At 59.4% G+C, this 110,394-nt stretch carries 113 protein-coding genes and 3 tRNA genes (1 of these 116 running past the window's edge); 58 read left to right on the top strand and 58 right to left on the bottom strand.

All coding sequences use genetic code 11. The features are described 5' to 3' along the window. Positions 1-76: 76 nt before the first annotated feature. Both DOU54_RS05200 and DOU54_RS05205 read right to left on the bottom strand, forming a co-directional pair. On the bottom strand, positions 77-703 hold the full coding sequence (locus DOU54_RS05200; RefSeq protein ID WP_006698768.1) for a glutathione S-transferase family protein: 627 nt from the start codon (positions 701-703) through the stop codon (positions 77-79). Between the two features lie 440 nt (positions 704-1,143). After that, complete coding sequence (locus tag DOU54_RS05205; RefSeq protein WP_035210117.1) at positions 1,144-2,358, bottom strand: NADP-dependent isocitrate dehydrogenase; 1,215 nt, start codon at positions 2,356-2,358, stop codon at positions 1,144-1,146. A gap of 214 nt (positions 2,359-2,572) precedes the next feature. Between DOU54_RS05205 and DOU54_RS05210 the strand changes: the two genes are divergently transcribed. From DOU54_RS05210 to DOU54_RS05245, 7 genes are all read left to right on the top strand, one after another. After that, positions 2,573-3,103 carry a hypothetical protein gene (locus tag DOU54_RS05210; RefSeq protein WP_162749614.1) on the top strand — a complete coding sequence of 177 codons (531 nt, stop codon included), beginning with the start codon at positions 2,573-2,575 and terminating at the stop codon, positions 3,101-3,103. A gap of 281 nt (positions 3,104-3,384) precedes the next feature. Further along, a complete protein-coding gene (locus DOU54_RS05215) occupies positions 3,385-4,218 on the top strand; it encodes an RNA methyltransferase (RefSeq protein ID WP_113381322.1) in 834 nt (277 codons plus the stop codon). Continuing rightward, the gene (murI, locus tag DOU54_RS05220) at positions 4,202-5,023 is read left to right on the top strand and encodes a glutamate racemase (protein WP_022556498.1); all 822 of its coding nucleotides are present in this window, start codon (positions 4,202-4,204) and stop codon (positions 5,021-5,023) included. The genes DOU54_RS05215 and murI overlap by 17 nt, the downstream gene beginning before the upstream one ends. A gap of 387 nt (positions 5,024-5,410) precedes the next feature. Next, a complete protein-coding gene (locus DOU54_RS05230) occupies positions 5,411-5,650 on the top strand; it encodes a hypothetical protein (RefSeq protein WP_006698773.1) in 240 nt (79 codons plus the stop codon). A 187-nt stretch (positions 5,651-5,837) separates the two neighbouring features. Continuing rightward, a complete protein-coding gene (locus DOU54_RS05235; protein WP_113381323.1) occupies positions 5,838-6,476 on the top strand; it encodes a LysE family translocator in 639 nt (212 codons plus the stop codon). A gap of 34 nt (positions 6,477-6,510) precedes the next feature. Then, positions 6,511-7,398, top strand: coding sequence for an EamA family transporter (locus tag DOU54_RS05240; protein ID WP_113381324.1), 888 nt, complete (start codon positions 6,511-6,513; stop codon positions 7,396-7,398). 127 nt (positions 7,399-7,525) lie between these two features. Then, entirely contained in the window at positions 7,526-9,043 is a 1,518-nt protein-coding gene (locus tag DOU54_RS05245) for a helicase HerA domain-containing protein (protein ID WP_113381325.1), read from the top strand. A gap of 188 nt (positions 9,044-9,231) precedes the next feature. Here the strand turns inward: DOU54_RS05245 and DOU54_RS05250 are convergent, their stop codons facing one another. Beyond that, entirely contained in the window at positions 9,232-10,215 is a 984-nt protein-coding gene (locus DOU54_RS05250) for a TerC family protein (RefSeq protein ID WP_022556493.1), read from the bottom strand. Positions 10,216-10,666: 451 nt separating this feature from the next. Here DOU54_RS05250 and rpsD point away from each other — a divergent pair, with 451 nt between their 5' ends. The 5 genes from rpsD to DOU54_RS05275 all read left to right on the top strand — a co-directional run bounded on the left by rpsD (position 10,667) and on the right by DOU54_RS05275 (position 14,970). Further along, the gene (gene rpsD, locus DOU54_RS05255; protein WP_004442465.1) at positions 10,667-11,284 is read left to right on the top strand and encodes a 30S ribosomal protein S4; all 618 of its coding nucleotides are present in this window, start codon (positions 10,667-10,669) and stop codon (positions 11,282-11,284) included. Positions 11,285-11,353: 69 nt separating this feature from the next. Continuing rightward, the gene (locus DOU54_RS05260) at positions 11,354-12,283 is read left to right on the top strand and encodes a glutaminase (protein ID WP_037092452.1); all 930 of its coding nucleotides are present in this window, start codon (positions 11,354-11,356) and stop codon (positions 12,281-12,283) included. Positions 12,284-12,344: 61 nt separating this feature from the next. Next, a complete protein-coding gene (gene ttcA / locus DOU54_RS05265) occupies positions 12,345-13,271 on the top strand; it encodes a tRNA 2-thiocytidine(32) synthetase TtcA (RefSeq protein WP_035209970.1) in 927 nt (308 codons plus the stop codon). Positions 13,272-13,287: 16 nt separating this feature from the next. Then, complete coding sequence (locus DOU54_RS05270) at positions 13,288-14,115, top strand: inositol monophosphatase family protein (protein WP_004442460.1); 828 nt, start codon at positions 13,288-13,290, stop codon at positions 14,113-14,115. Between the two features lie 30 nt (positions 14,116-14,145). Further along, positions 14,146-14,970: an inositol monophosphatase family protein gene (locus tag DOU54_RS05275; RefSeq protein ID WP_035210118.1), complete on the top strand. Its 825-nt coding sequence runs from the start codon at positions 14,146-14,148 to the stop codon at positions 14,968-14,970. A gap of 223 nt (positions 14,971-15,193) precedes the next feature. On the opposite strand, the gene DOU54_RS05280 is transcribed toward DOU54_RS05275, so the two are convergent. From DOU54_RS05280 to DOU54_RS05290, 3 genes are all read right to left on the bottom strand, one after another. Continuing rightward, positions 15,194-16,402: a multidrug effflux MFS transporter gene (locus DOU54_RS05280; RefSeq protein ID WP_006698780.1), complete on the bottom strand. Its 1,209-nt coding sequence runs from the start codon at positions 16,400-16,402 to the stop codon at positions 15,194-15,196. Positions 16,403-16,539: 137 nt separating this feature from the next. After that, positions 16,540-16,875: a Grx4 family monothiol glutaredoxin gene (grxD, locus tag DOU54_RS05285; RefSeq protein ID WP_004442454.1), complete on the bottom strand. Its 336-nt coding sequence runs from the start codon at positions 16,873-16,875 to the stop codon at positions 16,540-16,542. A 146-nt stretch (positions 16,876-17,021) separates the two neighbouring features. Next, positions 17,022-17,270 (bottom strand): hypothetical protein, encoded by a 249-nt coding sequence (locus DOU54_RS05290; RefSeq protein WP_004442452.1) that lies wholly within the window; start codon positions 17,268-17,270, stop codon positions 17,022-17,024. Positions 17,271-17,380: 110 nt separating this feature from the next. Between DOU54_RS05290 and DOU54_RS05295 the strand changes: the two genes are divergently transcribed. Then, entirely contained in the window at positions 17,381-18,529 is a 1,149-nt protein-coding gene (locus DOU54_RS05295; protein WP_113381326.1) for a hypothetical protein, read from the top strand. Between the two features lie 117 nt (positions 18,530-18,646). On the opposite strand, the gene DOU54_RS05300 is transcribed toward DOU54_RS05295, so the two are convergent. The 4 genes from DOU54_RS05300 to DOU54_RS05315 form a co-directional block, all read right to left on the bottom strand. Continuing rightward, positions 18,647-18,880, bottom strand: coding sequence for a BolA family protein (locus tag DOU54_RS05300; RefSeq protein ID WP_003516012.1), 234 nt, complete (start codon positions 18,878-18,880; stop codon positions 18,647-18,649). Between the two features lie 16 nt (positions 18,881-18,896). Continuing rightward, complete coding sequence (purL, locus tag DOU54_RS05305; protein WP_072494580.1) at positions 18,897-21,131, bottom strand: phosphoribosylformylglycinamidine synthase subunit PurL; 2,235 nt, start codon at positions 21,129-21,131, stop codon at positions 18,897-18,899. A gap of 114 nt (positions 21,132-21,245) precedes the next feature. Further along, positions 21,246-21,836: an acyloxyacyl hydrolase gene (locus DOU54_RS05310; protein ID WP_112554591.1), complete on the bottom strand. Its 591-nt coding sequence runs from the start codon at positions 21,834-21,836 to the stop codon at positions 21,246-21,248. A gap of 107 nt (positions 21,837-21,943) precedes the next feature. Further along, positions 21,944-23,362, bottom strand: a complete 1,419-nt coding sequence (locus tag DOU54_RS05315; protein WP_113381327.1) for an aminotransferase-like domain-containing protein — start codon at positions 23,360-23,362, stop codon at positions 21,944-21,946. Positions 23,363-23,455: 93 nt separating this feature from the next. Between DOU54_RS05315 and DOU54_RS05320 the strand changes: the two genes are divergently transcribed. Then, positions 23,456-23,761 carry a DUF1127 domain-containing protein gene (locus tag DOU54_RS05320; protein ID WP_004442436.1) on the top strand — a complete coding sequence of 102 codons (306 nt, stop codon included), beginning with the start codon at positions 23,456-23,458 and terminating at the stop codon, positions 23,759-23,761. A gap of 274 nt (positions 23,762-24,035) precedes the next feature. Here DOU54_RS05320 and DOU54_RS05325 read toward each other — a convergent pair whose 3' ends face one another. The 15 genes from DOU54_RS05325 to bcp all read right to left on the bottom strand — a co-directional run bounded on the left by DOU54_RS05325 (position 24,036) and on the right by bcp (position 36,700). Next, on the bottom strand, positions 24,036-24,440 hold the full coding sequence (locus DOU54_RS05325) for a hypothetical protein (protein WP_004442434.1): 405 nt from the start codon (positions 24,438-24,440) through the stop codon (positions 24,036-24,038). A 78-nt stretch (positions 24,441-24,518) separates the two neighbouring features. Then, entirely contained in the window at positions 24,519-25,190 is a 672-nt protein-coding gene (gene purQ, locus DOU54_RS05330; RefSeq protein WP_004442432.1) for a phosphoribosylformylglycinamidine synthase subunit PurQ, read from the bottom strand. A gap of 19 nt (positions 25,191-25,209) precedes the next feature. Further along, a complete protein-coding gene (gene purS / locus DOU54_RS05335; protein WP_003507918.1) occupies positions 25,210-25,452 on the bottom strand; it encodes a phosphoribosylformylglycinamidine synthase subunit PurS in 243 nt (80 codons plus the stop codon). 54 nt (positions 25,453-25,506) lie between these two features. Further along, a complete protein-coding gene (gene purC, locus DOU54_RS05340) occupies positions 25,507-26,271 on the bottom strand; it encodes a phosphoribosylaminoimidazolesuccinocarboxamide synthase (RefSeq protein ID WP_004442430.1) in 765 nt (254 codons plus the stop codon). Positions 26,272-26,477: 206 nt separating this feature from the next. Then, the gene (locus DOU54_RS05345) at positions 26,478-27,041 is read right to left on the bottom strand and encodes an alpha/beta hydrolase (protein ID WP_004442428.1); all 564 of its coding nucleotides are present in this window, start codon (positions 27,039-27,041) and stop codon (positions 26,478-26,480) included. Positions 27,042-27,121: 80 nt separating this feature from the next. After that, a complete protein-coding gene (purB, locus tag DOU54_RS05350) occupies positions 27,122-28,429 on the bottom strand; it encodes an adenylosuccinate lyase (protein WP_113730930.1) in 1,308 nt (435 codons plus the stop codon). An 81-nt stretch (positions 28,430-28,510) separates the two neighbouring features. Continuing rightward, positions 28,511-29,017, bottom strand: coding sequence for a hypothetical protein (locus DOU54_RS05355; RefSeq protein ID WP_072494577.1), 507 nt, complete (start codon positions 29,015-29,017; stop codon positions 28,511-28,513). A 60-nt stretch (positions 29,018-29,077) separates the two neighbouring features. Further along, positions 29,078-29,755: a ribulose-phosphate 3-epimerase gene (gene rpe / locus DOU54_RS05360; RefSeq protein ID WP_004442425.1), complete on the bottom strand. Its 678-nt coding sequence runs from the start codon at positions 29,753-29,755 to the stop codon at positions 29,078-29,080. 132 nt (positions 29,756-29,887) lie between these two features. Next, complete coding sequence (locus tag DOU54_RS05365) at positions 29,888-30,967, bottom strand: ABC transporter substrate-binding protein (RefSeq protein WP_113381359.1); 1,080 nt, start codon at positions 30,965-30,967, stop codon at positions 29,888-29,890. Between the two features lie 35 nt (positions 30,968-31,002). Further along, positions 31,003-31,242 carry a hypothetical protein gene (locus DOU54_RS05370; RefSeq protein ID WP_081093404.1) on the bottom strand — a complete coding sequence of 80 codons (240 nt, stop codon included), beginning with the start codon at positions 31,240-31,242 and terminating at the stop codon, positions 31,003-31,005. A 610-nt stretch (positions 31,243-31,852) separates the two neighbouring features. Continuing rightward, the gene (locus DOU54_RS05380; protein WP_113381330.1) at positions 31,853-32,278 is read right to left on the bottom strand and encodes an NUDIX domain-containing protein; all 426 of its coding nucleotides are present in this window, start codon (positions 32,276-32,278) and stop codon (positions 31,853-31,855) included. Between the two features lie 8 nt (positions 32,279-32,286). Further along, positions 32,287-33,783, bottom strand: a complete 1,497-nt coding sequence (locus tag DOU54_RS05385) for a DEAD/DEAH box helicase (protein WP_006698787.1) — start codon at positions 33,781-33,783, stop codon at positions 32,287-32,289. Between the two features lie 219 nt (positions 33,784-34,002). After that, a complete protein-coding gene (locus DOU54_RS05390) occupies positions 34,003-35,301 on the bottom strand; it encodes a M23 family metallopeptidase (RefSeq protein ID WP_113381331.1) in 1,299 nt (432 codons plus the stop codon). A gap of 92 nt (positions 35,302-35,393) precedes the next feature. Further along, complete coding sequence (locus DOU54_RS05395; RefSeq protein WP_113381332.1) at positions 35,394-36,215, bottom strand: ferritin-like domain-containing protein; 822 nt, start codon at positions 36,213-36,215, stop codon at positions 35,394-35,396. 17 nt (positions 36,216-36,232) lie between these two features. Beyond that, positions 36,233-36,700 carry a thioredoxin-dependent thiol peroxidase gene (gene bcp / locus DOU54_RS05400; RefSeq protein WP_004442409.1) on the bottom strand — a complete coding sequence of 156 codons (468 nt, stop codon included), beginning with the start codon at positions 36,698-36,700 and terminating at the stop codon, positions 36,233-36,235. 235 nt (positions 36,701-36,935) lie between these two features. Here bcp and DOU54_RS05405 point away from each other — a divergent pair, with 235 nt between their 5' ends. Next, complete coding sequence (locus tag DOU54_RS05405) at positions 36,936-40,319, top strand: YhdP family protein (protein WP_113730932.1); 3,384 nt, start codon at positions 36,936-36,938, stop codon at positions 40,317-40,319. Between the two features lie 45 nt (positions 40,320-40,364). Here DOU54_RS05405 and tyrS read toward each other — a convergent pair whose 3' ends face one another. Then, positions 40,365-41,618, bottom strand: a complete 1,254-nt coding sequence (gene tyrS / locus DOU54_RS05410) for a tyrosine--tRNA ligase (RefSeq protein WP_113381334.1) — start codon at positions 41,616-41,618, stop codon at positions 40,365-40,367. 149 nt (positions 41,619-41,767) lie between these two features. Here tyrS and DOU54_RS05415 point away from each other — a divergent pair, with 149 nt between their 5' ends. Further along, entirely contained in the window at positions 41,768-42,889 is a 1,122-nt protein-coding gene (locus DOU54_RS05415; protein WP_113381335.1) for an anhydro-N-acetylmuramic acid kinase, read from the top strand. 239 nt (positions 42,890-43,128) lie between these two features. Here the strand turns inward: DOU54_RS05415 and DOU54_RS05425 are convergent, their stop codons facing one another. Next, positions 43,129-43,806, bottom strand: coding sequence for an alpha/beta hydrolase (locus tag DOU54_RS05425; RefSeq protein WP_003522662.1), 678 nt, complete (start codon positions 43,804-43,806; stop codon positions 43,129-43,131). A 211-nt stretch (positions 43,807-44,017) separates the two neighbouring features. On the opposite strand from DOU54_RS05425, the gene DOU54_RS05430 reads away from it, so the two are divergent. The 7 genes from DOU54_RS05430 to sufA all read left to right on the top strand — a co-directional run bounded on the left by DOU54_RS05430 (position 44,018) and on the right by sufA (position 51,354). Then, entirely contained in the window at positions 44,018-45,187 is a 1,170-nt protein-coding gene (locus DOU54_RS05430) for a cysteine desulfurase family protein (RefSeq protein WP_113381336.1), read from the top strand. 198 nt (positions 45,188-45,385) lie between these two features. Further along, positions 45,386-46,855 carry a Fe-S cluster assembly protein SufB gene (gene sufB, locus DOU54_RS05435; RefSeq protein ID WP_006698793.1) on the top strand — a complete coding sequence of 490 codons (1,470 nt, stop codon included), beginning with the start codon at positions 45,386-45,388 and terminating at the stop codon, positions 46,853-46,855. 182 nt (positions 46,856-47,037) lie between these two features. Then, positions 47,038-47,793, top strand: coding sequence for a Fe-S cluster assembly ATPase SufC (gene sufC, locus DOU54_RS05440; protein ID WP_003522658.1), 756 nt, complete (start codon positions 47,038-47,040; stop codon positions 47,791-47,793). 23 nt (positions 47,794-47,816) lie between these two features. Next, entirely contained in the window at positions 47,817-49,088 is a 1,272-nt protein-coding gene (sufD, locus tag DOU54_RS05445; RefSeq protein ID WP_113731014.1) for a Fe-S cluster assembly protein SufD, read from the top strand. Positions 49,089-49,197: 109 nt separating this feature from the next. After that, on the top strand, positions 49,198-50,439 hold the full coding sequence (locus tag DOU54_RS05450; protein ID WP_162749617.1) for a cysteine desulfurase: 1,242 nt from the start codon (positions 49,198-49,200) through the stop codon (positions 50,437-50,439). A gap of 36 nt (positions 50,440-50,475) precedes the next feature. After that, positions 50,476-50,859: an SUF system Fe-S cluster assembly protein gene (locus DOU54_RS05455; protein ID WP_004442386.1), complete on the top strand. Its 384-nt coding sequence runs from the start codon at positions 50,476-50,478 to the stop codon at positions 50,857-50,859. A gap of 105 nt (positions 50,860-50,964) precedes the next feature. Next, positions 50,965-51,354, top strand: a complete 390-nt coding sequence (sufA, locus tag DOU54_RS05460; protein WP_004442383.1) for a Fe-S cluster assembly scaffold SufA — start codon at positions 50,965-50,967, stop codon at positions 51,352-51,354. A 216-nt stretch (positions 51,355-51,570) separates the two neighbouring features. Here the strand turns inward: sufA and DOU54_RS05465 are convergent, their stop codons facing one another. Then, positions 51,571-51,846 carry a hypothetical protein gene (locus tag DOU54_RS05465; protein ID WP_077986207.1) on the bottom strand — a complete coding sequence of 92 codons (276 nt, stop codon included), beginning with the start codon at positions 51,844-51,846 and terminating at the stop codon, positions 51,571-51,573. Positions 51,847-52,055: 209 nt separating this feature from the next. Here DOU54_RS05465 and DOU54_RS05470 point away from each other — a divergent pair, with 209 nt between their 5' ends. After that, positions 52,056-52,526, top strand: a complete 471-nt coding sequence (locus tag DOU54_RS05470) for a DUF6714 family protein (RefSeq protein WP_286079862.1) — start codon at positions 52,056-52,058, stop codon at positions 52,524-52,526. Between the two features lie 10 nt (positions 52,527-52,536). Here DOU54_RS05470 and DOU54_RS05475 read toward each other — a convergent pair whose 3' ends face one another. Genes DOU54_RS05475 through DOU54_RS05485 form a run of 3 tightly spaced genes read right to left on the bottom strand, consistent with a single transcriptional unit; the run spans position 52,537 to position 55,767 of the window. Next, on the bottom strand, positions 52,537-53,745 hold the full coding sequence (locus DOU54_RS05475; protein WP_004442376.1) for an ABC transporter permease: 1,209 nt from the start codon (positions 53,743-53,745) through the stop codon (positions 52,537-52,539). After that, entirely contained in the window at positions 53,735-54,454 is a 720-nt protein-coding gene (locus tag DOU54_RS05480; protein WP_113381338.1) for an ABC transporter ATP-binding protein, read from the bottom strand. The genes DOU54_RS05475 and DOU54_RS05480 overlap by 11 nt, the downstream gene beginning before the upstream one ends. 14 nt (positions 54,455-54,468) lie before the next feature. Then, positions 54,469-55,767, bottom strand: a complete 1,299-nt coding sequence (locus DOU54_RS05485; RefSeq protein WP_112554548.1) for an efflux RND transporter periplasmic adaptor subunit — start codon at positions 55,765-55,767, stop codon at positions 54,469-54,471. Positions 55,768-56,005: 238 nt separating this feature from the next. Between DOU54_RS05485 and DOU54_RS05490 the strand changes: the two genes are divergently transcribed. Then, on the top strand, positions 56,006-56,161 hold the full coding sequence (locus DOU54_RS05490) for a hypothetical protein (protein WP_006698800.1): 156 nt from the start codon (positions 56,006-56,008) through the stop codon (positions 56,159-56,161). A gap of 148 nt (positions 56,162-56,309) precedes the next feature. Here DOU54_RS05490 and DOU54_RS05495 read toward each other — a convergent pair whose 3' ends face one another. Further along, positions 56,310-56,759 carry a GNAT family N-acetyltransferase gene (locus DOU54_RS05495; protein WP_006698801.1) on the bottom strand — a complete coding sequence of 150 codons (450 nt, stop codon included), beginning with the start codon at positions 56,757-56,759 and terminating at the stop codon, positions 56,310-56,312. A 191-nt stretch (positions 56,760-56,950) separates the two neighbouring features. Continuing rightward, the gene (locus tag DOU54_RS05500; RefSeq protein WP_113381339.1) at positions 56,951-57,535 is read right to left on the bottom strand and encodes a GNAT family N-acetyltransferase; all 585 of its coding nucleotides are present in this window, start codon (positions 57,533-57,535) and stop codon (positions 56,951-56,953) included. A 207-nt stretch (positions 57,536-57,742) separates the two neighbouring features. Between DOU54_RS05500 and DOU54_RS05510 the strand changes: the two genes are divergently transcribed. Continuing rightward, a complete protein-coding gene (locus DOU54_RS05510) occupies positions 57,743-57,961 on the top strand; it encodes a hypothetical protein (protein ID WP_006698803.1) in 219 nt (72 codons plus the stop codon). Positions 57,962-58,017: 56 nt separating this feature from the next. Here DOU54_RS05510 and DOU54_RS05515 read toward each other — a convergent pair. Together DOU54_RS05515 and DOU54_RS05520 are read right to left on the bottom strand one after the other, a co-directional pair. Continuing rightward, positions 58,018-58,094, bottom strand: a tRNA-Arg gene (locus tag DOU54_RS05515). A 48-nt stretch (positions 58,095-58,142) separates the two neighbouring features. Next, the gene (locus DOU54_RS05520; RefSeq protein WP_004442361.1) at positions 58,143-58,448 is read right to left on the bottom strand and encodes an ETC complex I subunit; all 306 of its coding nucleotides are present in this window, start codon (positions 58,446-58,448) and stop codon (positions 58,143-58,145) included. A 264-nt stretch (positions 58,449-58,712) separates the two neighbouring features. Between DOU54_RS05520 and DOU54_RS05525 the strand changes: the two genes are divergently transcribed. Then, positions 58,713-58,789 (top strand) — tRNA-Pro (locus DOU54_RS05525). A 52-nt stretch (positions 58,790-58,841) separates the two neighbouring features. On the opposite strand, the gene DOU54_RS05530 is transcribed toward DOU54_RS05525, so the two are convergent. Together DOU54_RS05530 and DOU54_RS05535 are read right to left on the bottom strand one after the other, a co-directional pair. After that, on the bottom strand, positions 58,842-59,984 hold the full coding sequence (locus DOU54_RS05530; RefSeq protein WP_004442359.1) for a ceramide glucosyltransferase: 1,143 nt from the start codon (positions 59,982-59,984) through the stop codon (positions 58,842-58,844). 211 nt (positions 59,985-60,195) lie between these two features. Then, positions 60,196-60,465 carry a DUF982 domain-containing protein gene (locus DOU54_RS05535; protein ID WP_004442357.1) on the bottom strand — a complete coding sequence of 90 codons (270 nt, stop codon included), beginning with the start codon at positions 60,463-60,465 and terminating at the stop codon, positions 60,196-60,198. A gap of 224 nt (positions 60,466-60,689) precedes the next feature. On the opposite strand from DOU54_RS05535, the gene DOU54_RS05540 reads away from it, so the two are divergent. Further along, a complete protein-coding gene (locus tag DOU54_RS05540; protein ID WP_003522642.1) occupies positions 60,690-60,938 on the top strand; it encodes a BON domain-containing protein in 249 nt (82 codons plus the stop codon). Positions 60,939-60,998: 60 nt separating this feature from the next. Here DOU54_RS05540 and DOU54_RS05545 read toward each other — a convergent pair whose 3' ends face one another. Beyond that, complete coding sequence (locus tag DOU54_RS05545) at positions 60,999-61,481, bottom strand: DUF192 domain-containing protein (protein ID WP_004442355.1); 483 nt, start codon at positions 61,479-61,481, stop codon at positions 60,999-61,001. After that, positions 61,481-62,059, bottom strand: coding sequence for a cold-shock protein (locus DOU54_RS05550; RefSeq protein ID WP_004442353.1), 579 nt, complete (start codon positions 62,057-62,059; stop codon positions 61,481-61,483). Before DOU54_RS05550 ends, DOU54_RS05545 begins: the two co-directional genes overlap by 1 nt. A gap of 192 nt (positions 62,060-62,251) precedes the next feature. Between DOU54_RS05550 and DOU54_RS05555 the strand changes: the two genes are divergently transcribed. The 3 genes from DOU54_RS05555 (at position 62,252) to DOU54_RS05570 (ending at position 64,988) form a co-directional block, all read left to right on the top strand. Then, positions 62,252-62,692: a VOC family protein gene (locus tag DOU54_RS05555; RefSeq protein ID WP_045533768.1), complete on the top strand. Its 441-nt coding sequence runs from the start codon at positions 62,252-62,254 to the stop codon at positions 62,690-62,692. Positions 62,693-62,849: 157 nt separating this feature from the next. Continuing rightward, entirely contained in the window at positions 62,850-64,112 is a 1,263-nt protein-coding gene (locus DOU54_RS05565) for a D-Ala-D-Ala carboxypeptidase family metallohydrolase (RefSeq protein WP_162749512.1), read from the top strand. Positions 64,113-64,244: 132 nt separating this feature from the next. Next, the gene (locus DOU54_RS05570) at positions 64,245-64,988 is read left to right on the top strand and encodes a glycosyltransferase family 25 protein (protein WP_113380533.1); all 744 of its coding nucleotides are present in this window, start codon (positions 64,245-64,247) and stop codon (positions 64,986-64,988) included. A 123-nt stretch (positions 64,989-65,111) separates the two neighbouring features. On the opposite strand, the gene DOU54_RS05575 is transcribed toward DOU54_RS05570, so the two are convergent. Continuing rightward, positions 65,112-65,187 (bottom strand) — tRNA-Lys (locus DOU54_RS05575). Between the two features lie 280 nt (positions 65,188-65,467). On the opposite strand from DOU54_RS05575, the gene DOU54_RS05580 reads away from it, so the two are divergent. Then, positions 65,468-66,214 carry a cytochrome c biogenesis CcdA family protein gene (locus DOU54_RS05580; RefSeq protein ID WP_022556323.1) on the top strand — a complete coding sequence of 249 codons (747 nt, stop codon included), beginning with the start codon at positions 65,468-65,470 and terminating at the stop codon, positions 66,212-66,214. 34 nt (positions 66,215-66,248) lie between these two features. Beyond that, entirely contained in the window at positions 66,249-67,187 is a 939-nt protein-coding gene (locus tag DOU54_RS05585; RefSeq protein ID WP_004442347.1) for an AEC family transporter, read from the top strand. Here the strand turns inward: DOU54_RS05585 and DOU54_RS05590 are convergent. Further along, on the bottom strand, positions 67,171-68,379 hold the full coding sequence (locus DOU54_RS05590; protein ID WP_113380534.1) for a UbiH/UbiF family hydroxylase: 1,209 nt from the start codon (positions 68,377-68,379) through the stop codon (positions 67,171-67,173). The genes DOU54_RS05585 and DOU54_RS05590 overlap by 17 nt on opposite strands. Positions 68,380-68,588: 209 nt before the next feature. On the opposite strand from DOU54_RS05590, the gene pcsA reads away from it, so the two are divergent. The 12 genes from pcsA (at position 68,589) to DOU54_RS05650 (ending at position 80,577) form a co-directional block, all read left to right on the top strand. After that, on the top strand, positions 68,589-69,314 hold the full coding sequence (gene pcsA / locus DOU54_RS05595; RefSeq protein ID WP_006698811.1) for a phosphatidylcholine synthase: 726 nt from the start codon (positions 68,589-68,591) through the stop codon (positions 69,312-69,314). A gap of 212 nt (positions 69,315-69,526) precedes the next feature. After that, positions 69,527-71,086, top strand: coding sequence for an ABC transporter ATP-binding protein (locus tag DOU54_RS05600; RefSeq protein ID WP_045533764.1), 1,560 nt, complete (start codon positions 69,527-69,529; stop codon positions 71,084-71,086). Next, the gene (locus tag DOU54_RS05605) at positions 71,076-72,167 is read left to right on the top strand and encodes an ABC transporter permease (protein ID WP_004442339.1); all 1,092 of its coding nucleotides are present in this window, start codon (positions 71,076-71,078) and stop codon (positions 72,165-72,167) included. The genes DOU54_RS05600 and DOU54_RS05605 overlap by 11 nt, the downstream gene beginning before the upstream one ends. Continuing rightward, complete coding sequence (locus DOU54_RS05610; protein ID WP_004442337.1) at positions 72,167-73,087, top strand: ABC transporter permease; 921 nt, start codon at positions 72,167-72,169, stop codon at positions 73,085-73,087. Before DOU54_RS05605 ends, DOU54_RS05610 begins: the two co-directional genes overlap by 1 nt. 35 nt (positions 73,088-73,122) lie before the next feature. Then, a complete protein-coding gene (locus DOU54_RS05615) occupies positions 73,123-74,196 on the top strand; it encodes a BMP family ABC transporter substrate-binding protein (RefSeq protein WP_004442334.1) in 1,074 nt (357 codons plus the stop codon). A gap of 298 nt (positions 74,197-74,494) precedes the next feature. Beyond that, positions 74,495-75,232 (top strand): FadR/GntR family transcriptional regulator, encoded by a 738-nt coding sequence (locus DOU54_RS05620; protein WP_006698813.1) that lies wholly within the window; start codon positions 74,495-74,497, stop codon positions 75,230-75,232. 222 nt (positions 75,233-75,454) lie between these two features. Then, complete coding sequence (glmU, locus tag DOU54_RS05625; RefSeq protein WP_113380535.1) at positions 75,455-76,816, top strand: bifunctional UDP-N-acetylglucosamine diphosphorylase/glucosamine-1-phosphate N-acetyltransferase GlmU; 1,362 nt, start codon at positions 75,455-75,457, stop codon at positions 76,814-76,816. 102 nt (positions 76,817-76,918) lie between these two features. After that, positions 76,919-78,745, top strand: coding sequence for a glutamine--fructose-6-phosphate transaminase (isomerizing) (gene glmS, locus DOU54_RS05630; protein ID WP_113380536.1), 1,827 nt, complete (start codon positions 76,919-76,921; stop codon positions 78,743-78,745). After that, complete coding sequence (locus DOU54_RS05635) at positions 78,742-79,245, top strand: GNAT family N-acetyltransferase (protein WP_022556314.1); 504 nt, start codon at positions 78,742-78,744, stop codon at positions 79,243-79,245. Before glmS ends, DOU54_RS05635 begins: the two co-directional genes overlap by 4 nt. Before the next feature lie 12 nt (positions 79,246-79,257). Then, positions 79,258-79,926, top strand: a complete 669-nt coding sequence (locus DOU54_RS05640; protein WP_004442327.1) for a DUF502 domain-containing protein — start codon at positions 79,258-79,260, stop codon at positions 79,924-79,926. A gap of 115 nt (positions 79,927-80,041) precedes the next feature. Then, positions 80,042-80,290, top strand: coding sequence for a CopG family ribbon-helix-helix protein (locus tag DOU54_RS05645; RefSeq protein ID WP_502695923.1), 249 nt, complete (start codon positions 80,042-80,044; stop codon positions 80,288-80,290). Next, positions 80,287-80,577, top strand: a complete 291-nt coding sequence (locus DOU54_RS05650) for a type II toxin-antitoxin system RelE/ParE family toxin (protein WP_113380538.1) — start codon at positions 80,287-80,289, stop codon at positions 80,575-80,577. The genes DOU54_RS05645 and DOU54_RS05650 overlap by 4 nt, the downstream gene beginning before the upstream one ends. Before the next feature lie 23 nt (positions 80,578-80,600). Here DOU54_RS05650 and DOU54_RS05655 read toward each other — a convergent pair whose 3' ends face one another. Further along, positions 80,601-80,873: a hypothetical protein gene (locus tag DOU54_RS05655; RefSeq protein WP_113380539.1), complete on the bottom strand. Its 273-nt coding sequence runs from the start codon at positions 80,871-80,873 to the stop codon at positions 80,601-80,603. A gap of 12 nt (positions 80,874-80,885) precedes the next feature. Beyond that, a complete protein-coding gene (recG, locus tag DOU54_RS05660) occupies positions 80,886-82,991 on the bottom strand; it encodes an ATP-dependent DNA helicase RecG (protein ID WP_113380540.1) in 2,106 nt (701 codons plus the stop codon). A 188-nt stretch (positions 82,992-83,179) separates the two neighbouring features. On the opposite strand from recG, the gene DOU54_RS05665 reads away from it, so the two are divergent. The 3 genes from DOU54_RS05665 to DOU54_RS05680 all read left to right on the top strand — a co-directional run bounded on the left by DOU54_RS05665 (position 83,180) and on the right by DOU54_RS05680 (position 87,694). Next, complete coding sequence (locus DOU54_RS05665) at positions 83,180-83,491, top strand: FAD assembly factor SdhE (protein WP_037092537.1); 312 nt, start codon at positions 83,180-83,182, stop codon at positions 83,489-83,491. 4 nt (positions 83,492-83,495) lie between these two features. Continuing rightward, positions 83,496-86,993 carry a transcription-repair coupling factor gene (mfd, locus tag DOU54_RS05670; RefSeq protein ID WP_113380541.1) on the top strand — a complete coding sequence of 1,166 codons (3,498 nt, stop codon included), beginning with the start codon at positions 83,496-83,498 and terminating at the stop codon, positions 86,991-86,993. Between the two features lie 371 nt (positions 86,994-87,364). Continuing rightward, positions 87,365-87,694, top strand: a complete 330-nt coding sequence (locus tag DOU54_RS05680) for a hypothetical protein (RefSeq protein ID WP_113380543.1) — start codon at positions 87,365-87,367, stop codon at positions 87,692-87,694. A gap of 55 nt (positions 87,695-87,749) precedes the next feature. Here the strand turns inward: DOU54_RS05680 and DOU54_RS05685 are convergent, their stop codons facing one another. From DOU54_RS05685 to DOU54_RS05695, 3 genes are read right to left on the bottom strand one after another with little or no spacing between them, the layout of a single operon-like run. Beyond that, positions 87,750-88,682, bottom strand: coding sequence for a DMT family transporter (locus tag DOU54_RS05685; protein ID WP_004442314.1), 933 nt, complete (start codon positions 88,680-88,682; stop codon positions 87,750-87,752). A gap of 50 nt (positions 88,683-88,732) precedes the next feature. Next, positions 88,733-89,401, bottom strand: a complete 669-nt coding sequence (locus DOU54_RS05690; RefSeq protein WP_113380544.1) for a DsbA family oxidoreductase — start codon at positions 89,399-89,401, stop codon at positions 88,733-88,735. 39 nt (positions 89,402-89,440) lie between these two features. Then, positions 89,441-91,288 carry an extracellular solute-binding protein gene (locus DOU54_RS05695; protein ID WP_113380545.1) on the bottom strand — a complete coding sequence of 616 codons (1,848 nt, stop codon included), beginning with the start codon at positions 91,286-91,288 and terminating at the stop codon, positions 89,441-89,443. Between the two features lie 307 nt (positions 91,289-91,595). On the opposite strand from DOU54_RS05695, the gene DOU54_RS05700 reads away from it, so the two are divergent. Further along, positions 91,596-92,252 carry an invasion associated locus B family protein gene (locus tag DOU54_RS05700; RefSeq protein WP_004442311.1) on the top strand — a complete coding sequence of 219 codons (657 nt, stop codon included), beginning with the start codon at positions 91,596-91,598 and terminating at the stop codon, positions 92,250-92,252. A gap of 102 nt (positions 92,253-92,354) precedes the next feature. On the opposite strand, the gene hspQ is transcribed toward DOU54_RS05700, so the two are convergent. The 4 genes from hspQ to DOU54_RS05720 form a co-directional block, all read right to left on the bottom strand. Further along, positions 92,355-92,684: a heat shock protein HspQ gene (gene hspQ / locus DOU54_RS05705; RefSeq protein ID WP_004442310.1), complete on the bottom strand. Its 330-nt coding sequence runs from the start codon at positions 92,682-92,684 to the stop codon at positions 92,355-92,357. Between the two features lie 87 nt (positions 92,685-92,771). After that, a complete protein-coding gene (locus DOU54_RS05710) occupies positions 92,772-93,692 on the bottom strand; it encodes a DMT family transporter (RefSeq protein ID WP_113380546.1) in 921 nt (306 codons plus the stop codon). 99 nt (positions 93,693-93,791) lie between these two features. Next, a complete protein-coding gene (glnA, locus tag DOU54_RS05715; protein WP_004442307.1) occupies positions 93,792-95,201 on the bottom strand; it encodes a type I glutamate--ammonia ligase in 1,410 nt (469 codons plus the stop codon). A gap of 70 nt (positions 95,202-95,271) precedes the next feature. Then, positions 95,272-95,610: a P-II family nitrogen regulator gene (locus tag DOU54_RS05720; protein ID WP_003515720.1), complete on the bottom strand. Its 339-nt coding sequence runs from the start codon at positions 95,608-95,610 to the stop codon at positions 95,272-95,274. 357 nt (positions 95,611-95,967) lie between these two features. Between DOU54_RS05720 and DOU54_RS05725 the strand changes: the two genes are divergently transcribed. Then, positions 95,968-97,443, top strand: coding sequence for an NAD(P)H-hydrate dehydratase (locus DOU54_RS05725; RefSeq protein WP_113380547.1), 1,476 nt, complete (start codon positions 95,968-95,970; stop codon positions 97,441-97,443). 237 nt (positions 97,444-97,680) lie between these two features. On the opposite strand, the gene DOU54_RS28370 is transcribed toward DOU54_RS05725, so the two are convergent. Beyond that, positions 97,681-98,721, bottom strand: a complete 1,041-nt coding sequence (locus DOU54_RS28370; RefSeq protein WP_004442297.1) for a GlxA family transcriptional regulator — start codon at positions 98,719-98,721, stop codon at positions 97,681-97,683. Between the two features lie 271 nt (positions 98,722-98,992). Next, entirely contained in the window at positions 98,993-99,211 is a 219-nt protein-coding gene (locus DOU54_RS05735; protein WP_113380548.1) for a DUF1127 domain-containing protein, read from the bottom strand. Positions 99,212-99,281: 70 nt separating this feature from the next. Between DOU54_RS05735 and DOU54_RS05740 the strand changes: the two genes are divergently transcribed. Continuing rightward, entirely contained in the window at positions 99,282-100,220 is a 939-nt protein-coding gene (locus DOU54_RS05740) for a LysR family transcriptional regulator (RefSeq protein WP_169692031.1), read from the top strand. Between the two features lie 45 nt (positions 100,221-100,265). Here DOU54_RS05740 and DOU54_RS05745 read toward each other — a convergent pair whose 3' ends face one another. Both DOU54_RS05745 and DOU54_RS05750 read right to left on the bottom strand, forming a co-directional pair. Beyond that, positions 100,266-101,186, bottom strand: a complete 921-nt coding sequence (locus tag DOU54_RS05745) for a methylenetetrahydrofolate reductase (RefSeq protein ID WP_034498988.1) — start codon at positions 101,184-101,186, stop codon at positions 100,266-100,268. Positions 101,187-101,276: 90 nt separating this feature from the next. After that, a complete protein-coding gene (locus tag DOU54_RS05750) occupies positions 101,277-102,053 on the bottom strand; it encodes a formyl transferase (protein WP_113730937.1) in 777 nt (258 codons plus the stop codon). Between the two features lie 188 nt (positions 102,054-102,241). Here DOU54_RS05750 and DOU54_RS05755 point away from each other — a divergent pair, with 188 nt between their 5' ends. Both DOU54_RS05755 and DOU54_RS05760 read left to right on the top strand, forming a co-directional pair. After that, positions 102,242-102,403 carry an entericidin domain-containing protein gene (locus DOU54_RS05755; RefSeq protein WP_004442283.1) on the top strand — a complete coding sequence of 54 codons (162 nt, stop codon included), beginning with the start codon at positions 102,242-102,244 and terminating at the stop codon, positions 102,401-102,403. A 109-nt stretch (positions 102,404-102,512) separates the two neighbouring features. Further along, complete coding sequence (locus DOU54_RS05760; RefSeq protein ID WP_113730939.1) at positions 102,513-103,277, top strand: phosphodiester glycosidase family protein; 765 nt, start codon at positions 102,513-102,515, stop codon at positions 103,275-103,277. Between the two features lie 9 nt (positions 103,278-103,286). On the opposite strand, the gene DOU54_RS05765 is transcribed toward DOU54_RS05760, so the two are convergent. Then, the gene (locus DOU54_RS05765) at positions 103,287-103,634 is read right to left on the bottom strand and encodes a hypothetical protein (protein ID WP_004442278.1); all 348 of its coding nucleotides are present in this window, start codon (positions 103,632-103,634) and stop codon (positions 103,287-103,289) included. 650 nt (positions 103,635-104,284) lie between these two features. On the opposite strand from DOU54_RS05765, the gene DOU54_RS05775 reads away from it, so the two are divergent. Beyond that, the gene (locus DOU54_RS05775) at positions 104,285-105,688 is read left to right on the top strand and encodes an L-serine ammonia-lyase (protein WP_037092522.1); all 1,404 of its coding nucleotides are present in this window, start codon (positions 104,285-104,287) and stop codon (positions 105,686-105,688) included. Between the two features lie 65 nt (positions 105,689-105,753). Beyond that, entirely contained in the window at positions 105,754-106,188 is a 435-nt protein-coding gene (locus DOU54_RS05780) for a DUF1489 family protein (RefSeq protein ID WP_113730941.1), read from the top strand. A gap of 72 nt (positions 106,189-106,260) precedes the next feature. Here the strand turns inward: DOU54_RS05780 and DOU54_RS05785 are convergent, their stop codons facing one another. Next, positions 106,261-106,866 (bottom strand): transglutaminase-like cysteine peptidase, encoded by a 606-nt coding sequence (locus tag DOU54_RS05785; protein ID WP_004442271.1) that lies wholly within the window; start codon positions 106,864-106,866, stop codon positions 106,261-106,263. A 245-nt stretch (positions 106,867-107,111) separates the two neighbouring features. On the opposite strand from DOU54_RS05785, the gene DOU54_RS27120 reads away from it, so the two are divergent. Beyond that, entirely contained in the window at positions 107,112-107,372 is a 261-nt protein-coding gene (locus DOU54_RS27120; RefSeq protein WP_146617332.1) for a hypothetical protein, read from the top strand. Between the two features lie 195 nt (positions 107,373-107,567). Here the strand turns inward: DOU54_RS27120 and DOU54_RS05790 are convergent, their stop codons facing one another. Continuing rightward, on the bottom strand, positions 107,568-108,185 hold the full coding sequence (locus DOU54_RS05790; RefSeq protein WP_045533747.1) for a PilZ domain-containing protein: 618 nt from the start codon (positions 108,183-108,185) through the stop codon (positions 107,568-107,570). A 172-nt stretch (positions 108,186-108,357) separates the two neighbouring features. Next, complete coding sequence (locus DOU54_RS05795) at positions 108,358-108,912, bottom strand: PAS domain-containing protein (protein ID WP_004442267.1); 555 nt, start codon at positions 108,910-108,912, stop codon at positions 108,358-108,360. A gap of 353 nt (positions 108,913-109,265) precedes the next feature. On the opposite strand from DOU54_RS05795, the gene DOU54_RS05800 reads away from it, so the two are divergent. Beyond that, a complete protein-coding gene (locus DOU54_RS05800) occupies positions 109,266-110,003 on the top strand; it encodes a rhomboid family intramembrane serine protease (protein ID WP_045533745.1) in 738 nt (245 codons plus the stop codon). Between the two features lie 154 nt (positions 110,004-110,157). Then, on the top strand, positions 110,158-110,394 hold the 5' portion of the coding sequence (locus DOU54_RS05805) for a CBS domain-containing protein (protein ID WP_006698832.1). 198 nt of this gene lie beyond the right edge of the window; only the first 237 of its 435 coding nucleotides appear in the window; it begins with the start codon at positions 110,158-110,160; its stop codon lies beyond the right edge, outside the window.

The following is a 110,394-nucleotide window of genomic DNA, read 5'->3' on the forward strand; positions in this document are numbered from 1 at the left end:
TCGCTTCGGCGTCGGACAATGCGGTAAAAACAAACACTAGAGCATTTCCGGTGATCCCGTGATCACCGGAAATGCTCTAGTCCGTCGCTTTCATATCCTTCACCGCTTCCTCATCGAGCTGCGCGGCCCGCTTAAATGCCGGGCGCTCGGTCAGATGCGACAAGTAGTCGATGAAGGCCGGGCGTTTTTCAATCGTGCCGAATTGCAGGCCCCAGCCGACATGGGCGCCGACATAGACATCCGCGGCGGTAAAAAGATCGCCGGCGATGAAGCGGTTTTCGCTGACGGCCCGTTCCAGCGTGTTCATCACATCCGCATAGCTGCCGCAGCCGGCCATACGCAATTTTTCCTTCGGCACTTCAAAACCCATTGCCTTCATGCTCGCCGCCATTTCCAGCGGGCCTGCGGCAAAGAACATCCAGCGGTAATAAAGCCCGCGTGACTTGGGTGTGGGCGCTAGGTTCGCACCGGGAAAGGCGTCAGCCAGATAGGCGCAGATCGCAGCGGCCTCGGTGACGATGGTATCGCCATGTTTGATGGCGGGCACCTTGGCCATCGGATTGATCAGCCGATAGGCGGGCGATTTCATCGAGGTTTCGAAACGAAGTATCTCGGTTCGATAGGGAACGCCCACTTCCTCGAGCATCCACCGCGCGATACGCCCGCGCGACATGGGGTTGGTGTAAAAGATCAGTTCACTCATGCTCTTTTGCCTCCCCAAGCAAAATCGTCGAAACGTCAGGCTAACCCAAAGGGCTTTCGGCCTGCGTTTCATATTTTTAAAGTCCGCAACATCCCTAGCGTCTTTCCAAGATCGCGTGGATGCTACGATGAACGTTTGACTGTGTCGGGCAAGTTGTGTGCAAGTAGATGCTGTTTAATCTTAGTCTTATTGTCCTGCTGGCCCTGGACACGCAGAATCAAATTCTGCGCCTAGTGCAACCGCTAATCAAGATGCCGTGAACAAAAAGAAATCTGCGTTGTGTCAGAGTTTTTTCTCTTGGCTCAACCAGCCGGCACGTAACGATATTTGTTCGCTATTTGGTTGTCCATTTCGTTTCTATTGAACGAATGCCTCATCTATACCGAGCAAATAAAAAACCCGGCACTGAGGCCGGGTTTTGACGTCTTGGGAAAGCAGGCTTAGGCAGCCATCGCCTTCTTGAGGTTTTCGTCGATCTTGTCGAGGAAGGCTGTGGTGGAGAGCCAGGGCTGGTCCGGGCCGATGAGGAGCGCGAGGTCCTTTGTCATGTAGCCGCTTTCGACGGTGTCGACGCAGACGGTCTCGAGCGTTGCCGCGAACTTTGCGAGTTCCGCATTGTCGTCCAGCTTGGCGCGGTGGGCGAGGCCACGGGTCCAGGCGAAGATGGAGGCGATCGAGTTGGTCGAGGTTTCCTGACCCTTCTGGTGCTGGCGGTAGTGGCGCGTGACCGTGCCGTGCGCCGCTTCGGCTTCGACCGTACGGCCATCGGGGGACAGAAGAACCGAGGTCATCAGGCCGAGCGAGCCGAAGCCCTGAGCAACCGTATCCGACTGAACGTCGCCGTCATAGTTCTTGCAGGCCCAGATGTAGCCGCCGGACCACTTCAGCGCGGAAGCGACCATGTCGTCGATGAGGCGGTGCTCATAGGTGATGCCGATTTCGTCGAACTGCTTCTTGAATTCGGTCTGGTAGACTTCTTCGAAGATATCCTTGAAGCGGCCGTCATAGGCCTTGAGGATGGTGTTCTTCGTGGAGAGGTAAACCGGCCACTTGCGCATCAGGCCATAGTTCATGGAGGCGCGGGCGAATTCGCGGATGGATTCGTCAAGGTTGTACATGGCAAGAGCCACGCCGGCGCTCGGAGCGTCGAAAACGTCCTTTTCGATGACCTGGCCGTCTTCACCGACGAACTTGATCGTCAGCTTGCCCTTGCCGGGGAATTTGAAATCGGTTGCCTTGTACTGGTCACCGAAAGCGTGGCGGCCGACAACGATCGGCTTCGTCCAGCCCGGAACGAGGCGCGGAACGTTCTTGCAGATGATCGGCTCGCGGAAGATGACGCCGCCCAGAATGTTGCGGATGGTGCCGTTCGGGCTCTTCCACATCTGCTTCAGGCCGAATTCCTCGACGCGCTGCTCATCCGGGGTGATGGTGGCGCACTTGATGCCGACGCCGTGCTTCTTGATGGCGTGGGCCGCGTCAACCGTGACCTGGTCGTTGGTGGCGTCGCGGTTTTCAACCGAGAGGTCGTAATATTCGATGTCGAGATCGAGGTATGGCAGGATCAGCTTGTCCTTGATGAGCTGCCAGATGATACGGGTCATTTCGTCGCCGTCGAGATCGACGACTGGATTGGCTACCTTGATCTTTGCCATGAATTCCTCACCTTCGAAGCTGTGGCGCCTGTTGACGCCCATAGTCGGAAAAATATCCGGTGGGGCTATAGCATCGCACGCGCCTGAGGCAAAGCCATGGGGGGCGCTTTTTTGGCGCAGCGCAATAACGCTTTGCGCATTGCCAAACCATAATGCCGGAATACAGTCAGGCGAATCGCTTCGCCCGTCTCTGGGCCTCTACCGGGATCATATCATGCGGAAAATTCTGCTTCTGTCTGCCGCCGCCCTCTTTTCCCACGCCGCCCTCGCCGCCGGTCCCACCGATCCCGTCCAGAAGGTGATGGACATCACCGTCAAGAACTGGTCCGGCGATGCGGAAAACTGGAAATACATATTCGACGAGGACATGCTGACGAGCCTCTTCAGCAAGGAGTTCGTCGCGCAATACCGTGAAGCCTCCAAGAAGCCGGCTTACGAGGCCGAAAGCGGCGAGAAGGGCGATCCATTCGGTTATGATGTCGTGACCAACTCGCAGGATGGCTGCCCGCTGCAGGATGTGTCCGTGATGGCGGGCGCGGTGAAGGATGGCGTGACTGACGTGACGGCCAAATTCAAGCTCTGGGCCTGCATGGATGAGGCGGAGATGAAGGCGACCGTGGACGAGGTGCATTTCGATGTGATCGAGGAGGAGGGGCGGCCTGTCATCAGCGACATTCACCGGGTGGGCGACGAAGGCCGGGACTCGCTGCGTGAGGAGATGGCGAACATCATCAAGGGGGAGTAATGGGTCCCGTTTGAGCCGGTGGAGAGTGATACGAGGTTTTCGCCACACTCCCCGTCATCCTCGGGCTTGGCCAGAGGATCCATTGATTGCAACGGGTTGTGGATCCCCGGTTCAAGCCCGAGGATGACGGGGGAGCGGCGTTGCTCTCATCTTCAGCAACGCCGAGCGGGTGTGCGCTCTCTCCGACTTTGATTTTAACGGCAATCTGTGCCAGTGAAGCGCGCTTTACGGTATCGGCGTCAAAGTCGATGCCGCGCTTTTAAAAAAACGGACAAACAACGATGGCAGGCACAAACAGCGAGCTTGAACTTCTGGCGGAAGGCCCGGCGATCATTCTGGTCGAACCGCAGCTCGGCGAAAATATCGGCATGGTGGCGCGGGCGATGGCCAATTTCGGGCTCGCCGAGCTGCGCCTCGTCAACCCGCGTGATGGCTGGCCAAGCGAAAAGGCGCGCTCCGCCGCTTCCAAGGCCGATCACGTCATCGACGCGACGACGGTGTTCGATACGCTGGAAGAGGCGATCAAGGATCTCAATTTCGTTTATGCCACGACCGCGCGCGAGCGTTATGGGTTCAAGCAGGTACGATCGCCGGTCACTGCTGCCGATACGCTCAGGGCAAAATTCAAGGCGGGCGAAAAGACAGGCATCCTGTTTGGTCGTGAACGCTGGGGCCTCACCAATGAGGAAGTGGCGTTGGCCGATGAGATCGTGACATTTCCGGTCAACCCCGCCTTTGCATCGCTCAATATTGCGCAGGCCGTGCTCCTGATGTCCTATGAGTGGATGAAGTCGGGCATGGACGATCTGGGCGAGACGCTTTTCCAGTCCGTCGAGCAGCGGCCTTCGACCAAGGAGCAGGTTTTTGGCCTGTTCGAACATCTCGAGGAAGCGCTGGATGCGCGCGGTTATTTCCATCCCGCTGAAAAAAAGCCGAAAATGGTCGATAATCTGCGTGCCGTGCTGTCGAGACGCGGTTTTTCCGAGCAGGAAATCAGTGTTTTCCGCGGCGTGATCAATTCGCTCGACCGTTTTCCCCGGCAATGGCCGAAGCAGGCCGGTCGGGCAACGGGGCCATCGGCCGAGGGAGCAGGGGAGAATGCTGGAGACGAGTGAGGCGGCCACCGACGTGCTGAAGCCGGTGCTGGTGTTCGATTCCGGCATTGGCGGGCTGACTGTGCTGCGCGAAGCGCGCGTGCTGATGCCCGAGCGCGGCTTCATCTATGTGGCCGACGACGCCGGTTTTCCCTATGGCGGCTGGGAGGAGGAGGCGCTCAGGGCGCGCATTCTCTCGCTTTTTGAAAAACTGCTGCAGGATTTCAGCCCGGAAGTCTGCGTCATCGCCTGCAATACCGCCTTCACGCTTGCCGGTGCCGATCTGCGTTCCCGGTTTCCGCAGATGACCTTTGTCGGAACAGTACCCGCCATCAAACCGGCGGCGGAGCGCACCCGTTCCGGCCTCGTCTCTGTTCTGGCGACGCCGGGCACCGTCAAGCGTGCCTATACGCGCGATCTCATTCAGTCCTTCGCGACGCAATGCCATGTCCGCCTTGTCGGCTCGGAAAACCTTGCGCGCATGGCCGAAAGCTGGATCAGGGGGGAGCCGGTGTCGGAGGAGGCGGTGCTTGCCGAAATCGAACCCTGTTTTATCGAAAGCGATGGAAAACGCACCGATATCGTCGTTCTCGCCTGCACCCACTATCCTTTCATGGCCAACGTGTTTCGCCGTCTGGCCCCCTGGCCGGTAGACTGGCTCGATCCCGCCGAGGCAATTGCAAGACGTGCCCGTCATCTGGTGCCGATGCCCCAGGATGCCGAACACCCCGATGGATTCGACTTCGCCGTCTTCACATCTGGCAAGCCGGACTTTGCCACGCGGCGGCTGATGCAGGGTTTTGGCCTCAGCGTCTCCGTGTCCTGATTTCCCTTCCATGAGTCTGTTGCATTTTTGCATCTTTTTTGCGACTCTTTACAATTCGAGATTGCGACCTCTTGTCGCGCCGGATTTCCTGTGTAAGGTGTTTCTCGTCTGTAACCGCTATAAATGGAGGCGTGGAATGACCAATGACATGAATATGCGCCTTAACGGCATGTCTGGCCTTTCCGGCATGAATATCGGCGGTTATGGGGTGCGAGGCATCTCCCTCCGATAAGGCTTAGGCCTGATTTCCCTGCCGTTTGGCGTTTTCATTTCGTTCGACATGTGACCTGCGCGTTTGTGCGGCATCATGCTGTGCCCGTCGTTTCGTCCTGTCGTTTTTCATCGATAAAGGACCTGGCCGCTTTGCCGCGCCGGGATGGATTTCCCATGCAAAAAAATCAACCACTGGTAGCATATGCGCTGCCGGATGCGGTGGACCGTCTGTTCGTCACATTCGGCGTCTGGAAAACTCTCAAAGCGGTTCTCATTGCCGCTGTCGTGCCACGCGCGCCACCAACTGACCCTGCCGATCTGCCGGAGCGCCTTCTGGTCGATATCGGCCTCGACCCTTCGCGCGTGAAGCGGCGGCGAGACTGGGAAACGCCCTACTGGGCGCCGCGGTTTTGACAATGATGGCCGCTTCCGCACGCACATGCGGGAGCGGCCGGTCCCAGTTTGACCGCGGATTACGGAGAAACTCGTACCGGGATGTTTTCCGGGGGCATTAGGAGAGAGCTGCACAGCTCGTACAATCCGGCTTGAAGCAAAACATTTTCCGTGGCTTGCTCAAGACTCGGGATAGAGGAGATTCATCATGCCATTGGAAAACTGGCTGGCCTTCGTGGCCGCGTCCGCCATCATGCTTGCCATTCCAGGACCGACGATCCTGCTGGTCATTTCTTATGCGCTGGGCCATGGCCGCAAGGCGAGCACCGCAACGGTGACAGGCGTGGCGCTCGGCGATTTCACCGCCATGACGGCCTCGATGTTGGGGCTTGGGGCGTTGCTCGCCACATCCGCAGCGCTTTTTACCGGGCTGAAATGGATCGGTGCGGCTTACCTCATCTATCTCGGCATCAAGCTGTGGCGTTCGCCGGTTGGTGGCGATGGTACTGATGGAACCGGCGTGACTGGTCGGGAAAGACCGCTCAAAATCTTCCTGCATGCCTATATCGTTACCGCGCTTAACCCGAAGAGCATCGTGTTCTTCGTGGCCTTTTTGCCGCAGTTTCTGGTGCCGACATTGCCGTTCTGGCCGCAGGTGCTGATTTTCGAGGCGACGTTCCTTGTGCTTGCCACTGTCAACGCGGCGCTTTATGGACTTCTGGCAAGTGCCGCCCGTAATACGATCCGCAAGCCGAAGGTTCAGCGGATTGTCAACCGCACGGGCGGTGGCCTCCTGATCGGCGCTGGTCTCGTTGCCTTTGGCTGGAAGAAGGCGGCCAGCGTATGACGCCCTCCATCGACTGACATTCGGACATAATAAAATGGCATTGCCGCATATACTTCTGGCCCTGGTTACCGTGTTTTTGTGGGGCTTCAACTTCGTTGTCATCAAGATCGGCGTCAACGATATGCCGCCGCTGTTTTTGACGGGGGTTCGTTATCTCTTTGCGGCAGTGCCACTGGTGTTTTTCCTGCCCAGGCCCAATGTGCCCTGGCGGCATATGATCGTTTACGGCATGGCCATGGGTTTTGTGCAGTTCGGCCTGCTTTATCCGGCCATCAAGCTTGGGCTGCCAGCGGGGCTTGCTTCGCTCGTCATGCAGTCGCAGGCCTTTTTCACGCTGGCGCTTGCCGTGGTGTTCCTCGGGGAACGGCCGTTGCCGTCGCAAATCCTCGGTGCAATCATCGCTTTTGGCGGGCTTGCGGTCATCGGCGTCGAGCGCATGACGGCGGCGGCGCTGGTGCCGCTTCTGATGGGCGTCGGTTCCGCCATTGCCTGGGCCTGCGGTAACATCGTCAATCGCCGCATCGGCCAGGTCAATGCGGTCTCCTTCGTTGCCTGGACGAGCCTTGTGCCTGTTCTGCCGTTGATCCTGCTTTCGCTCGTGGTGGAGGGTCCTCAGGCGATAGTCGATGGGGTGGTCAATGCGACGCCGACCATGGCGTTCGTGGTGATCTATATGGCCTATGGTGCGACAATCGTCGGCGCTGGTATCTGGAGTTATCTGCTTCTGCGGTATCCGGCTGGAACGGTGGCGCCGTTTTCTCTACTGGTGCCCGTCGTTGGTTTCATCAGCGCCTATCTCGCTTTTGCGGAACATATCACAGTCTTCGAAGTGGCCGGCGCAGCGCTCGTGATTCTCGGGCTGGCGCTCAATGTCTTCGGGCGGCGTATTGCCTTTGCCCGCGCCTGGCGCCGTCCTGCTTAGGCCGGAACGCAAATGCCTGTGCATTACCGGCATAGGCGAGACGCAATCGACGATTTTTTGGTAAAGAGCATGTTCGGCCGCCGCGAGGGGAATCGGCCGGATCTGAGGCAGTACGAGGAACGGAACATTGCAGGTCGGCATCGACATGGGAACTCTATCGGGCGGGCAGCAGGCCAAGCTCGATATTGAAGAATTGCTTGCGACGCGTTTGCTGGTGCAGGGCAATTCCGGTTCCGGCAAGTCGCATCTGCTGCGCCGGCTGCTCGAGCAATCGGCGCCATGGGTGCAGCAGGTCATCATCGATCCCGAGGGTGATTTCGTCACGCTATCAGACAGATTCGGCCATGTTGTGGTGGATGGCGAGCGCACGGAAGCCGAGCTCGCGGGCATCGCCAACCGCATTCGCCAGCATCGTGTTTCCTGCGTGCTGACGCTGGAAGGTCTCGATATCGAACAGCAGATGCGGGCGGCCGCTGCTTTCCTCAACGGCCTGTTCGATGCCGATCGCGAATTCTGGTATCCGGTGCTTGTGGTGGTGGATGAAGCGCAGATGTTTGCGCCCTCCGTTGCTGGTGAAGTGACGGAAGATGCCCGCAAGGCCTCGCTTGGCGCGATGACCAATCTGATGTGCCGTGGCCGTAAGCGTGGTCTTGCCGGCGTCATCGCCACGCAGCGACTGGCCAAGCTTGCCAAGAACGTGGCCGCGGAAGCCTCCAACTTCCTGATGGGCCGCACTTTCCTCGATATCGATATGGCGCGCGCGGCCGATCTGCTCGGCATGGACCGGCGGCAGGCGGAAATGTTCCGCGATCTTCAGCGCGGCAATTTCGTGGCGCTCGGCCCGGCGCTTTCGCGCCGTCCGCTGCCCATCGTCATCGGGGCGGTGGAAACCTCGGCGCGCTCTTCTTCACCGAAGCTGATGCCGCTGCCGGATGCGCCGCAGGACGTCGAAGACCTGATCTTTACGCCGGACCCGGAAGAATTCACGCGTCCCGCAGTTCGTCGCACACCGCCGGCTCCGCGTCCAACAACGGATATTCTGGCTGAATTGTCCCGGTCTACTCCCGCGGCCGTCGGCCCAGCACCGGAGCATTCGCCTCGTGCGGGCCAGCCGGAAATAACGCCCGAGGAGCGCGAGGAAAAGATTTCAGCGGTTCTCGTCGAAATTCTCGATGACTCTCAATCCGCCTATCGTACCGATGCCGTGCTTTATCAGGATTTCCTGGTGCGCGCCCGCATGCGCCGCATTCCCGGCACGCCGATGACGCTGGCGGAGTTCCGCCGGCAGGTGGCGATTGCCCGTTCAGGCGTTGATGCGGCAATGGCGGCAAGCGAAGGCTGGGAGAAGGCGCTGGAATTGTCGATGTCGGTCTCCGATGACCTGCAGGGCGTTTTTCTGCTGCTCGTCAAGGCAGCGCTCGGCGAGGAACCTTGCCCGTCCGATGCCCGAATTGCCCGCGCCTACGGCACCCATTCCGCCCGCCGCGCACGGCGTCTCCTTAGTTATTTCGAGGAGAAGGAGCTTGTGGTGGTGCATGCCGATTTCTCCGGCAAGCGTATCGTGGCATTTCCCGATCTCGACGCAAAAACCGCGCCCGGCGATGCGGATGCGGCTGAGGATGATGCAAGGCTGGCGGCGGAGTGAGGGTGCGGCGGGTTTGTTTGCGTCGATTTATTCCCCCGTCATGCCGGACTTGATCCGGCATCCAGCCACGGCGCGTCTGCGTCGTGAGAAGAGTCTATTGCGATCAAGGACTTGACCGCACTGGACCCCGGATCAAGTCCGGGGTGACGGCGTGTGAGGAGGCGTTTCCGCCTCCTCATTGCTTGACCTTACTCGATGGCTTTCGTTTCCTTGCGCGTCGCGATCAGTGAACCGACGACGCCGGTGACGAGAATGGCGACGGTGACGCCGAGCGAAACAGCCGGCGGGATCTTGGCGATGCCGAGCATGTCGGCGACGAAGATTTTCGAACCGACGAAGACCAGAACCGCAGCCAATGCATATTTCAGGTAGGCGAAGCGATGGATCAGGGCGGCAAGCGCAAAATAGAGGGCGCGCAGGCCGAGGATCGCGAAGATGTTCGAGGTATAGACGATAAACGGATCGGTGGTGATGGCGAAGATCGCCGGGATCGAATCGACGGCAAAGATGAGGTCGGCGATTTCGACCATGATGAGCGCCAGGAAGAGCGGCGTCACGAAGGTCTTCAGTTTTCCGGTTGTCTCATCGGTTTCCTTGACGAAGAACTTTTCGCCATGCAGTCTGTTTGTCACTGGCAGGTGACTGCGCAGGAATTTCAGGATGCGGTTGTTGCCGATGTCGTTCTCGTCATGGTCGGAGGAAAACAGCATCTTGAGGCCTGTGAAGACGAGGAAGGCCGCAAAGAGGTAAAGCACCCAGTGGAAGTTTTCGACGATGGCCGCGCCGCCGGCAATCATGATGCCGCGCAGGACGATAACGCCGAGGATACCCCAGAGCAGCACGCGGTGCTGGTATTGGCGCGGAATGGCAAAATAGGAGAAGATCATGGCGATGATGAAGATATTGTCCATCGCCAGGCTTTTTTCGACCACGAAGCCCGTGACATATTCCATGGCGGACTGCTGGCCGGACTGATACCAAATCCAGCCACCAAAGGCGAGGCCGATGGCAATATAGAAGCCTGACATCAGCAGGCTTTCACGAACGCCGATTTCCTTGGAATTCTTATGAAGTACGCCGAGATCGAGCGCGAGCAGGCCAAGGACAAGAGAAATAAAGACACCCCACATCCAGGTGGGTGTGCCGAGAAAATCCGATAGAAGAAAGTCCATCAGTCAACCTTTAGCCGGACGAGGTTGGCTTTACGGATGGGGAACGCGTGTCAAGAATATACGTGGGCCCCAACCTTAACAAACTCGACATCACGTGTTGTCCGGTAACACGCCAGAGGGGCCCGAGTTCTGATCACGACGAAGAGATGGGTGGGCACTTTTGCTTTTCAAGGGTAGACTTTAGAAAAAAGCGAAAGGCCTTGTTTGACAAAACCGTGAAAGCTCTGTAGAAGCCGCCCCAACGCCGGGCAGTGATGTCCGGTGTGTTTTGTTGACTGCCCTGCAGTTTAAGAACTGACGTTCGGCGGTCAATATCACCGACATGTCCCGTGGTTTCTCCATTCGCATGTGAGAAGCCTGTCAGAGGCCCTGCAACGGGCCTCAGAGGAGGGCGTGTTTCCTTAACCCGGTTTGGCAACAAGCCGGTATAAACCTTTGAGAAGGAAATACGATGAGCAAGCGCGAATCGGCTAAGTACAAAATCGACCGCCGCATGGGCGAAAACATCTGGGGCCGTCCGAAGTCCCCGGTTAACCGCCGCGAATACGGCCCGGGCCAGCACGGCCAGCGCCGCAAGGGCAAGATGAGCGACTTCGGCACGCAGCTGCGCGCCAAGCAGAAGCTCAAGGGCTACTACGGCGAACTGCGCGAAAAGCAGTTCCGCGCTACCTTCGACGAAGCAAACCGTCGCAAGGGCGATACCTCTGAAAACCTGATCGGCCTGCTCGAGTCGCGTCTGGACGCCATCGTCTACCGCGCCAAGTTCGTTCCGACCGTTTTCGCGTCGCGCCAGTTCATCAACCATGGCCACGTCACGGTTAACGGCGTTCGCGTCAACATCGGTTCTTACCGCTGCAAGCCGGGCGACGTTATCGAAGTTCGCCAGAAGTCCAAGCAGCTCGTAACAGTTCTGGAAGCCGTTCAGCTCGCTGAACGCGACGTTCCTGACTACATCGAAGTTGACCACAACAAGATGGTTGCGACCTACGCTCGCGTTCCGTCGCTCTCCGACGTTCCTTACCCGGTCGTCATGGAACCGCATCTGGTCGTCGAATTCTACTCGCGTTAATCGACGCGTTTCAGTATTCAGGAAGCCGCCCTTCGGGGCGGCTTTTTTGTTTGCTGGGGAAGGCTTTGCATGCAGGACATTCAGGGTATCGTCGATTCCATCCATGACAGCATGCTGCCGAGGCTGGGCGAGGGGAAGGTTGCGGATTACATTCCCGAACTCGCCAAGGTCGATCCCAACCAGTTCGGCATCGCCATCACCACGGTCGATGGAACGACTTATACGGCTGGCAATGCGCTGACGCCGTTTTCGATCCAGAGCATTTCCAAGGTCTTCATGCTGACGCTGGCGCTCGGCAAGGCCGGTGAGACGGTGTGGAACCGGGTGGGTCGCGAACCGTCGGGATCGTCCTTCAACTCCATAGTCCAGCTGGAGCACGAGCACGGAATTCCCCGCAACCCCTTCGTGAATGCCGGGGCGATCGTGGTGACCGATATCGTTTTGTCCGGCCATCAGCCGCGCGAGGCGATCGGCGAGCTCCTGCGGTTCGTGCGGTATCTCGCTGATGATGACACGATCAGCATCGACGATACGGTGGCGAAATCCGAGCAGGCGACGGGTTTCCGCAATTTCGCGCTCGCCAATTTCATGCGCTCCTTCGGCAATCTGCATCACCCCGTGGAATATACGCTCGGGGTCTATTTCCATCAGTGCGCGCTTTCCATGACCTGCGCGCAGCTATCCCGCGCCGGCCTGTTTCTGGCCAATCGCGGCCGCAACCCGCTGACGGGGCATACCGTCGTGTCGGACCGCCGCGCAAGGCGCATCAATGCGCTGATGCTGACCTGCGGTCATTATGACGGGTCGGGCGATTTCGCCTATCATGTTGGCCTGCCGGGCAAGAGCGGCGTCGGCGGCGGCATCATGGCGGTGGCACCCGGCAAGGCATCGATCGCGGTCTGGTCGCCGGGCCTCAACAAGGTCGGCAACTCGGCGCTCGGGTCACATGCGCTGGAAATGCTGGCGACGAAAACAGGTTGGTCGGTATTCGGGGCTTGATCTTCCGGGCGGATGGGAGCATTGCCTGCATGGATAACGGCAGTCGTGCCGGAGCGAGCGGATGATGAATATTCTCACCAGGGTCGATGACATCGCGGAAAAGATCGGGGCAGATCAGGAATCGCCGGAAGAAGCTGGCAGCTCGCATCCGCTATTTGACAATGCACCGCGCTCCGTCTCCTTCAACAAGCTGCGCAAGCGGCTGCTGCGCAATGTGCGTCAGGCCTTTGAAGATTTCGACATGCTGAAAGGCCAGAAGCGCTGGCTGGTCGGCCTTTCCGGTGGCAAGGACAGCTACGGGCTTTTGGCGCTGCTGCTCGATCTCAAATGGCGCGGCCTGCTGCCCGTTGAACTGATCGCCTGCAATCTGGATCAGGGCCAGCCTAATTTCCCCAAGCATGTCTTACCGGAGTATCTGGCGAAGATCGGTGTTGCCCATCGCATCGAATATCGCGACACCTATTCGGTGGTGAAGGAGAAGGTGCCCTCCGGCGGCACTTACTGTTCGCTCTGTTCGCGGCTCAGGCGCGGCAATCTTTACCGCATCGCGCGGGAGGAGGGCTGCGACGCGCTGCTGCTCGGCCATCACCGTGAGGATATTCTCGAGACCTTCTTCATGAACTTCTTCCATGGCGGACGTCTGGCCGGCATGCCAGCGAAGCTTTTGAATGACGAGGGTGACCTGATGGTCATGCGCCCGCTTGCCTATTGCGCCGAAGAAGACATGGCGAAATTTGCGGCGGCGATGGAATTTCCGATCATCCCCTGCGACCTTTGCGGCTCGCAGGACGGGCTTCAGCGCAACGCCATGAAGGAAATGCTGGCGGATATCGAGCGGCGTATGCCCGGTCGGAAGGATGTGATGCTGCGGGCGCTGGCACATGTGAACCCTTCCCATCTCCTCGACCCCAGACTTTTTGATTTTTCGGCGCTTTCTGTCACGGGGGCGTCATCTGAAGAGCCTAGGGAGGCCCACCCTCCCTTATGAAGAAGTGCCCCGCGCGATGACCCTTTCCGATAAAGATATCGATTTCCTCGTTGCCACCGTTGCCGCAGCCGGTACGGATGAAATCATGCCCCGCTTCAGGAACCTGAGCGCTGGCGCCATCTCCGAAAAGACATCCGCCGTCGATCTCGTCACCGAGGCGGATGTTCTGGCCGAAAAGCTGATAACCGCAGCGCTGCTCGAGCGGTTTCCAAAGGCGCATATTGTTGGCGAAGAGGCGTATGACGCGGATCATTCCGTCATTCCCGCCCTTGCCGACGCGCCGCTTGCCTTCGTGATCGATCCCATCGACGGCACCTTCAATTACGCTTCCGGCTTTCCCGCCTTCGGTACGCTGCTCGCGGTCACCGTCAAGGGTGAGACCGTGGCTGGACTTATCCACGATCCCGTGATGGGGGACACCATCATTGGTCTGAAAGGCGAGGGCGCCTATCTCCACCGCAAGAACGGCTCGCAGGCAAAGCTGAAGGTTGCCGATCCCGCGCCACTGTCCGACATGGTCGGCCTCTTTTCTTGGGGTCACAGCCATCCGGATCGCCGGCCGGTGATCGCCGCCAATATGGCGAAGATAAAGATGGCATTGTCGCTTAACTGCTCCGCACATGAATATTGGCTCGCTTCCGCCGGCAATCTTCATTTCATCGGCCATGAAAAGCTGATGCCATGGGATCACCTTGCAGGCGTGCTCATCCATCAGGAAGCGGGTGGCTACACGGCGCGTTTCGACAACACGCCCTATCGGCCCGGCCAGACCACCGGGGGCATACTTTCTGCTCCCGACAAGGAAAGCTGGAAGATGCTGCGGCGGGAAATCGTCGCCTTATAAGATTTATGCTCAAATGGAAGGATCTCGCCCATGGCTCTCGAACTCGACATCGCCTCTCTTGCCAATGCGCTTCAGGAGGCTGCTGCGGTTGAAATCCTGCCGAGGTTCCGCAATCTGGGCGATGGCGACGTCAGGATCAAGACCGAAGCGATCGACCTGGTTACCGAGGCTGACGAGGCCGCAGAGCGGTTGATCCGCGCCCGCGTGCAGGAGATCATGCCGGATGCTCTGTTCATCGGCGAGGAGGCGGTGGCGGCCGACGCTTCGCTGCTTGGCAAGCTTGCCGATGCCGATCTGGCTGTCGTGGTTGATCCGATCGATGGCACCTATAATTTTGCGTCCGGCCTGCCGCTTTTCGGCGTGATGATGAGCATCATCTCCAAGGGCGAGACTGTCGCTGGCCTGATCTTCGATCCCATGGGCAATGACTGGGCCATTGCCGAAAAGGGCTCCGGCGCATGGCTGTGCAGCGCGGATGGCGCGCAGACGCAGATGTCGGTCGTGCCGGCGCCGGAACTGTCGCAGATGGTGGGTATCGCCAATACCGGCTATTTCGACGTGGAGACGCGCCGCAAGATTCTGGTGAACCTGGCCGATGTGCGGCTCTTCACCAGCTATCGCTGCGCCGCACATGAATACCGCCTGTTCTGCGGCGGTCACATGCATTTCCTGATGTACAACAAGCTGATGCCCTGGGACCACCTGGCCGGCACATTGATCTCGCAGGAATCGGGCGCCTATGCCGCCCGCCTTGATGGCTCGCCTTATCTGCCACGCCATGTGGATGGCGGGCTGCTGCTGGCGCCTAATCAGGAGACGTGGGAATTGCTGCGCGAGAAGATTTTCACGGTCTGAGGCTCCGGATTCGTGGGGTGTGCACAACCTTCACCGTCATGCCGGACTTGATCCGGCATCCAGCTGCGGCGCGTCTGCGCGGCGGAAGGACCTTTTTCAGCCCAAGGACTTGGGCTGGCTGAACCCCGGATCAGCTCCGGGGTAACGGCCGTCGGCGAGACCCACCAGCAAACAAAAAAGGGCGCGGAACAGAATTCCGCGCCCTTTTATTTTTCCACGTCCCTTAGCGGATCGGCTTGTTGTGGGCATGAAATAACACACCCTTTTCGCCGATCAGTACAAAGATCAGGCCGATGATGGAGACGACGAAGAAACCCGCCACCATTGGCAGTGCGGTACCATCGAAAGCTTGGCCGATGGCGGCGCCGATCAGCGAACCGCCAATGGTTCCCATGAAGCCGATCACCGAGGAGGCCGTGCCGGCGACGTGGCCAAGCGGTTCCATCGCCAGCGAGTTGAAGTTCGAGCCGATCCAGCCGAACTGGAACATGGCAAGCGCGAAGAACACGATGAAGATGGCGAAAGGCATCGGATCCGGTCCCAGCACCTGCACCACAAGCCAGATGAAGGTGATGGCGATGAAGCCGAGCAGCGACCCGTGCGACAGCTTGCGCATGCCGAACCTTCCGACAAGCCTCGCATTGATGAAGGACGAAAAGGCCATGAACAGGGCGACGCCGGCAAATGCCGCCGCGAACCATGGACCAAGGCCGTAAATGCCCTTGTAGACCTGTTCAGCGGAATTGATAAAGCCGAACAGCGCACCGAAGATGAAGGTGCTGGAGAGCGTGTAGCAAAGCGCAATGCGGTTGGTGAGCACGATCTTGAAACCGCCGAGCACCGAACGGGCGGTGAAAGGGCGGACATCGTCCGGATGCAGGGTCTCAGGCAGGCGGAAATACATCCAGGCCGTTACCACGGCAGCGATGCCGGCCATGAAGGCAAAGATAAGGTGCCAGTTTCCGAAGAAGAGAACGATCTGACCGGTGCCGGGCGCGATGACCGGAACGACCATGAAAACCATCATGATCAGCGACATGACTTCAGCCATCTGGCGGCCGCCATAGATGTCGCGGACGATCGAGATGGTGATGACGCGTGTTGCCGCAGAACCGATGCCCTGAATGAAACGCAGGAGCAGCAGGCCGGAGAAGGACGGCACAAAAACAACCGCAAGCGCTGAAACGATGTAGATCGCAAGACCAAAGAGCATCGGCTTGCGGCGACCGAAACGGTCCGAGATCGGCCCATAGAGAAGCTGGGCGACGCCGAAACCGAGAAGGTAGGCCGAAATGACATATTGGCGATGGTTTTCATTCTCGACGCCCAGCGAGGCGCCGATTTCCTGAAGCCCGGGCAGCATGATATCGATGGCGAGCGCGTTCAACGCCATCAGCATTGCGGCCAGCGCAATGAATTCCGTACGCCCCATCGAGCCTGCGCGCGAAGCGGTGGATTGTGAAAGATTTGTCACAGGATTGCCCCAAAAAGAACGGCAAAGGCGTTGCATGAAGCAACGCCTGGCATAAATTTCTGACAATCAGGGTGGGCCGGATGAACCGGCCGAAATCAGGCCGCGCCGCGGACGCTGATACCCTGTTCTTGGAAGTGGCTCTGCAATTCGCCGGACTGGAACATCTCTCTCACGATGTCACAGCCGCCAACGAACTCACCCTTGACGTAGAGCTGCGGGATCGTCGGCCAGTTGGAATAGTCCTTGATGCCCTGACGGATGTCGGCATCGGCAAGCACATTGATGCCCTTGTAGTCGACGCCGAGATAATCGAGGATCTGTACCACCTGGCCGGAAAAACCGCATTGCGGGAATTGCGGGGTGCCCTTCATGAAAAGAACGATGTCGTTGCTCTTCACTTCGCTGTCGATCATGTCGTGAATGCCGCTCATAGGCCTATTCCTTTCACATGCGGTTCAAGGCCGCTGCTTTCTGTTAGCCTCTAAATAACATGTCGTGGCGCGATTTCCACCCGTCGGAAGGAAAAAATGCGTGCCTCCTGCAACGCATAACGCGCCAAAAAACGGTCTTCCGACGCCTAGCGATATCTCTGCCGGCTGCGCGCGGCGGCGGTGCGTCTTTTGCTGACCTGTTTTTTGGCCGGCTTCGGTTTGACTGCGGCCTTGATTGCGGCTTCCAGAACGGAGCCGACAATACCGCCGGCGAGAGAACCGGTGCTTTTCGTTCGGCGTGCGCGGCGCGTCTTGCGGATGCCGGTCTTGGTGAGGACTTCCGACAAAGCGCCCTTGACGACGCCGTTTATCAGTTGATCGACGATGCCAGACAAATTTTCTCCGCCTTTAAATAAATCATATTTCCGTCGCGATTTTTACTATACGTGCATCGCCCACTGTATCAAGCGATCCTTTCGGGTGCCTCCAGCCCGAAGGTTTATGCATGCCGACCGTCACGTCACGACTTGTCCTTTATTTCCCGGGTTTCGATCCGCTTGATGCCGCTGCCCATCATCTGCGTTATCAGCGTGCCGCCGCGCTGGCAGGAAAAACATGGGCCGTCGATTATGCGGTGGGGCCGCTGGAGAACAGGCCGGGCGGCGAAACATTCACCGTGGAAGCCTCGTCAGGCGATTGGCGGACGCGTTCGGACATCATCGTCTATGATCATAATGCCGTCATCTCACAATTGCGGAATGCGCCGGTCTGGCGGCAGATCTGGCAGGGCTTCAAGGCGGGAGCGGGCATTATCGGTGAGGGGGGCGCGGCGCGCTACTTCCGCCATGCATGGCGTTTTGGGCTGTTCTTTATTTTTCCGTTCCTGCTGATGCTTTCCGGTGGCGTGCTTGCGGCGGTGATTGGCCTGTCGCCCTGGCTTTTCGCCTTACCGCTGTGGCTGCTGGTGGCCAGCCTTCCGGCTGCGGCCCTGTTTTTCACCAAGGCTTTCCTGCCGTTTGCCGAGCGCTTTCACACCCTGCATCTTTATGCGGACTGGCGGTTCGCACTCGCAGTCGGCCGCGACGAGCCGATTGCCCGAGGCTGGATCGAAGAGAAGGCAGCGCTTGTTCTGACGGCGCTGGAGCAGTCTTCGGATGAGGTTCTGGTGGTCTCGCACAGCATGGGCGCCAGCTTGGCCCTCGCGGTCATCGGCCGCGTGCTGGAGCTGAAGCCGGAGGCGCTGGATGGACGGAAGTTGTCTTTCGCAACGCTGGGTGGGGCGGCCTTGCAATGCGCGTTTCTGTTGAGCGCCGTGCGGCTTCGTCAGAGCATTGGCGTCATCGCACGTCACCCTCAGGTGACATGGTTCGATATCCAGTGTCTCACAGATCCGATCCATCTATATCGTTGCAACACGGTGGCGCTGACCGGTCATGGCGATGCGCCGCAACCGAAAATCGTGCCGATCCGCTTCAAGCATTCGCTTTCACCGGAGCGTTACAAGAAGAACAAGCGGAATTTCCTCAGAATGCACCGGCAATATGTTCTCGGGCCTGATCGCAGGTCCGGTTACGACTTTACCCTGCTGACGGCCGGGCCTCTGCCAGCCGCCTCATTTGCCGATCTCGAGTCACAAACGCCGCCTGCTCTTTAGAGGTTTCGATAACGTCGAATATGAAAAGGCCCGCGTGGGACTATCACGCGGGCCTTTCTTTATTCTGCAGCCGTCAGGTCTTTCAGCCGATGGGACAGAGACCGGTGATCTCAGTCATCATTCGGGCGCCGAGGTCTGCAGAGCAAGGGCATGCAGGACGCCGCCCATATTGCCCTTCAGCGCGTCATAGACCATCTGGTGCTGCTGCACGCGGGTCTTGCCCTTGAATGCATCTGCCACGACTTCCGCCGCGTAATGATCGCCATCACCGGCCAGATCGCGGATCGTGACCTTTGCCCCGGGAATTCCCGCCTTAATCATGTCTTCAATGTCGCCGGGTTTCATGGGCATGGTGTTTCTCCTTAATTCATTCTGCGGCGACTAGAGTTTCGCCGTCCATGAACTGAGGGAACCACGATTCATAGGCCGAGTGCAATTCTTTAATCTCGACGGCGCGCGCCGTGCCCAGCTTTACGGTGGAACCACCGGTGACGCCGATGTTGGCGCAGGAAACGCCGGCTGCCTTGGCAGCCGCCAGCACCTTGTCGAGATCACTCTTCTTCACGGTCAGGACGTAACGACCCTGATCTTCGCCATAGAAGGTGAGGACCGGGTTGTGGCCTTCGACCGCATCGATGGTCGCGCCGATTCCGGAGGAAATCGCCATTTCGGCAACCGCGAGCGCCAGACCTCCCGAGGAGCAATCGTGAACGGCGGTGGCGAGGCCATCCGTGATGATGCCACGCACGAAATCGCCGTTCTTCTTTTCGGCGGCGAGATCGACATGCGGGGCAGGGCCGTCGATACGGCCATGGATATCACGCATGTACACCGACTGCGCGATGTGGGTGCCGAGGCCGGCAGGTGCGCCGACAAGCAGCACCGCTTCGTCAGCGGCAGCGAAGCGAATGCGGGCCATGCGGCCCCAATCCTTCAGCAAGCCGACGCCGCCAATGGTGGGGGTTGGCAGGATCGCCTGGCCATTGGTCTCGTTGTAGAGCGAGACGTTGCCGGAAACGATCGGGAATTCCAACACGCGGCAGGCTTCGCCGATGCCCTTGATGGCATGAACCAGCTGACTCATGATTTCGGGCTTTTCCGGGTTGCCGAAATTCAGGTTGTCGGTGGCCGCGAGCGGCAGGGCGCCGGTTGCGGTAATGTTGCGCCAGCATTCGGCCACGGCCTGCTTGCCGCCTTCGAAGGGGTCAGCCTCGACGTAACGCGGGGTGACGTCGGAGGAGAAGGCGAGCGCCTTTTTGTCGTGGCCTTCGACGCGAACGACGCCGGCATCGCCGCCCGGAAGCTGCAGGGAATTGCCCTGGATCAGCGTGTCATACTGCTCGTAGACCCAGCGGCGCGAAGAATTGTTCGCCGAACCGACGAGCGATACCAGCGCATCGGCGATATCGGCAGCGGGGACGTCGTTTTCCGCAAGCGGGGCGGGCACCTTCGCGGGCGTCCACGGGCGGTCATATTCCGGAGCCTGATCGCCCAGTTCCTTGATCGGCAAGTTGGCGACTTCCTCGCCGTTGTGAATGACGCGGAAACGCAGGTCGTCGGTGGTCTTGCCGACGATCGCGAAGTCCAAGCCCCATTTCACGAAAATCGCCTTGGCGACTTCTTCCTTGGAGGGCTCGAGAACCATGAGCATGCGCTCCTGGCTTTCGGACAGCATCATTTCATAGGCAGTCATGCGCTCTTCGCGCACCGGCACGGCATTGAGGTCAAGCTCGATGCCGAGGTCGCCCTTGGCGCCCATTTCCACGGCCGAGCAGGTGAGGCCGGCGGCGCCCATGTCCTGAATGGCGATGACCGCGCCGGTTTTCATCAGTTCAAGGCAGGCTTCCAGCAGGCACTTTTCCGTGAAGGGGTCACCGACCTGAACGGTCGGGCGCTTTTCTTCGATGGACTCATCGAATTCGGCAGAGGCCATGGTCGCGCCGCCAACGCCGTCGCGGCCGGTCTTTGCGCCGAGATAAACCACCGGCAGGCCCACACCCTTGGCTTCCGAGAGGAAGATTGCGTCGGACTTGGCAAGACCGGCGGCAAAGGCGTTAACGAGGATGTTGCCGTTATAGCGCGGATCGAATTCCACTTCGCCGCCGACCGTCGGCACACCGAAGGAGTTGCCGTAGCCGCCAACACCGGCAACGACACCGGCCACGAGATGGCGGGTCTTCGGGTGGTCGGGCGCGCCGAAGCGCAGGGCGTTCATGGCGGCAATCGGGCGCGCGCCCATGGTGAAGACGTCACGCAGGATACCGCCGACGCCGGTCGCCGCACCCTGATAGGGCTCGATATAGGAGGGATGGTTATGGCTCTCCATCTTGAAGACGACGCAATCGCCATCGTCGATATCCACAACGCCGGCATTTTCACCGGGGCCCTGGATGACGCGTGGTCCCTTGGTGGGCAGGGTCTTCAGCCACTTCTTGGAGGACTTGTAGGAGCAGTGCTCGTTCCACATGGCCGAGAAGATGCCGAGCTCGGTAAAGCTGGGCTCCCGTCCGATCAGGTCGAGGATACGCTGGTATTCGTCGGGCTTCAGCCCGTGGGATGCAACGAGTTCCGGGGTGATCTTGATGGAGTTTGGAATCGACATAGGTCTCACGCGGTTCGAGCCGAGGGAAGTTTCCGGTTCTTTAGCGCAAGAGGCTCAAAGGTGCGACAGGAAAATGCGCGGTTTTACCCGCAAAACGCTGCTTTCTTGGCTTCTTCAGAACCTGTAGCCGACCATGAGGCCGACGCGGGTCAGTCCGTCATTGGGCCCATCGCACAGATTGGCATGTGATGCATGCTCGATCTGGGTCGAAATATTCCAGTTATTATCGAAACGATAGCCGATCGCCGCATATTCGTGGAAAAGCACCCGGCAGCCGAATTCCGCACCGGTTTCGCCGGCACTGTTTCTCAGCTTGCCATCGTGCCAGAGGCCGCCAAAACCGAAATCGAGAAAGATCTTCGGGTTGAGATCGAAGGTCCAGTTGACGCCGCCGTAAATGGTATTCGCCGAGCCCTCAGTGCCGATCTCGCCACCGATATGCAGCCGTGGGCGGGAGAGTTTTTGGCCGAGCGTTACCGCAGATGCACTGGCGAAGGGATCAAAATAGGCGGTGAAGGCCGGAAAGACGCCATCCTCACCGCCATTGTCGTGATTGGAGATTGAGGTGGTTGCGCCGAAGCGCAATTCGTCGAAGACGGTGCCTTCCGCAGCAGTGGCGGGCATGGTGCCGATCAAGACACATGCCGCAAGAAGGATCGCCAGCGCGAAACACGCCCTCACACCTGTGGAACCGAATGCTGCCATCGAATCATTCCCCACCTCGAATTGCGAAAAGGATGGCAGGTTTGTCGGTTTGGTAAATGATAAGTTACTGAATTAGGCCGGGTGTTGCAGGAAAGACTCTCCGCCCCCTAGGCAACGCTTTCGTAACCGGCCGAGCCGTTGTCGAGCAGGTGGCGCAGGATGCCGAGGGCATGGGTCAACTCTTGCTGGTTTGAGGGACCAGAAAGGCTGACACGCACCCGATGGAAAACCTTGTCGGTGCGGCCGGCCTTGAACTCATCCTCGTCATCTATCAGCACGCCTTCTTTCATCGCCGCGTTTCGGAACGTGCCGGAAAGCCAGGGTTCGGGCAGTCTCAGCCACAGGAAGGCGATGTCGGGCAGCGAATTGAAATCCAGTCCGGCGAAGGCCCGCCGGGCAATCGCCTCGCGCTGATTGATCTCGGCGATACAATCCTTGCGAATGTCGTCGGCGTCACCGCTGTTGACGAGGCGGGCATTCACTTCGGCCAGCATGAAGGGCAGACCGCCTGTCAGCATCGAGTGGGATATGCGGATGCGCGACGAATATTGCGCCGGGCAGGCGACCCAGCCGCCACGAACGCCAGCGGCAACGGATTTAGACAGGCCGCCGACGACGAAGGTAATGTCGGGCGCAAATTCAGCGATCAGCGGGATCGCCTCACGCGTCATCGCACCATAAAGATTGTCCTCTACGACCCAGACACCATACCGGCGGGCAATATCGGCTATCGCACGGCGACGCTCTTCTGGCAGCGTGGCGCAGGTCGGGTTCTGGCCGGCGGACATCAGGAAGATCATCTTGGGATGCTGCTGGGCGCAGACGCGCTCAAAATCGTCAGAGACAATGCCCTTGTCATCCGCTTCAACCAGCGTCACCCGCCGTCCGGCAAGTGTGGCGCTGCGGCTGATATGGGAATAGGTCACGGGTTCGAAAACGATACGGTCTCCCGGGGCGGTCATGGCCGTCACCACACTCATCACCGCCGCATGGGCGCCAAGCGTCGAGACGATGTTTTCCGGTTTTGGCGACCAGCCGTTCTGGGAAAGCCAGCGAGCGCCCGCCATGCACCAGTTGTCAGGAAAGGAACGGGCGTAATTGGTGACGTCGTAAGCATGTTCGCGGGCGACAGCCTCGATATGTCTGGCGATCAGCACGCTCTGGCCGACATCGGGTGCCGCCGTGGTGTTGAGCCGGAATTCAGCGCTGCTATCGACAGCGTGGCGTGTGCTGCCGAAGGCTGCCGCCACCGTCTCCATGGGCGCTGAGGGGGCCGGGGTCTTGCGCTCATTGACATAGGTGCCGCGGCCGACCTCGCCGCTGACCAGGCCGCGCTCGTGGATAAGCGCGTAGGCCCGGCTGATTGTACCTATTGTCACGCCGAGGTCATAAGCGAGGTTGCGCTGCGGCGGCAATTTCGAGCCCGCCTGCAGGGTGCCATCGGAAATTGCGCCCTCGATACTGTCGGCGAGGCGCAGATATATCGGGCCATCGCCCACAGTGAGATCAGGAAGCCAATTTGTCATGGTGACAATTTATGCATTGTATCTCTTCGCAAGTCAATTGTATTTATTGTCTGCATTCAATGAAGGCAAACGCACGGAGACAATAGGTGCAATATGCGCAAGATGGATCAATACCTTTCGACAGCGGATACGCTCTATCCTGATGGCTACGAACGGGAACGCGTGTTCCGCGATGCCGGCGACATGGTCGCACCTGCGCCTTTTCCGGCCAAGATCGCCAGCACGCCAATTGGTCGCCTGATTGCGGGCATGTTCAACTGGCACCGGAAGCGGCAGGGACGGCTCGCTTTGCGGGAACTGTCTGATGATCTTCTGGAAGATATCGGCGTAACGCGCGATGAAGCCCTGAAGGAAGCGGCGAAATCCCAGCTTTTTTCATGGCCGACACGGCCGCTTTAATTTTTTGCCGGAGAGCGGCGCCTTCTTTCCCCGGCGCCATCAAGCCGTGCGGCAGCCCGCCACGCCATTCCCAACCGGCGTTGGCGGGTTTTTTTATTTTTACGTCCCTTAGAGCAGCTTCGGCAAATTGATAAACGGTACGTGGCAAGAGCTTCTTGTGCCGGCGTCTGCCTTTTGCCGAGCGTTCCCCTTTCCTCATTCCTGCGACAAGCACAGGAATGAGCGACGTGGATACGTCTCGCCCGATATGCAGGGCTAGAATACTACGATGAGATCAGCAGCCCTTGCCGCCATTCGCCCAGCGCTTGACGTCGGTTGCGATGCGGCTGGAAATGGCCTCGTTCATCACCGGGCCAAAAGCGTCGAGCTTTGCCGGATTGCCTTCGGCCTGAACGACCAGCATGGGCCGCGATTCCGGGCTGTTGCGCGGCACGAGCAGGATGCGCGGACGGCCTGAGAAGGAATTGAGTTCAGGGGCCAGACGATAGGCCTTGAAAGCCGCATCCCCCGATTTGAACCAGCAGGCATTCGCGCCAAGCGCTATCCGTTCCATTGTGGGGAGAGCGGCGCGGGAGACCGAGGCTGTCGGCTGTGGTTTCGGCTGACAAGCAGCCAGGGTCGCCGCAGCTAGAAACAATCCGGTCGCCTTGAGGGTATTCGATCGACGGGCAAAAGACATCAGGTCATCCAGAAGAGAGGGCCAAAACGACGCCGTCAGCCGGCATCAAAAAAGGCGGGCTCAAAACCCGCCCGTCTGTCAGGCTGCGATGACGCCAAGCGCCGAAGCGAAGAGGCCGCGGCCGTCATTGCCGCCATGGGCGGCTTCGATCAGGTTTTCCGGATGCGGCATCATGCCGAGAACGTTGCCCTTGGCATTGATGACGCCGGCAATGTCGTTCAGCGAGCCGTTCGGGTTGGTGCCTTCGGCATAACGGAACACGACCTGGCCGTTGCCCTCGACCGATTTCAACTCATCCGCATCGAGGAAGTAGTTGCCATCGTGATGGGCGACGGGGCAGCGCAGGATCTGGCCCTTGTCGTAAGCGCGGGTGAAATCGGTGTCGTTATTGGCGACTTCGAGCTTTACTTCGCGGCAGACGAATTTCAGCGAGGCGTTGCGCATCAGGGCGCCCGGCAGCATACCGGCTTCGACCAGAATCTGGAAGCCGTTGCAGACGCCGAGAACCTTCACGCCCTTTTCCGCCTTCTCGCGGATGGCCTGCATGACAGGCATGCGGGCGGCGATCGCGCCGCAGCGCAGATAGTCGCCATAAGAGAAGCCGCCGGGAATGACGATCAGATCGACATCGGGAATATCCGTCTCCGTCTGCCAGATGGTGACAGGCGCCTGACCGGAAATTTTCGTCAGAGCCGCGATCATGTCGCGGTCGCGGTTGAGGCCGGGAAGTTGGACGACAGCGGATTTCATGGACGGCGGCTCCTGGAGCTTAGAGAATGGCGATGGCGTAGTTTTCGATGACCGTGTTGGCCAAGAGCTTTTCGCACATTGCCTTCAGGTCGGTTTCGGCCTTCGCCTTGTCGGCGCCTTCCAGTTCCAGATCGAAAACCTTGCCCTGACGGACATGGCCGACGCCACCAAAACCGAGGCTGCCAAGCGCGCCTTCGATTGCCTTGCCCTGCGGATCGAGAACGCCGTTCTTCAGCGTAACAGTCACCCGTGCCTTGATCACCTGATCTTCTCCTGATTTTACCCTACGAGGCCAATATTATTTCACGAGCCGATATTACTTTACCAGAACAGGACCGGTGCCGCGGATCGGTTCGTTTTCATTGATGATGCCGAGACGGCGCGCCACTTCGGAATAAGCTTCCAGAAGACCGCCCAGATCGCGTCGGAAGAGGTCCTTGTCCATCTTCTTCTGGGTCTCGATGTCCCAGAGACGGCAGCTGTCGGGCGAAATCTCGTCGGCGAGGATGATGCGCATCATATCGCCTTCGAAGAGGCGGCCACATTCGATCTTGAAATCGACGAGCTGAATGCCGACGCCGAGGAACAGGCCGGAGAGGAAGTCGTTGACGCGGATGGCGAGCGCCATGATGTCGTCAAGCTCGGCGGGGTTGGCCCAGCCGAAAGCCGTGATGTGCTCTTCGGAGACCATCGGGTCTTCGAGCTCATCCGACTTGTAATAAAACTCGATGATCGAGCGTGGCAGCACCACGCCTTCCTCGATGCCGAGGCGCTTGGAAAGCGAGCCGGCGGCGACATTGCGCACGACGACCTCGAGCGGGATCATCTCCACTTCCTTGATCAGCTGCTCGCGCATGTTGAGGCGGCGGATGAAGTGGGTGGGAATGCCGATCTTGTTCAGATGCGTGAAGACGTATTCGCAGATACGGTTGTTCAGCACGCCCTTGCCGTCGATGACTTCATGCTTCTTCTTGTTGAAGGCGGTCGCATCGTCCTTGAAGAACTGGATAAGCGTGCCTGGCTCCGGACCCTCGTAAAGGATCTTGGCCTTGCCTTCGTAAATACGGCGGCGACGGTTCATAATTGCAGGTCTCTTGGTTGACGCCGATTCTGGTGGCGTTGCGTTTGGTCTTTGAAGCGGTCCCATAAAGGAAAAGAGTGCATTCTACAATGCGGCTGGCATATTTCCCTTCAATTCTTGTGACAGGGCCGCCGAACTGTTTCATCCGCAAAACCGGGCCGCGGCAGGGGCGGGGGGGCGATGCGGATTTCAGTTGGCGGCTCTCGTCATGGCTCGACGCCTTTGAGGCGGCTCAGGAATTGCGCGAAGACCATGCCGCCCTCCGGCCACGGGCCGTGCCCGGACTCGGCATTGATGTGGCCGGACATGCCGGCATCGATCAAAAGCGAACCCCAGGCAGCAGCGATGTCGTCGGCGTGTTCATAAGAGCCGAAGGGATCGTTGCGGCTGGCGATGGTGATCGCCGGAAAGGGCAGCGGATCGCGCGGGTAAGGCCCGAAGGTCATGAGATGCTTCGGCCTGATTTCGGGATTGGCGACATCAGGCGGCGCAACGAGAAGCGCGCCGGATACCTTCTTGCCGATTTCAGGCAATGCGTGGATCACCGTTGGAACGCCAAGCGAATGGGCAACGAGGACGACGGGCCTGGTGGAGGCGTTGACCTCCTCTACCAGCCTGGCGACCCAATCTTCCTTCACCGGTTTCGACCATTCCGCCTGCTCGACACGGCGGGCGGTGGAGAGCTTTCGCTCCCAGCGGCTCTGCCAGTGGTCCGGGCCGGAATTGGTATAACCGGGGACGATCAGGATATCTGCTTCTGAAACTTTCATGCGCCATATCTGTGTTGTGATGCCGCCGCGATCAAGGTCGCGGCGGCATTAACGTCAAGCTCTCGGGTTCAGCTCAAGTCTCAGGCGTTGCCGAAGACGCGGGCGAAGATCGTATCGACATGCTTGGTGTGGTAACCGAGGTCGAATTTTTCGCGGATGACCTCTTCGGGGAGCGCAGCGCGCACTTCCTCGTCGCCCAGCAGTTCCTCAAGGAAGTCCGCACCCTGTTCCCAGACCTTCATGGCATTGCGCTGGACCAGACGATAGGCGTCTTCGCGCGATACGCCAGCCTGCGTCAGCGCCAGGAGAACGCGCTGCGAATGCACGAGACCACGGAACTTGTTCATGTTCTTCAGCATGTTGTCCGGGTAGATCACCAGCTTTTCGATGACGCCTACCAGACGGTTCAATGCGAAGTCCAGAGTGACTGTCGTGTCGGGGCCGATGGCGCGCTCCACGGAGGAGTGGCTGATGTCGCGCTCGTGCCAGAGGGCAACGTTTTCCATGGCCGGGACGACCGACATGCGCACCAGACGGGCGAGGCCGGTGAGGTTTTCTGTGAGAACCGGGTTACGCTTGTGCGGCATGGCCGACGAGCCCTTCTGGCCGGGAGAGAAGAACTCTTCCGCTTCCAGAACTTCGGTGCGCTGCATGTGGCGGATTTCGATGGCGACGTTTTCAATCGACGAGGCGATGACGCCAAGGGTGGCGAAGAACATGGCGTGACGGTCACGCGGGATGACCTGCGTGGAAACCGGCTCGGGGATGAGCCCGAGCTTTTCGCAGACATGTTCCTCGACGCGGGGGTCGATATTGGCGAAGGTGCCGACAGCGCCGGAGATTGCGCCGGTGGCGATTTCCGCACGGGCATTCAAAAGGCGCTCACGGTTGCGATGCATCTCGGCGTAGAAGCGGGCGAAGGTGAGGCCCATCGTCGTCGGTTCGGCATGGATGCCGTGGCTGCGGCCGATGCGCACCGTGTTCTTGTGTTCGAAGGCCCGGGTCTTGAGAGCCGCGAGCACCCGGTCCATGTCGGCGAGCAGCAGATCGGCGGCGCGCACGAGCTGGATGTTGAGCGTGGTATCGAGCACGTCCGACGAGGTCATGCCCTGATGCACGAAGCGGCTGTCGGGACCGACGAATTCTGCGAGATGGGTGAGGAAGGCGATGACATCATGCTTGGTGACGGCCTCGATCTCATCAATGCGGGCGACGTCGAAGGTGGCGCTGCCGCCCTTTTCCCAGATGGTCTGGGCTGCTGACTTCGGGATGACGCCGAGCTCGGCCAGCGCGTCACAGGCATGCGCCTCGATCTCGAACCAGATGCGGAATTTTGTTTCCGGCGACCAGATGGCGACCATTTCCGGCCGGGAGTAACGAGGGATCATGGCAATGACTTTCTTAGTAGAGGAAATTTGCTGCCCGTTTAGCAAAGTGTTCCGCTAATCTCAATCTATCAAGCTGCATGCCTACGCCGCTTGCGGTGCACGCCGGCAGAGCATTGCCCCTGCGGGCACGAGCGGAAGTGCGGCGAAGGGAAAATAAAGACCAAGTCCCAGAACGACGAACTGGTAGACTGCACCGAGCGACGTGAAAAGCTGCTGAAAAAACCAGATGCGGGAAAAGGTTGGCGCATGCCATTGCGCATAAAAGATGCGGTACTCGAACGCGAACAATGCTGCCGCCACGGCGAGCGTGAAGAAAGCGATTGCGAGACATGCTGTCGCAAGACGCAATGGTTGGGATTTTAAGGCAGGGAGAACGCGCAATGCTGCCAGCGCCAGCAGCCAGCCGAAAAATCCGCCCGTGAAGAAAAGCGTGATGATATCGGCGACGTGATCGGTTTCCAGCCTGTTACGGGCATAGAGGCCGATGGCGGCCGACGCCGCTGAACAAACGCTCCAGCCAAGCGCGCCAAGCAGAATGAACAATGCTGGAAGAGCCCTGTCGCGGAAATTCCGCCTGCCGCTTTCCATGACATTCCCCCCGACGCCTCGTTGTGCCGCATCCGGCTTTCCGCATTCGGCGGTGACGGATTACGCCCGTCCGGCTTCCGCGGCCGTGCGCAGGAGGGCGATCGTCTTGCGATAATCCTCCACGCCATCGCCTTTGAAGACTGCGGAGCCCGCTACCAGTGCATTGGCGCCGGCGGCGATGATATCGCCTGCGGTCTGCGCCGTCACGCCGCCATCCACTTCCAGTTCGATCGGCCGCTGACCGATCATCGCCTTGGCTGCGCGGATCTTGTCGAGCATGGCGGGAATGAATTTCTGGCCGCCGAAGCCGGGATTGACGCTCATGATCAGCACGAGGTCGACATCGTCGAGCACGTTCTCGATAACGGAAAGCGGCGTTGCCGGGTTGAGCGTGACGCCAGCCTTCAGGCCCAGTCCGCGAATGGTCTGGAGAGAGCGGTGCAGGTGGGGGCCGGCCTCCGCATGCACCGTGATGCTGTCACAGCCGGCCTTGGCAAAGGCTTCGAGATAGGGATCGACGGGGGCGATCATCAAATGGCAATCGAAGAAGGCATTGCTGTGCGGCCGAAGCGCCTTGATGACATCAGGCCCGAAGGAAATGTTCGGCACGAAATGCCCGTCCATGACATCGAGATGAATCCAGTCCGCGCCGGCCTCGGTGACATCGGCGACTTCCTGTCCGAGCTTGGCGAAATTGGAAGCCAGGATCGACGGTGCTATCCGGATGGGCAGGGACATGGGCAAACTCCTCTCGACGCGTTGCGTAAGTTTGCCTTTAACATCATGCATCGGGGTTTGAAACGGTCAGCGGTGAGGTTGCTGATGGTTTTCCGCTGCCGCTCCGCGAATTTGTCCCGGTGCTGGCTGCAGCTACTGCCTTTCGGCTTTGTCCGCCGGTTCGAAGCGCTGGCCGTTCCAGCGCTGCAGGCGGTAGGGATTGTCCGAAAGCTCATGCGACGGGTTGAATGCGAGATCGCCAATCACGGTTTTGAAGGCCGTGCCGGACGCCAGTATCTCCGGCGCCGGTTTCGACTGCGCCTGAGCCGCTTCCGCCAGCGCCGCCGTCAGTTCGGTGGCGGCATAGGCTGGAAGGACGTAACCTTCGGGCTCAATGCCTGCGGCGCGCAGTTCGCCGGCTGCCCCCTGCGCCGAAGGCAGTGTGTCATAGGCCGGGCGCGTGATGGCCATCACGTTCGCAGCCAGTGCGAGGGGGGTGTTGGCGGCGTTCAGCGTATCGCCGCCCAGAACGGTGAGCGGAAAATTCTCTGAAGCGGCGTCCCGTGCTACGACGGCGATATCGTTTCGTTCCGCGCCGATGAAGACATGGGTAATGCCGGTGCGCGCCAGCCGGCGCACAAGCGCCACCTGCTGTTCCTGATTGGGTCGCATCGTATCGGCAAAGGTGGGCTTCAGCCCGTTTTCCTCCAGCGTAGAGCGGATACGGTCCACCAATTCGCGGCTGTAGATCGTGCCGTCATCCACGAGCCCGATCGGGTGGCCTTTCCAGTCGCGAAGAATGACTTCCGCAGCCCTTGCCGATTCGGCCCGATCCGATGGGGCGAGGCGAAAAAGCGGCCAGCCATATTTCAGCGCGTCCTCCATCAGGATGGGTGCGCGGCTGGAAAGCGTGATGGCCGGAATGGCCGCGGCCTTGAGCGGCGGCAGAACGTCCTGAAGCGTTTCCGTGCACAGGAAGCCGATCGCGGCGCTGACTTTCGCCGCCACGAGGCCATCGGCAATCGCGCCGCCACTGCCGTCTTCGCAGCTCTCGTGAATCTCCACGACATCCAGGCCGAGTTTTGCAGCTGCCGCCTTGGCGCCCTGCCGGACCTGTTGCCCGAGAAGCTCGTAGGGGCCGCTCTGCGGGGCAACGATGCCGATCGATGCCGCGCTTGCTGAACCCGCAAAGGCAAAACCGGCGATGATCGTTAGCAGGCGAAGTGAAAGCATGACGTGGTCGAAATCCTGTTGTCCCGATCTGATGTTTATCGGCACCAATCGGTTTTCCAAAGGAAAAATCGCCGGTCGTCCATCATAATCGCACGCCGGCGCCTGGACTGCGGCGGCTTGGCTTCGATGTCGGGCGATCCGAATGCCGAGATGGACGCGGCATCTTGTGGTTGTTGCCGTCGGCCGATAATGGTGCCTCGCGGCCATACCGCAGCGCTGCTCTTTTTCGCCCCGATATCTTCTTTCTGTACCGCTTTACTGAAGAAGTATTTCATAAGTCCGCCACGTGCCGTTTTACTTCATAAAACTATTACAAGTGGCGCGTATAAGCACACTCCAGCGAAGGCCTTGTTGCTGATTATGCCTTTTGCAGTGCACGTCATAAATCTGCACATTTTATTTTCATATCTGTAATTTATTGATATCTAAGTTTAATATAGAAACCTTCTAATTCCCCACCTCTTTTTCGCCATGTTTTTTTCGCATTTGCGAGAAGATTTGCTTGACGGAAAGTAAATGATTAGCTTAGATGGAATTGTTTCAGGGGACGACTGAAATTGGCTGTAAAAAGCCTCGGAAAGTGTTCCGATTATAAGCACTGCCAGACTATATTCGCTTCTATATTCTATTTTTTTTATTACGTATAAACCGCTTCAGGAAACTGGGGCGGTTTTTTACATGGCTCTAATTTAAGCAATTTAAAATTGAATTCGGAGAACTTTACGCAAAGCCATTCTCTCGCGATAAGCGTTCCAGAAAAGAAATGGCGTGGATTAAGCGTGCCGTTGTCCGAAATTCTGGCTTCGACCCAATCTGATCCGCCGTTTTCGATTGTGAAAATTCCGCATCCCACGTCATTATTCGACGCCTGGGGCTGCCCCAGCATTATTTCAGGGCGGCCAGAGCGTCCTTTGCAAAGGCGGAGATCGGCTCAGGAAGTTTGTCGAGATCGAACCAGTCGATGGCGGAGAGCTTATCCGGCTCCGTAAGCGAGGGCTGACCCGTTGTGTCGCGGGTGACGAAGATCAGGGAGACCCAGTGATGGCGGTCCACTGCGTCGATAAATTCGCTATGGCAGAGAAATTCGACGTGGCCGATCGTAAGCCCGGTCTCTTCCTCGGCTTCGCGCCGCGCCGCGGCTAGCGACGTTTCGAGATGATCGACTTTGCCGCCAGGGATGCTCCAATACCCGGCTTCCGGCGCTTTCATGCGCCGGCATAAAAGGAGGCGGCCTTCACGCAAAATGACAAGGCCCACGCCGACGCCCGGAAAATCGACGCCCGGCTTGATGGTCGACGTCATCGTGTCCATTGCTGTGGTCAGGCCTTGGCGTTGGCCACGATCAGCATGAAGGCGGGAATGTCATCGCCGAAGCCAACCGGTGTCGGGCCATCGTCATGGTCGCGATAGTGGCGGCGACGGTCGCGGTTGTCGTCATTGGCGTGCAGCGGATTGCGACTGTTGCGGTCGGAATTGCGCGGGGCCTTTTCCTGCTTGCGTTCTGCTTTCACCTTGTCGTCTCCATGAGCCGCGATATCTGCGTCCGCAGCGGATTGTGCGCCCTGATTGATGTTTTCGACCGGTGCGGCGTCCCGGCGGTTACGGTCGCGGCCTCTGCCGCCCCGTTCCTTGCCCCGACGGCCGGAATTGCTTTCAAAGCTTTCCATCGGCGCGGGGAGGGTGGAGAGATCACCGTTCAGCCACTCTATCTTTTCGCCGATCAGCTTTTCGATGGCGTCGAGATATTTGGTGTCGCTTCTGGTGACGATGGTGAAAGCCTTGCCCGAGCGGCCCGCACGGCCGGTGCGGCCGATGCGGTGAACATAGTCTTCCGAATGAATGGGAATGTCGAAGTTGAAGACGTGGCTGACATCGGGGATATCAAGCCCGCGTGCGGCGACGTCCGAGGCGACGAGCAGCTTCAGATTGCCGTCCTTGAAGTTCTGCAGCATCGTCGTGCGCGAACGCTGGTCCATGTCGCCATGCAGCGCGCCGACGGAAAAGCCGTGGCGGTCGAGCGAACGGAAAAGATCGGCCACATCCTTCTTGCGGTTGCAGAAGATGATAGCGTTCTTGAGTTCAGCCTCTTCGGCACGGACGAGATCGCGCAGGACGGCGCGCTTTTCGTAGTCCTTGTTATGGGCGGCGACGATGCGCTGGGCAACGGTCTTTGCAGTAGAGGAGGGCTTGGCGACCTCGACACGGACGGGGTTCTGCAGGAAGCGATCAGCCAGCTTCTGTATTTCCGGCGGCATGGTGGCCGAGAAGAACAGCGTCTGGCGGGTGAAGGGGATCATCTTGGCGATGCGCTCGATGTCAGGAATGAAGCCCATGTCGAGCATACGGTCGGCTTCGTCGATGACAAGGATTTCCACGCCGGTCATCAGCAGCTTGCCGCGTTCGCAATGGTCAAGAAGGCGGCCAGGGGTGCAGATCAGCACATCGGCGCCACGTTCCAGCTTGCGGTCCTGGTCTTCGAAGGAAACACCGCCGATCAGGAGGGCGACGTTCAGCTTGTGATTCTTGCCGTATTTCTCGAAATTCTCCGCCACCTGTGCCGCAAGCTCGCGCGTCGGCTCGAGGATCAGCGTGCGCGGCATTCTGGCGCGTGCGCGGCCCTTCTCAAGCAGGGTCAGCATCGGCAGAACGAATGACGCGGTTTTGCCCGTGCCGGTCTGTGCGATACCGCAGATATCACGCTTTTCCAGCGCCGGCGGAATGGCGCCAGCCTGAATGGGTGTCGGCGTCGTGTAGCCGGCATCTGCAATAGCGGAAAGAACTTTTTGGCTCAGGCCAAGATCAGAGAATGTTGTCAAAGGAAGAACTTTTTCCGTTCTGGTTCGGTAAGAACACCTGCGTGCCGCGACGGCACTTGCAAAGACTTGGCGCGGGGATAGGCCCAAATTGCCGGAAAGTCAAGGAAACAACGGGAAAGGCGCGTTAAACGTGCCGCTCGCGGCTGGGCTTTTAAGCCTCAGGCGTGGTTTTTCGGGATTTATTGTTAAAAGAGCAAAAAAAGCGTTAAAACCGGGACGCTATTTCAAATAGGTTTTAAGCTCTGCCCCGGCGATCAGAAACCGCATCGGATCCACGGGCGTATCGTTGCGGCGCACTTCATAATGCACGTGCGGACCGGTGGAGCGGCCGGTGCTGCCGGCGCGGCCGATTACGTCGCCGGCTTCGACCCGGTCGCCGGCCTTGACCAGAATGGCGGAGAGATGGCCGAATCGGGTCGACACGCCCTGGCCGTGATCGATCTCGACCATATTGCCGTAACCGCCGGAATTTTCCGCCACCGTCACCTTTCCCGCGCCGGTGGATTTGACGTCGGCGCCGGTCTCGGCACGAAAATCGATGCCGGTATGTAGCGCCGGGCGGCCGAGAAACGGATCCATCCGATTGCCGAATCGACTGGTGATCGCCCTGCCGGGTGCCGGGTTGCCGAAGGGCAGGGTCGTCGCCGTTTCCCTGACGACGTCCAGCCGGTTGAGAGCGGTGTCGAGATTGGTCAGCGACAGGCTGAAGGGATCGGTTTCGCCGCGCTCTGGTTCCGCATAGGGTCCGCCAATGTCGGCGGTGCCGCTCTCATCGATCTTGAGCCCGGCCTGGCGGATAATGTCCTGCATCGCACTCGCCTTGTCTTCGGCGTCGCTCGTCAGTTGCGCTATCCGCGATATCTGCTGGCGCTCGATGTCCTTCAGCGACAGAGTTACCTTTGAAAATACGCGATCGGCGCGGTCCGAGGGCGTCTCGCCGCCTTCCGGCTGGTAAGCAGCACGTCTGTCGTTAGCGGTGGGTTGTTCCGGCTGTGGTGGGCGCGATGTCATCAGCTTTTCGATCGCCGAGAGACCGCCCGACAGATCGGCGCGTTTTTCCGGCGCCATGGCGTTTGAAAGGGACGAGGGTGCTGTCGGCGACGTCGCGACGCCGGAGTTTTCCGCGCGTTCCAACAGTTCGCTCATGCGGCCGTGCCGCGAGGTCAGCGCCGCCTGCTGTTGCAGAAGCTTTTCCACTTTCTTTTCAACGACCTGCTGATCCAGCAACTGCCTGGAGGTGACGCGGTCCACCTGGGCTCTCAGGGCTGCGATGCGGTCTTCGTAATCGTTCTGAATGCGGGTCTGGCGCGCCATTGTCGCGCCGATCAGGTCGTCCCGCAGGATAAGGTAGCCGGTGGCGCCGAGATAACCGAGCGAAAAAAGGCCGATCGTGCAGCCGGCAAGCGCCGCCATCCAGGGCCGGATGGTCATGTGCCGCACCTTGTCGCCGCGCGCGAGAATGAGCACGTGCGGCTCACGCTTTTTGCCAAATACCCGGTTTTCCGCCGTATCAGTCACAATCTCTCTCCGGACTGGCCGATTTCTTGAAGGAAATCATAATTCGTTAAGGTTAACGAAGTTTTGCCGGAGTGGCGTTTCGGCAGCGTCGGCTACTGGCTGACGGATGTGAGCGAGCGGTAAAAGGATGGCGTCAGGCCGGCCTCGGCGCGGGCAAGGTCATTAAAGGGCGGTTTCAAAGGGCCGCGGAAATTGGCGCGCACCAGTAGCCTGAAGGTCGCGGCCGGATCCTTCTTCTCACGGGCACAGAGGAACCGGAACCATTTTGCACCGATGGCGACGTGGCCCTTTTCGTCATTATAGATGACGTCCAGAACGGCAGCGCTTTCCAGATCGCCGGTTTCGCGCATCTTCGCCTGCAGGGAAGGGGTGACGTCCAGTCCGCGCGCTTCGAGGATGAGCGGCACGACGGCAAGCCGTGCGGTGAGATCGTTGCGGGTGGAATGCGCCGCCTGCCACAGCCCGTCATGGGCGGGCAGATCGCCATAGTCGGCACTGAGGCTTCTCAGCCGGTCGCGCACCAGCCGGAAATGTTTTGCCTCCTCGAAGGCGACCTGCATCCAGCCATCGAAAAAGGAGTGCGGCACCGGCTCGCTGGCATAACGGGCGACAATGTCGAGCGCGAGATCGACGGCGTTGAGTTCGATATGGGCAATGGCGTGCAGCAGCGCGATACGGCCCTTGACGCTGTGAAGCGAGCGGCGTTCCACTGCGGTCGGCGGAACGAGTTCCGGCTTTTCCGGCCTGCCCGGGCGCTCTGGCAGGGGCGGGTCCAGCGGAGAGCGCAGCGACAGGCGGCGCTCGAACCACCGTGTCGCCGTCTCCTGTGCGAGCGCGGTCTTCCTGTCGAGATCGGCGCTTGCGATAGCATCCGTCGCACCACCGCGCAGCGACATGATTTTGAACGGGGGCATCACAACGGGTTGGCCCCTCAGAGTTTCTTCGCTGCGTCGAGAACGGCCTGGGCATGGCCGGCGACCTTCACCTTGTTCCAGATCTCCGCGATCTTGCCGTCCGGTCCAACGAGGAATGTAGTGCGTTCGACACCCATGTATTTTTTCCCATACATGCTTTTTTCCTTCCAGACGCCATAGGCTTCCAGAACCTTCCTCTCCTCGTCAGACGCGAGCATGACGGAAAGCGAATGTTTTGCCGCAAACTTGTCGTGGCTTTTGACGCTGTCGGGCGAAATGCCGATGACAACCGTGTTGGCCGCTTCGAATTCACCGCCCAGCGCGCTGAAATCGATCGCTTCGGCGGTGCAGCCGGACGTGTCGTCCTTGGGGTAGAAATAAAGAACGACGGCCTTGCCTTGGAGTTTGGACAATGTCACCGTCCCTTCACCGTTGCGGGGCAAAGTGAAATCGGGAGCCGGGCCGCCAATCGTCAAGTCTGTCATAATCTACCTTTCTTTCGCCGGGATGTTGAGTGAAAGTTGCCACATTCGATATATAGCGAAACCGCGCGTCGTCCAGATCACGATTGGGATTTCAGATCGTTTCGACCTCAAATCCCAACCGTGATCCGGGTTAAGGAATTTGAGCGGGATTCCAGACGAGGACCGCTTACACTTTTCGCCATCCCGCTCCGGTGTTGCGGCGAAACAAAAGCTATTCAGGGGCAAATACGGGCGTATGGCTGAAGTCAGGGGTGAAAAGGTCAAGTTCGGCAGGCGCGATATCGTTGCGCTGCACGATCTGCCTTCGGCTCAGGCCGAGGATCCCATCATCGTGCATTGCCCGCCGCCGCGTTCCATGGCGCGTGCTTTCCTCAAGGTTTTCGCGGCTCTTTTCGTGCTCGCCTTCTTCTCCATCGGCGGCATCATTCTTTCCGTCGAGACCGGTTCGATTGACAATGCGCTGTCCAGCCAGGCGCAGCAGGCGCTGGAACGGGCGCTCGGACCGCATTACAGCGCGCGAATCGGATCATCGGCGATTAGGTTCTCCACCGGACTGCGCCTTGCGCTGGTGGCGGAGGATGTGGATATCGTCGAGAAGGAATCCGGCCAGCATCTGAGCAGGGCGCGGGCGATCGGCATGGCGCTCGATCCCCTCGCGCTTCTGGCGGGTCGCGTGTCGGTGGAGAGCCTAGAAGCCGACGGGATGGAGCTGGATACGGCGCTTTTGCCCAAGGGCAACGGGTTCGATCTTGCCAGCGTCAAGCTCGACGCCGTGCCGCTGCAATTGCAGGAAGCCTTCGGGCAGCTCGACAAGCTGGCACAGGCTTTCCTGAGCAGCGGAACCGAGGAAATCGATATTTCCAGCGTTTCCGTTCATCTGCCGCCGGGCGAACTGGGAAAGCCGCGCACCATCGAGGTGCGGGAACTGTCGCTGACGCCAGACCAGCAGGGCGGCTATTCGCTTGACGGGGAAACGCTGTTCAACGGCGAAATCGCCAGCGTGTCACTCAAGACCTCAGGTGCGGGCGGCGTGATCGACGGTTTCCAGGCCCGTATCGATGGCTTCGACATTGGCCCGTTTCTGGAAAAATACGATCCGGACGGAAACCTCCATGAGGGGCTGAATGTCAAGACGGGCATCAACATCGTTGCCCGCCGGGCCAAGGAGGGGCAGGAGCCGCGTCTCGACATCTCGCTCGGCCTCGGTAACGGCACGCTTCGGATCGGCGGCGAGGCCCAGCCCTTCACGGCCGGCACTGTGAACGCGCGCTACGATTTCGCAAAAAGCACGCTTGTCATCGACAACTCGCGGGTGGAACTTGGACGTACGATCATTCCGGTCGCCGGCGTAATCAGCGATACGGAGGAGGGTTTTGGTCTGTCCCTCCGCATCGACGATGCGGTTGCTTCGTCCGAAGCCTCGGGCGAGGCCCCGGTTCCTTTCAGCCTGAAGGCGGACGGTCACTTCACGGCTGCGACGAAGCAACTCGACGTTTCATCGCTTTATGTCACGAGCCCACTCGGAGACATGGCGGGATCGCTGAAAATGCGGTTCGGCGAAGGGTCGCCCGAAATCAGCTTCGGCGGACAGATACCGAAGATGGAGGCCACGGCGGTCAAGCAGCTCTGGCCTTTCTGGATGGCGCACAAGCCGCGCGACTGGGTGGTTTCCAATCTTTATGGCGGCACGGTCACCAATGGCTCGATCGCAATCTTCATCCCGCAGGGCCGGATGTGCGGTCCCGGTTGCCCGCTGGTGCTCGGCGAGAGCGAAATGCAGATTCGTTTCGACATTGACGATACGCGTCTCAACACCACCGGCGACATTCCGCCCCTGCGTGATGTCGATGCGCATTTCGATCTCGTAGGCGGCAAGATGGCCGTCGAAATCAAGCGGGCGACGTCCTATTTCCCGTCCAACCGTTCGCTGGCGCTTGAGAACAGCCGGTTCGTGATTTCCTCGGTTTATGACAAGCCTCTGCTTGGAAATCTCGAACTCAGCGTATCGGGCTCCGCAGACGCCGTAGCGGAGCTTGCGACACTGAAGCCGATCAACGCGCTCAAGGACACGCAGTTCAAGCCGGAGGATTTCGCCGGCGATGTGCAAGCCAATGCGAAACTGACCATCGGCCTGCTTTCCAGCCAGAACCCGCCTCCGCCGGTGTGGACGGCCGATCTCGATCTGAAAAACCTGTCGCTGACGAAACCCTTCGCCGGCCACAAGGTCACGGCGCTGGACGGCTTCATGACGTTGAACGACCGTCAGCTCCTGCTTCAGGGCAAAGGCCGCGTCGATGACGTGCCGATGGATATCGAGATGACGGAGCCCGTGCGCAAGAACAGCGGTGTGGCTCCCACCCTGTCCCTGAAGGCCACGTTGACCGAAACACAGGTCGCCAAACTCGCGCCGGAGCTGTCCTCGGTTCTCGGCGGCACAACCGTTTTGGAGATCGACGGTGCCGATGCCAAACGCCAGGACGTACGGCTCGATCTGACCAAGGCGTCGATCATTCTTCCGGGGCTTGGCTGGAGCAAGGGCATCGGCATTCCGGCAAAAGCCGCCTTTAGCATGGAAGTGGCGGACGGTCGCACCGCAATCACGGATTTTTCCCTCGATGGCGATGGTTTCGGCGCCGCCGGCGACATTGCCTTCAACAAGAGCGGTCTGATCTCGGCCGATCTCAGCCGCGTGCAGCTTTCGCCCTCCGATAATTATGCCGTTTCGTTAGCTGCTTCGAAAAACGGCTATATTATCAATGCTTCCGGAAAATCCGCGGATCTAAGGCCTTTCCTGTCGAAGCTGCGCAGTCCCGCCGGCGGTGGCGATGGTACGTCTCGTTCGCAGCCATCTCTTTCCATCAAGGCGCAGTTCGACAAGGTCTACGGGTTCAACGATGAGATCCTTGCCAATGTCAATTCCGATGTCAGCGTGCGTGACGGCAAGGTGCGCTCGATCGATTTTCGCGGCGTGACCGGCAACGGACAGGCGGTGGTCGCGCAGACCACCAATCGCGGCGCGACGGGGACTGTGACATTGACCAGCAGCGATGCGGGTTCGCTCGCGCGGTTTGCCAATATCTACAGCCGCATTCGTGGCGGCCTTCTCAACCTCGCACTGACGACCGCCAATGGCAGCGACTGGAGCGGCTCGCTGGATCTGCGCAATTTCTCCGTGGTCAATGAGGCCAAGTTGCAGGACATCGTCGCAACGCCCACGGGCGAGGATGGCAGGAGCCTCAACAATGCGGTCCGCCGCAATATCGATGTCAGTTCGGAGAAGTTCCAGCGCGGCTTTGCTCGGGTTGTGTATGTCAACGGTTCGATCGCGGTGGAAAACGGGGTTGTGCGCGGTGAACAGATCGGCGCAACGTTTCAGGGGCTGCTGAAGGATCAGAATGGCCGCATGGACATGACCGGCACCTTCATGCCCGCCTACGGGCTGAACCGGCTGTTCGGCGAGTTGCCCTTTATCGGCATCTTCCTCGGCAACGGGCGCGACCGCGGCCTGCTCGGCATTACCTTCAAGCTTTCCGGCCAGACGGACCAGCCGAAGCTGACGATCAACCCGCTGTCGCTGATTGCGCCCGGTGTTTTCAGGCAGATTTTCGAGTTCCAGTAAAAAGGGCCGCTTTCGCGGCCCTCAATGACAGGTTCGGTGTGGGCGTCAGGCCGGGCGAACCAGCACGTGCTTCTTCTTGCCTACCGACAGCTTGATGACGCCGTCACCGGTCACTTCGCCGGTGCCGATCATCTGGCGCTCGTCGGAAACGCCCTGATCATTGATCTTCACCGCACCGCCCTGAACATGGCGGCGGGCCTCGCCATTCGAACCGGCGAGACCTGCGCGGACGATGAGCGAGAGGACGCCGACGCCAGCTTCAAGTTCGGAGGCCGGAACCTCGATGGAAGGCAGGTTTTCGGCCAGCGCGCCCTCTTCGAAGGTCTTGCGCGCCGTTTCCGCGGCTTCTTCCGCAGCGGCACGGCCGTGCAGGATCGCGGTTACCTCGGTCGCCAGAATTTTCTTGGCCTCGTTGATTTCCGATCCACCGAGCGTAGCCAGACGGGCGATCTCTTCCATCGGCAGGGTCGTGAAGAGCTTGGCGAAGCGAACGACGTCGGCATCTTCGGTGTTGCGCCAGTATTGCCAGAAATCATAGACCGGCAGCAGGTCCTTGTTCAGCCACACGGCGCCCGAGGCCGACTTGCCCATCTTCGCACCCGAGGAGGTGGTCAGAAGCGGAGAGGTCAGCGCGTAAAGCTGCGGTGTCCCCATGCGGTGACCCAGGTCGATGCCGTTGATGATGTTGCCCCACTGGTCAGAGCCGCCCATCTGCAGGCGGCACCCCGTGCGCTGGTTCAGTTCCACGAAATCGTAGGCCTGCAGGATCATGTAGTTGAATTCGAGGAAGGACAGCGACTGCTCGCGATCGAGGCGTGTCTTCACGCTGTCGAAGGACAGCATGCGGTTGACCGAGAAGTGGCGGCCGACGTCACGCAGGAATTCGAGATAGTTCAATCCGCGCAGCCAGTCGGCATTGTTGATCATCAGCGCCGGGTTGCCGGGACGGTCGTAATCGAGGTAGTTGGCGAAGACGTGCTTGAGCGAGGTGATGTTCTCCTCGATCATGTCGATCGTCATCAGCTTGCGGGCCTCTTCCTTGAAGGAGGGGTCGCCTACCATGCCGGTGCCGCCACCCATCAGCGAGATCGGCTGGTGGCCGGTCTGCTGCAGCCAGTGCAGCATCATGATCTGGGTGAGGTGGCCGACATGCAAACTCGAGGCCGTCGGGTCATAGCCGATATAGGCGGTCACGGTTTCCTTGGCGAACAATTCGTCGAGACCTGCCTCGTCGGAGATCTGGTGAATGAAGCCGCGCTCATCGAGCGTGCGGAGGAAATCGGACTTGAACCTGGACATAACCTTTTACTTTCTGGTTTGATCTTTACGGCCATCGAAAACCGGTGACCGTCGCGGCTTTATCATTGTTTTTTGAAATGTGCACCCGTTTCGGCCATGAATGTCGGGATTCAAGGTCAGCATGATTCGAGATTGCGGGAGAGCGGCAGGTGGGCGAGGTGAAAACGGCAATCGGACTGATGAGCGGCACGTCGATGGACGGCATCGATATCGCGCTTCTGCGTACCGATGGCGAAAGCGTGGTGCGGCATGGGCCGAGCGGCTATTTTCCCTATGATCCGGGTCTGCGGGCCATCTGGCAGAAGGCGCTGGTCACCGCCAAATCCATCCGTGAACGGCGCGAACGCCCCGGAGATCTTGATGAGGCAGAGCGCAAGCTGACGCTTGCCCATGCGGCGGCGGTGAAATCCTTTCTCCATCGTCACCGGCTTCTGCCCGGTGAAATCGATGTCATCGGTTTTCATGGCCAGACGGTGCTGCACCGGCCTGATGATGCGCTGACGGTCCAGATCGGTGACGGACCCTTCCTGGCTGAAGAAACCGGTATCGACGTGGTCTACGATATGCGCGCCAATGACATGGTGCATGGCGGGCAGGGCGCGCCGCTCATTCCCGCCTACCACATGGCGCTGTCTGCCAACCTACCTGACGGGTTTGAGACGCCTGCGGTCTTCGTCAATATCGGCGGTATCTCCAACCTCACCTTCATCGGTGAATCTGGCCAGCTTGCCGCTTTCGATAGCGGCCCCGGCAATATGCTGATCGACCAGTGGATCGAGGCGCATACCGGCAAGGCTTTCGACAAAGGCGGCAGGACGGCGGCGGGTGGCAGCGTCGTTGCCTCGCTGGTGGCGCGTTATATGGAAAGCCCGTTCTTTTCCGGTAATATTCGCCGTTCGCTGGATCGCAGCGATTTTGCGCCCCCGGAAAAGGGTGAGGTCTCGCTGGCCGATGGTGCACGGACTTTGGCGCATCTAACGGGGGCCGCCATTCTGAAGTCGGCAAGCTATCTGCCGGAGGCGGCGAAGACCTATGTGGTCTGTGGCGGCGGGCGGCTCAATCCGGTGATCATGGCGGAGTTTGCAGACCTTGCCGCAAAGGTCGGCGCACGGGTGATCGCGGCGGAAGAGGCGGGGTTCGATGGCGGGGCGATGGAGGCGGAGGCCTGGGCCTATCTGGCCGTTCGGTCGCTGAAGGGGCTGCCGCTGACCTATCCCGGTACGACGGGGGTGAAGGAGCCGGTGACGGGTGGGGTTTTGGTGCGATGCTGATGACGTTGGCGGGTGGGGCTTACCCCCCTCTGCCCTGCCGGGCATCTCCCCCTCAAGGGGGGAGATCAGCAGGAGGCTTACTCTTCGCCTCAGCTGGGACGTTCAAGATGGCCGAAAGGTTGTGCTACGATTCGATCTCCCCCCTTGAGGGGGAGACGCCCGGCAGGGCAGAGGGGGGTAAGCCAAGCCCGCCGGGATCATAATAGGTCGATCAAGGCCTGCTTTAAATACGCCCCAAATCACCGAATACGCTTGGCAGCCGGTTCCGGCACAAGCTCGCCGTTCAGGCGACGGTCGAGATAGTCCTCGCATTCGCCCATCAGCTCATCCACCTTGCCGTTGAAGAAGTGGTTGGCGCCGGGGACGGTACGGTGGGTGATGAGAATGCCCTTCTGCGTCTTCAGCTTTTCGACCAGGCCGTTGACGTCCTTTTCGGGCGCGACCTTGTCGGAATCGCCGTTGATGATGAGGCCAGAAGACGGGCAGGGCGCAAGGAAGGAGAAGTCGTAGGTGTTCGGCTGCGGGGCAATCGACATGAAACCTTCGATTTCCGGGCGGCGCATCAGAAGCTGCATGCCGATCCAGGCGCCGAAGGAGTAACCCGCCACCCAACAGCTCTTGGAATCCGGATGCAGGCTCTGCACCCAGTCGAGCGCCGAGGCGGCATCGGACAGCTCGCCCGCACCGTGATCGAACTCGCCCTGGCTGCGGCCGATGGAGCGGAAGTTGAACCGGAGCGTCGTGAAACCGCGCTTCTGGAAAAGATAGAAGAGCTGATAGACGATCTGGTTGTTCATCGTGCCGCCGAACTGCGGGTGCGGATGAAGGATGATCGCGATCGGCGCGCTCTTTTCCTTGGAGGGTTGATAACGGCCTTCGAGGCGACCCGCAGGGCCGTTAAAGATGACTTCGGGCATTGGTACTCCGGTCGTGTTTTTTCATTCTCCAACCGCATTCTTCCGATGAGAAGACTTGACGAACTCTGTCATCTTTTCTAGAACGCAGTTTAGAATAATTCGAAACTTTGCGTGTGCTAAAGCACTCGGGTGGTGTCATAAGGCAAGCGCAACTGTAATTTCAAGAAAAATGCGTTTTCGCGCATTGAAGATTGGATGAAGCCTTTCGGCGATGACGGTTTTGACGCGCACATATATGGACTGGAACGCCACGGCGCCGCTTCTGCCGGCCGTGCGGGAGGTGCTTGTGTCTGCGCTTGATCTTGCCGGCAATCCGTCTTCCGTCCACCGCGAAGGGCGTGCCGCCCGCGCCGCCGTCGAGACGGCTCGCCGGGAGGTTGCGGCGCTTGGCGGCGCTGAGCCGGCGCATGTGACCTTTACCAGCGGTGCAACGGAAGCGGCCAATCTGGTGCTTGTGCCGGAATTCAGGATGGGACGCAGCCCGGTTCGGGTAAGCCGGCTCTATGTTTCCGCCATCGAGCATCCCGCATTCCGCGAAGGTGGCCGTTTCGAAAAGAGTGACGTAACGGAAGTTCCCGTTACGTCAGCGGGTGTCCTTGATCTTGCCGCGCTTGAAGCGTTGCTGTCTTCGCATGACAGGTCGTCCGGGCTGCCGCTGGTCGCCTGCATGCTGGTTAATAATGAAACCGGCGTCCTTCAGCCTGTGGCGGAAGCGGCGCGGCTGGTTCATGCGGCGGGCGGCCTGATGGTTGTCGACGCTGTTCAGGCTGCCGGCCGCGTGCCGTTCGATATCAACGCGCTCGATGCGGATTTCCTTGTGATTTCGTCTCACAAGCTCGGTGGCCCGAAGGGTGCCGGCGCACTTGTCTCGCGCGGCGAGGTGATGATGCCGAAGCCGCTGATCCATGGTGGCGGCCAGGAAAAGGGCCATCGTTCGGGTACGGAAAATACCCTGTCGGTCATCGGTTTCGGTGCCGCTGCGGCTTTTGCCTCCCGGAATGTCGAGGCTGAGGCGACGCGTCTTTCCGCGCTGCGGGCGCGGCTGGAAAACGGTATGCGCGTGAACGCGCCTGATGTGATCATCCACGGTGACGATGTCACGCGCGTCGCCAATACCACGTTTTTCACGCTTCCGGGCCTGAAGGCCGAGACCGGGCAGATCGCCTTCGATATAGAAGGTATCGCACTGTCGGCAGGGTCGGCCTGCTCATCGGGCAAGGTGGGCGAAAGCCATGTCTTGACCGCGATGGGGCGCGATCCCAAGCTCGGCGCGCTCCGGATTTCGATTGGCCACGCGACTGACGAGGCGGACATTGAACGAACGCTCGCGGCGTTTGCGAAAATTGCGGGACGGCGCAAGCTTTCCGGTCAGGCCGCGTAAAATGCGGCAAAGAATTGCGGATTAGCAATTTTCCGCTTGCCGGGATGTGTGAAAAGCGCCATCCCGCACCTACATGGGTATAAGCTCTGCCCCGGCCGACGGCTCGGAGCGATTTGCCCGAAGATGAATAAGGCGGCTTTCCGCCTTGATACGTTGACAAGCCACCGGACCTTGGCTCCGGCGAGATTGGAGAACGACATGGCAGCGGTTCAGGAAACGATCGATCAGGTCCGCCAGATCGATGTGGACCAGTATAAATACGGCTTCGAAACCAATATCGAAGTCGACAAGGCCCCGAAGGGTCTTTCGGAAGAGGTGATCCGTTTCATCTCGGCCAAGAAGCAGGAGCCGGAATGGATGCTGGAATGGCGTCTTGAGGCTTACAAGCGCTGGCTGACGATGGAAGAGCCGACCTGGGCGCGTGTCAGCTACCCCAAGATCGACTTCAACGATCTCTATTATTATGCCGCGCCGAAAAGCACCCCCGGCCCGAAGTCGCTCGATGAAGTCGACCCGGAGCTGCTGAAGGTCTATGAAAAGCTTGGCATTCCGCTGAAAGAACAGGAAATCCTCGCCGGCGTCGAAAAGCGTCAGGTCGCTGTTGATGCCGTGTTCGACAGCGTCTCCGTCGTCACCACCTTCAAGGCGGAGCTGGCGAAGGCCGGCGTGATCTTCATGTCGATTTCGGAAGCCGTGCGCGAGCATCCGGAGCTGGTGAAGAAATATCTCGGCTCGGTCGTTCCGACGACGGACAATTTTTATGCGACGCTGAACTCGGCCGTCTTTACTGACGGTTCCTTCGTGTTCGTGCCGAAGGGCGTTCGTTGCCCGATGGAGCTTTCCACCTATTTCCGCATCAACGAGAAGAACACCGGCCAGTTCGAGCGCACGCTGATCATCGCCGAAGAGGGTGCCTACGTCTCCTATCTGGAAGGCTGCACCGCTCCCCAGCGCGACGAGAACCAGCTTCACGCCGCCGTTGTTGAACTCGTGGCGCTCGATGATGCCGAAATCAAATATTCCACCGTCCAGAACTGGTATCCGGGCGACAAGGAAGGCAAGGGCGGCATCTACAACTTCGTGACCAAGCGCGGCGATTGCCGTGGCAACCGCTCGAAGATCTCGTGGACGCAGGTGGAGACCGGTTCGGCCATCACCTGGAAATACCCGTCCTGCATCCTGCGCGGCGATGACAGCCGTGGCGAGTTCTATTCGATCGCGGTCTCCAATGGTCACCAGCAGATCGACAGCGGCACCAAGATGATCCATCTCGGCAAGAACACGTCGAGCCGCATCATCGCCAAGGGCATCGCCGCCGGTTTCTCGGAAAACGTCTATCGCGGCCAGGTCTCGGCCCACCGCAAGGCGACCAACACGCGTAACTTCACGCAGTGCGACTCGCTGCTGATCGGCGACAAGTGCGGCGCTCATACCGTGCCTTACATCGAGGCGAAGAACTCCTCCGCGCACTTCGAGCATGAGGCGACGACGTCGAAGATTTCCGAAGACCAGCTGTTCTATTGCCTGCAGCGCGGCATTCCCGAGGAAGCGGCGATCGCGCTGATCGTCAACGGCTTCGTCAAGGAAGTCATTCAGGAACTGCCGATGGAATTTGCCGTGGAAGCGCAGAAGCTGATCGGCATTTCGCTGGAAGGCTCGGTCGGTTAACTCCTTGCTCGACATCATCCTCGGGCCTAACCCGAGGATCTACGGCCTTGGCCTGAGCAGAGACAACCCACTTCCCGGATCCTCGGGTCAAGCCCGAGGATGACAGATGAGAGATTTGAGACAAGCCCTGATGGGGCGCACGAGGCGGTCCTTGAAACCGCACCATGAACAGGAACAATACCATGCTTGAAATCATCGACCTGCACGCGAAGATCGCCGATACCGAAACCGAGATCATCAAGGGTCTCAACCTGAAGGTTGCCGCTGGTGAAGTTGCGGCCATCATGGGCCCGAACGGTTCCGGCAAGTCGACGCTGTCCTACATCCTGTCGGGCCGTGAGGACTATGAAGTCACCTCCGGTGACATTCTCTATAACGGCGAGAGCATTCTGGAGCTGGACGCTGCCGAGCGTGCGGCCAAGGGCATTTTCCTTGCCTTCCAGTATCCGGTCGAAATTCCGGGCGTCGCTACCATGCAGTTCCTGAAGGTTGCGATGAACGAGCAGCGCAAGGCGCGCGGCGAGTCCGAGCTGACGACGCCTGATTTCATCCGCCGCGTCAAGGAAGCGGCCGGCGATCTGAAGATCGACATGGAGATGCTGAAGCGTCCGCTCAACGTCGGGTTCTCCGGCGGTGAGAAGAAGCGTGCCGAAATCCTGCAGATGGCGCTTCTGGAGCCGAAGCTCTGCGTTCTCGACGAAACCGATAGCGGTCTCGACATCGACGCGCTGAAGATCGTGGCTGACGGCGTCAACGCGCTGAAGTCGCCGGATCGCGCCACCGTCGTCATCACCCACTATCAGCGCCTGCTCGACTACATCGTGCCTGACAGCGTTCACGTTCTCTACAAGGGCAAGATCATCCGCTCGGGTGACAAGGCTCTCGCGCTGGAACTGGAAAACAACGGTTACGCCGACATCATCGGTGAAGCGGCCTGATCGAAGGCCAGGAGGTGATGTCCATGAACATTCAAGCTACCAACCGGCTGACGCCAGCGGAAACCGCGCTGGTCGATGCCTACACCGCCAAGTTCAGCGAGTTGCCCGGCGACGGCGCTGTGGTTGCCGCGCGTGACGTGCTGTTCGACGATCTGAAGACCGGTGGTCTTCCGACACGCCGCATCGAGGCCTGGCACTATACCGATCTGAAGAGCCTGCTGCGCACGGTTCCGGAAGACCGGCCCGCGCCTGTCATCGAGAAGGCTGCGTCGATTATTGCCGGTTCGCCTGTGGCTTACATGCTGCATGGCACGGCCGATATCGGCAAGGTCGATGGTGTCAGCGTATCGCGCTTTGCCGACAGCCTGCTCGACGGCTCTGCCGCGGCTGGCCTTGCGGAAGCCAGCAAGGATGACACGATTGGCCGCATCAATGGCAGCTTTGTGCGTGACGGCCTCGTGGTCGAAATTCCCGCCGATGCTGAGCTCGACAAGCCGATCGAACTGCAGGCTATCCATGGCGCAGGCCAGGTTCACAGCCGCTTCCCGGTGCGCTTCGGCAAGGGTTCGAAAGCGACCGTCATTGAACGTCACCTTTCGGCGACGCCCGATGCGGCGCTTGTCTCCTCGGTCAGCGATATCGTCGTTGAGGATGGCGCGGAAGCAACCTGGATCCTTTTGCAACAGCAGGGTGCTGCCGATATTCACCTTGGCCAGCTGCGCATCAAGCTCGGCGCGGAAGCCAAGCTGCGTCTCTTCGTGATCAATGCCGGCGGCAAGCTGGTGCGTCAGGAACTGCGCATCGATGTGGAAGGTGAGGGCACTGATCTCATCGTTCGCGGCGTCAACCTTCTGGGTGGCGAAACCCATACGGACGTGACGATGGTTCTTGGCCACAACGTGCCGAACACGACCTCGACGGAAGTTTTCCGCAACGTGGTGTTCGACCGTGCAAAGGGCATTTTCCAGGGCATGATCCGGGTCGCACCGGATGCCCAGAAGACCGACGCGAAGATGGCGTGCAACACGCTGCTGATGTCTGACGATGGCGAGTTCTCGGCAAAGCCGGAACTGGAAATCTTCGCCGATGACGTTCAGTGCGGCCATGGCGCGACGGTTGCCGATATCAGCGACAACCATCTCTATTACCTGATGGCACGCGGCGTCCCGCGGGCGAAGGCACGGGCGATGCTCGTCAACGCCTTCGTTGCCGAGATCGTCGAGGAACTGGAAGAAGAAAATCTGGTAGAGGCGCTGGAGACGATCATTTCCGGCTGGCTGGAGCATCACGCTTAGTAACCTCTCCGTCGTCATCCTCGGGACAAGCCCGAGGATGACGTGAAGCAGCGGTAACGGCTGCAAAACCCGGAGCTCTCCAGAAGAGCACCATGAAAGGGCCCGAGAAATGGACCAGACCGCAATGGCGGCTCCTTATGACATCGAAGCCGTGCGCAAGGATTTCCCGATCCTGTCGCGCGAGGTCTATGGCAAGCCGCTGGTCTATCTCGACAACGGCGCGTCCGCTCAAAAGCCGCAGGTGGTGATCGACGCCGTTTCGCATGCTTATGCAAATGAGTACGCGAACGTGCATCGCGGCCTGCATTTCCTCTCCAATGCCGCAACCGATGCCTATGAAGCGGCGCGCGAAAAAGTGCGCCGGTTCCTCAATGCCGGTTCGGTGGACGAGATCGTCTTCACCAAATCCTCCACCGAGGCGATCAATACAGTTGCCTATGGATATGGCGTGCCCAAGATCGGCGAGGGCGACGAGATCGTCATCTCGATCATGGAGCATCACTCCAATATCGTGCCATGGCATTTCATCCGCGAACGGCAGGGCGCCAAGCTCGTCTGGGTGCCGGTTGATGATGACGGCGCATTTCATATCGAGGCTTTCGAAAAGAGCCTGACGGAGCGCACCAAGCTCGTTGCCATCACCCATATGTCGAATGCGCTCGGCACCATCGTGCCGGTCAAGGAAATCTGCCGTATCGCGCATGAGCGTGGCATTCCGGTGCTGATCGATGGATCGCAGGGCGCTGTTCATATGCCTGTTGATGTGCGCGATATCGATTGCGACTGGTATGTGATGACGGGCCACAAGCTTTATGGTCCCTCGGGCATCGGCGTGCTCTATGGCAAGGCGGAGCGGCTGCGCGAGATGCGGCCGTTCCAGGGCGGCGGCGAGATGATCCTCGACGTTTCCGAAGACAATGTCACCTATAACGAGCCGCCGCATCGTTTCGAAGCGGGTACGCCGCCCATCGTGCAGGCGATCGGCCTCGGTCATGCGCTCGATTACATGGACAATCTCGGCCGTTCCGCGATTGCAGCACACGAGGCCGATCTTGCCGCTTATGCCGCCGAGCGGCTGCGCGAGATCAATTCGCTTCGCATCATCGGCAACGCGCCTGACAAGGGCGGTATTTTCTCCTTCGAGCTTGAGGGCATTCATGCCCATGATGTCTCGATGGTGATCGACCGGCGCGGCGTTGCCGTACGGGCCGGCACCCATTGCGCCATGCCGCTCTTGAAACGCTTCGGCGTCACCTCCACATGCCGGGCATCGTTCGGCCTTTACAATACCCGCGCCGAAGTAGACTCTCTTGTCGAGGCGCTGGAATATGCCCGCAAATTTTTCGCCTGATATCGCAGCTTGAAATCAGGATTGAGGTTTAAGACCATGACTGCCGATGCCACTGCAAAGACCCAGGATGCGACCGAAGCTCAGGAAAAGGTATCCACCATTCCGCCGGATGAGCTTGCACGCCTCAGCGACGATGTGATCGCGGCGCTGAAGACCGTTTATGACCCGGAAATTCCGGCCGACATCTTCGAACTCGGGCTGGTCTACAAGATCGATATCGAAGATGACCGGATGGTCAAGATCGTCATGACGCTGACGGCACCCGGTTGCCCCGTCGCTGGCGAAATGCCGGGCTGGGTGGAGAACGCCGTTGGCGCCGTCGAAGGTGTTTCCGGTGTCACCGTCGAAATGACCTTCGATCCGCCGTGGACGCCGGACCGCATGTCGGAAGAAGCGCAGGTTGCCGTCGGCTGGTACTGATTTGATTTTGCCTGGTGTCATCCCTTGATGACATCGTCAGGCGCACTTAAATTGAATTCCATAAGCATCGAGCCTTGAACTCGATTGTCGAAGGAGAATGGGCCCATGGGCTTTGCAATCATGACCATGACCGGGGCTGCTGCCTCGCGCGTTAAAGCGATCGTCGAAAATTCCGGACCGGACGCCAAGGGCGTGCGCGTCGGCATTAAGAAGGGCGGTTGCGCGGGCATGGAATATACCATCGACCTCGTGACCGAGCCGGATGCGAAGGACGATCTGGTGGAATTCGAAGGCGCGAAAGTCTGGGTTCAGCCTTCCGCCGTGCTTTATCTGCTCGGCACGCAGATGGATTTCGAAGTGACCAAGATGCGCTCCGGTTTCACCTTCAACAATCCGAACCAGACCTCGGCCTGCGGCTGCGGTGAATCTGTTGAGCTGAAGCCTGCGGATCTCGCCGCGCTTGCGAAGCAGCGTGAGGCAGAAGCCAGCGTCTGATTGGCTGCACTATCTCTGCGATGGATAGTTAGATATTCTTTTGCACACAGCGCTCCCACAAACGCGACGTCATCCTCGGGCTTGACCCGAGGGTTCCATCCCCGTCAAATCGCTTGAGACGTTTGTAGATCCTCGGGTCAAGCCCGAGGATGACGGATGACAAGTTTCAGGTTTTTTCCGCAGACTGCGTCTCACGCAAAATCAGCTTTCCAAGGATCATGACTGCTGTTTGAAGGCTTCGATGAAATCGGCCAGTGGATGGATTGATGGCGTGGTCATCAATAGCGGTTCGAGAGCCGCGGCGATCTCCCGGCAATCTTCTGCAGTGAGTGGCCGCAGGCTTGACGTGATCCTGTTATAGTCAGGCGTCCCGCGCGATGCGAGCGAGCGATGGATCACAAACACTTCCGTCTGCCCGTCCTGTCGCTCCACAAAAAGGGCAAGCGATCCGCCGTCTGCAGCCGCAGCGCTATCGGATACGGATTTGAACATCGAGACTCCATGCGGTAGGTGTCCGGAGAGCCTATCCGATTGACGTCATGAAGCAAGATTGAATGCGGATGGTTTCAGTGAGGGGGGTAGCGTGGGGAATAGCAGCAGCTCGATTGATGTCTGGACACTTAGCCTCGTTGCTGCCGGCATTCTGGTCGGCCTGACGTTGGACGGGGGCGGAGGGGGCCATCATTGAACGGGCGGTTCACGTGTTGAGACCGGCAGGGGAGAGCACGGCCACGGCAAGGGCGGCGGTAAAAGCTGCTTTCGCGCACGTCACCCTAGGCGCCGGTGTGGGTCTTCGCGAGGCCGCCGCGATTGATAATTACGCGAGCCATGATGTGCTTGCCGCCCGCCGCGCCGAGGACGAAAAGGACGACTGGTCTGCGATCACGGTGGAAGACGTGAACCTACACTCCGCCAGTCCTGCGTTTTTTGATGCCGAAGCAATGCGGTTTCATCTACCCGCCTACATGATCGCCGATCTCGACGGTTGTTACCGGCACGAGTTCGTGCCCCATCTGCGCGGCCGCCCGGAGAAATTTGCGCTGTTGAACGACGCTCAAAGGCGGGCCGTTGAATTATATTTGCACGCCCTCCTGCAGCGAAACTACCCGCCGTCTTACCAGACCGATGTAGAACAGGCGCTTGAGGAATGGCGGCAAGCCGCAGATCGTTAGGCCGGATTGATCACTCGTGTCTCAGGGCTTCGATCGGGCTGAGACTCGCCGCCCGCCGCGCGGGAAAATAGCCGAAAATCACGCCGATGGCGGCTGAAAAGGCGAAGGCGAGGAAGATGATCGATGGGCTGGTGACGAAAGGCACGTTGAGGAAGCTGACGACCGCGTAGGCGAGGCCGAGGCCGGTGAGGATGCCGACGATGCCGCCGAAGGCCGAGAGCATCACCGCTTCCACCAGAAACTGTGTCAGCACCTGTTTTTCCAATGCGCCGATGGCAAGCCGAATGCCGATCTCACGCGTGCGCTCCGTTACCGAGACGAGCATGATGTTCATGATGCCGATGCCGCCCACGAGAAGGCTGACGGCGGCAACCGCGCCGAGAAGTCCGGTGAGAAGCGTCGTCGTGCCGGTCATGGCGGAAGCGATCTGCGTCATGTCGTTGACAGTAAAATCATCCTCGCGGCCGATGTTGATGCGGCGGCGCTCGCGCAGCAGGTTTTGCAGGTCGCTCTGCACCTTGGCGGTGGAAACGCCATCCTGCGCCGAAACCATGATCGAGGAAATGGTGGTGGTGCCGCCAATGCGCCGCTGGTGGATTTTGAGCGGCATGATGATCGTGTCGTCCTGATCGTCGCCGAGGCCGGACTGGCCTTTGCGGGCGAGAACGCCAATGACGGGGCAGGAGATGTTGCTGACGCGGATCGTCTGTCCCACAGGGTTTTCCGCACCGAACAGTTCCTGACGCACGGTTTCGCCGATGATGCAGCCGATCTGACCGCCGCGATCTTCGGCGGGCTGGAAGTCACGACCCAGCGCGATCGTCCAGTCCTGGGCGATCAGGTAATCATTGGTGGTGCCGATGACGCTTGTCTGGTGGTTCTTGCCGCCGAAAATGACGGTTGCGGCGGAACTGCGGTTCTGCGGTGCGACGGCGCGGATGCCCGATATCTGGTTGCGTATCGCCTCGACATCGCGGTCATCGAAGCGCTTGGCCTCGGTGCTGGCGCGGCCGGGGCCGAACTGGCCGGGGCGCACGAACAGCATGTTGGTGCCGAGCCGTGACAGTTCCGATTTTACCTGCTCGGTCGTACCGTTGCCGATGGTGACCATGGCAATGACGGCGGCCACACCAATGACGACGCCGAGCACCGTGAGAAAGGAGCGCAACAGGTTGCGGCTGATGGCGCGCAGGGCAAGACGCGATGTTTCAAAGAACATCCAATGTCTCCTTATGATCCGCGGCGCTGTCGGAGGCGAGGTGGCCGTCGACAAAACGCAGCAGGCGCCCGGCATAAGCGGCGATGTCCTCCTCATGGGTTACCATGACGACGGTGATGCCCTTGTCGCGATTGAGCGAGGTTATCAGTTCCATGATTTCGACGCTGGTCTTCGTATCGAGATTGCCGGTCGGCTCGTCGGCCAGAAGCAGCGCGGGGCGGGTGACGATGGCGCGGGCAATGGCCACACGCTGCTGCTGGCCGCCGGAAAGCTCCTGCGTGGTGTGATCTTCGCGGCCTTTGAGGCCCACCTGCGCCAGCGCCTCCATGGCGCGCTCACGCCGTTCCGAGGCCTTCATGCCCCGATAGATCAGCGGCAGTTCGACATTTTCCACCGCAGAGGTGCGGGAGAGAAGGTTAAAGCCCTGAAACACGAAACCGAGCATGTGCCGGCGCAAGAGCGTCAGATGTTCGTTATCGAAGTCGCTGGTCGGCACGCCCTGGAAGAGATATTCGCCAGCCGATGGGACGTCCAGACAGCCGATGATGTTCATCGAGGTGGATTTGCCCGATCCCGACGGTCCCATGATGGCGACGAATTCCTTCTCGCAGATCGACAGGCTGACGCCGTCGAGCGCGCGGATCGTCGCTTCGCCGCGACCATATTGCTTCACGACATCACGGAACTCGATGAGCGGCGGCTGTTGCATGCGCTTGTCCTCCGTCAGCCGGCGTTACGGGCCGTTGCGTCGGTAATTACCTGGTCATCGGCTTTTAATTCGCCAGATTTCACCACGGTATGCTGGCCGTCGGTGGAGCCAGTTTCGATTGCGACGGAAACCGGATTGTTGTTGCGCAGCACCCAGACCGTCCTTTTACCCTGGGCGGCCTGGCCGGCATCGCGGTTTTGCGAGCGGCCCATGCGGGGCGGTCGGAACAGGCTCATCAACCCGCCCCCACGCGAAGCGGATTCGCGCGGCGGTGTATAACGAAGCGCGGAATTGGGTACCAGCAGGGCATCCTTGATCTCTTCAACGATGATATTGGCCGTTGCCGTCATGCCGGGGCGAAGCAGCAGTTCTGCATTGTCGACCGTCAATATGCCCTTATAGGTCACCACGTTGGATACGGTTTCCGAGGCGAAGCGCACGGTCTCGATCTCGGCCGGGAAGCTGCGGTCGGGATAGGCATCGACGTTGAATGTGGCCTTCTGCCCGGTTTCCACCTTGCCGACATCGGCCTCATCCACCGAGACCTGCAGCTCCATGTGGCGCAGATCGCCGGCGATGGTAAAGAGAACAGGGGCATTGAGCGAGGAGGCGACCGTGGCGCCCGGATCGACGCTGCGGGTGAGGATAACGCCATCGATCGGCGAAACGATCTTGGCCTTGCCCAGATTGACCTCGGCGAGCCGCAGATCCGCTTCCGCCGACAGCACGGTCGCCTCATTGACCTCAAGCGTTGCGGCCGCCGCATCATGGGTGAACTGCGCGGCGTCCAGATCCTGCTGGCTGGAGACGCGGTTCTGAACCAGGGATCGCAGGCGCTCCATGGATGTCTTTGCCGAGCCAAGGTCCGCGCGGGCCTTCAGCACATTGGCCTTGGCGGAAGCGAGCTTGGCGCGGGCGCTCTGCACGTCGGCTTCCAGCTTGTTGGTATCCAGCTCCGCCAGAACGTCTCCGGCCTTGACCGGGGTGTTGTAGGTCACGTTGACCTTGCGCACCGTGCCGGACAGTTCGCTCGATATATCAACCTGATCCGTCGGCTGAACCGAGCCGGTGGAGGTGACGATGACCGAGAGATCGCCCTGACGCGCTGCTTCCGTGGTGTAGCTATAAGCCACACCGCCTGCGCGTGACTGGTAATAATAACCAAGACCGCCGCCAATCAGCACAATGGCTGCTGCCACATAGAGGAACCGACGCGACTTTTTCTTGCGGCCGTTTCTGGTCGTACCCAAAATCTCGCGCAGATCGGGCTGGCTGTTTTTGGTATCGCTGCCACTGGTATTGGCGTCATTCATTCTCGTCACCCGCAAAGTTCAAAATACTACAGAGAGTTGCCGCCGCTCTCCGGTTTGTTCGTCCGTCTGTCGCCGTTATATTCCTCTGATTGTGGGAAGTGACATAGCTTGCCCCAAGGGTGAAGTGAAAACTTGGTAATATTTATGATAGTTCTGGTCTGCTAGAGATAGGTATTCGAAAAGCCGATGCCACAGATGCGGCAGAGGTTTCAGCAGCGACATTCAGGACGATGATGAAATGAACGACAATGTGGTGAAGTTCCGCAAACCGGTGCCGCCGAAGAAGCCGCGCGAACCGCTCGGGCCAAAAGCGAAGAGGGCATTGACGATTGCGGCTGTCATATTGTTTTTCGCCGCCGCATGGGGCTATTTCACGCTGATGGGGCAGGGGTAGAGCAAAGTGCTGGCATAGGCGTTCTGCTTGGGAGCAGGATGGAAGTATGCAAATCGGCTAAAGCGATGGGCCTCCGCCGCTCATTCCGATCACGGGGATTGGCCAAGGCGGTTGTCGGGCGACTACCGTGGCGCCCGACAAGTTGCCCTTAGCCGACTAGCCGCAAACGGGCATTTTCGAACGGATAACCTTCATCATCAATCGCGCGACGGGAAAGCTCCTGAAAGCCGAGCGATCTATAGAAGCCCATCGCCTGCACGTTTTCAGTATAGGCTTCAAGCGAAAGCTCGCCCTTCAAATTCAGCGCGTGCGAAACGAGTTTACGCCCGATACCGAGGCCTTGATGGCACGGGGAAACAAATAAGCCGCCTATGAAAGTGTCGAGCAGGCTGATAAAGCCCGCAGCTTGGCCGTTTAATGTTGCGACCCACGTTTGGGCGCCAGGCAAATATTGTTCCTCAATAAGTGCCTTTTGCTCCATCAAACGACGCTCGCCGATAAACGGATGAGCAAGCAACGAGGCTTCGAGCCAGATGTTGGAAAGTTTTACTGTGTCCGAGGCCTCGAAAGGCCGGATGATAACGTCCTCGAATTTCATGAGAACTCCGCAGAAAAGATATGCAAAAAGGTCCGGCTACCGATACTGGTGCCAGGTGAAGCCGCAAATTGCGGTCGAAATCACAAGCCTCTGCGCATAAATCTCCTCTGCTATTGGGCGTCTTTTAGGGGACAGCAAACAATTAATCAATGACCACAATTGGCGCTTCTGCGCGATTATGGCCGTCGGCCCTAAGCGGACGGCAAAATTACGCCGGCGCGCGATTTCCATTCCGAAGCAAGAACCGCGTAAATATACTCGTCTCCCCAGACGTCTCGGAAGCGGTCGTTCTGGATCAAATGCGCTTCTCGACGCAGTCCAAGGCGCTCAACAACGCCGACCGAACCCTTGTTCGCAGCGTCCAGCCGCGCGAAGATTCGATGAAATCCGATTGACGAGAAGCCTATGCTGACCATCGCGCCAACAGCCTCCGTTGCATACCCGTTCCCCGCAAATTCTGGATTGAAAATATATCCAACCTCTCCCTGCAGTGCATCAACACTAGCCAGCTTCAACAGGACTTCACCGACCAGTGCGTTGTCAGCCTTTCGCTCGACGGCCAGTCGATAGGTGTCGCCATCCTTCTCAAATGGTGCCGCCAAAATCGTCGAGAACTGCTCTCGCAATGCATCTCCAGTTGGAGGTGCAGCGTAAAGATATCGATAAACCTCCTGCAGAGAATGGTAGGCTGAATAGCCGGGGAAATCGCCTTTTGTGAATTCGCGCAGGACAAGGCGGTCCGTCGAAAGCGGTGCACCTAATTTTTGAAGTTGCATCAAGTCCCTGACTGATTTTTGCCCCTCCGGGAACTCCGGGGCGGCCTCGTTAAACTCGGCCTCTAGGTAGGTCGTCTTCCGCCGCTTACAATGGTACGACCCCGGCGCAATCCCGCCCGATCGATAACTTGCCGTGGCGGCTGCAAAAGGCGTTTGCCAACGGCATCATATCCAATACCTATCAACACGGCCGAGGGAGTGGATCGCATGAAAGGCTTTCGCGACAGTGTGTTGTTTCCGATCACCCTCTTGATCGGCGGCGTTATCGCGTTTTTTCTCTTTCTTTACCTGACTGGCCACGATCCGGACGAGCGACCTCTGACTTTGGTGGAATGGGTTATCGGCGGCGCGCTGATCGGACCGGGTTTCGGTTATCTCATGAAATGGAGAAGAGCGAAGGATCGCCGGAGCGCAAATAAGGACTGAAACCGTGTCTGCGATCGAACCCAAACCAGTCATTTGTGGGGAATTCAAGAAAGCGGTGGCGACCCCTGCAGGACTCGAACCTGCGACCTACTGCTTAGAAGGCAGTTGCTCTATCCAGTTGAGCTAAGGGGCCGTCATGCCGGGCAATCGATGCTCCGGCAAAAACTTTGGTCGTCTTGTTTCAGTGCGTCCAGGGCTGGGTGCGGTTGAAACGGAAATTGTCGGTGTAGGAAACCACCTTGCGGGTCGCTTCTTTCGGCTGGATCACGCGATATTCGATGCCCTTGCGCTGGGCATAGGCTTCGGCCTGTTCCTGTGTCTCGAATGTCAGCTTGACCTGCTGCTTCATGTCGGAACTGGAGGTGTAGCCCATGATCGGATCGATCTTGCGCGGAACCTCGGCGTCGAATTCCAGAACCCAGACATTGGTCTTCGCCTTGCCGGATTGCATGGCGGTTTTTGCAGGGCGGTAAATCTTCGCAGACATGTCGAAACTGCTCCGGTTGGACAGCGGGGTGAAACCCCGGATTATTCATCACGTACCTGAATAGAATAACCAAATCGTGTCAGGAACGTTGAATTTGAAATGGACCGAGTTCAAGTGAGAGTCAAGACGATTATCCCCTTGCTGTCGGTTCATGTGCTGCCCGCTCGACCTTACGTTTTGCTCAACTGTGTCGCGGCTGAACAAAGATGAATTTCCCTGTTGCGGACTGCGTATGAACCGTGTATTCCCCAGCCATCGCCTCGGCGGAGTGTAGCGCAGTCTGGTAGCGCATCTGGTTTGGGACCAGAGGGTCGGGAGTTCGAATCTCTCCACTCCGACCATTTTAAGGCAAAGCATCAGCTTTGCGGCGTAACCTCTTCCCATAAATCGTCATTATTCCGCTGGCGGGCCGGCCAAAGTGCTTTCTGCCGTACCGATTGTCATGACATTGCCGCGCCATGCCACTGCGCTGCCAATCCAGCTTCTGGTCCAGATGACGGGCATTATGATGTCCCGTGCGATCATGGCCGGCAGGGTATGGAGCGATATTGGCCACCCGTTGAGGGCGGTCAGGGCCAATTCGGGGCCGTATATGAGGACGAGGACGGCGAGGGCGGTCGCTAAGAGGTTCACGTCCATCATGGCCGCCGCGGTGAGTGCGAACAGAAGCGGGGGAAGTGCGCCCGTCAGGATTTCCGGCGCGAAATATTGCGGGAAGGTCACGCGCCTTAGCCGCGCCCAGCGGGCCTGGCGTGACCAGATCTCGCCGGCGTGACGCTGGCCGAGCGGTTGCTCGAAAGGGGCGGAGACAAGATGCACCCTGCGGCCAGCGTTCCGCACCAGCTTCGTCGAGGCGGCGTCTTCGGCGATTTCGGCGGCGAGGGCGCGGATACCCCCATGGTCTTCGAGGAACGGTTTGTTCCACAACATGGATTTGCCCTGCGCGAATCCCATTCCGATGGCTTCTGCCGCATATTGCCAGCGGCCCTGCGCGCCGTTGAGGAAGGCACATTCCACATGCGCCCAGAAACCCGTCGGCCGCGAGCCCAGCGGCGGGGAGCACACGAGGCCGCTGTCTTTCCGCCAGGCCGACATCATGCGCGTCACGTAGGATTTTGGCATCAATACGTTCGAATCGGCGAGGATGACCCATTCATGCCGGGCGGCCAGCCAGCCCTTGACGCAATTGTTCAGTTTTGGATTGGCACTGATCCGGTCGTCGCCGATGAGCAATTGCGCCGAAACGGAAGGAAAGGCGCTCTGGGCTTTGCGCACTTGCGCAATGACGGGGTCGAATTCATCTGCAACGCAGAAAAGCAGTTCGTAATCCGGCCAATCGAGCTCGAAGGCGCGTGACAGCGTAAGAGGGGTGAAACTTTCCACACCGCGCAGTGGCACAACGATCGAGACAGGCGGTTTTTGCCGCGCAAGGGAATTTTCCGGGTCGCGCCGCTTTAGCCGCCACCCGGCAAGGCAGATACCGAGAAGGTTGAAAGCGACGAGCAGAATTGCGCAAAGGGCAAAGACGGTTTCCATGCTGGCCAGGTCCACTCCCGAGCTTCCGGCGGTTTGTCCGCCCGGTGATTCCACGGAATTTGTCTCTGCCGATTATAACGTTTGCGTGACAGTTACATGTCACCGGCGGCAGGCGGGAGTTTTCCGCGCGCGACCTCGTGCCTGAAACAGTGAACGCCAAAAGAAAAGCCCTTCGCGGAGAAGGGCCAGTCATCAACGCGGATAATGAACGTCAGTGCATGTTGAGAATATGAGCGTGACTGCTTGCGATGAGAAACGACTCCCGCGCTTTTTCGATGTCGCATCGTCCGGCGATGGCATCGAGGCAGTTTCTGCGTGCTTCTTCATATTCCGGGCCGTGTTCTTCCGGCCAGCGGTACATCAGCATGTCCAGTGCTACCAGCGGGCTATAGATTTCCACTGCTGCGGACAGGGGCAGGTGGATCGCCACCGGCTTCATCCACGAGGCGTGGTGACACGGCTCCGTTCTGTTGATCAGCATGTCATTCTCCTCCTGTTTCACGCGCCTTCATGGCGGTTTTCACTCTCTTTTCACTCCCATGCGCGAAATGCCCGCCTCACGAAATGGTTCCCGATCACCTAAAATGTGATCGATTGGGGGGTTCCAATTTTTCAAGATGAATGGAAGATGAACAAATAGATGAACCGGAGATGAACAAAACCGCCACCAAAGGCGTTGTAATGTCCATAAGAAGGAGAACACATATGTTCAATCTGTCAGGTATTCAGGAAAGCTTCTTTGGTGACCGCATGGCAGGCGTATGCCAGGCCATTACCTCGGCACTGGCCTTCGAATCAGGTCTCGAAAAGTCGCGCATTTCCGCCACTGTCGAAAATGACGTGATCTATCTGGAAGGCACGGCTGATTCGGTCGAGGCGATCGACATCGCCATCAACCTTGCCGCTTCCATTTCCAACTGCAGGATTCTGAGCCATATAGAGCCGGTCTATTGAACATTGCGCCAGCCGGGCGAAACATCGTCCGGCTCATTCAGACGCAATAACGCGGCAACGTCACTTCCGGTTGCCAATTTGCGCGCTGCGCACAATATCGCCAGGCTTGATGCCGTAACGTTTCGCAGCGCCGCCATTCAGTTCAAGCACGAATTTCACTGGCCCGCGGGAGCTGATGATGGCTTCCGAATGTGGAACCGCGTTTTCGTGGATGTGGGTGATGCGGCCGTCACGGCCAATGAAAAGCATGTCGAGCGGAATAAGCGTGTTCCGCATCCACATGGCGACATCACGCGGTTCACCGAAATTGAACAACATGCCGTTTTCTGGTGGCATGCTCTTGCGGAACATCAGGCCCTGTTCGCGCTGGGCATTGTTCAGCGCCAGTTCCACAGTGAAATCGTGGCTTTTTCCCCCGGCCGTTTCAATCTGCAGCGGTTCGGAGGTGAATGTCTGCTGTTGCTGCGCCTGGGCGGCGCTGGCCAGCGTGAAAAAAAGAAGCGCCATAACGGCGCTCTTCACCATATCGGGCAGGGCGGACATCAATGCGACATCCCGATCGAAACCGGGTTGTCCGGATGGATTTCCGCGGCCATCAGGCCTTTGTCGCCATCGCCATAACGCACCAGCACAACCTGCCCGGGGCGAAGTTCGGTCAGGCCGAAACGGCGCAGTGTCTCCATATGCACGAAAATGTCTTCCGTTCCTTCGCCACGCGTCAGGAAACCGAAACCCTTGGTGCGGTTGAACCACTTGACGATGGCGCGCTCCAGTCCGCTGGACGGCGTCACCTGCACATGGGTGCGCACCGGCGGCAGCTGCGAGGGGTGGACGGCGGTGGACTGATCCATGGAGAGAATGCGAAATGCCTGAAAGCCACGGTCGCGCCGCTGGATAAGGGCGACAATGCGCGTGCCTTCAAGGATCGTCTGGTAACCGTCGCGACGCAGGCAGGAAACATGCAGCAGCACATCCTGTGTGCCGTTGTCGGGCACGATGAAGCCGAAACCCTTGGCGACATCGAACCACTTCACGACGCCGGTGATCTCGGTCAGGTCCACGGCATCGCCCGAAAGGTCCTCGACATCGACTATCGTTTTCGATGACATCCTATCAGCCATATCCTGCCAACCCCTCGATTACGCGCCATACACCGGTCAACTGATTCCTGTGCGCCAGATTAACATCTTGGTAACGGTTTCACGCAAGCCCTAGTTTTTGATTTACGCAGCTGCTTTTATGTCGCCGTCCTTGTCCGGGGCTTGCGATCATGCGTTTAACGGCTTCGGACCCGTGTAATGGAGAGGAATAAAATGCGGTATCTGCACACGATGGTTCGCGTCAAAGACCTTGGCGAATCACTTAAATTCTATGTCGACCTGCTCGGCCTTGCCGAAATACGCCGAATCGAGAACGAAAAAGGCCGCTTCACTCTGGTGTTTCTTGCAGCTCGCGACGACGTTGCTGCGGCGAAGGAAAACAAGGCGCCGTGCCTCGAACTCACCTATAACTGGGATAGCGAAGATTATACCGGCGGCCGCAATTTCGGTCACCTCGCTTATGAGGTCGATAATATCTACGACTTCTGCGCGCATCTGCAACAGAACGGCATCATCATCAACCGGCCACCGCGAGACGGGCATATGGCCTTCGTACGTTCACCGGATGGTATTTCTTTCGAAATTTTGCAGAAAGGCGAAAGCCTCGCACCAGCCGAACCGTGGATATCTATGCAGAATACCGGTTCCTGGTAGGGATTTTCCGGTGAGCAGCAGCGTTTTCGGGCGCTCTTGCCTTGTCCTGAGGGGATGAGGCATAGTCCGCGAATCGAAACGGCCAGTCCCGTTTTGGGGGAAGCACACGATTCCGTTCCCGTGCTGCTGTTGGAAATAAAAGATACGGAGGCCACCCATGAAAACTGTCGAGGGCGCAAAGGGACGCGTTTCTTGTCGGCGTCTCGTCATCGCGGTTTCGTTGCTGGGGCTTTCCGGATGCGTTTCGGCGGTGACTGACGAGGAGATGGCCGCCACTGCCAAAAAGCCGGAAGTTGCCGGACAGCAGAAGCAGCAGACGGCCGCAACTGCTGCACCCGCGGCCGGTGCGCAGCAGGGGCACTATGTGGATCCCGCCGTGGCGTCAGCGGCTGGCGCGACCACTGCTCCGGCGCAGCATCTGGCAGCGGGCGGCCCGGCACAGGGTTACGGCGCTGCCGCCGATATCGCCGGACTGACGACGCAGCCAACGGGTATTTCCGCTGGAACATCAAGCATCTATTCCACCGCATCCGCAGCGCCTTCCCTGGCCGCCACGGCGTCCGGCGCGGCCGCGGCGGGCGTGCCTTCCCAGAAAATCACACCTGCGCTCAGCAGCGTTTACTCCGCCCCCGTGCAGGCGGCGCAACCGCAGCCGGTATCCGCGCCTGTTGCTGTGCCGTCAGCCGTGCAGGTACCGGAGCAGCACAGCGAGAACCGCCAGCCGGCTGCCGTGCCGGTGCCACAAACCGCATCGGAACAGCTTGCTTCGGTGCAGCCCGCGACCAGTGCCGCCATGGGCGACGAGAAGCAGGAAGGCGAAGGCAAGGGCGTCACGCTTGCAGCATTTTTCGCCGGTGCAGCCAAGAAGCGCCTGCCGAAAATGATCGAAAGCGGTTCGGCAGGTGGCACGCAGGTGGCCGCACTTCCGGGAGCGGCGGACAAGACGATGGGTATTGCGCTCTCCGGTCGCTCGATGATGTCCGACGAATTCGACGACGCTCATCTCGATGAAGAGGACGATGAACCCACCGGGCTGATGAAGCTTGCCTCGCTCTCCGGCCTGACCCGCGTCGCGCCGAACGGGCTTTTCCTGCAGACAGATCGCGTTGAAGTCGGTTGTTTCAAGCCGGAGCTCATCAGCATGATCAAGGATGTGGAGCGACACTATAACAGCCCGGCCATTGTCACCTCGGGCTACCGTCCGCCAAAGGGAATAAGGCAGGGTTCAAAACATTATACCTGCGATGCGGCTGACATACAGATCAAGGGTGTCTCCAAGTGGGAACTCGCAACCTATCTGCGTTCCCTGCCGAACCGCGGGGGTGTCGGCACCTATTGCCATACCGAATCGGTCCATATGGACACCGGTGAACCGAGAGACTGGAACTGGCGCTGCCGCCGTACCGCCGCGCGGAAGTGATGCGACCATTCCTTGCCGGCTTACAGCCACGGCACTCCTGACGATGGACAGTGGAGCGTGACCGTGGACGCAACGTTCCCATTGTTGTAGGACGCGGCGGTTCATTGTTTCCCGCTTATGGTTCCTTGCGAAATGCAGCCTGTGTCCAATTTGCCCGTCTACATCATTTCGATTGCCCGTGCGCGGGCGCGACTGGAAAAAATGCTCGAAGGGGCCGCAGGTCTTGATCTTGATTTGCGGCCGGTGGAGGGAATTGATGGAAAGACCGTCCTCCCTGAAAACTGGCGCGATTTCGACCGACGCCGCTTCGAACTGCGCAACGGGCGCCACGCGCTGCCGGGAGAATATGGCTGTTATGCCAGCCATATTAAAGCGCTTGAGATCTTTCTTTCAACCAATGCCCCTGTCGCGGTGATTGTTGAAGACGACGTGGCGTTCACGCCGGATTTTTCGGAGCGGGTGAGGGCCATGGCGGCGATCATGCCTGACGATGCAGTCGTGAAATTGACCAATCATCGCCGCAAGGGTTTCAAAGGCCGCAGAACGAGTGCATTTGGGGATACGTTTGGCCGCTGCATCTATGGGCCTCAAGGTTCATCTGCGTGCTACATCGTTTCGCGCAGCGCCGCTGAGCGTTTCCTGAAGACGGCGCGTGTGATGACGCTACCTTTCGACCGCGCCCTGGAGTGCGGTTGGGGATATGGCACCAACGTTTACGTCTCCGACAGGGACTTTCTGCCCTTTGGCGACCCGAATACGCTCGTCGGAACGCGCGAGGAATATAAAGGCAGCAAGTTCACCCGACTGAGGCGACTGCCCGCTTATCTTTCCAGCTTTTATGACAATATAGCACGTTACATCTACGCGTACCGCTAGGCGTCCGTGGTGGCGACGCTTTTGTTTCCTGTATTGATGTTGGAAACGCTTTGAACACCCGGCGGGATGATTGCCTGCCGGTTGGGTAAGTCTATGGAAATAAATACGAAAAATATTATGAGATGGTGAGAGCGCAGGGATTCGAACCCTGGACCTACTGATTAAAAGTCAGTTGCTCTACCGGCTGAGCTACGCTCTCCCGTGGCGGGCTTGGCTGCCCTTCGGAAGTGCGCGGAACATATGTAGAGCGATCCGTTCGGTCAACCCAAAAAAAGCGCTTTCGGCGATCAATCCGGTTTTTTTTGTCGCACCCCCGAAAAGGTGATTGGAGAGAGGGGGCGGCCGGGGATAAAACCGGCGTCAAGTGTGTCTGCCTGGCGGCTGAAATCGTTTTGCGGCAATGACATGCGTGAAAATGAAGCGTGAAGCGGTGGCGGCTCTCAAGAATCGCGGCGGCTTTGCGGGATGCGGAGTTTCTCTTGTCGATTGCCGATATTTCCCTGTTCAGCGCGCTTTTGGCTGGCGCTCTTTCGTTTCTGTCGCCCTGCGTTCTGCCGCTGGTGCCGCCTTATCTCTGTTATATGGCGGGTGTGTCGGTCGAGCAGTTCAGGACGGAAGACGCGGCACCACGGCCGGAGATTCGCAGGGCCGTTCTGTTTTCGGCCTTCTTTTTCACACTCGGTTTTGCCACCGTCTTCGTGGCGCTGGGCGCGGGCGCCTCGACGATAGGCACGCTTCTGCGCCAGAATCTCGACATTCTCGCCAAGATCGGCGGTTTCATCATCATCCTGATGGGCCTGAATTTCCTGGGCGTGTTCCGTATCGGCCTGTTTTCCCGCGAGGCCCGGTTTCAGGGCGCGGGCAAGCCGGCGACGCTGTCCGGAGCCTATATCATGGGACTCGCCTTCGCCTTTGGCTGGACGCCCTGCATCGGCCCGGTTCTTGGCGCGATTCTCGGCGTTGCTGCTTCACGCGACACGGTCGGCGACGGCGCAATGTTGCTTGCGGTTTATTCCCTTGGCCTTGCGGTACCGTTCTGGATCGCGGCGGCGTTTTCCGGCTCCTTCATGCGTTTCCTCGTCCGCTTCCGTCGCCATCTCGGCCTCGTGGAAAAGCTTCTCGGCGTGTTGCTGGTGCTAACCGGCCTCGCTTTCATATCCGGTTTTATCACCAATGTGGCGATCTGGTTCCAGGAGACCTTTCCGATCCTGATGCAAATCGGCTAAGCCTCCCGCTGGAGTTGCTTGCGGGGGAGACATAGTGACTGACATCGTGGGATTGCTGTTGCCGTTTTTCGGCCTCATCTTGATCGGCTACGGCGCTGCGCGCATCACGAAACAACCGGTCGAGGCGATGGGCTGGCTGAACACCTTCATCATCTACGCGGCGCTGCCGGCGCTGTTTTTCAAGCTGGTGTCGAAAACGCCGGTGGAAGAACTGGCGCGGATGGATTTCGTTGCCGCCAGCCTCGTCTGTACCTATGGCATTTTCTTGGTTGTGTTCCTGATCGGTCGTTTTGTCCGGAAAAACAGCCTCGCTGAAACGACGATCCAAAGTTTCGCGGCAAGTTACGGCAATATCGGCTATATGGGCCCGGGCATTGCGCTTCTGGCGCTCGGCGAAAAGGCGGCGGTGCCTGTGGCGCTCATCGTCTGCCTCGAAAACGCCGCGCATTTCATTGTCGCGCCGGCGATGATGGCCGTTGCAGGCGGCGACAAGCGTTCCCCGGCGAAGCTTGCGCTGGATGTGGCCCGCAAGGTCATCACCCATCCCTTCATCGTATCCGTCATCGCCGGTTTCCTGGCCGCTTCGCTGTCATGGCAACCGCCGGAGGCGGTGCAGCGGCTGGTGGATTATCTGGCGCAATCAGCCGCACCCTGTGCGCTGTTTGCAATGGGCGTGACGCTGGCACTTCGGCCGATGAAGCGGGTGCCGGTGGAGATCAGCTATATCGTGCCGGCAAAACTCATCCTGCATCCGCTCGCCGTTTATCTCGTGCTGTCGTCGCTCGGGCGATTCGAGCCGGTGTGGATCTATTCCGCCGTGCTGCTGGCTGCTTTGCCGACCGCGACGAATGTCTTCGTCATCGGCCAGCAATATCATGTGTGGCAGGAGCGGGCGTCGGCGACGATCCTGATTTCGACGGTGCTGTCGGTTCTCACGCTGACGGGCGTGGTTTATTTCATCCAGCCTTTTTGAAGCTGCCGAACAGCAGTGAGGGCAGGGCCTTCAGGCCCCGGCCGGGTTCGATGCCTTCGCGCATGACAATGCTTCGGAGCGTACCGATGCCGGAAAGCACGTGCAGGCCGGCTGCGCGCGCCATCTGGATGGGCAGGAAATCCGAAAGCAGCGAGCGGTTCAGGAGATCGACGCTCAGCGTGCGGCTATAGACATCCGCCCGCCGCCTGCGGTCGAAGCTGCTGCCGGCATCGGCCGCAATGGGGCGGTCGGAAACGGCGCTCAGCAATTCCGTCAGTGAGATGATGTCGCGCAGGCTGAGGTTCAGTCCCTGTGCGCCGATGGGCGGAAAACCATGTGCCGCCTCGCCGATCAGGGCGACGCGGCCCTTGCCGAAGCGATGGGCGGTCATGGAAGAGAGCGGCCATGCCTGGACGCTATCCTCGACGGTAACGGCGCCCAGCATGGACTGCATGCGTTCCTCGACCCGAAGGCTCAGCGCTTCCAGTGGCAGGGCAGTCAGTTCTTCCGCCTGTTGCGGGGTGACGACCCAGACGAGGCTGGAGCGGTTGCCGGGAAGGGGAACCTGCGTGAAAGGGCCGGTGGGCGTGTGGAATTCCGTCGAAACATTTTCATGCTGTCGGCTGTGGCCGAAGTTCAAAACGACGGCGGTCTGCGGATAGGACCAGGATTTCACGCCGATGCCGGCTGCATCCCGGACCATCGACTTCCTGCCATCTGCCCCGATGAGGAAATCGGCAGAGAGCGTTTCGCCGTCCGCAAGCGTCACCGTCACGCGGTCGTCGCCGATATCGATCGCCTCGGCGAAGGTGTCGAGGCGGGTAATATTGTGTTCCTGCTCCACCGCTTCGCCGAGAACACCGAGCAAGGCCTCGTTGGGGATGTTCCAGCCAAATGCATCCAGGCCGATTTCGGAGGAACGGAACTGCACTGTCGGTGCTCGCAACAGACGGTCGGTTCCGTCTATGATCTGCATGGTGGAAAGGCGGGCGGCCGAAGGCGCGATGCGTGACCACAGGCCGAGACGGTCCAGGAAGCGGATAGACTGGTCCATGAGCGCCGTGGTGCGCCGGTCCTTCCTGTCGGTGGAAGGTGCTACGAGCGCCACGTGGCGACCCGCCCGTGCCAGTGCGATGGCCGCGATCTGACCCGCAAGTCCTGCACCTGTTATGGCGATATCGAAGTGTCTCATGGTCCTGATCCGTTGTTATTTCCAGAGCATCATAAAGGCTTTGCATCGGCAAATCCACTTCCGGCCGGGAACATCCGGTTGTGAAGATTCATTGGGTCTGCCGCCACATTAGTCTTAGGATAAGCCGACTGAGCCGGTTGCAAAGCGTGGTGAATGGCCGCATACCGGAATAAGCAGGGCGGATGAAAAGCGGGGCGCAGACGCTGACCATGAAAATTTTCAACTACAAGCGTGTTCCCTATGCGGAAATCCGCGCCTTTTCCGTTCATATTCTAACGGCGTCCGGTTCCTTTCTTGCCTTCCTTGGCGTCGTCGCCGCTTCCGAGCACCGTTTTGTCGATATGTTCTGGTGGCTTGGTCTTGCGCTGCTGGTGGATGGGATAGACGGCCCTATCGCCCGGAAGGTCCGGGTCAAGGAAGTGCTGCCAAACTGGTCGGGCGATACGCTCGACAACATCATCGATTACGTGACCTATGTGCTTCTGCCTGCCTTCGCGCTCTATCAGAGCGGCATGATTGGAGAGCCATGGTCCTTTGTGGCGGCGGGCATGATCGTGGTGTCCAGTGCTATCTACTATGCCGATATGGGGATGAAGACCGACGAATATTTCTTCTCGGGCTTCCCCGTGGTGTGGAACATGGTGATCTTCACGCTCTTCGTGATGGATGCCAGCGCCACCACCGCCATGACAGTCGTGACTGTTTCGGTGTTCCTGACATTTCTGCCGATCAATTTCCTGCATCCCGTGCGGGTGAAGCGGCTGCGGTCCCTTAATCTTCTTGTCGTGGCCATCTGGTGCGCCCTTGGTGGTTACGCGCTGCTGATGCATTTCCAGACGCCGACATGGGCGGTGGTGGGGTTCGTGGCGAGCGGCATCTACCTGTATTGCATCGGAGGAATTTTACAGTTTTTCCCAACGCTCGGCGCGAAATGATGAAGAGGTAAAGCCGTTTATTGCTTGTGCAAATTGCATTTAAGCAGCTTCTTTTTCAGTTGTGCGCAGCAGCAAAACCGTTATCAATAAGTTCTGATCACGTATCATTGCATACTTTTTGGTGCGGGATTGGGAACAATGACCGCGACCGTCTGAAACGCCTCGAAGAAGGCATGGACGGTTGGTGAGAGAGGGAACTCGTGACTGGAACTTTGGCGCCGGAGGCCGTGCCTCTCCTGTCCGTTCGCAAGCTGACCAAGCTGTTCGGCAATTTCGCCGCCTGCAACGGTATCGATCTCGATATTGCGCCGGGTGAAATCCATGCGCTCCTGGGTGAAAACGGCGCGGGTAAATCCACGCTCGTCAAGATGCTGTTCGGCGTTCTCGCACCGACCGAGGGCGAAATCATCTGGCAGGGTGAGCCGGTTTCGGTGGGTTCGCCAAGCGAAGCCCGCAGGCTCGGCATCGGCATGGTCTTCCAGCATTTTTCGTTGTTCGAGGCGCTGACGGTTGCCGAGAACATTGCCCTGTCGCTCGATCCGAAAATTTCATTGAAGGAAATCGCCAGGGAAGCGGAGACCCTGTCGCGCGCCTATGGCCTGCCGCTCGACCCCAATGCGCATGTGGCCGATCTTTCGGTCGGCGAGCGCCAGCGCATCGAAATTGTCCGTGCTCTGCTGCAGAACCCGCGCCTTATCATTCTTGACGAGCCGACCTCGGTTCTGACGCCGCAGGAGGCCGACAAGCTTTTCGAGACGCTGGAGAAGCTGAAGGCCGAAGGCCGTTCCGTGCTTTATATCAGCCATCGTCTCGAAGAGGTTCAACGCATCTGCGACCGCGCCACGGTTCTGCGCCATGGCAAGGTGACCGGTGCCTGCGATCCGCGCCGGGAGACGCCGGCATCGCTGGCGCGCATGATGGTGGGCAGCGATGTCGCCAGTGTGTCGCGCGCGACGGGCGAAGCGCTGGGTGCGCCGCAGATCGAAGTCATGGGGCTTTCGGTCGCGCCGCGCACGCCGTTCGCCGTGGCATTGAAATCGATTTCGATGACCGTGCGCGCCGGGGAGGTGCTGGCGATCGCCGGGGTCGCGGGAAACGGGCAGGGTGAGCTGTTCGACGCGCTTTCGGGGGAATACCCGGTTTATAATAACGATGCGATCCATCTCCGCGGCAAGCCGGTCGGCCGGATCGGCATCAACGGTCGCCGGCTGATGGGGGCGGGTTTCGTACCGGAAGAGCGCCATGGCCACGCCGCCGTTCCCGGAATGAGCCTCTCCGACAATCTGTTGCTCGCGCGGGCCCGCTCCGATCGCAAGGCGTTCCTGACCGGCGGTTTCCTGCGTATTGTCAGGGGGTCGGCCATCAGGGCAGCGGCGCGGCGCATATCTGAAACCATGGATGTGCGCAAAAGCGGGGCCGATCCGCTGGCAGGCTCGCTCTCAGGCGGCAATCTGCAGAAATTCATCGTGGGACGCGAGCTCGACCGCCAGCCGGCCGTGCTTGTCGTCAACCAGCCGACGTGGGGCGTGGATGCGGGTGCTGCGAGCCGCATCCGTCAGGCACTTGTCGATCTTGCCAAGTCGGGCTCGGCGGTCATCGTCATCAGTCAGGACCTGGATGAAATCTTTGAAGTCGCCACCAATATCGCGGTCATCTCCGACGGCAAGCTTTCCGAGGCCCATCCGGTGGAGGAAATGACGCTCGAAAAGATCGGCCTGTTGATGGGCGGCATTCACACGACACATTCGGGAGCCGCCCAGCATGCGCATTGAGCTTGAAAAACGCGCAGGGGTTTCCCGGCTTTTTACATTTCTTTCTCCGCTTCTGGCGCTGGTGCTCACCCTGCTGGTCGGTGCTGTCATGTTCGCCATGCTCGGGAAGAACCCGGCCCATGCGCTTTATGCCTTCTTCGTGGAGCCGTTGCTCGAAGTCTGGTCCCTGCACGAGCTGGCGATCAAGGCCGCGCCGCTGATCCTGATCGGTGTCGGCCTGTCGATCTGTTATCGCTCCAATAACTGGAACATCGGAGCGGAAGGGCAATTCACCATCGGTGCGATTACTGGCTCCATACTGCCGGTTCTTTATCCGGACTGGCATTCGCCGCTGCTTCTGCCGCTCATGCTGGTGATGGGAGCTCTCGGCGGGGCGCTCTATGCGGGTATTCCCGCTCTCCTGAAGACGAAGTTCAATACCAACGAAATCCTCGTCAGCCTGATGCTGGTCTACGTTGCACAGCTTTTCCTCGACTGGCTGACGCGCGGAATCTGGCGTGATCCGGGCGGTTATAATTTCCCGCAGACCAAGCCGTTCAACGATAGCGCCGTGTTGCCGGAAATGCTTGCATCGGGCAGGGCGCACTGGGGCTTCGTTTTCGCCATTGTCGCGGCGATCGCGCTGTGGTTCATGATGCGCTACATGCTGAAGGGCTTCGAAGTCACCGTGCTTGGCCAGTCGGCCCGGGCAGGGCGATTTGCCGGTTTCTCGTCGAGCCGCATGGTGTGGTTTTCGCTGCTGCTATCGGGCGCGCTGGCCGGTCTTGCGGGCATTTCGGAAGCCTCCGGCTCCATCGGCCACCTCCAGCCCAGCATTTCGCCGGGCTATGGTTTTACAGCCATCATCGTCGCGTTTCTCGGCCGTCTTAACCCGCTTGGCATTATCCTGTCAGGGCTGGTGCTGGCGCTGACCTATCTCGGCGGCGAGGCGGCGCAGCTTTCGATCGGTGTATCGGACAAGGTCACGCGCGTGTTCCAGGGGCTGATGCTGTTCTTCGTGCTCTCCTGCGATACGCTCATCTTCTATCGCATCAAGGTCGTTTTTGCCGGCAAGGCGCATCACAAGCAGGGAGCGGCATGATGGACATGCTTCAGGCCATTCTCCTCACCGTCATCACCGCCGCGACGCCGCTCGTCATAGCCGCCTCCGGTGAGCTGGTGGTGGAGCGATCCGGTGTGCTCAATCTCGGCGTCGAAGGCATGATGATCATGGGTGCGGTCTGCGCTTTCGCGACCGCCCATATGACGGGCTCGCCCTATCTCGGCATTCTGGCCGGCATTGCTTCGGGTGCGGTTTTTTCGCTGCTGTTCGGTTTTCTGACATTGACGCTGGTTACCAATCAGGTGGCGACGGGTCTTGCGCTCACCATTCTGGGCCTGGGCGTATCCGGTATGCTGGGCGAAAGCTTCGTTGGCCTGCCAGGCGTCAAGCTGCAGCCGATCGTCTTTCCCGTTCTGTCGGACATACCCTTCATCGGCCCGCTGCTCTTCCGGCAGGATCTGATCTTCTACCTTTCCATAGGGCTGGTGGCCGGCATAGGCTGGTTCCTGTTCAAAAGCCGGGCGGGCCTGAAGATACGCGCCATCGGCGATAGTCATGCCTCGGCCCATGCGCTCGGGATCAACGTCATCCGCACACGCTATCTGACTGTCATGTTCGGCGGTGCCTGTGCCGGTCTCGCTGGCGCGCAGCTTTCGCTGGTTTATACGCCGCAATGGGTGGAAAACATGTCGGCCGGGCGTGGCTGGATCGCGCTGGCGCTCGTTGTCTTCGCGTCCTGGCGTCCATGGCGGGTGCTCGCCGGCGGTTATCTGTTCGGCGCCGTCACCATCGGGCAATTGCACGCGCAGGCCTTCGGCATCGGGGTGCCGTCGCAGCTTTTGTCGGCGCTACCTTACCTTGCAACTATTGTCGTGCTGGTCATCATCTCGCATAATCGCCGCACGACGTTGATCAATACACCGGCATCGCTGGGCAAGTCCTTCGTACCGGACAGGTAAAGCATTCTCACGTCTCCAAACCAACAGGGGTAAAAATGAAAAAACTGGTCATCGCACTTGCCGCTTCCATCGCGGCGCTGGGAGGCGTTGTTTCCTCCGCTGAAGCCGCCGACGCCAAGAAGGTCTGCTTCATCTATGTCGGTAGCCGCACCGATGGCGGCTGGACGCAGGCGCATGATATCGGCCGCGAAGAGCTGCAGAAGCACTTCGGCGACAAGATCGAAACGCCGTTCCTCGAAAGCGTTCCGGAAGGCCCGGATGCTGAACGCGCCATCGAGCGCATGGCCCGCTCCGGCTGCGAACTGGTGTTCACCACCTCCTTCGGCTTCATGGATGCGACCGTGAAGGTTGCCCAGAAATTCCCTAAGGTGAAGTTCGAGCACGCAACCGGCTTCAAGACGGCTGAAAACGTCGCGACCTACAATTCGCGTTTCTATGAAGGCCGTTACATTCAGGGCCAGATCGCCGCGAAAATGTCGAAAAAGGGCGTTGCCGGTTACATCGCGTCCTTCCCGATCCCGGAAGTGGTGATGGGCATCGACGCCTTCGTTCTCGGCGCGCAGTCCGTCAATCCTGAGTTCAAGGTCAAGGTCGTCTGGGCCAACACCTGGTTCGACCCCGGCAAGGAAGCCGATGCCGCGAAGGCGCTGATCGACCAGGGCGTTGATATCCTGACGCAGCACACCGACACGACCGCACCGATGCAGGTTGCAGCCGAGCGCGGCATCAAGGCATTCGGCCAGGCCTCCGACATGATCAAGGCCGGTCCTGAGACGCAGCTGACCGCGATCAAGGATACCTGGGGCGCTTATTACATCAAGCGCACGCAGGCTCTTCTCGATGGCACCTGGAAGTCGGAATCGGTCTGGGACGGCCTGAAGGACGGTATCCTGACCATGGCGCCCTATACCAACATGCCTGACGACGTGAAGAAGATGGCCGAGGACACCGAAGCCAAGATCAAGTCCGGCGAACTGCACCCCTTCACCGGCCCGGTGAAGAAGCAGGACGGCTCGGAATGGCTGAAGGCTGGTGAAAAGGCTGAGGACAAGGTCCTGCTCGGCCTCAACTTCTACGTTGCCGGCGTGGACGACAAGCTGCCGCAATAATCTGCGTTGTGGGACAGGGTGTCATCCTCGGCCTTGACCCGGATGACACTCCCCATGTCCATGGATCCTCGCCTGAAGGGCGAGGATGACGTGGGAAATTGAGTTCGCAAAGATCGGGGCTGTACATCGACGCATGTGCAGCCTTGCTTATTTTCATGGGTTTTATTGCGTAGATGAAGTTTGCCTTTGCTTTTCCGGCAACTTGATGTCTTTCACTATATTCTGACTGAAGATACACGTCTGGCGCGATTTTTAAAATCGCCAACCGAACGGAAGGACATGGCACTTGCAGCGCGGAATGCTCGATGCGGCGATCGGTCTACGAAAGCTGCGGACAAATCATGCACAGGTCGTTCACAAGCTCGGTCTCGACATCGTGTCCGGCAACTTCAGGACCGGCGACATCCTGCCAGGCGATGCGGAGCTGATGGAGCGGCTTAAAGTTTCGCGCACCGTGCTGCGCGAAGCGATGAAGACGCTGACGGCCAAGGGCATGATTTCCCCCAAGGCGCGGATTGGTACGCGGGTGACGGAGCGCGAAAGCTGGAACATGTTCGACAGCGAAGTGCTGCTATGGCACTTCGAGGCCGGCGTCAGCGATGAGTTCCTGCTGCATCTCTACGATATCCGCAAAGCCTTCGAACCCTATGGCGCCGGGCTTGCCGCCATCAGGGCAAAGGATGCGGATATCGCAAAGCTTGCCGCCTATGCCAATGAGATGGGCAATACTGCTTATTCGAAAGAAAAGCGCGCGCTTGCGGACATGAATTTCCATGTCCTCATCACCGAAATGTCGGGCAACCCGTTCATGCGCACCGTTGGTTCGCTGATAAAGGCAGCTCTGGCGGGCATTTTCCGGATGAGCAATCCGGACACCGATCCCAATGAAATTTCCGATGTTTCAGCTTCGCACCTGAAGCTCGTGGAAGCCTTTCGTCTGCATGACGAGGCCGCCGCGCGTCGCGAGATGGAAAGATTGATTGAGAACGGCCGCCAGCAGGTACTGGAATTCACTGCCCGCAACTCCCGGCGATAAATCAGACGGTGGGAGCAGGATGTGATCCCGCTCCAATCACGTTTGATGAAAACCGGTGCGGAAATTTGGTGCAGATTTGCATGGTTTCTTAAGTGGGCCGCCGTTATAGCAATCCGGAATGAAATTACCGATGCGCCCGTTCGTTTTGCCGGACGGCGCAAAGTCAAACATGTGCCGCTGTATCGGCTGCCAGGCAGTCGCCGACGGGGTGTTGGAGGTCTTATGGAGCGCAGCTCTCTAGCCGTTATTCTCGCAGCGGGCGACAGCACGCGCATGAAGTCGTCGAAATCCAAGGTGCTGCATCCGGTCGCCGGCCGTCCGATGATTGCGCATGTGGTCGAGGCGGTGGCTGGATCGGGCGTGGGCACGGTGGCGCTCGTCGTCGGACGTGACGCCGACAATGTTGCCGCGGCGGCGAGCCTGCCGGGACTTCAGGTTGAGACTTTTCTTCAGACGGAACGCAAAGGTACCGGCCATGCCGTGCTTGCCGCACGTGCGGCAATCGAACGCGGCTTCGACGATCTCATCATCGCTTATGGCGACGTGCCGCTCATTACCTCCGCCACGCTCGACCGGGCCCGCGAGGCCATTGCTTCCGGCGCCGATGTCGCGGTGATCGGTTTTCACACCGACCGGCCTACGGGTTATGGCCGGCTGCTGGTCGAGAATGGCGAGCTGGTGGCGATCCGCGAGGAAAAGGATGCGACCGACGAAGAGCGCAGGGTGACCTGGTGCAATAGTGGTCTGATGGCGATCAATGGCCGCAATGCCCTTGATCTGCTCGACCGGATCGGCAACGGCAATGTGAAGGGCGAATATTATCTGACGGACGTGGTCGAAATCGCCCGGTCGCTCGGCCGCCGCGCCGTCGCCATCGATGCACCGGAAACAGAACTGGTCGGCTGCAACAACCGCGCCGAACTGGCCTTTATCGAAAAGCTCTGGCAGGAGCGCCGCCGCCATGAATTGATGGTCGACGGCGTATCGATGATCGCGCCTGAAACCGTCTTCCTCTCCTTCGATACGACGATCGGTCAGGACGCGCTGATCGAGCCCAATGTCGTTTTTGGTCCCGGCGTGACGGTCGAACCGGGTGCCGTGATCCATGCCTTCTCACACCTCGAAGGCGCGCATGTCGCGGAAGGTGCCACTGTTGGTCCCTATGCCCGGCTGCGACCGGGGGCCAACCTGCACGCCAACTCCAAGGTGGGTAATTTCTGCGAGGTCAAGAAGGCCGAGATCGGCGAGGGGGCCAAGGTCAATCATCTCACCTATATCGGCGACGCCTTCGTTGGCGCGGGCAGCAATATCGGTGCCGGCACCATCACCTGCAATTATGACGGTTACAACAAGGCTGAGACGCGGATCGGCGCGAACAGCTTCGTTGGTTCCAACTCGTCGCTGGTTGCTCCCGTGACGATTGGCGAGGGGGCCTACATCGCCTCCGGCAGCGTCATCACCGATGACGTGCCCGATGATGCGCTGGCTTTTGGGCGTGCGCGCCAGGAGGTGAAGCCGGGCCGCGCAACCGTGGTGCGCGAGCGGGCGAAGGCGCTGAAGGAAGCGAAGAAGAAGTCGCCTTGAAGGACGTTACGAAGCGATACCGAAAGTGACCGGCGCCATAATTGCGGATTGCACGGGAAAGATTAGAAGTTTCGGCGAAAAGATCGCCGTCTGGAGATATATATGTGCGGAATTGTCGGAATTGTCGGAACTGAGCCCGTTGCTGAACGGCTTGTCGATGCACTGAAGCGTCTCGAATATCGTGGCTACGATTCAGCCGGCGTTGCAACGATCGACAATGGCGCGATGGATCGCCGCCGTGCCGAGGGCAAGCTCTTCAATCTGGAAAAGCTGGTGTCCGAAAAGCCGCTTCCGGGCGTGGTCGGCATCGCGCATACACGCTGGGCGACCCACGGCGTGCCGAACGAAACCAACGCTCACCCGCACTTCGTCGATGGCGTGGCCGTCGTCCATAACGGCATCATCGAAAACTTCGCCGAACTGCGCGACGAACTGACCGCCGAGGGCGCGACCTTCACCACCCAGACCGACACCGAGGTGGTGGCGCAGCTTCTGGCGAAATATACCCGCGAGGGTCTTGGTCATCGTGAGGCTATGCTGAAGATGCTGAACCGCATGACCGGCGCTTATGCGCTGGTGGTGATGTTCAAGGACGATCCCGGCACGCTGCTTTCGGCGCGCTCCGGCCCGCCGCTTGCCGTCGGTTATGGCCGCGGAGAAATGTTCCTGGGTTCCGACGCCATTGCGCTTTCGCCCTTCACCAACGAGATCACCTATCTGGTGGATGGCGACTGCGCCATCGTGACCCGGCAGGGTGCTGAGATCATCGATTTCTCGGGCAAGCCGGTGAAGCGCGAGCGGCAGATATCGCAGGCGACGGCCTATGTCGTCGACAAGGGCAACCATCGCCACTTCATGGAAAAGGAAATCTACGAGCAGCCGGAAGTCATTTCCCATGCGCTCAGCCATTATGTGGATTTCGCCTCCAAGACCGTGAAAGAGGCCGATAAGGCCATCGATTTCGCCAAGCTTTCCGGACTTGCGATCTCCGCCTGCGGCACGGCTTATCTGTCCGGCCTGATCGGCAAATACTGGTTCGAGCGTTATGCGCGCCTGCCGGTGGAGATCGATGTGGCCTCCGAGTTCCGCTATCGCGAAATGCCACTTCAGCCAACGCAGGCGGCGCTCTTCATCTCGCAATCGGGTGAGACAGCCGATACGCTGGCATCGCTGCGCTATTGCAAGGAAAGCGATCTCAAGATCGGCGCCATCGTCAATGTGCGGGAATCGACCATTGCCCGGGAATCGGACGCCATCTTCCCGATCCTTGCCGGACCGGAAATCGGCGTCGCTTCCACCAAGGCCTTCACCTGCCAGCTTGCGGTGCTTGCTTCGCTCGCCATTGCCGCCGGCAAGGCGCGCGGCACGCTGAAGCCTGGTCAGGAAAAGGAACTTGTGCAACATCTGATCGAGATGCCGCGCATCATGAGCCAGGTGCTCAACATCATCCAGCCGCAGATAGAGGGCCTGTCGCGCGATCTGTCGCGCTTCAAGGACGTGCTTTATCTCGGCCGGGGCACCAGCTTCCCGCTGGCGCTGGAAGGCGCGCTGAAGCTCAAGGAAATTTCCTATATCCACGCCGAAGGTTATGCTGCCGGCGAGTTGAAGCACGGCCCCATCGCGCTGATCGACGAGAACATGCCCGTCATCGTGATTGCACCGCACGATCGCTTCTTCGAAAAGACCGTTTCGAACATGCAGGAAGTCGCCGCCCGCGGCGGCCGTATCATCTTCATCACGGATGAGAAGGGAGCTGGCGCTTCCAAGCTCGACACCATGGCGACGATCACGCTGCCGACCGTCGACGAACTGATCGCACCGATGGTCTTCTCGCTGCCCATTCAGCTGCTGGCCTATCACACCGCCGTTTTCATGGGTACGGATGTCGACCAGCCGCGCAACCTTGCAAAATCGGTCACGGTGGAATGATCATCCGGCCAGAGCGCCAGGGTGACGAAGAGGCGATTGCCCGCGTTACGGAAGAAGCCTTCCGTGACGTCGAGCATAGCGACAAGACCGAACATCTGATCGTGGCGCAGCTGCGGGAGGCCGGTGCGCTCACGGTTTCGCTCGTGGCCGAAGACAGCGAAGGGATCGTCGGCCATATCGGCTTTTCGCCCGTGACACTTTCAAGCGGCGACAGCGGCTGGTTTTGCCTTGCGCCTCTTTCGGTGACGCCGGAACGGCAGGGCGAGGGTATCGGCTCCCGGCTGGTGCGTGAAGGGCTTGGTGCGCTTGATCGGCTGAGCGCATCGGGATGTGTCGTTGCCGGCGATCCCGATTATTATGGACGCTTCGGTTTTCGCGCCGTCGAAGGCCTAAGCGCTATGGGGATTCCTGACGAATATTTCACAGTTCTTCGCTTGCATGGGGGAACGCCATCCGGCATTGTCAGTTTTCATCCGGGTTTCGATAGCGACAGCGCTTAACGCGAACGGTAAATGACCGACATTCCTCCCAAAATTTCCTTTGCGACACGGTTGCGCAACAGCTTCCTGACGGGCGTTCTGATCCTCGCACCCGTCACCATTACCATGTGGCTGGTGTGGAGCTTCCTGCAATGGGCGGATAGCTGGGTGAAGCCCTATATTCCCGCCCGTTACGATCCCGAGCAATATTTCGATGTGGCCATTCCGGGCTTCGGCCTGCTGATCGCTGTCATCGGCATCACCCTCATCGGCTTTCTCGGCAATAACCTGATCGGGAAATGGATTGTCGGCGTCGGTGAATCCATCCTCAACCGCATGCCGTTGGTGCGGCCGATCTATAAAAGCATCAAACAGCTGTTCGAATCCGTCCTGAAGGAGCACTCGAACTCCTTCAAGAAGGTTGGCCTGATCGAGTTCCCGTCGTCAGGCACATGGGCGATGGTGTTTGTGGCTTCCGAGGCAAAGGGCGAACTCGCCCATCGCTTCAACGAGATGGGCCAGCAGATGGTCGCCGTCTTCCTGCCGCCCACACCGGTGCCGACGGCGGGCTTCCTACTGTTCGTGCCCAAGGACAAGATCGTGATGCTGGACATGACCCCGGAGGATGCGGCGAAGCTGCTGATCTCGGGTGGTCTTGTGGCGCCGGATTTCAAGCCGCCGAAGATGATCGCGCCGGTTTGAACGCATTCGCAAGGCGCTAGATTCCTTCCTCCATTCCCGCGGAGGGAGGTAAAGCCATACGGTTGACGAACCATTGTGGTTCACCAATAATCACAGTGAACCAACAAGGGTTGCGATTATGACTGCATTTACTGTTCGCCTGCCTGATGAGGTTGCCGACAAACTCGACCAGTTGGCGGAAAAACTTGACCGGTCGCGATCCTACATGGCGGCGCGGGCGATTGAGGACTTTGTTTCCCGCGAGGAGTGGCAGCTTGCCGAGATTGAGGCGGGTGTGGCGGAAGCCGATCGCGGCGAGTTCGGGACAGCTGAGGATCTCGCAAACATTGTCGGGAAATATACAAAATCCGCCCGGCCGTCATGAGTGACCGGCGAATTCGTTGGACTTTACGGGCGCTGCGACGGCTCGATGAAATTGGTGCGCATATCGAAAAGGATAATCCAGCGGCTGCTGCCCGGGTAATTTCCCGAATTGTTTCAGCGGTTGATATGTTGGTGGAACAGCCAGCCATGGGGCGGGTCGGACGCATCAGAGGAACACGGGAAGCCGTGCTGCACGACATTTCCTACATCATTGCTTACCGCGTGGGCGGGGATGTCGAAATTTTGACGATCATCCACACATCGCAGCGGTGGCCTTCGGCGCTTTAGCCCAACAGTCGCCGGACTTCTGGTCAGTCCTCATCATCCAGATCATCCACTTCCGTCCCCGTATTGGTCGCGTGGAACACGGGAACGAAAAGCCGCATATAGACCAGCCGCACGGTCCAGCCCTGTTCCAGTGCCTCCGCCCATGCCTTTTTGCGACCGGGCTTCTTGAACGACTTGCCGATTGCCTTCTTCTCGCTTTTTGCAAATGTTTCGGGCTGGAGGACGTTCTGCGGAGAGCACAGCGCGTATCCCTTGCGGAAGGCGGGTGGTGGGCGGCGCGGGTCGATCATGTTCATGGGCGTTCTCTTTCAGCCGGCGTGCAGGAAACGAATCGCTTCGTCGCGGCGGTGCAGATAGAGCAAGGTGCGTAGCGCATCGCCGCGTGGACCTGTCAGTTCCGGGTCGCGCTCGATGACATAGGCGGCGTCCTTGCGGGCGATTTCCAGGAGGTCGGCATGAGCCTCGAGGCTGGCGATGCGGAAGCCAGGCGTGCCTGATTGACGCGTGCCGAGCAACTCGCCTTCGCCGCGCAGCTTCAAATCTTCCTCGGCGATCAGGAAGCCATCCTCGCTGTCGCGCAGGATGGAGAGCCGGGCGCGGCCGTTTTCGCTGAGCGGGCCCTTGTAGAGCAGGATACAGGTGGAGGCCTCGTCGCCGCGTCCGACGCGGCCTCGCAGCTGGTGCAGCTGGGCGAGGCCGAAACGTTCGGCGTGTTCGATGACCATGATCGTCGCGTCAGGCACATCGACGCCGACCTCGACCACCGTAGTTGCCACCAGCAGGCGGGTTTCGCCGTTCTTGAAGGCGAGCATGGCGGCGTCCTTCTCCGGGCCGCTCATACGCCCGTGAATGAGGCCGATGTTGGCGCCGAGCATCTGCGAGAGAACCGCGTGGCGCTCCTCCGCCGACATCAGGTCGGACTCCTCCGTCTCCTCCACCAGCGGGCAAATCCAGTAGGCTTTTTTGCCGTCCTTCAGCGCTGCGCGCAGCCGCTCAACAATATCGCCGATGCGTTCGGTGGGGATCGTCACCGTCTGGATGGGTTTGCGGCCCGCCGGTTTTTCGGTGAGCTTGGAGACATCCATGTCCCCGAAGGCGGCCAGTACCAGCGTGCGTGGAATGGGCGTGGCGGTCATGACAAGCATATGCGGCGTGATGCCCTTGGCGGTGAGGCGCAGGCGCTGATGCACGCCGAAACGGTGTTGTTCATCCACCACGGCCAGCACAAGGTTCTTATAGGTGACGCTGTCCTGGAACAGCGCATGGGTGCCGATGACGATCTGCGCTTCGCCCGAGGCCACGCGCTCCTCGATCTCGCGGCGCTCCTTGCCCTTGGTGCGGCCGGTCAGCACTTCCACCGTGAGGCCCACGGCCTGCGCGAGTTTGGAGATGGTGGCATAGTGCTGGCGGGCAAGGATTTCGGTGGGCGCCATCAGCACCGCCTGTCCGCCGGCTTCCACCGCCGTCGCCATGGCCATCAGCGCCACCAGCGTCTTGCCCGCACCGACATCGCCCTGCAGCAGCCGCAACATGCGGTCTTCGCCAGCCATGTCGGTCAGGATATCCTTGACGGCGGCGCTCTGGCTTGCCGTCAGCGAGAAGGGCAGTTGCGACAGGATCTTTGCGGCGATATCGCCCTTGGAGCGGATTGGCTGGCCCGCCACCTTGCGCAGCCGCTGGCGCACCAGCGCCAGTGAGAGCTGCCCGGCCAGGAATTCGTCATAGGCAAGCCGTCTGCGCGCCGGCGCCTGAGGATCGATATCGGCGCTGTCGCGCGGATCGTGCAATTCGCGGAAGCTTGATGCCACGTCACCGAAGCCCTGCCGGGTCTTGAGCGTCTCATCGATCCATTCCGGGAAAACCGGCAACTTAGAGAGCCCGCCTTCGATCGCCTTGCGCAACACCTTGGCGGAAAGGCCGGCGGTCATGGGATAAACCGCTTCCACAAGCGGCAGATTTTCCGCCTCGGAAAGCTTCACCATGAAATCCGGATGCACCATGGAGGCGCGGCCGTTAAACCAGTCCACCTTGCCGCTGACGAGAACCTCTTCATCGACGGGCAGGGCCTTTGACAGCCAGTCGCCCTTGGCGCGAAAGAAGGTCAGCGCCAGTTCGCCGGTCTCGTCATGCAGGAAGACGCGATAGGGCGCGGAGCGGTTACCCGGCGGTGGCGGCTGATGGCGGTCGACACGTCCCTGAATGGTGACAATGGCGCCGGGTGCTGCAAGCGCGATGCCGGGACGGTTGCGGCGGTCGATGACGTTGGAGGGCGCATGGAACAAAAGGTCGATAACGCGCGTATCGTCCGCATTCTCCCGTCCCAGAAGTTTTGCCAGGAGATCGGCAAGCTTCGGCCCCACGCCGGCAAGCGTGGAGACGGAGGCAAACAGCGGATCGAGAATGGCCGGGCGCATGGGCAGCAAAATCGGGGAAGGGGACGGCTTATGCAAGACTTCGCAGGTCACAAAGCCGGGTTATCACCGGCAGATTTTCGTGGCGGTGGTATTATTTCGATAAAAACCGGTTCCCAAGCGTTCGCCTCCTGTTCTATAGGAGGTCGCAGTCAACACATTGTTGATTAGTCAACCGAAAGGTGAATGCGATGACTGGACTGGTGCGCACGAGTGCCGACCTCGATCCGAGACGCCGGCGGATACTTTACCGCTGCTGGCACCGCGGCATTCGCGAGATGGACCTCGTTCTCGGGCAATTCGCGGAAGACAATATCGCGCTGCTTTCCGATGACCAGCTCGATGAGCTTGAAGTCATCATGGCGGAAGAGGATAACGACCTCGTCAAGATGGTGACGGGGGCGCTTGCAATTCCTGAAAAGTTCCAGACCCCCCTGTTCATGAAGATCGCCTCCTACCGTCCCGATTTCGATCTCGTCACCGCAGACAACGTGAAAGCCTGAAACCATGATAGCCGGATTCGATGCAAAGCTGGTGTCGTCGGCCGATACGCCGCTGACCATCGGAAACGTGCCCGCCGGCATGGAGGCGCTGCTGCTTGCCGAGATGGCGCGCGCAGGCACCTCGGTTGCCTATGTGATGTCGGATGGCCAGCGCATCGCCGATCTCGAACAAATTCTCGGCTTTGTTGCGCCCGATATTCCGGTCGTGACGCTGCCGGCCTGGGACTGCCTCCCCTATGACCGCGTGTCACCAAGCGCCGACACGTCGGCGCGTCGCCTGGCGGCGCTTGCCGGTCTCATCAGCCACGCGAAGAAACCGCATCCGGCCATCGTGCTGGTCACCGTCAACGCCATGCTGCAGAAGATGGCGCCGCGCGACATCATCGAAAGCCTTGGCTTCTCCGCCAGACCCGGCAACCAGATCCGCATGGAGGATATTGCCGCGCGGCTGGAGCGCAACGGTTTCGACCGGGTTGCGACGGTGCGTGAAGTGGGCGAGTTCGCCGTGCGCGGCGGTATTCTCGATGTTTTCGTGCCGGGCACCGAGGAGCCTGTGCGGCTCGATTTCTTCGGCGATACGCTGGAGAGCATCCGTACCTTCGATCCCGCCAGCCAGCGGACCATCGGCCAGGCGCGCTCGCTCGATCTGAACCCGATGAGCGAAGTGACGCTGACGCCGGATACGATCAGCCGGTTTCGCAAGAATTATCTTTCGCTGTTCGGCGCGGCGACGCGCGACGATGCGCTTTATCAGGCCGTTTCCGAGGGCCGCCGTTATGCCGGCATGGAGCACTGGCTGCCGCTATTTTACGAGAAGCTGGAGACCGCCTTCGATTACCTGAAGGGGTTCCGCATCGTCACCGATCACACCGCACGCGAGGCGGCGAAGGAGCGGTCCAAGCTGGTGCTCGATTATTACGAGGCGCGGCGCGCTTCCGGCGAGACGAAGGGATCGACCCAGGGTGCGCCCTACAAGCCCGTGTCTCCCGGTCAGCTTTATCTCAACGGCAAGGATTTCGACACGGCCCTTTCTGCCGTCAATGCGGTGCGTCTGACGCCCTTCAATGAGCAGGACAGCGAGGGAAGACCCGTCGCCACGCTGGACGCGCATGTCGGCCCGCGCTGGGCGCGGCAGCCAACCGAAGGCGAAAGCGAAGAGCGGGTCAATGTCTTTGCCCTGGCTGTGAAACACATAGCCGAGCGCCGCGCCAAGGGCTGGAAGGTGCTGATAACAGGCTGGTCGGAAGGCTCGCTCGACCGGTTGCTGCAGGTGCTGAACGAGCATGGGCTTGAGAAGATCAAGCCGGTTACCTCGCTAAAAGAGGTGGAGAAGCTTGGCAAAGGCGAGGCCGCCTCCGCGGTGCTGAGCCTTGAAGCCGGCTTCGAAACCGGGAATCTTGCCGTTATCGGCGAGCAGGACATTCTCGGCGACCGCATGGTGCGGCGCTCCAAGCGCCGCAAACGCGGTGCGGATTTCATTTCGGAAGTGGCCGGTCTGGACGAGGGCTCGCTCGTCGTTCATGCCGAACACGGCATTGGTCGTTTTGTCGGCCTGCAGACCATCGAGGCGGCGGGCGCACCGCGCGCCTGTCTCGAACTGCATTATGCCGATGACGCCAAGCTGTTTCTGCCGGTTGAAAACATCGATCTCCTCTCGCGTTACGGCTCGGACGCGGCGGAGGCGACGCTCGACAAGCTCGGCGGCGGCGCATGGCAGATGCGCAAGGCCAAGCTCAAGAAGCGCCTGCTCGACATGGCCGATGAGCTTATCCGCATCGCAGCGGCGCGTCTCGTGCGCCATGCGCCGGAGCTTGTCGCGCCCGATGGGCTGTATGATGAGTTTGCTGCCCGTTTCCCCTACGACGAAACCGAGGACCAGCTGAACGCCATCGAGGCGGTGCGGGAGGATCTCGCGGCCGGCCGGCCGATGGACCGTCTCATCTGCGGCGACGTTGGCTTCGGCAAGACCGAAGTGGCCCTGCGCGCCGCCTTCCTTGCCGCCATGAATGGTGTGCAGGTGGCTGTCGTGGTGCCGACCACGCTGCTCGCCCGCCAGCATTTCCGGACTTTCTCGGAGCGTTTCCGCGGGTTGCCCATCCGCGTGCAGCAGGCTTCCCGTCTCGTCGGCTCCAAGGAACTGGCGCTGACCAAGAAGGAAGTTGCTGACGGAAAGACCGATATCGTCGTCGGCACGCATGCGCTGCTCGGTGCGGGCATCAGCTTTGCCAATCTCGGCCTACTCATCATCGATGAGGAGCAGCATTTCGGCGTCAAGCACAAGGAGCGGCTGAAGGAGCTGAAAAGCGACGTGCACGTGCTGACGCTATCGGCGACGCCCATTCCGCGCACCTTGCAGCTCGCCATGACCGGGGTTCGCGAACTGTCGCTCATCACCACCCCGCCTGTCGACCGCATGGCGGTGCGCACTTTCATCTCGCCGTTTGACCCGCTCGTCATTCGTGAGACGCTGATGCGTGAGCATTATCGTGGCGGCCAGAGTTTCTACGTTTGTCCGCGGCTTGCCGATCTCGCCGATATCCTTGCCTTCCTGCAATCGGATGTGCCGGAACTGAAGGTGGCGGTGGCGCATGGGCAGATGGCGGCGGGCGAGCTGGAAGACATCATGAACGCCTTCTACGACGGCAAATATGATGTGCTGCTGTCGACCACCATCGTCGAATCCGGCCTTGACGTTCCAACCGCCAATACGCTGATCGTGCATCGCGCCGATATGTTCGGTCTTGCCCAGCTGTACCAGCTGCGTGGCCGTGTCGGCCGCTCCAAGGTGCGCGCCTTCGCGCTCTTCACCCTGCCGGTCAACAAGGTGCTGACCACGACTGCCGAGCGCCGGCTGAAGGTGCTGCAATCGCTCGATACGCTCGGCGCCGGTTTCCAGCTGGCGAGCCACGATCTTGATATTCGCGGTGCGGGCAATCTACTCGGGGAAGAACAGTCCGGCCATATCAAGGAAGTCGGTTTCGAGCTTTATCAGCAGATGCTGGAAGAGGCTGTCGCCGAAGTGAAGGGTGACGAGCAGGTGCAGGATAGCGGCTGGTCGCCGCAGATTTCGGTCGGCACATCCGTCATGATCCCGGAAGATTACGTTCCCGATCTGCATCTGCGCATGGGCCTTTACCGCCGGCTTGGCGAGCTTGCCGATATCAGCGAAATCGACGGTTTCGGCGCTGAAATGATCGACCGTTTCGGCCCGCTGCCGAAAGAAGTGCAGCATCTTCTCAAGATCGTCTACATCAAGTCGCTCTGCCGCATTGCCAATGTCGAGAAGCTGGATGCCGGGCCGAAGGGCGTTGTCGTGCAGTTCCGCAACAAGGAATTCCCGAACCCGGCGGCGCTTGTCGGTTACATTGGCAAGCAGGGATCGATGGCGAAGATCCGTCCCGATCACAGCCTTTTCCTCAACCGCGATCTGCCGACGCCGGAAAAGCGGCTGACGGGTGCGGCGATGATCATGACGCAGCTGGCGGAGCTGGCGCGGTCGTAGATTTGAGTTTCAGAGGGTGGGCTATTTGGTACCGCAGGTGGGTGGGGTTTACCCCCTCTGCCCTGCCGGGCATCTCCCCCTCAAGGGGGGAGATCGAAATGCGGCAACATCTCGCACATCTCAACCCCTTCGAATGAGGCGGCAACGGCGCCTCTTGCTGATCTCCCCCCTTGAGGGGGAGATGCCCGGCAGGGCAGAGGGGGTAAAGCCACACCCACCTTTGGCCACTCACAATGCCCCACGCGGCTCAGCGAAAATTACCGCAATGTAACGAAACGGACATCTACCGGTATTCTTCGCAGGCGTAATCTCATCCTCATACCCGGTGCGGCGGATGAGTGGATGCCGCCGGGTGATGAAGGAGCAGGACGATGTGGACCAATATCAACAGGTTTGCCACCGCTGGTCTGGTTGCCTTGACAATTGCGGGCACCACAATTGCCACCACCAGTCAGGCGGAAGCGCGCAATAATTTCGGCCGCGGCCTTGCCGCCGGTATTGCCGGCACGATCATTGGCGGAGCGCTGATTGCGGGTGCAAGACACCCGGGCTATGCCTACGGCCCCGCCTATTACGCGCCTGCTTATGCTACGCCGGCTTATGGCCCGCCGGTCGTTTATGAACCCGTCTATCCCCGCTGCCATGTGGCCTGGAGACAGAACGCCTGGGGCGACATGTATCGGGTCAGGGTTTGCAATTGATTGAACGCCGGACCGGCGGTGCCTGAAGCGCCGCCGGTTTTTTCGCTCTCTGGGGCTAGTGACTGTCTTCCGGCGTAATACCGACAGCCACGTTCTGGTCTGTCGCGGCGATGGAGGCGGGCAATGGCACCTTTCTCTGTTTCTCGCGGAGCAATGTCAGCAGGCCGGATCCGACGATGAGGGCAATGCCGATCAACATCCAGCCGTCGATACGATCGCCAAAAATCAGATAACCGAACAGGATGGCCCAGAGCATCTGGCTATATTGCGTCGGGCCGATCATGGCGGCGGGCGCATATTGGGCGGCGTACATGACCAGAATGTTGCCAAGCGCGCCGAGCAGGCCGTATCCTGCCAGCAGCAGCCATTGTTCGCCACCCGGCATGACGAAGCTCGGCACCATGGCAACGCCGCTGATGACGAGACAGCCCAGCACGCCCGCACCATAAAGCGAAACATTCTTTTCCGATGGGCCCATGGCGCGGAAGATCACGATGCTGAGCGCGCCGCTGAAGCCGGCGATGATGGCGCCCAGATGGCCTATGCCCAGTTCACGGAATCCGGGCCGCAGGATGATGAGCACACCCAGAAAACCGATGATGACGGCCGACCAGCGGCGAATGCCCACCTGTTCCTTGAGAAACATCACCGACATGATGGTGACGAAGGACGGAAGCAGGAAGATCAGCGCGAAAGCTTCCGCCATGGAAAGATGGGTAAAGGCAGTCACGCTGCCGACAGCGCCGGTGCCGGCCGAAAAAAAGCGGATGATCCAGAGCGGCCGGTTGGTTGTTTTCACCACATCCAGCCAGCTGTCATTGCGTTTGCGGATGAAGGGCAGGGCGACGAGGCCGAACAGGGCTCCGAAGAAGGCCGATTCGATCGGCGAAATCTGGCCTTCAATGAGTTTAACGCTGGCATCGCTCCAGGCATAGGCAGCGAAGGCTGCAAAGGCGAGCAGAATGCCTTTCAGGGTCTGGTCGGACACGGAAACACCGGCAAAAATCGAGTTGTTGAAAACCGCCGGTGGTTTGACCGTCAGTTCATCGATCTATGCTCGTCCGCCTTGATTTTTGCAATATCCCGCAATGCAGCAATCAGGACATCGGGTGTTTGTGCACCGCTTATGGCGTATTTCTGGTCGATGATGAAAAAGGGCACGCCGGCGACACCCATCTGCTGGGCGGCATCGATTTCAGCGACGACCGTATCCTTGTCCGCGTCCGAAGCCAGCAGCCGCTCGACGACTTTCGCATCCATGCCGGCCTTTGCGGCAACGTCGACCAGCACGGCATGATCACCGATATTGCGGCCTTCCTCGAAATTGGCCTTGAACAGGCCGGTCACGACGCGTTCCTGGACGTCGCGGCCTTCGGAATGGGCCCAGAGCGACAGGCGATGGGCATCGAGCGTGTTCGGCCCGATCTTGATCGCGTCGAAATCGTAGGTAATGCCGACTTCCCTGCCGAGCTGAACCAACGTGGCATGGGCCTGTTCCAGACGCTCCTTGCCGAGCTTTTCCTCGAGAGCGGCTTTCTGGTCGACTCCTTCCGGCGGATAGTCCGGGTTGAGGCGGTAGGGACGCCAGTTCACGTCGACGCTGATTTCATCCTGCACCTCGGCAATGGCGAGATCGAGCCGGGCCTTGCCGAGATAACACCACGGGCAGACCATGTCCGATACGACGTCAACAACGATGCGTTCCATGGCTGATGTTCCTTATATGATAGACATGACGGTGGCAGGTTATTGCGCCCGCGCGTCCCACCAGGTCTGTTTCTGATTGCCCTGTATTGGAGTGATATCCGGGCGGTCGATATATTTCCAGCGGGCGACCCATTGGGCGCCGATGTAATAGAGCGGAATGATATAATGTCCCGCCACAAGCAGGCGGTCATAAGCGCGCACGGCCGCCTGGAAATCTTCCGTCGAGCGGGCCTGCAACAGCGCCTCTATCATCCGGTCTATATCGGGATTGGCAACACCTGCATAGTTGAAGCTGCCCTGCGCATCACGCGAGAGCGAGTTCCAGCGGTTCAGCTGCTCCATGCCGGGCGAAAGCGACGAGGGCAGGGAGCGGATGATCATGTCGTAATCGAAGCTGTTCGAGCGTGACTGGTATTGCCCGTCATCAACCGAGCGAATGCCCATGGCGACGCCGATCAGGTTCAGCGAACGCTGATAGGCGAGCGCGATACGCTCCTGCGCCGGGTTCTGCGTCATGATTTCGAAAGCGAGCTGGCGGCCATTGGCATCGGACATCCTGCCGTTCTTGATGCTGTAGCCAGCCTCTTTCAGCGTGTCGACGGCCATTTTGAGCACCTTGCGGTCGGCGCCCGTGCCGTCCGTGGTCGGCAGCGCATAGGTGCCGGCCAGAAGCTCCGGCGGCATGGACTTTGCCGCGTCACCGAGCAGCGCCAGTTCGCGCGCGTCGGCGGCGTTGCCATAGGCGCCGAGCGGCGAGTTCTGCCAGTAGCTCTGCGTCCGCTTGAAGGAGCCGCCGAGGATGTTTTTGTTCATCCACTCGAAATCGAAGGCATAGGTAAGGCCTTCGCGTACCTTTTCGTCAGCGAAGACGGCGCGGCGGGTGTTGAAGACGAGACCGAACATGCCGGTCGGCAGGCGCGGCTGGAACACGTCCTTGACGATATCGCCGCGATGCACGGCGGGGAAATTATAGGCCTGCCCCCAGTGGGAGGTATCGGAGGTGCCATTGATGGCATCGCCTTCCGGGTAGATGTCGATATCGCCCTTCTTGAAGGCCTCGAACATGGTCGTGACCTGAAGGAAATAGGTGATGCTGATCTCGTCGTAATTATCGAAACCGACTTTGCCGGGAATGTCCTTGCCCCAGTAGTCGGGGTTTCTCTCCCAGATGATTCGTTCACCCGGGCGCAGCGTCTTGATTCGGTAAGGGCCGGAGCCGACAACCGCACCGAGGCCCGCCTGCTCGAATTTTTCCGGATCGGTCGCGTGTTTCGGCAGGATCGGCGTTGAAGAGGCGAGGATGAGAGGCGTTTCGCGATTCGCCTTTTCGTTGAAGGTGAAGCGCACGCTGTGTTCGCCGGTCTTCTCCATCTTGGCTACGCCGTCGAGACGGCTGTTGAATGGCGGGCGGCCCTTTTCCTTCAGGAGATTGAAGGTGAAGATCACGTCATCAGGCGTTACCGGCTCGCCATCCGACCATTTCGCCTTGGGGTTGATGTTGAACTGAACGAAGCTGCGCTCGTCGTCCCACTCCACGGTTTCGGCGAGCAGCCCATAGAGGCTAAAGGGCTCGTCGCTGGAGCGAGACATCAGCGGCTCGTAAAGAAGATTGCCGAATTCCGGATCCCAGACGCCGCGGGCGGTGGTGCGCATTCCCTTGAGAACGAAGGGGTTCAGGCTGTCGAAGGTGCCGACCACGCCATAAGAAATGCGGCCGCCTTTCTTCACGTCCGGATTGACATAAGGCAGGTGTTGGTAATCTGCGGGAAGCGCTGGCGTGCCATGCATCGAGATGGCGTGCAGCGGTTGCGCTACCGCACTCCCGCCGGGAAGCAGGGATGATCCCAAAAGAAACAATGCGGGGATGAGGGCCGCAAGGTTGCGCATGTCACTGTCCTGTCTCAACTGTCCGTCCGATGTGCGTCAGGACCGTTTATCGTAATGATTCTGGCAGATATGTAGCACACGGACATTGCATGACCCATGCAAGCGCGGGAAATCTTGGCTCCGCTCAAGAAAAAGTTAAAGAAGTGCTGGATATCGCCGCGAACGGCATGTAACAGGGGGACCGGAAGAGACGGGTCACGCATTTGCCTCATTTAAACGACAGTTGAACGGGCAGAAGGATACCGCCATCGACGAACAGGACCTTGAGCGGTTCTGTTCTGGCAGACATTCAGGAGACGGAACTCTTATGATGCACAAGGCAAACACATTCACCCGGACGGCTCTGTCCGCTCTGGTCCTCTCTCTCGGCGCTGTGTCCGCTCCGGCCATCTCGCAGGCGCAGGATGCTGCTCCGGCTGCTCAGGGCGCTGGCGCTCCGCCGCTCGGCTGGTTCAAGACCTGCTCCAAGCAGGAAGACAACGATGTCTGCGTTGTGCAGAACGTGGTTCTCGCCCAGAATGGCCAGATGATCACGGCCGTTGGCCTCATCACCGTTGAAGGCAAGGTCAACCGCAAGCTGCTGCAGGTTTCCGTTCCGACCGCGCGTCTCATTCCTCCGGGTGTGATGATGCAGATCGATGGCGGCAAGGGTCAGAAGCTCGATTACGCCGTTTGCCTTCCCGACAAGTGCACGGCTGAAGTGCCGCTGACGGACGCCATGATCGCTTCGCTGAAGAAGGGTAGCGAGGTGGTCTTCACCTCCATCAACTTCCGCCGCGCGCCGAACCCCATCAAGATCGCGCTTTCCGGTTTCACCGGCGCTTATGACGGCCCGGCAATCACCCAGTCGCAGCTGGCCGAAAGCCAGCGCAGCCTGCAGGAAGGCATGCAGAAGAAGGCGGAAGAAGCTCGCAAGAAGCTCGAAGCTGCTCAGGATGCTGCCAAGGGCGCGCCGAAGCCCTGATTGCCGCGCAAGCTTCAAAAAAACAGAAAACCGGTCTGGCGACAGACCGGTTTTTTTATGCGTGCTCGATATCCCCGGGAGGAGGGAGATGCTTGGCGGGCGTCAGTGCGCCGTGGACATTTTCGGGCGCCATTCGCCGTTCGGCGCCTTGTCAAAGATGCGGCCGATGTTGGGATTTCGGAGCGGCGTCTCGTTTTCGTCGTGGACGAGGTTCTGTTCGGAAACATAGGCGACATATTCCGTCTCCTCGTTTTCGGCGAGAAGATGATAGAAGGGCTGGTCGCGTTCCGGCCTGATTTCCGCGGGAATGGCGTTCCACCATTCCTCGGTATTGGCATATTCCGGGTCCACGTCGATTACCACACCGCGGAACGGAAACACCTTGTGGCGAACGATCTCGCCAAGCGTGAATTTTGCGTTTCTTTGTTTCATGGCATGTACTTCCTTTCCCAATACTAGTTGGTATCGGAACGCGAAATATCAAGACCTGGCGCTTTGACGCCGCTCTGCCGTTCGTGTTCAGCGCCCTTTGCCGATCGGCGCGGTGGCGATGATGACGCCGCCGGTGACCAATACGATGCCGATGGCATGATAGGTCTCGAAGGATTCGCCGAGAAACACCGTCGCCATGAGGATCGAGACCGGCGGCATCATGTACAGCGTAATTCCCGCCGTGGCGGGACCGAAAACGCGTACCGTGTGGGTAAAGCAATAAAAGGCCAGAAGTGAGGCGAACAGGATGATGCCGCCGATCTTCGCCCATGCAACAGGCGTGGCAGGCAGCATGCCGCCCTGTGCCAGTTCCAGTGCTGCCGGCGGCAGAAGGACAAGCGCGCCGGAAAAAGCAATCAGTCCGAAGAGACTGAAGGACGCCATCTGCCGCGCCGCCGGATCGCGCAGCAGCAGCGAATAGATCGCAAAGGCAATGGCCGCTGTCAGGATCGCGAAATCGCCGATGTTGAAATTCATGTGCCGGAGAGCGGCGATATCGCCCTTGAGCACGATGGCGGCGACGCCGGCGAAGGCGATAATCATGCCCGCCACTTCAAGCTTGCGGATCGGCCGGCCCTGAAAGATGCGCTGGAACAGAATGATGAACAGCGAGGAGGTGGTGTAGATCAGCGTGCCGTTGGCGGCCGTGGTCATGGTGAGGCCCCAATAGACCACGCCGCCGCAGATGCCCATGCCGAGAATGCCGAGGACGAGCCAGAGCAGCGTCTTGTGCCGCACGAAAGCAAGGCAGTTGCGCCAGTCGGCGATCATGAAGGGCGCGATGATGAGGGTCGAGCCGATCCAGCGGATGAAGGCGGCGATGAAAGGCGAGACCTCACCGACGACGCCGCGGCCGAAAACGACGTTGCTGGCGAAAAAGAAGGGAACGGCCAGAAAGATGAGCCAGTCCGTGAGGCGGGTTTGCTGCGTGGCTGGCGTGTTCGGCATTCTTCACGGTCAGGGTTGAACTTCAAAAGAAAACGGCGGCTTTCCGGGGAAAACCGCCGCGATGAATGGAGCGCCCCGGTGGAGCGCCCGCAGGGCCGATCAGGCCGAGTAGTACATGTCGAATTCGACCGGGTGAGGGGTCATTTCGAAACGCATGACTTCCTGCATCTTCAGTTCGATGAAGCTATCGATCTGGTCGTCGTCAAACACGCCGCCTGCGGTCAGGAACTTGCGGTCCTTGTCGAGGCTTTCCAGCGCTTCACGCAGCGAACCGCAGACGGTCGGGATCTTCTTCAGTTCCTTGGCAGGAAGGTCGTAAAGGTCCTTGTCCATCGGCTTGCCGGGATGGATCTTGTTCTTGATGCCGTCGAGGCCGGCCATCAGCATGGCCGCAAAACCGAGATAGGGGTTTTGGGTCGGGTCCGGGAAGCGGACTTCGACGCGCTTTGCCTTCGGGTTGGAGCCGAAGGGGATACGGCAGGAGGCGGAACGGTTGCGCGCGGAGTAGGCGAGCAGAACCGGCGCTTCATAACCCGGCACCAGACGCTTGTAGGAGTTGGTGGTGGGGTTGGTGAAAGCGTTGATCGCCTTGGCATGCTTGATGATGCCGCCGATGTAGTACAGGCAGGTTTCGGAAAGACCGGCATATTCATCGCCTGCGAAGGTCGGCTTGCCGCCCTTCCAGATCGACTGGTGAACGTGCATGCCCGAGCCGTTGTCGCCGAAGATCGGCTTCGGCATGAAGGTTGCCGTCTTGCCATAGGCATTGGCGACCTGGTGCACAACGTACTTGTAAATCTGCATCTTGTCGGCGCTGGAGACCAGCGTGTCGAACTTCACGCCCAGCTCGTGCTGTGCGGCAGCCACTTCGTGGTGATGCTTTTCAACGACGACGCCCATTTCGGCGAGAACCGTCAGCATTTCGGAGCGCATGTCCTGCAGGCTGTCGATCGGCGGAACGGGGAAATAACCGCCCTTGACGCGCGGACGGTGGCCGAGGTTGCCGGTCTCGTAGTCGGTGTCGTCATTGGACGGCAGTTCGGACGAATCGAGCTTGAAGCCGGTGTTGTAGGGGTCTGCCTTGTATTTCACGTCGTCGAAGACGAAGAATTCAGGCTCGGGACCGACGAAAACCGTGTCGCCGATACCTGATGCCTTGAGGTAGGCTTCGGCCTTCTTGGCGGTGCCGCGCGGGTCGCGGTTATAGGCTTCGCCCGAGACCGGGTCGAGAATATCGCAAAGGACGACCAGGGTGGACTGGGCGAAGAACGGGTCGACATGGGCGGTGGCCGGATCTGGCATCAGCACCATGTCGGACTCGTTGATGGCCTTCCAGCCGGCGATCGAGGAGCCGTCGAACATGACGCCGTCGGCGAACATGTCTTCGTCGACGCATACCACGTCCATGGTGACGTGCTGCAGCTTGCCCTTGGGATCGGTAAAGCGCAGGTCCACGAACTTGATGTCGTTATCCTTGATCTGCTTCAAGATATCGTTTGCGGTCGTCATTTAAACTTTTCCTTGAGTGTGATGATGACGAGGTGAAAACCCAAGCCTCCCCGGCTCGGGACTTTTTTAATTATATGGCGTCCACGCCTGTTTCACCGGTACGGATGCGGATGACTTCCTCGACATTGGAAACGAAAATCTTTCCGTCGCCGATGCGTCCGGTCTGCGCCGCATTGCGGATCGCCTCGATGACGGCTTCCGCATTCTCATCCGCCAATACGACTTCGACTTTCACTTTCGGCAAAAAGTCCACGACGTACTCTGCACCGCGGTAGAGTTCCGTGTGGCCTTTCTGACGACCAAAGCCTTTTGCTTCCGTGACCGTGATTCCCTGAAGTCCGACTTCCTGAAGGGCTTCCTTCACTTCGTCGAGCTTGAAAGGCTTAATGATCGCTTCGATCTTTTTCATGAGAAAATATCTCTCCGCTTCTCCCGTTAAAGCAGGTAACTCCCGCTCTGCCACAAGAATGCACGTATTGTGCCAGATCGGAAGCGGGCTTGAAGAAAAAACTTCGCCCCGCGGCCTTTCCCGCACAAAATGCATTCGCTTTTCGCGGTTCTACCGGCAATTCGTCACTAGAATCCGAAAAATCCATCAGCATTTCTGCGGTTTTCTTTAATATTAGAAATTTTTAAAATTCGATTATGCTGTGGTCGCGGGTTGAGCTATTGCACATATTATATGCATTTGAGTGTTTTTTGGTCTCCGAATTTTGCTTATTTTTGTATCGATTGCCTTTCCTGCGTTTTGAAGGAATGATGGGGCATGACCTCCATTTCCGAGTTCCTCCTTATCGACCCGGCTGTGATGGCGCGCATCGATGCGGCAGCCGGCCAATCCGGCATCCCGCTTTACGATTTGATGGAGCGTGCGGGGCAGGCGGTGGCTGCTTCGGCGCTTCGGCATTACCCGCAGGCGCTGCGCTTCGTCGTCCTGTGCGGCAGCGGGAATAACGGAGGTGACGGTTATGTTGCGGCGCGGGCGCTGGCGCAAAGCGGCGCTAAAGTCGTTGTCCATCACCTCGGCGATATCGGCCTTCTCAAGGGGGGTGCACGCGTGGCCTTGGAGCGGAGCGGCGTGACGCCGCTGCCGCTTGATGCCTATACACCTCTTTCCGGCGACGTGGTGATCGACGCCGTGTTCGGAGCCGGGCTGTCCCGCGATGTTCCGCCGGAGTTAGTCCGGCTGATGGAGGCGGTCATGCAGGCGAAGGTGCCGGTTCTTGCCGTGGATCTGCCCTCGGGGCTTTGCGGCCGGCGTGGCGTGGCGCTTGGCGCATCGTTCAGGGCGGAGCGCACGATCACCTTCATGGCGCGCAAGCCGGGTCATCTGCTGATGCCGGGGCGGGAGCTTTGCGGAGCGCTGGAGGTTTTCGATATCGGCATACCGTTGCGTATCCTCGATGCTCATAGGGGATCGGTGGCGGAAAATAATCCGTTTGTCTGGCGGGATGCCTTGCCGCGCGCCGGTATGGAGACCCATAAATTCCGCAGGGGGCACCTGACGGTCTTCTCGGGCCCCGCCCATGCGACGGGTGCTAGCCGCATGACCGCGCTTTCAGCGCTGAAGGCGGGGGCGGGGATCGTTACTGTCGCAGCGCCGAAAGCGGCGCTCGACGTGCTGTCTGTCACATTGACGGCCGTGATGAACGTTCCGATGGACAATGCCGACGATCTGCGCGTGTGGCTTGACGATGAGCGTCACGGCGCCTTCGTTCTCGGCCCGGGCTTCGGCGATCTCGAAAAGGCGCGGCAATTCGTGTCGCTGCTTGGCGACAAGTCGGTGGTGCTGGATGCCGATGCGATCACGGCCTTCAGGGATGATACGGATGTCCTGTTCGAGCGTATCACTTCCGGTGCGGGCAAATTCGTGCTGACACCGCATGAGGGCGAGTTCGCCCGGCTGTTTGCCGATCTGGCGGCCGATGGGAGGCTGAGCAAGATCGAGAAGGCGCAGGTCGCTGCGGCGCGCAGCGGCGCGGTTCTGGTCTATAAGGGTGCGGACACGGTGATCGCTTCGCCCGATGGCCGGGCGCTGGTCAATACGAACGCCCCGGCGAGCCTTGCGACGGCGGGATCGGGTGACGTTCTGGCCGGTATCATCGGCGCGCTATTGGCGCAGGGCGCACCTGCCTTCGAAGCGGCTGCAGCCGGGGTCTGGTTGCATGGCGAGGCGGGCGACAGAGCGGGCGCCGGCATGACGGCGGAGGACCTCGCCAATGCGGTTCGGCCGTTTGTGTGAATTTGTCTGATTTGCTGGCTGCTCCCTGAACCTGCGATCTTACCACAGTTCCATCATCCGCACTTCGTCACCCCGGACTGGATACGGGGGCCAGCGCGATCAGGTCCTTGATCGCGAAATACTCTTCTCACGGCGCAGACACGCCGTGAATGGATGCCGGATCTAGTCCGGCATGACGGAGGACAGGTTTTTGCTCTGAGACAAGTTCTGTCGCGTTCGGGACCTTCAACTCCGCCTTCAATGGGCGGCCTTGCCTGCCTGGCTCGCCATTGCCATGCGCGAAGCACTGATCAGCAGCTTGCGCTCGGCGCGCTCCTGCTGCGGGGTGCGATTGTAGATTTCGCGATAACACTTCGAGAAATGCGACGCTGACACGAACCCGCAGGCGACGGCGACTTCCACCACCGGCATGGCCGATTGCACCAGCAGGTGACGGGCGCGGTCAAGGCGGATTTCAAGGTAGTAGCGGGCGGGCGAGCGGCCCATTTCCTGGCGGAAGAGGCGTTCCACCTGCCGGCGCGACAGATCGGCGGCATCGGCGATATCGAGCAGCGACAGCGGCTCGGCAAGATTGCCTTCCATCAATTCGATGATCGACAGGACCTTGCTGTTCTGCACGCCGAGGCGGGCGCGCAGCGGCAGGCGCTGGCGGTCGTTGGGGCTGCGCACGCGGTCGGTCAATTGCTGTTCGCAGACGCGGTTGACGAGGTTCTCGCCGAAATCCTGGCCGATCAGGCTCAGCATCATGTCGAGCGAGGCCGTGCCGCCGGCGCAGGTATAGATGTTGCTGTCGACTTCGAAGAGATCTGCGTAGACTTCCACCTGCGGGAAGGCTTCGGAAAAGCCGGGCAGGTTTTCCCAGTGGATCGCGCAACGTTTGCCGTTGAGGAGGCCAGCCTGCGCAAGGATATGGGCGGCGGTACAGAGGCTGCCGATGGCGATACCGCGATTATAGGCTTCGCGCAGCCAGGCGTTGACCGATTTGTTGATGTGTTGATCCACATCGATGCCCGAACAGATGATTGCCATTTCCGGGCGGTTTTCGCCGCTGACGTAACGCCGCTCATCTGCAAGACAGGTATCGGCCTCAAGACAGATGCCGCTCGAGGACATGACCTTCTGGCCATCGAGCGAGGCGATGCGCCATTCGTAGGCCTGGTAGCCCAACATTCGGTTGGCGATGCGAAGCGTTTCAACCGCTGCGGCGAAGGGCAGCATGGTAAATTGCGGAATGAGAAAAAAGACGATTGAGCGCTTCTTCTGGGAGTTTCTGCTCATTTGCCCGTGCTCCGTTGCGAATACGCAATTCCTCCCTTGGAATTGGTCTTCTGGATGTCCTGTATGCGACATCTTTAACGAAAAATACGCCGTGGAATCGGGGCTGTCAAAAAATAGCTTTTGAAATATGCAAATTTTGCGACAAGCCTTTTTAAAGGGCGTCGCGTCGCATGTAAAACAGGCAGGCCAATTTACGCCCGGGGGCCGCCATTTACCCGCAGAGGGCGATGGCTCGCGGGCGTAAGAAAGGCTGCGAGCCATCGGCCGGCGGTCATTTGCGAGTGACGCTTCTGCCGTAGTTGTCGGTTGTGGGCCATCCGATATCCTTCAATGTTTCAGGCGGGAGCGCTTCCAGCGCGCGGAGCATCCTCGCACGGCGCCATGACGCATAATGGGAGGCGATATTGCCCGACAGGCGCTGCAGCCAGCGGGCGGATGACGGGCGATGCGGGGAGCGGTTCGCCGCGGGCAGGTAATGTATCATGGTCATGTCTTCATCCTTTCCTGAACCACGATTGATGTGAGGATGGTGCGCCGTTGTTGACATTCAATCAAACGAAATGATATCCATCTATAAATCAAAATATTTGAAGGTGCGTGCCATGACCGTGACTTTCCGCCAACCGCTGCCGTTGCTGGATAACGACATATTGAGGACCTTCGTCGCCATTGCGGAAACGGGAAACTTCTCGACCGCCGCCGAAGTCGTCTTCAGAACACCATCGGCCGTTTCAATGCAGATCAAGAAGCTAGAAGAGCAGCTGAAAACGACGCTGTTCCTGCGCGATGCGCGTTCGGTGACATTGACGGCGCATGGGGAGACGCTTCTGACTTATGCGCGCCGCATGATTGCCTTGTCCAACGAGGCCGTGTCGCGTTTCGTCATGCCCGAATTGTCCGGTGTGGTGCGTCTCGGCGCACCGGAGGATATTGGCGAGCGCGGGCTGCTGCCGGGCATTCTCAAGCGTTTCGCCGAGGCTTTCCCCGGCATCATGATCGACGTCACAATCGATGCCAGCTCCAATCTCTATAAGCGGATGGACGAGCAGCGTCTTGATCTCGCCCTCGTCAACTGTGCTTCACATCCGCTGAGGGACACCGGCGAGGTGCTGATGCGCGAACGGCTCGTCTGGGCGGGTGCGAAATGCGGCACGGCCTATCTGCGCGATCCGCTGCCGATCTCGATATGGGAAGAGGGCTGCATCTGGCGTTCAGAGGCGATTCATTCGCTGGAAAAACGTGGGCGCAATTTCCGCGTGGCCTATCTCAGCGGCCACACGATGGCACAGCGTGCGGCGATTGCCGCAGATCTCGCCATCGCGCCGCTGCCACGATCCTATGTGCTGAACGACATGGTCATTCTGGGCGAGAAGGAAGGCCTGCCGGAACTCGGCTATTTCGATATCCGGCTGATTATGGGCGACAAGGCGTCGCGGCCGGTGCTCGCAGTGGCGGAAAGCATTCGCAATGCATTCGTCGAGGTCGCGAAGGCGGCATGAGGCGAAGGAACGCGTCACGGCCATCATGCGCCGTCGACGCGCCGCTTAGATCGCCACCGAACCCGTCGCTGCGGCGTGATCCGCGTTTTCGGTCCGCCAGCTGCCACGACTGACCAGCCAGTCTGATGACGCCTGCAGCCCGCCGAAGGGAAAGACATGGATCTGCCGGATCGGTCCTTGCGGATTGTCCCGCCAGTGCCGTTCGATCGGCCCGACGATGCTTTCCGGTGAATGGCCCCTGGCAAGCGTGGTCAGGGAAAGCGCGTTTTTCTTGAGATAGGCAATGGAATTGCCGACACCGCAGAGCGCGGCGTATTTCAGGAGCGTGGTGATCTTGGCCGGGCCGGAAACGCCGATATGCACCGGCAGATCGATACCGGATGCGGCAAGCCCCTCTGCCCAGGCGATGAAGCGGGCGGAATCAAAACCGAACTGGGTGACGATGCGCATGGCGGCGTCGGTTCTTTCGCCAAAATCGCGTTTCAGCCGCAACGCGGCCGTCGCCGTTTCGTCATTGAAATCGGGGCTGCCTTCCGGATGACCGGCAATTGCGATATGCCTGATGCCGCAACGGTCGAAAATGCCCGTGGAAAGCATGTCGATGGTAGACGTGAACGGGCCCTCTGGCTTCTCGACGCCACCGCCGACCGCCAGCACGTCGGTCACGCCGGCGTCGCCGGCAAGCCGCTTCACCTGTTCCTCGAAATCGATGCGAGAGGCGATACGGCGCGCCGCAAGGTGCGGAACGGGCTCATAACCGAGATCACGCAGATGCTTTGCGGCATCGACCAGCTTCACCTGCGAGGCGGCTCCGGTATCTGTCAGATAAACGCGCACGCCCTGCGGAAAAAGACCGGCAAGACTTGCCGGGCCAAGCACCTGCGCGGGTGAGGCCTCGATGGAGGCAGGGATGACGGAAGTGGCGGAGATATCGGGCAATGTGTGCATGATCCTTTTGATTATCATGCACCGTTTTTGAGGCCAAGTCTGTGCCTGTTGCGGCAAGACAGCCCTGCATCTGCGACGAAGCTTGAGCCGAGCGCGGTGCCGGCGGCGCTACCAGACCCGTTTCGTCAGACCGTTCCAGAGCCATGTCCAGATCGTTGGTGGAAAGCGGAGCACCGACTTTCCGGGCGAGGGCGGCTGCGGCGCAAGGCTGCCGGACAAGGCGTCTTCGATGGCATTGATGGCGATATCGACCGAGGCTGCTGTCAAGAGAAGGGGATAGGTGGCGATGGTGTCGGAAGGTGAGGGTTTCAGCCGTTTTTCGTAAAGTGTGGCGCCGGTATCCACACCCTTGTCAACGAGATGCACGGTTGCGCCGAAATTGCCCCGGTCCTTTTCCACCAGCGCCCAGTATCCACCCATCTGGCCGCGATAGGCCGGGTTGATGCCGGCGTGAAAATTGATGATGGGGCAGTGCAGGTCCCTGAGCGTCGCCGGCGTCAGCAGACGGCAGGAAATGGTGAAGATGACAGCCGGTTTCAGGAGATTGGCGGCCTTGCGACATTCTTCATCGTTCAGCGAGGCGAAATGCGTGACTGGAATGGTGCCGCCCAGATCAGGCAGGAGACCATGCTCCGCAATGATCTCTTTGCTTCTTCGTACCGTGAAGCGTTTGCCGAGCCGCGATGCGACCATCGTCGCCAGCTGGCCCACTGCGACAATCCAGCCGAGGCGCCTTGCCCGGCGCTTGAGGATGGCCGATTTGCTTTCGGGCTGTTCCATGAACACATGGATGTCGGGAAATCGCGCTGCCAGCGCATTGATCATGACGTTAGGGTTCACGCCGCCCGTCGTCATCACCAGAAGCCGATTATTGATGTCAGTCATGTCACCCACTGGATTTCTCAAGCCACGATCCACGCGCAGTTTCCCTCGCGAAGCTCAAAACCATGTTAATTTTCATCGACAGGATTTTTTGAAACGCCGCTGGAACCGAATTTTGGGACTCACGTTATTGTGACGCATATCACATCGGCGCTTGCCTCGGACGGCAAGTCATAGGGGAGTAGTTTCAAATGATCACACGCATTCTTTCGACCGTTTTCGTGGCTCTGCTGACCGTCGTGACGCTCAGCTCTTGCGGCAACACCATTCGCGGCATGGGCCGGGATACGGCGAACGCCGTGGATGCGACCCAGGATGCCGGCCGTAGCGTCGACCGCGCCGCCCGTCGCTGACGACATCTCCCCTTCTGAAAGTCCGGCGTCTCCCTGAAGCCAGGGTGACGCCTTTTCTTTGACCGAATTTCCCTGCGAATGTTCCCCTGAAGAGAATCACGGGGTGGGCATGAACAGATCGATGAAAAGACTGGCGAAGCTGCTGTTGCCGTTGCTGCTGCCATTTTCGGCCGAAGCGGGCGGGCAGGTGGATTTCTGCAGAATCTTGGATCATGCGGGCGGCCGCTATACCGTCTGCAGTTTCGATCCGGCGAAAAGCACCATCCGGATTTACGACCGCGACCATGTCTCAGGACAGGGATATCGTTCTTTCGCCGATCTATCCTCCGCGCTCTGGCGTCAGCACATGTTCAGTGTCTTCGCCATGAATGGCGGCATGTATCATTCCGATTATTCCCCGGTCGGGCTGTTTATCGAAAACGGCGTGGAACGTTCGCCACTCAGCACCCGCGGTGGCTGGGGCAATTTCCATCTTCTTCCGAATGGCGTGTTTTACCTGAAGGATCACAGGGCGGGCGTGCTGGCGACCGAAGCCTATCTGACGGCCGACCCGAAGCCCGATTTTGCCACCCAGTCCGGGCCGATGCTTGTTATCGACGGCGGACTGCATCCGCGTTTTCTGCCCGACAGCGACAGCTTGAAGCGCCGCAACGGCGTCGGAGTCTCTCGCGATGGCATGGTACATTTTGCCATTTCGGACAATACCGTGCGCTTTTACGATTTCGCCACGCTGTTCAGGGATGTGCTGGATTCACCGAATGCGCTCTATCTCGACGGCACCATTTCCAGCGTCGATATTCCCGCGATGAAGAGGCGAGATACACTGTTCCCCATGGGGCCGATCATCGCCGTGGTCGACAGGGTGCCGGATTAGTCGAGCGGGTCAGATCGGCGCCTTGGGATAGGCTTTTTCAAGGCCGGCGGAAGCCGTCAGCCCCTTACGGAAGGCGAGATAAGCAGGATGCTGGCTTGCCTTCGCAATTTCCGCGAGGCGGATTTGCAGGCGGGCAGGGGCGTGGCCACCCAGCCATTCACCGGTGGCTTCAAGCTTCAGGCTATTAAGAAAACGAGCGCCGGCCTGCTGGTCGAGATAAAGGTTAAGGCCTGCCAGCAGGTTCTCGTCCTGCAGCGCGTTCTCCATCAGCAACGACACCCATGCCTTATCCTCACTCGCAAGCGAGGTCAGTTTCGAAGCAACAGTTTCACGGTCGGGGAAAGAGGATGTCTGCATGTGGGACTCGCATCGTTGCTGTTTGACCATGGTCGATAAAGCAGCGGTCGCAGCCATTCAAGATGGCTTTCAGCGGAAGAATTGCGACCGCAACGTGCCCGCGTCCGCCGTTTTCAACAGGTGTTTGTATGAAACCTTTAAAAAACGGTTACACTTTAGCCTAAATTGCGGCGAGGACAGAAAAGGCACTGTTTTCAGCGTCGCGCTAACGCTTTGTTTTTTAACATACCTATGCAAGGCGCGAATGGCAGCCCGTCGAAAACGCCTTCATTTAGCCGCTTTTTGCATTTGCCTTCCGCGCCGGATTTTAATAAATGCTTCCTCCACGGGCCGGGTCTTGAAGATCGCCCGGAGAGTGAATAGCTGGAGTAATCATGGAAGAAACCGCTCAGAAATCCTGCTGGGGCGTCACGTTGCGCGCACTCGCAGGCTTTGCCGCTTTTCTCGCATTGACGTACATTTTTGGCAGCCCATAAGCATCTCTCCTGATTGACGGGTTTTGAAACGGCGCGGTTTTCCTCTGGAAACCGTGCTGTTTTCGTTTCCGGGAGGCCCATGTCGCAGCTGCAAAAGCCGGTGCCGCTCTTTTGTGGCGATAAGTTCCAGCTTTGGATATGATGTGACGGAATCCATTACGCAGGAAAAACTCAATGTTTCTTTCGGTCTTTGACGTCTTCAAGATCGGTATCGGCCCTTCCAGTTCGCATACGATGGGACCGATGACGGCGGCCAACCGCTTTCTGGCGCTGATCCTCAGCGACGAGTGGCCGCGCCCCGCCGGTGCCGCCGTTGCGCGCCTGAAGGTCAGCCTGCACGGGTCTCTCGCCTTCACCGGCATTGGTCATGGCACCGGCCGGGCAGTCATTCTCGGCCTGACCGGCGAGCGGCCGGACCTTGTCGATCCCGACGCGATGGACGCCATCATAGAGGCGGTGGAGAAGGCCGGTACGGTTACGCCGCCCGGCCATCCGACCTACGAGTTCAGGACGGCCGAAGATCTCGTCTTCGACAAGAAGAACCCGCTGCCGGGCCATGCGAACGGCATGACCTTCTCCGCTTTCGATAACCAGGGCAGGCTGCTGGTCAAGCGCATCTATTATTCCGTCGGCGGTGGCTTTGTCGTCACCGACACGGAACTGGAGGCGATCAAGCAGCGCGGCAAGACCATCGATAACGGCCCGCGCGTGCCCTATCCTTTCGCCACGGCGAAGGAAATGCTGGAAATGGCCGCGCGGTCCGGCCGCACCATCGCCCAGATGAAACGGGCGAACGAGGAGACGGTTGTTTCGCGCGAAGAGCTGAATGAACGGCTGGACCAGATTTGGGACGCGATGAACGGATGTATCGAGCGCGGGCTGAAGGTGGACGGCATCATGCCCGGCGGCCTCAAGGTGCGTCGCCGTGCCCGTTCGATCTATGAAAAACTGAATGCGGAATGGCGTAGCAACCGGTTGAATCCCGTCATGGCGAATGACTGGTTGAGCGTCTATGCCATGGCCGTGAACGAAGAGAACGCGGCCGGCGGCCGTGTCGTCACCGCGCCCACCAATGGCGCTGCGGGCGTGGTGCCGGCGACGGTGCGGTATTTCCGGCATTTCCATGAGGATGCCACCGTCGACGACGTGCGGGACTTTCTCCTCACGGCGGCAGCGATTGGCGGCATCATCAAGCATAACGCGTCGATTTCCGGCGCGGAGGTGGGCTGTCAGGGGGAAGTGGGATCGGCTGCGGCCATGGCGGCTGCAGGTCTTGCGGCGGTGATGGGCGGATCGCCCGAGCAGATCGAGAATGCGGCGGAAATCGCGCTCGAACATCATCTCGGCATGACCTGCGACCCGATCGCCGGATTGGTGCAGGTGCCCTGCATCGAACGCAACGCACTGGGCGCGGTCAAGGCGGTCACGGCGGCGTCGCTGGCGCTGAAAGGCGACGGTCAGCACTTCGTGCCGCTGGATGCCTGTATCGAAACCATGCGCCAGACCGGCAACGACATGAGCGAGAAATACAAGGAAACCTCAACCGGCGGCCTTGCCGTCAACGTTGTGGAGTGTTGAGCGGGCTGGGCGCCCGGCATGTCCGGCATGCTTGACGCCCGCCGCAAAAAGGCATTGATAGAGACATGCCTCTACATCTCATCAAACTTTGCGTCGGCGCGGATTCACTCCAGGACCTGAGGGACTGGGTCGCGCAGCGCTCGCTCACCGCCATGGCTGCGGGCCTTGAGCCGCACAGCGTCCACACGACCCGCATGATCCCCAAACGGGTAGAGGAACTGCTTGAAGGCGGCTCACTCTACTGGGTCATCAAGGGGCAAGTGCAGGCTCGACAGAAGCTGCTCGATATCCGTTCTTTCAAGGGAGACGACGATATTTCGCGCTGCGATCTCGTTCTCGGACCCGAGGTGATCGAGACCTCACCTGCGCCGAAGCGGCCGTTTCAGGGCTGGCGCTACCTGAAGGATGACGAGGCGCCGCGCGATCTCGGGGGTGGAGGAGGCGGCGAGGACATGCCTTCCGATCTCAGGCGCGAACTGGCCGAACTTGGTCTGCTCTGACGCATGATGGATGAAAATGAAAAAGCCGGCACCTTTTGGTGGCCGGCTTTTTTATTTGGGGAGACGGGTTGGTCAGTTGATGCCGCCGACTGCATTGGTGGCGCGGCCATCCTGAATTTTCACCCAGCGACCCGGGTTGGCGGTGTCCTGACGCTTCAGATAGGTATATTCGGTTTCCGACCAGTTCATGACCTTGTTGCGCATGTTGTCGAGAACGAAGTCGCCACGGTCGGTGCGAACGGTCAGAACGGCATGGCCTTCGCCATTCGGCTGCAGAACGACGGTGATCAGCAGGTTGGAGGCGGAGAAACCCTTGTTCATCAGCATCTTGCGCTTCAACAATACGAAATCTTCGCAATCGCCGACGGTGGTAGGATAGGCCCAGCGTTCTTCGACGCCGTAGATTTCCATGTCGGTCATCGGCGTGATCGTGGTGTTGACGGTGTAGTTGACGTCAAGCATCGTCTTCCAGCGCTCTTCCGTCAGCTTCATCGGGCCATTGTCCAGCGAAGTCGGCTGGCACTCGCTCTGATAGGTCTGGCAGAATTCATAATGACCGATCGGTGGATTGGCCTTGCCGATGACGCGCATGACGGCTGCCGGCGATGCGCTGGCCTGTTGTGCGAAGGCGCCGACGATGAACGCGATCAGGATGAAAACGATACGGTTGTTGTTCATTGCTTGTCTCCCCGTGTTGAGGAGACATTCGCAGGTATTTTTTGACCCGGCGGAAATTTGCGTGGCGCAATTTGAGCTTAAATTTCAGCAAATTAGCCGATGTTTTGAACTGAATTTGAAGTGTTTTTTACACGTGTTTGAAGCAAATTTTATTAGAATTTTACGCATTCCGGCTTTAGGTTTTTGGTAGCCATTTATGCCGCTGTATCGACAGCGATTTTTCGTTCGCAGGTGTTTTCATACCCATGTTCATCGCCGTAGCGGAAGCGGGCGATGTAGGGGATTTCCCGTTTTGGGATGGGTGTTCCTTGCTGGCACGCGTCGAAAAAGCGCCGAAAAAAACTTCAGAAAAACTGCTTTTTTCTCGAAAAAAGTTCGGACGGCGTGTTGCAGGCTATGTCTGTGCCCCGGTCGTGCCGCAAATTACCAAGGTGAGCGTTCCTGTCGGGACGTTGTTTGGGCGACAGGTCGAAAGCGGCAAACTGCGTCCGCGGACTTGTTTTTGAACGGGATATCCGCGTCGCGAACACACGCCGACCGGATTTTCGGGCAGGGACGAGGGGGCGAGGCTGCGGTAAAGGTGCGTTGAAAAAGCCGCCCGGTCCCGACTGCCCATCACGGTGCGATGGACTGACTGCAGCCTTGTCCGCTGCCTGACTTCACGCTTTGCGGGGAATGGCGTCGGGCCGTGCGGGGCCTTTTTAAAGAAACTCGATCAATGCGTCGGGTGACTGGACACGATCGAATTCAACGGCGACGCCTTCCATGAAGTGACGCACGATCTTGCCACTCATGTTTTTGCCGAGCTGGACGCGGCTTCCGAGCGGCGGCCGGTGTTCGATCTCGATTGCTGCGCCCGAGAGCGACAGGTCGATCAGGCGGCAGGCGACGAGCATGCCGTCTTCGAGAACCAGCTGCGCCCTGGCATTGCGCGGGGTCAGGCGGTCGTGGCGACGGTCTTCCGGCAGGCCCAGCAACTGACGCTTGGCGATCCATGCGAGCTGGGCGGCGAGCTTTTCGCGTTTGCGCTCCGGCGCATTGATGGCGATGAGGAAACCGGATGCCGTCAGCGACGTCACCGTGCCTTCGATCCGGCCGATATGCTGGAGATAGGCGATGACGCGATCGCCATTGCGGGCGATACCCGGGCAGGCGAATTGTGCTCTCTCGGCGGTCATCTCGGTGGCGGTGCAATCATATTCTTCGTGATCGGGCAACATGAGGCGGCCGTTGAAGGACACACGCACGGCGTCGTCGAGGCGAACTTCCTCAACCGGGCGCAGAATTTGGGCGGTGTTGACCGAACGGGACGAAAACATGGGCAGCGCAAATTGTAATGAATGATGATCGTCCGTTTCTACCCTGTGCGAGTTAACAGACTGTATTGCCTAATCTCTACAATTTTTCTAATCGACCAAATCGTTACGTTTCGTTGCCCCGCGCTCCGTGCGGCCATGGGCTTTCAGCATCGCTTCGTCGATCCTGGACGCCTCAGCATCTACCCGTTCGTAATGCGGCTGCGGCATTGGCCGAATATCCGGCCGGGGTGATGTCCATACGCAGCAGCCGGCTGCTTTTCATCGACAGACAGTGTATCGGCACCATCAATGTGTGGTGCCGTGGCTGCTGTGGAAGCAGCGCGCCGAGGAGCCGCGGGGCGACACCTGCTTCCGTGCGCAGTGGCAGCAGCAGCATTTCGAACGCCAGGGGTTCATCGCCGTAGCCGTCGTCAGCATCGATGTCGAAGACCACGGGCAATTGATGTTGCAGGATGCCGAGCGCCACGCGACAGGGAAAGGACGCGCCGGCCGCCGGCCAGAGTTCTGAAAACGGGCGGTCCCGCAATTCGCGGCCGAACAGGTCGCAAAGACGGGTGCCGGCAAGACGGAAGAAGGGTGTTTCCTCTCCTTTGTCTGTCAGGATGAAAAGGTCGCCGAGATGAGTCTTGAGCTTCGAGGGTTCAATGTCCTCGCGGCGTGGAGCGGCGCTCTTGCCGCGCAATTCATCCCAATAGGCGTATATCTCCAGTCCGGCCATGCTCTTCATAGCATCTCTCCATGTTCGTTTTTGGGACATCATGTCCATCCGAACGTCTGTATCTGGAGGTGTAGCGATTTTCGTGCCAACTGGATTTGTTAAGGTTAACAAAGGGTTGATATTGCCTGACGGCATTTGTCGTGGCATCGGTGCGGCCCTGTCGTGGAAAGCTCCTTCAGCACGATTTAATGGCCCCGCCCGTTCTTTTACGGTGGGCCTGCAAGCCGGACCGTTTTTGGCCTGGCGCCTTTTCCGGTTACGGTTCCGGCGTCGCGCGCTTCGAAGGCGGGACGGCTTTTTTTTCTTTCAGGCTTCCTATATTGCTCGGGAAACGCAAAATTCGACCAAGACAGGGATGAACCATGTCCTACGAGGACGGCGAACAGCCGCCGGTTTCGGAAACGCCGGAGCCGAAAGACGATGCGAACAATCCCGTCTTCAATCTGCCATCGCTGCTGGTGGGCATCCTGGTCGCGCTAATCGTTGCTTATGTCGTTCCCGCCTATCTTCTGTCGGAGGAAGGCAATGGCTGGTTCATCTTCACCTTCGGCTTCATTCCGCTGCGTTATGCGGTGCCGTTTTCCCAGCAGGGGCTGGAATGGCTGTGGACGCCGGTGACCTATTCTTTCCTGCATGGCGGTATCGAGCATATCCTCTTTAACGGATTGTGGCTGATGGCCTTCGGCGCGCCGGTTCTGCGCCGGATCGGAACAGTGCGTTTCGTGCTGTTATGGTGCATTTCCGCCGCCGTTTCGGCCTTTGGCCACGCCGTTCTGAACTGGGGGGACGTGACGGTGCTGATCGGAGCGTCCGGTGTCGTTTCGGCGCTGATGGGAGCGGCCTGCCGGTTCGCCTTTCCGGCGCGGGGCGGATATAGCGCGTCTTTCGGCCATCTGATGCCGCGGCAGAGCATTCTTGCGGCGCTCTCCAACCGTACGGTGCTGATCTTCACGCTGATGTGGCTGTTCGGCAATGTGCTGATTGCGGTCGGCGTGCCGCTGTTCGGCGATGTCGGCGGTCAGATCGCCTGGGATGCCCATGTTTTCGGGTTTCTGCTCGGCTTCCTGTTCTTCGGCTTTTTCGATCGCCCGTTACGCTAGGCCGATCACGCTCCTTGTCGGGCGTGGCGCAAATTTGCTTTCGGGCGTCCCATCCGGGATTGCATTCACGCGGGCCTCAGCGCACCATACCTCATGATTTGCAACCGCCGGGGGAGACTGCGGCACTGCGGATCGCTGCAAAGAGGAGGAAGGCATGCCAACATTCGTAAAGGATCTTCTCGACCGCAAGGGCCGGGACGTCGTGACTGTCAATCCTGAGGTCAGCATCGGTGAGGCCGCGGCCACGCTGCACGCACATAAGATCGGTTCCGTCGTCGTGACCGATGGCGATGGTGTCGTTCTCGGCATCTTCACGGAACGCGATCTCGTAAAGGCCGTGGCGGGCCAGGGTGCCGCTTCTCTCCAGCAATCCGTTTCAGTGGCCATGACC

Source organism: Agrobacterium sp. MS2 (assembly GCF_003261015.1).
GTDB classification, from domain to species: domain Bacteria; phylum Pseudomonadota; class Alphaproteobacteria; order Rhizobiales; family Rhizobiaceae; genus Agrobacterium; species Agrobacterium pusense.

Coding starts and splice junctions, on each gene's coding strand:
- ttcA (WP_035209970.1), top strand. CDS start 12,345: ATGATGAATATTCTCACCAGGGTCGATGACATCGCGGAAAAGATCGGG.
- DOU54_RS05520 (WP_004442361.1), bottom strand. CDS start 58,448: ATGTCTGCGAAGATTTACCGCCCTGCAAAAACCGCCATGCAATCCGGC.
- DOU54_RS05700 (WP_004442311.1), top strand. CDS start 91,596: ATGATGCACAAGGCAAACACATTCACCCGGACGGCTCTGTCCGCTCTG.
- DOU54_RS05430 (WP_113381336.1), top strand. CDS start 44,018: ATGACGGTTTTGACGCGCACATATATGGACTGGAACGCCACGGCGCCG.
- DOU54_RS05475 (WP_004442376.1), bottom strand. CDS start 53,745: ATGTTCTTTGAAACATCGCGTCTTGCCCTGCGCGCCATCAGCCGCAAC.
- grxD (WP_004442454.1), bottom strand. CDS start 16,875: ATGAGCGGCATTCACGACATGATCGACAGCGAAGTGAAGAGCAACGAC.
- DOU54_RS05555 (WP_045533768.1), top strand. CDS start 62,252: ATGCGGTATCTGCACACGATGGTTCGCGTCAAAGACCTTGGCGAATCA.
- DOU54_RS05740 (WP_169692031.1), top strand. CDS start 99,282: ATGATATCCATCTATAAATCAAAATATTTGAAGGTGCGTGCCATGACC.
- DOU54_RS05320 (WP_004442436.1), top strand. CDS start 23,456: ATGCGCAAGATGGATCAATACCTTTCGACAGCGGATACGCTCTATCCT.
- DOU54_RS05610 (WP_004442337.1), top strand. CDS start 72,167: ATGGACATGCTTCAGGCCATTCTCCTCACCGTCATCACCGCCGCGACG.
- DOU54_RS05210 (WP_162749614.1), top strand. CDS start 2,573: ATGCGGAAAATTCTGCTTCTGTCTGCCGCCGCCCTCTTTTCCCACGCC.
- DOU54_RS05720 (WP_003515720.1), bottom strand. CDS start 95,610: ATGAAAAAGATCGAAGCGATCATTAAGCCTTTCAAGCTCGACGAAGTG.
- DOU54_RS05230 (WP_006698773.1), top strand. CDS start 5,411: ATGCAAAAAAATCAACCACTGGTAGCATATGCGCTGCCGGATGCGGTG.
- murI (WP_022556498.1), top strand. CDS start 4,202: ATGCTGGAGACGAGTGAGGCGGCCACCGACGTGCTGAAGCCGGTGCTG.
- DOU54_RS05450 (WP_162749617.1), top strand. CDS start 49,198: ATGGACCAGACCGCAATGGCGGCTCCTTATGACATCGAAGCCGTGCGC.
- DOU54_RS05240 (WP_113381324.1), top strand. CDS start 6,511: ATGGCATTGCCGCATATACTTCTGGCCCTGGTTACCGTGTTTTTGTGG.
- DOU54_RS05380 (WP_113381330.1), bottom strand. CDS start 32,278: ATGGACACGATGACGTCGACCATCAAGCCGGGCGTCGATTTTCCGGGC.
- hspQ (WP_004442310.1), bottom strand. CDS start 92,684: ATGAAACAAAGAAACGCAAAATTCACGCTTGGCGAGATCGTTCGCCAC.
- DOU54_RS05690 (WP_113380544.1), bottom strand. CDS start 89,401: ATGGAACGCATCGTTGTTGACGTCGTATCGGACATGGTCTGCCCGTGG.
- DOU54_RS05405 (WP_113730932.1), top strand. CDS start 36,936: ATGGCTGAAGTCAGGGGTGAAAAGGTCAAGTTCGGCAGGCGCGATATC.
- bcp (WP_004442409.1), bottom strand. CDS start 36,700: ATGACAGACTTGACGATTGGCGGCCCGGCTCCCGATTTCACTTTGCCC.
- DOU54_RS05480 (WP_113381338.1), bottom strand. CDS start 54,454: ATGCAACAGCCGCCGCTCATCGAGTTCCGTGATGTCGTGAAGCAATAT.
- DOU54_RS05540 (WP_003522642.1), top strand. CDS start 60,690: ATGTTCAATCTGTCAGGTATTCAGGAAAGCTTCTTTGGTGACCGCATG.
- mfd (WP_113380541.1), top strand. CDS start 83,496: ATGATAGCCGGATTCGATGCAAAGCTGGTGTCGTCGGCCGATACGCCG.
- DOU54_RS05780 (WP_113730941.1), top strand. CDS start 105,754: ATGCCTCTACATCTCATCAAACTTTGCGTCGGCGCGGATTCACTCCAG.
- DOU54_RS05200 (WP_006698768.1), bottom strand. CDS start 703: ATGAGTGAACTGATCTTTTACACCAACCCCATGTCGCGCGGGCGTATC.
- DOU54_RS05635 (WP_022556314.1), top strand. CDS start 78,742: ATGATCATCCGGCCAGAGCGCCAGGGTGACGAAGAGGCGATTGCCCGC.
- DOU54_RS05345 (WP_004442428.1), bottom strand. CDS start 27,041: ATGAAAGTTTCAGAAGCAGATATCCTGATCGTCCCCGGTTATACCAAT.
- DOU54_RS05750 (WP_113730937.1), bottom strand. CDS start 102,053: ATGACTGACATCAATAATCGGCTTCTGGTGATGACGACGGGCGGCGTG.
- glnA (WP_004442307.1), bottom strand. CDS start 95,201: ATGACGACCGCAAACGATATCTTGAAGCAGATCAAGGATAACGACATC.
- DOU54_RS05315 (WP_113381327.1), bottom strand. CDS start 23,362: ATGACAAATTGGCTTCCTGATCTCACTGTGGGCGATGGCCCGATATAT.
- DOU54_RS05650 (WP_113380538.1), top strand. CDS start 80,287: ATGAGTGACCGGCGAATTCGTTGGACTTTACGGGCGCTGCGACGGCTC.
- glmS (WP_113380536.1), top strand. CDS start 76,919: ATGTGCGGAATTGTCGGAATTGTCGGAACTGAGCCCGTTGCTGAACGG.
- rpe (WP_004442425.1), bottom strand. CDS start 29,755: ATGTCCCTGCCCATCCGGATAGCACCGTCGATCCTGGCTTCCAATTTC.
- DOU54_RS05310 (WP_112554591.1), bottom strand. CDS start 21,836: ATGGCAGCATTCGGTTCCACAGGTGTGAGGGCGTGTTTCGCGCTGGCG.
- DOU54_RS05785 (WP_004442271.1), bottom strand. CDS start 106,866: ATGAACAACAACCGTATCGTTTTCATCCTGATCGCGTTCATCGTCGGC.
- sufC (WP_003522658.1), top strand. CDS start 47,038: ATGCTTGAAATCATCGACCTGCACGCGAAGATCGCCGATACCGAAACC.
- DOU54_RS05615 (WP_004442334.1), top strand. CDS start 73,123: ATGAAAAAACTGGTCATCGCACTTGCCGCTTCCATCGCGGCGCTGGGA.
- sufD (WP_113731014.1), top strand. CDS start 47,817: ATGAACATTCAAGCTACCAACCGGCTGACGCCAGCGGAAACCGCGCTG.
- DOU54_RS27120 (WP_146617332.1), top strand. CDS start 107,112: ATGTTCATCGCCGTAGCGGAAGCGGGCGATGTAGGGGATTTCCCGTTT.
- DOU54_RS05590 (WP_113380534.1), bottom strand. CDS start 68,379: ATGAGACACTTCGATATCGCCATAACAGGTGCAGGACTTGCGGGTCAG.
- DOU54_RS05775 (WP_037092522.1), top strand. CDS start 104,285: ATGTTTCTTTCGGTCTTTGACGTCTTCAAGATCGGTATCGGCCCTTCC.
- purL (WP_072494580.1), bottom strand. CDS start 21,131: ATGTCGATTCCAAACTCCATCAAGATCACCCCGGAACTCGTTGCATCC.
- DOU54_RS05235 (WP_113381323.1), top strand. CDS start 5,838: ATGCCATTGGAAAACTGGCTGGCCTTCGTGGCCGCGTCCGCCATCATG.
- DOU54_RS05270 (WP_004442460.1), top strand. CDS start 13,288: ATGACCCTTTCCGATAAAGATATCGATTTCCTCGTTGCCACCGTTGCC.
- DOU54_RS05790 (WP_045533747.1), bottom strand. CDS start 108,185: ATGTTTTCGTCCCGTTCGGTCAACACCGCCCAAATTCTGCGCCCGGTT.
- DOU54_RS05325 (WP_004442434.1), bottom strand. CDS start 24,440: ATGTCTTTTGCCCGTCGATCGAATACCCTCAAGGCGACCGGATTGTTT.
- DOU54_RS05205 (WP_035210117.1), bottom strand. CDS start 2,358: ATGGCAAAGATCAAGGTAGCCAATCCAGTCGTCGATCTCGACGGCGAC.
- DOU54_RS05465 (WP_077986207.1), bottom strand. CDS start 51,846: ATGTTCAAATCCGTATCCGATAGCGCTGCGGCTGCAGACGGCGGATCG.
- DOU54_RS05535 (WP_004442357.1), bottom strand. CDS start 60,465: ATGCTGATCAACAGAACGGAGCCGTGTCACCACGCCTCGTGGATGAAG.
- DOU54_RS05425 (WP_003522662.1), bottom strand. CDS start 43,806: ATGCCCGAAGTCATCTTTAACGGCCCTGCGGGTCGCCTCGAAGGCCGT.
- DOU54_RS05295 (WP_113381326.1), top strand. CDS start 17,381: ATGCCGACCGTCACGTCACGACTTGTCCTTTATTTCCCGGGTTTCGAT.
- DOU54_RS05355 (WP_072494577.1), bottom strand. CDS start 29,017: ATGGAAAGCGGCAGGCGGAATTTCCGCGACAGGGCTCTTCCAGCATTG.
- DOU54_RS05725 (WP_113380547.1), top strand. CDS start 95,968: ATGACCTCCATTTCCGAGTTCCTCCTTATCGACCCGGCTGTGATGGCG.
- DOU54_RS05530 (WP_004442359.1), bottom strand. CDS start 59,984: ATGGAAACCGTCTTTGCCCTTTGCGCAATTCTGCTCGTCGCTTTCAAC.
- DOU54_RS05695 (WP_113380545.1), bottom strand. CDS start 91,288: ATGCGCAACCTTGCGGCCCTCATCCCCGCATTGTTTCTTTTGGGATCA.
- sufA (WP_004442383.1), top strand. CDS start 50,965: ATGGGCTTTGCAATCATGACCATGACCGGGGCTGCTGCCTCGCGCGTT.
- pcsA (WP_006698811.1), top strand. CDS start 68,589: ATGAAAATTTTCAACTACAAGCGTGTTCCCTATGCGGAAATCCGCGCC.
- DOU54_RS05765 (WP_004442278.1), bottom strand. CDS start 103,634: ATGCAGACATCCTCTTTCCCCGACCGTGAAACTGTTGCTTCGAAACTG.
- glmU (WP_113380535.1), top strand. CDS start 75,455: ATGGAGCGCAGCTCTCTAGCCGTTATTCTCGCAGCGGGCGACAGCACG.
- DOU54_RS05755 (WP_004442283.1), top strand. CDS start 102,242: ATGATCACACGCATTCTTTCGACCGTTTTCGTGGCTCTGCTGACCGTC.
- DOU54_RS05215 (WP_113381322.1), top strand. CDS start 3,385: ATGGCAGGCACAAACAGCGAGCTTGAACTTCTGGCGGAAGGCCCGGCG.
- DOU54_RS05665 (WP_037092537.1), top strand. CDS start 83,180: ATGACTGGACTGGTGCGCACGAGTGCCGACCTCGATCCGAGACGCCGG.
- DOU54_RS05550 (WP_004442353.1), bottom strand. CDS start 62,059: ATGGCTGATAGGATGTCATCGAAAACGATAGTCGATGTCGAGGACCTT.
- DOU54_RS05570 (WP_113380533.1), top strand. CDS start 64,245: ATGCAGCCTGTGTCCAATTTGCCCGTCTACATCATTTCGATTGCCCGT.
- DOU54_RS05640 (WP_004442327.1), top strand. CDS start 79,258: ATGACCGACATTCCTCCCAAAATTTCCTTTGCGACACGGTTGCGCAAC.
- DOU54_RS05760 (WP_113730939.1), top strand. CDS start 102,513: ATGAACAGATCGATGAAAAGACTGGCGAAGCTGCTGTTGCCGTTGCTG.
- DOU54_RS05795 (WP_004442267.1), bottom strand. CDS start 108,912: ATGAAGAGCATGGCCGGACTGGAGATATACGCCTATTGGGATGAATTG.
- DOU54_RS05300 (WP_003516012.1), bottom strand. CDS start 18,880: ATGCCCATGAAACCCGGCGACATTGAAGACATGATTAAGGCGGGAATT.
- purC (WP_004442430.1), bottom strand. CDS start 26,271: ATGAACCGTCGCCGCCGTATTTACGAAGGCAAGGCCAAGATCCTTTAC.
- DOU54_RS28370 (WP_004442297.1), bottom strand. CDS start 98,721: ATGAGCAGAAACTCCCAGAAGAAGCGCTCAATCGTCTTTTTTCTCATT.
- purQ (WP_004442432.1), bottom strand. CDS start 25,190: ATGAAATCCGCTGTCGTCCAACTTCCCGGCCTCAACCGCGACCGCGAC.
- DOU54_RS05655 (WP_113380539.1), bottom strand. CDS start 80,873: ATGAACATGATCGACCCGCGCCGCCCACCACCCGCCTTCCGCAAGGGA.
- DOU54_RS05250 (WP_022556493.1), bottom strand. CDS start 10,215: ATGGACTTTCTTCTATCGGATTTTCTCGGCACACCCACCTGGATGTGG.
- DOU54_RS05370 (WP_081093404.1), bottom strand. CDS start 31,242: ATGAAATACTTCTTCAGTAAAGCGGTACAGAAAGAAGATATCGGGGCG.
- sufB (WP_006698793.1), top strand. CDS start 45,386: ATGGCAGCGGTTCAGGAAACGATCGATCAGGTCCGCCAGATCGATGTG.
- DOU54_RS05545 (WP_004442355.1), bottom strand. CDS start 61,481: ATGTCCGCCCTGCCCGATATGGTGAAGAGCGCCGTTATGGCGCTTCTT.
- DOU54_RS05500 (WP_113381339.1), bottom strand. CDS start 57,535: ATGCAACTTCAAAAATTAGGTGCACCGCTTTCGACGGACCGCCTTGTC.
- DOU54_RS05565 (WP_162749512.1), top strand. CDS start 62,850: ATGAAAACTGTCGAGGGCGCAAAGGGACGCGTTTCTTGTCGGCGTCTC.
- recG (WP_113380540.1), bottom strand. CDS start 82,991: ATGCGCCCGGCCATTCTCGATCCGCTGTTTGCCTCCGTCTCCACGCTT.
- DOU54_RS05395 (WP_113381332.1), bottom strand. CDS start 36,215: ATGCCCCCGTTCAAAATCATGTCGCTGCGCGGTGGTGCGACGGATGCT.
- DOU54_RS05800 (WP_045533745.1), top strand. CDS start 109,266: ATGTCCTACGAGGACGGCGAACAGCCGCCGGTTTCGGAAACGCCGGAG.
- DOU54_RS05680 (WP_113380543.1), top strand. CDS start 87,365: ATGTGGACCAATATCAACAGGTTTGCCACCGCTGGTCTGGTTGCCTTG.
- DOU54_RS05735 (WP_113380548.1), bottom strand. CDS start 99,211: ATGACCATGATACATTACCTGCCCGCGGCGAACCGCTCCCCGCATCGC.
- tyrS (WP_113381334.1), bottom strand. CDS start 41,618: ATGTCCAGGTTCAAGTCCGATTTCCTCCGCACGCTCGATGAGCGCGGC.
- DOU54_RS05280 (WP_006698780.1), bottom strand. CDS start 16,402: ATGGGGCGTACGGAATTCATTGCGCTGGCCGCAATGCTGATGGCGTTG.
- DOU54_RS05495 (WP_006698801.1), bottom strand. CDS start 56,759: ATGAAATTCGAGGACGTTATCATCCGGCCTTTCGAGGCCTCGGACACA.
- DOU54_RS05260 (WP_037092452.1), top strand. CDS start 11,354: ATGCAGGACATTCAGGGTATCGTCGATTCCATCCATGACAGCATGCTG.
- rpsD (WP_004442465.1), top strand. CDS start 10,667: ATGAGCAAGCGCGAATCGGCTAAGTACAAAATCGACCGCCGCATGGGC.
- DOU54_RS05620 (WP_006698813.1), top strand. CDS start 74,495: ATGCTCGATGCGGCGATCGGTCTACGAAAGCTGCGGACAAATCATGCA.
- purB (WP_113730930.1), bottom strand. CDS start 28,429: ATGATCCCTCGTTACTCCCGGCCGGAAATGGTCGCCATCTGGTCGCCG.
- DOU54_RS05275 (WP_035210118.1), top strand. CDS start 14,146: ATGGCTCTCGAACTCGACATCGCCTCTCTTGCCAATGCGCTTCAGGAG.
- DOU54_RS05490 (WP_006698800.1), top strand. CDS start 56,006: ATGAACGACAATGTGGTGAAGTTCCGCAAACCGGTGCCGCCGAAGAAG.
- DOU54_RS05455 (WP_004442386.1), top strand. CDS start 50,476: ATGACTGCCGATGCCACTGCAAAGACCCAGGATGCGACCGAAGCTCAG.
- DOU54_RS05605 (WP_004442339.1), top strand. CDS start 71,076: ATGCGCATTGAGCTTGAAAAACGCGCAGGGGTTTCCCGGCTTTTTACA.
- DOU54_RS05365 (WP_113381359.1), bottom strand. CDS start 30,967: ATGCTTTCACTTCGCCTGCTAACGATCATCGCCGGTTTTGCCTTTGCG.
- DOU54_RS05745 (WP_034498988.1), bottom strand. CDS start 101,186: ATGATAATCAAAAGGATCATGCACACATTGCCCGATATCTCCGCCACT.
- DOU54_RS05485 (WP_112554548.1), bottom strand. CDS start 55,767: ATGAATGACGCCAATACCAGTGGCAGCGATACCAAAAACAGCCAGCCC.
- DOU54_RS05710 (WP_113380546.1), bottom strand. CDS start 93,692: ATGCCGAACACGCCAGCCACGCAGCAAACCCGCCTCACGGACTGGCTC.
- DOU54_RS05510 (WP_006698803.1), top strand. CDS start 57,743: ATGAAAGGCTTTCGCGACAGTGTGTTGTTTCCGATCACCCTCTTGATC.